Genomic DNA, 115,343 nt, shown 5'->3' with positions numbered 1-115,343 from the left:
GCTGGGTAACAGTTTCTCTGGCACTTTCCAGCTTGTCTAGGACCAGGGTCAGCTGGCTATATTCCTGCCAGTGCTGGTTGAGCTGAATCATCTGGGCGCGCTGGTCATTTACCCTGGTGAGTTCTTCAGCTACTTGACCTGTGCGTTCTAGGAGCTGGCTATGCAGCTGACCCAGCTCAGCAGCAAGTTCTTCAAGGTAACCCGGTGCGCTTGCCGGTTTATCTGCAGAAAGTGTGGTGCTCTCACTATCGGAGTCTGCCAGCAGGCCCTCAAGACCCAGTAGGGCATAACTTTCCTCTAAGCGAGCGCCGTGCTCAGCCCGTTGACCGCGGCCAATCAGTACCTCAAGTTCATGGCTAGCTTGATCCGCACGGTGACCAGCTTCCTTAGCCTGCTCCGTCAAAAGGTTCTGGATAGCCTCAAATTCATAGGTCCCGAAGAGCTTCTTGAGGAGCTGTTCACGCTCACCGGACGACGCCAGCAAAAACCGCTGAAACTGGCCCTGAGGTAGAAGCATGACCTGATTGAACTGCTGGGCGTTCAAACCCAGTACCGAAAGCATAAAGTCGCCGGCGTCCTTATGGCGGGTAATAGTGGGGTCGCTCTCCCATTCGCCGGTGGCCGCATCGTATTTTTCAATCAGGGTCTTTGCCTGCTCGGTAATGGTTCCCTCACCACGTTTTTTGGGTCGCTCATAGGCAGGGTTGCGTTCGATACGGTAGCGGGTGCCCCCGATAGTACATTCCAGGGTCACGCGCGGCTGTACCGCAGGCTCAGCGAAACGAGATTTAAGGTCGGTGCGCCCTGAGGACGTAGTGCCGTAGAGAGCAAAGCAGATGGCATCGAGAATGGATGACTTGCCCGAGCCTGTAGGGCCGTTGAGCAGGAAGATGCCTTCGCGGTTGAGGTCATCAAAATCAATGGCCACGGTGCCGGGGAAGGGGCCGTAGGCTTTGAGCTCTAAGCGGTGGATTCTCATTCTGCCCCTCCTTGAATTCGTGCTGTTTCCATGACTTCAGCCAGGTAGGCGCTCTCGTCATCTGTCAGTTGCCGCCCGCGCACGTGCTCGTAGAAAGAACCGCAAATCTCTTGGGGGCTGTGCTTGCTTTGAGCCGCCCGGTAGCTGTGTTTTTGGCGCGCCTGTACTCCTTGAGGGTCAAAGTAGAGTTCCTGCACATGCTCATAGTGCGCTTTGAGCTCTTCCAAGGCTTGAGCTGGACGTTCGGGGTCGGTCAGGGTGATGCTGACAAATGCCTGACCGTACTCAACGATATTCTGGGGAGAAAGCACCTCTTCGAGAGTTCCCCGTAAGGTTTTGAGTACCAGTTTGGTCTTCCACTGGTAGTCGGTGACGCTCAGGTGACCACCCGGCTCAATATCAAGAATCCAGGCGCCTTTGCGGTGGTTCTGTTCGCTAAAGGAATAAGCCAAGAGCGACCCAGAATAGCGCACGGTATCGGTTACTTTCTGCTTCCCGTGCAAATGCCCCAGAGCAGTATAGGTGGCTGATGAGAAGAGGCGGGCAGGTACCTGTTCCACACCACCTACCGAGATATCCCGTTCAGATTCAGAAGGTTCAGCCCCACCAGCAAAACAGTGGGCCAAGACAATGCTGGCATCTACGTGGCGGGGTGCCCTGTCCTGCTCGATACGGCGCATAGCCTCAGCGAGAACGCCGGCGTGGGTAGGCTCGGTGCCCCAGCGAGCGGCGATGGGGCGCGGTTCCAGATAGGGAACCCCGTAGAAAGCTACCGACACTCCCCCGGCTTCAATGAGGGTGGGGGTTCCCACCTGAGTTTGTGAGGTCACCAGGTGCACTCCTGCGGCACTCAGTAGCGAAGAGCCAAAACCCAACCGGATGGCTGAATCATGGTTGCCACTAATAGCAAGAACCCGGGTACCAGCTTGAGTAAGGCGCGTGAGGGTGCGGTCAAAAAGCTCTACAGTTTCGGTGCGAGGCTGAGCCTGATCATAGACATCTCCGCTAATGAGAACCACATCCAGTGCTTGTTCCTGAACCAGCTCTACCAGCTCATCCATGAGCTGTTCGGTTACGGTGTGCAGGGAGGTACCGTGGAAGCTACGGCCCAGATGCCAGTCGGAGGTGTGCAAAATTCGCATGCTCCCTAGTCTAATGGGCCTACAGTCAGCCCCGCTTTAGAATAGAGAGCATGACTTCAGTTTTTCCTGCCCCTGATGCGCTCTCACCTGCTTACCGCGCGGCCCTACGGGGTTCACTGTTTGGCACCGCACTGGGTGATGCACTGGGCTACCGCGTAGAAACCCTCAGTCGCACCGAGATGCTTGAGCGGTGGTCAGTAGCAGGCGAAACCGACTTATTAGAAGCTCTGGCAGGCGGTGACCTGGCGGTATCCGATGATACCCAGCTCACCCTGGCTACCCTGGACGGATTAACCGAAGTATTGGAATGGAACAATGAGGGTCAGGCCGCCGATGAGCTGGCCTGTATCTGGCTGTCCTACCTGCGCTGGTACACCGGCACCGGTCACACCGCCCCCGAAGCCGCACCCTATTCCCTCCCCCGCCCCCTGAATTCTCAGGCAATCATGCGCCAGAAGCGGGGGCCGGGTAAGGCCACTCTGAATGCTTTAGCAACCGGGCAGATGCAGTTCATTTCCAAGAATGTAAACCCTGACGCCCTGGGTACCGGTGCGCTCATGCGCTCTGCTCCCTTTGGCTATCTGCCAGTTGCTGATGATGCTACGGTCATCAAACTTGCCGTCCAGGCCGCCGCCCTCACGCACGGGCACCCAGAAGCCCTGGTTTCAGCAGCCGCCTACGCTCTGATGATCCGCTACCTTTTAGGTGCACACGAGCTTGCTGTGCCGGTGGATTCTCCGGTACGTCTTGCCCTCAAGGAGGTTAAAAACTGGCTAGGGACTGTTGAAAAAAGTAGCCTACTTCCCGGTGATGCCACGCTCACCCGTGCGGCATTTGGCCGGGCGCTTGAACTGGCGGACCGGCAGTCCCCGGCTCATGAAGCCCGCAAAAGTTTTGGTGCCCTGGTTCTGGCAACCGACTGCCTAGGCTACGGTCTCTACCTGCTCCTTGCTACAGAAAGCCTGGTTTCCCAGGGCATGAAGCCAAGCCAGGCCCTGCTCCAAACGCTAGCCGATGCTGTAGCTGTTGACGGGGATTCAGACTCTATCGCGGCCTTGGTTGGTTCCCTTGTCGGTGCCCGGTGGAGTGACGCCGTCCTACCGGCAAAACTGCTGGAAGGGCTCGATGCACGGGCCGCTCTCGAGCTCGTGGAGAAAGCCTGGTTCACCCAGTTGGGTATCTAAACCACTGGGTTTTATCCGTCGAAAATTTCGGCGCGGTGGTCCAGATACCATTCATCTGCCCGCTCTAGGGCGAGCCGCTGGATAGCGCCCCCCATACCGTTCTTCATGCTGTAGGCCAGCGACTGAAGGGGCAGGAGCTGGGCAACAGTGCGTGCCCGCTCTAACTGGGTAGCGTCCAGGGCCCTGGTCAGAGAATCCCAGCCGTAGTAGTTACCCAGGGCTGCGTAATCAATCGCGGGATCCCCCACCGACGCATGATCCCAGTCGATGACGCCCACCAGCTTATCGCCTTTCCACAGGATATTGTGGCCAGCTAGATCGCTGTGAACCAGTACTGGCCTTACCGGGTCCAGGGCGACGACCCGGTCAATGGCCCTGTGCGCGATTTTTTGGGCAGTCGTCAAGAGCCGAGGAACTACCTGCTGGCGCAGGAGTTCTTCCCAGTTTTCTCTCCCGCCCCAGTGCTCATGCACCATATCCAAGTAGGGGCCATAGCCCGAAAAATCTACCGAATGGATAGCCTTGAGCATGGTTGCCAGTTGTTTGGGAGGGGCCGCTCCCTGCTGGCGAGGCTCGCCCTTAATCCAGGTCAAACCCACCGCTGTAAAACCATTGCGGGTAATCACCCGGGTAATGGGGCGGGGCACCGCAAAAGGGAGGGTCTTAGGCAGGCGACGTAAAATCTCCGTACGCCGAGCTACCAGGTAGCCGGTCTGTTGAGTCTTAGCTACACGCACGCTCAGCTCAGAGCCCATGTTCACGATGATATGAGCTGACCCGGTTGTTCGTATATCCCAACGGTCAGAGGGGACGACAACACCGGCCTGCTCCATCACCGCGTAGACAACGGGGAGGGCCTTCATTTGTTCAAGCTGCGTAAGGTGCGCTGCCATAAGAGTCTTTACCTAGGTGCCTGTTAGTCTGCCAGCACTGCTTGCAGATGAGGGATGAGCTTAGTCAGAGCTTGAGCGCGGTGGCTTATGGCGTTCTTGACATGGGGCGGGACCTCAGCGCATGACTTGCCGCTGTATTCACCGGTAAATCCCTGGGCGGCCATAATGGGATCGTAGCCAAACCCGCCCTCTCCGCGCGGTTCACGGAGCAGGGTTCCGACCAGCTCGCCGTGTTCAACGGCCTGCCGCCCGTCCGGGGTAGCCAGTGATGCCGCGCAGACAAAGCGGGCGGTCCGATGTTCATCGGAAATATCCGAAAGCTGGGCAAGCAGTAGGTCCAGGTTAGCCCGGTCATCACCATGCTTGCCTGCCCAGCGGGCACTGAAGATACCGGGTGCCCCACCCAGGACGTCCACGGCAAGCCCGGAGTCATCTGCGATAGCGATAAGACCGGTAGCCTCAGCTACCGCGCGAGCCTTGAGCAGTGAATTCTCGGCAAAAGTTACCCCGTCCTCCACCACATCGGGGGCGCCGGCCCTACCGGCATCAATCACTTGGGTTTCAACGTCCAGTCCGTCAATAGCTCCGCGCAGCAGTTCACGGAACTCGCGCAGCTTACCCTGATTATGGGTGGCAAGAACAATTTTGGCGGGCATTAGTCCTCCAGGGCCTGACGCTGGATCAGGGCTAGCTGGGCTGTACCGTGCAAGGCAAGATCCAGCAGATCATTGAGTTCATCGCGGTCAAAGGGAGCGCCCTCGGCTGTACCCTGAACCTCCACGAACTTACCCTCACCGGTCACCACGACGTTCATATCTGTTTCGGCGCGGACGTCCTCTTCGTAGGGAAGGTCCAGCATGGGGACACCGTCAATGATGCCCACAGAAATTGCCGATACAGACCCGGTCAGAGGGCGAGCCTTAGCGGGGATAACACCCTCTTTCTGGGCCCAGGTAATGGCATCGGCCAGAGCAATATAGGCACCGGTGATGGCGGCAGTTCGGGTGCCACCGTCAGCCTGAAGAACATCACAGTCCAGAACAATAGTGTTCTCGCCCAGAGCCTCGGTATCTATCACGGCGCGCAGAGAGCGACCGATCAGACGGGAAATCTCGTGGGTACGGCCACCAATCTTGCCTTTAACGGACTCACGGGAGTTACGGGTATTGGTGGCACGCGGGAGCATGGCATATTCGGCGGTGACCCAACCAGTTCCCTGGCCTTTGAGCCAACGGGGAACGCCCTCGGTGAGCGAGGCGGTGCAGAGCACCCGGGTATTACCGAACTCGATGAGAGCTGAGCCTTCTGCGTTCTTAGCCCAGCCCCGGGTCACGGTGATGGGTCGGAGTTCATCGGGTGTGCGTCCGTCGCCACGGACGGGTGAGGATTCCATATTATCTGTCATGCTTTCAGCCTATCTTCTTCGCTTGAACCCGTAGAAATCGTGGGCAAACTTTTTAGCCGTGTCCCTGCCAGCTTTGCGCGCGCATACCTTGCCCGGCAACGTAGCGCTCAATCACTTGGAGGGTAGTGGTCTGGGGGTCGGACTCGTAGTCTTCCGGTGCCCGGCGGGGGTTAACCCGGTAGGTAGCTGAAGCCTCGGCCACCGAAATAGGACCAGAGAAGACCTCACTGGCTTCGGCAAAGGCGACAGCAGGGTCGTTCCAGATGGGTAGGTGGGTTAGGAGCAGATTACGCACACCGGCTTCTTGGGCAGCCAGCCCTGCCCTGCGGCCCGTCAGGTGAATACCGCGCAAGGCGTCGTCACGCCCCTCCTGGTAGGCCGCTTCGCAGAGGAAAAGGTCAGCATCGCGGGCTGCCTCAATTAAGCCGTCACAGGAATCGGTGTCACCGGAGTAGGTCAGAATCGTTTTCCCTTCACCTGTCTCACAGACGATACGGAGCGCATAGGGTTCTTTAACGGGGTGCACGACCGCATAGGGCGTGACGGTGAATGGCCCAATTTTTACCTCAGCGTGGTTGCTCCACTCGTTGAACTCAAACTCGGTGTGCATCCCCGGTTCTAGCGGTAGCCCGTGGGTATTGACCAGGTACTGGTGAATATCGCTGGGGCCATAGAGGGGAATAGGGCCTCTGCCCCAGCCGTTGGGGTTCCATTTGACGGCAACGTGCAGGCCCGACAGGTCAATGCAGTGATCGGGGTGCAGGTGCGAAATCAGAATCGCATCTATGTCTTCAAGGTTCATGTGGGCCTGAAGAGTCCCCAGGGCACCATTGCCCATATCGATGATAATCCGCCAGGTCTTACCTAGATCATCGATAGTCGAAACCATGTAGCAGCTAGCTGCCGCATTCGGCCCTGGAAAGGAACCGGCACAACCGATCACTGTGAGTCGCATGGTGTCTTCTTCCTTAGCGTTTGGGGGTGGAGCGGTCTGCCTCGATGGTGACTCGTGGCTTAATCAACTCCGATGGGATAAGGGCAAGCGAGCCTGTGGGAAACTGCTCTGCTACCGAGTTGGTGTGACGGACGCGAGCGACCTCGGGCCCCAAGAATCGGCGGGCGAGGTGCTCAAATGTTTCGCTGTGACCGGTTGCCAAGAATTCGTGGCTTGCCGGTAGATCAGCGGGGCGTTCAAGGCCGGCTCTCAGTAGCGCCTTGTAAACATCTTTAGCGGATTCCTCCGATGATGAGACCAGAGTTACATCATCACCCATGATGTAGGAAATAACGCCGGTCAGGAGCGGGTAGTGGGTGCAACCCAGCACCAGGGTATCAACCCCGGCTTCTTTGAGGGGGGCAAGGTAGGACTCGGCTGTTTGGAGAAGCTCAGATCCGGAGGTAATGCCCCGCTCAACAAACTCCACAAAGCGGGGGCAGGCCACCGAATAAATCTCCAGGTCGCTCATCACTGAGAAGGTGTCCTCGTAGGCGCGTGAGGTGACCGTGGCTTCTGTGGCGATGACACCGATTTTACGCTTGCGGGTTGCGGCCACCGCACGGCGGGCGGCAGGCTGGATAACCTCAACCACCTGAATACCGTACTTGCGGGTATAGCGTTCGCGGGCATCACGCAGAACTGCCGCTGAGGCTGTATTGCAGGCAATAACCAAAAGTTTCACACCGGAATCTACCAGCTCGTCCATAATCCGCAGAGCGTGCGCACGCACCTCAGCTATGCTAAGGGGGCCGTAGGGGCCGTGGGCGGTATCACCCACATAAATAATCGATTCGTGCGGTAGCTGGTCCATGATGGCACGGGCAACCGTCAGCCCACCTACACCCGAGTCAAACACGCCAATGGGGGCGCTGGCGGCTGGCTCTGCCAGCACCTTGCTGCCCCAGGGGGTGACTATTTTTGGGTTTGAATCATTCATGACAGACCTGACATTAGCTACTCGATGGTTATTCAGTAAGGTGTAGAACTCACCTGCCGGTTTTTGAGTGGACAATCACGCTCTAACACGACTTTTTGGTGTCATAAATAGACACTCTGGACCGGTAAAAATCAATCTTCTTCCAGCCCTATCAGGAGTGCCTGCATGAGGCTTTCCTGAAGCCAGGTTGCAAAGTTATAGAGCAGAGCCATATAGTCCTCGGTTGTTTCTACCCGGTCCCAGTCGGTCTGCTCCCCCACCCGTTCGGCATCTGCTGCGCTGATAATGCCCAGCCTGGAACCCAGGGTTAGACGAACGTCGTTCAGGGCTGCGGCCCAGGCCTTGGCGTGTTCTGTATCCAGGTGAACTGTGCCTGCCTGGATATCCATAGCGGCCAGTTTTAGGTGCGAGATTTTAGCCTGTCGGAGGGAGAGATCGGTGAAACGCCGGTACTCATCGGCTACCTCAGGATCATCACTGACGACAGGCAGCATGCGGGCGACAGCGGGATCGGCAGGCACATCAGCTTTTTCCGAAATTCCCACCAGAGCTGCCAGGGGGTCAGTGTTGGGGTCTTCCTCAGGTTCCAGGGCAAGCGCTACATCTTCAAAAAGGCGGGTAAGCACCTGGACCTCTTCGGGAGTAAAGCGTGCAGTCAGGCCACGCGGTGTCCTGCTAAAAGGCTCTGCCATCTTATAGACCTGCCTGTTCTAGCGTTGCCCACAGCCCCCAGGTATGCAGGGCTGCTGTGTGGCGTTCGGCTTCTTCTTGGGAACCACTAAAGACTGCGGCTTTACCTTCGGTGTGTACACGGAGCATCAGCTCCTGGGCCTTTTCGGTACTGTAGCCAAACTGAGTGCGGAAAACATAGGTGACAAAGCTCATGAGGTTAACTGGGTCATCCCAGACCAGCACCGTCCAAGGAAGCTGGGGTCGGTCATTCGTTTCGCTCTCTAAGCTACGTTCAAGGTCGGCTAAAGTATCCACCGCTGTATTCAGGGTGATAGCTGTTTCAGCCGATAACATAGCCTTCTTCTCCTTGTGAAAATCTTTGAGTCGGTAGCGCCTTGAACAAGCTTACGCCACTGGGCCCTTAGCAGACTTATAGGTCACATACACCTTATCTATCATACGGCTAAGGAGCCACAACTGCCACGCGCCAGCTAGAGCAAGCTAGAGGTCACAGTTTTATCTTCTGAGAGGGCTGTCTTTTTAGGCCGCACAGGGGCTAGAGTGGTAGCCGTGACTCAGAAAACTTCATTGTTAACAGACCACTACGAGCTAACCATGGTTCAGGCGGCTCTTGCCTCCGGTGCCGCCCATAGGCGGACCGTCTTTGAGGTCTTTACCCGCAGGCTCTCCGGTGGCCGCCGCTACGGTGTCCTTGCCGGCACTGGCAGGCTCCTTGAGGGTCTTGAAAATTTCCGTTTCGACCAGAACGAACTTGAGTTCCTTGCCTCCCGCAAGGTGATCAACCAGCAGACCTTGGACTACCTGGCTGACTTCCGCTTTAGCGGGCATATTCGTGGGTACGCCGAAGGGGAAATCTTCTTTCCCCACTCCCCCGTGCTCCAGGTTGAAGCTTCCTTTGCCGAGGCCTGCCTTTTAGAGACCTATATTCTCTCGGTTCTCAACTTCGATTCAGCCGTTGCAACTGCGGCCTCCCGTATGACGGTAGCCGCCGGTAAGCGCCCCTGCCTTGAGATGGGTTCACGCAGGGCTCATGAGCAAGCCGCTGTATCTGCCGCACGGGCTGCGGTAATTGCAGGCTTTATCGGCACCTCTAACCTAGAGGCTGGCCGCCGCTATGGCCTGCACACGGTGGGCACGAGCGCCCACGCTTTTACCCTGCTCCATGACAGCGAGCGCCAGGCTTTTGAAGCCCAGCTTGCTTCGCTCGGGGTAGATACAACACTGCTAGTAGATACCTACGATGTTGAAGCCGCTGTTCGCCTGGCTTGCGAGCTGGCCGGCCCAGAACTCGGTGCCGTTCGCCTGGATTCCGGTGACCTGGTTGCCCAGGCCGCTTTCGTCCGTCAGCTTCTCGATAGCCTCGGTAACACCTCCACTAAGATTACTGTGACCAGCGATCTTGATGAGTACGCTATCGCCTCTCTGGCAGCAGCCCCGGTTAATTCCTACGGTGTGGGCACCAAGCTGGTGACCGGCTCAGGTGTTCCAACCTCTTCCATGGTTTACAAGGTGGTTTTGCGCGAGAACGCCCAGGGCGTAATGGAGCCGGTCGCTAAGGCATCCTCTGGTAAGGCATCTGTGGGTGGCAAAAAGAGCGCGGTGCGCCGCCTAAATAAACGTGGTATTGCTACCGCTGAGGTCATAGGCCTCGATGTGAGCGCACCTGCCGATGCCAACGACCGCCAGCTTATGGTTGATTTTGTGGTCGACGGTGAGCTTCAGCCCGGCTTTACCGGTGCCGAAGGCGTGCGCCGTGCCGCTGAACGTCACGCCCGGTCCCTGGCCGAGCTGCCCGTCACTGCAACCCGTCTGTCCCCCGGTGACCCGGTAATCCCCACCGAGTTTGTGCCCGCTGTTTAGCCCACCTGAGGAAACTATGTCTAAAGCTTTGATTATTGTTGATGTCCAGAATGACTTTTGCCCAGGCGGTGCGCTAGCTACCGAACGCGGCGCTGAGGTTGCGGCTCTGATCAGCGAGTTCGTAGAAAACTACCACGACCGTTACCAGGCCATTGTGGCAGCTCAGGACTGGCATATCGACCCGGGCACGCACTTTTCGGATAGCCCAGATTATCAGGATTCTTGGCCCCCGCACTGTCGCGCAGAGTCTAAGGGCGCTGAGCTTCACCCCGAGCTTGATACCGACTACATCGAGGCTTACTTCCGCAAGGGTGCCTATGCCCCTGCTTACTCAGCCTTTGAGGGCCTTCTGGCTCCCGAGTACACGGTCATGCCCGGTGAGCGTGAAGCTGGCGCTCCGGTTGAAGATGCCAGTGAGCAGACTCCTCTGGATGCTTGGCTGAGCGAGCGGGAGATTACCGATATTGATGTCGTAGGCATCGCCACTGATTTCTGTGTTAAGGCAACTGCGATGGACGCTGTTGATGCGGGCTACGAGACACGCGTGCTGCTTGATCTCACGGCCCCTGTGTCTGAGGATTCGCTTGATGACACCGTGGACGAGCTAGAAGATGCCGGTGTGACAGTTATCCAGGTTCTCTAGTCTCAGCTGGTGCAGGTAAGGGGCCGGGGCGCTGATTCATTTCAGTGGCCCGGCCTCTTTTTCTGCTCTTTATTTTCTGCCCACGAACCAGTCCTGGAGCTTATCCAGGCGCGCTTGGAGCTGCTCGGCTGAGGCTTGGGCAACAGCAGGGCCTCCGCAGATACGACGGAGCTCGTTGTGGATAGACCCGTGCGGCTTACCGGTCCGAGCAGCCCAGGCGGCAACATTCTTAGCCAGCTTGCTGCGGAGCTCTTTGAGCTGGCGGTGATCCACCACCTGCGGCACGGCCGTCGCCGGGCGGCGCGAGGCGTGGTCTTTCTGCCGTGCCCTCAGCAGGGTACCTACTTGCTCAGCATCCAGCAGGCCGGGGATCCCCAAAAAATCCTGTTCCTCATCTGAACCCACTTCAAGACCGCCCGAGGCGAACTCGGCACCGTCAAAAAGGACCCCGTGGAAGGAGGCCTGGGAACCGATAGCTTCGAACTTGCCACGGGTCAACTGCTCGCTGGCCCCTTCTTCACGATTAGCTTCTTCAATCAGGTGATCGTCCAGCCCCTGATTGAGCGGGTCAAGGTTTTCCTGCTGAGCGTTCTTGCGGTCCAGGGCATGGTCGCGCTCGGTCTCCATCTCGTTAGCCAGCATCATGAGCTGAGGAACAGACGGCAGGAAGACAGAAGCAGTTTCCCCGCGCTTTCGCGAGCGCACAAAACGCCCAATAGCCTGAGCAAAGAAGAGAGGCGTTGAGGTGGAAGTTGCGTAAACACCCACCGCCAGGCGGGGAACGTCCACGCCTTCGGAGACCATGCGCACAGCAACCATCCAGCGAGCAAGCCCCTGGGAAAATTCCTCAATGTTGTTGGAGGCTTCTTTGTCATCGGAAAGAATAAGGGCGGGCTTTTCACCGGTAATACGCTGAAGCTGGGCGGCGTAGGCGCGGGCATCGGCGTGATCGGTAGCAATCACCAGGCCACCAGCATCGGGTACGGTACGGCGTACCTCGGTCAGGCGCTTATCGGCGGCAGCAAGTACGGTGGGAATCCACTCGCCCTCAGGGTTAAGGGCGGTACGCCAGGCCTGGGCGGTGACGTCTTTGGTGAAGCCCTCCCCCAGGTTGGCCGCCATTTCTTCACCGGCGCTAGTGCGCCAGCGCATCTGACCTGAGTAGGCCATAAAGATGACGGGGCGCACAACATGGTCTTTGAGGGCGGGGCCGTAGCCGTAGGAGTAGTCAGACTTGGAACGGCGGATGCCTTCTGCGTCCTCTTCGTACTGCACAAAGGGAATGGGTGAGGTATCGGAGCGGAAGGGGGTACCGGTCAGAGCCAGGCGGCGGGTAGCAGGCTCGAAGGCTTCGCGCAGGCCGTCGCCCCACGAGAGAGAATCACCGGCGTGGTGGATTTCGTCCATAATCACCAGGGTTCGGCCGTTTTCGGTACGCGCCCGGTGGAGCATAGGTTTATTGGCTACCTGGGCGTAGGTCAGGGCAACACCCTGGTAGCCCCTGCCCACGCTACCGTCTGCATTTTTGAAGTTAGGGTCAATGGAGATACCTACACGGGCAGCGGCATCGGCCCACTGGCGTTTAAGGTGATCGGTAGGCGCGACCACGGTCATGCGGTTGATGGTTCCCCGGTTGAAAAGTTCTTTGGCAACGGTCAGGGCAAAGGTGGTCTTACCTGCACCGGGAGTAGCCACAGCCATGAAGTCGCGGGGGTTCTGGGTGAAGTACTTGGTCATAGCTTCGGCCTGCCAGGCGCGGAGCTTGGGAGCAGTGCCCCAGGCGGCGCGGTCCGGGTAGGCTGGGGGTAGGGCGCTGCTGCCTTCTCCAAAGAGTGTTGGCTGGCTATCGTCCATGTATTTTCCCTTCCCTCACAACAGATATGAGCCACGGTGGGCACCACAAAAGTTTAGCCCCATTCGGTGAGGAATGGGGCTATCAACGAGCACCTGCACCTGTGAGAGCGACCTCTCCCCCTGTTCTGTATTCGGGGTAGGGTGCTGGCCTCACGCGACAGAACGGGCGAATGCGAATGGCTTGATTACTGGTCGTCCCCGCCAGGGGCCAGGCCCTCGTAGATCTCTTTGCATTCGGGGCAGACCGGGAACTTCTCGGGGTCTCGGCCAGGAGTCCACTTCTTGCCGCAGAGAGCACGGACGGGGTTTCCGGTGAGGGCAGACTCCATAATCTTTTCCTTGCGCACGTAGTGGGCAAAGCGCTCGTGGTCACCGGGTTCTACGTTCTGAACTTCCTCACGCTCAAGGAGCGCAGTACCGCCTGAGTGGGCGGTTTCGGGGAAGGGATCTTCAATTCCGGGAATAGATGACACGGGTGCGTCCTTTCGTAGTGGCCCAGGCGGGCTATCTCTAGTTAGTCTACCAAGCCAGGCAGGTTCTCCGGCGAGCACAATAGGCTAGCTGAACTGGGTAACCCGGTAGAGCATATCTGCGCTGTGGCGCTCAAAGCGCTGGGAGCCCAGGCGGATTCCCAGAGTGAAACCGCCCACTGCCGTCACCAGCATGACACCAGCGCCCAGCCAAGCCCAGAGCATATTGCCGTTGATTGCTGAGGCAGCCATACCGGCCAGGCCGGGAGCAGCAAGGAACATGGGAATCATCATGGTGAGACCGCGCACAAATGCTTTAGCCATGCCGTCGGGTTGCTTGGCCGTTTTCCAGGGGCTTGAGCCCGGTGGCGGCACAGGTAGGGAAAACACCGTATCAGCATAGGACGCGAGTCCCATACCCAAGAAGAAAACCGAGTAGGCGGTCACCAGCATGGGTACCGTATAAGCGCCCGCTCCTGCAATCAGGCCAAAGAGCAGGGTGCCCATCAGAATCATCGGTGCGTAAATCAGTATCATGGCGTAGGCCCGCCCCAGCCGGTCATCAATGCCGCGCACAGCCGTGGTGGTGTGTAAGGAGAAAGCGGTGCTTTCATAGGACACCAGATAGGCATATATGTAACCAGCGAAAGCAGGGATGAAGGCGCTACAGAAAAAGACTCCCATAATGGGTGTTGAAACGTCCTCCCCCGTATCCGTTGTAACACTCAAATTACCCATGAAAGTAAAGATCAGGTAAAAAAGCGGTAGGCTCATAACATTGACGGTGCACCGGGGGTCTTTGAACATCATCTGCACAATGCGGGCAGCAATTGCGCCCCGAACGGTCGCCGGGAAGCGGTCAAGAATGCCCAGGTGTCCGGTGCCCAGGTTGCGGGCTTCCTTACGCCCGGTGACTTCCCCAACGTTAGCCATGGTGCGGGCAGCCAGCAGGTACCAGAACCACCAGATGATGGCCAGGTAGAGAAGGCTAAGAGCCAACAGGGCTCCAGCCAGCCCGTAGCTACCGGAGGCAACATAAACCGGAATGAGCCAGGGAGTCAGCAAAGGCAACCACTGTAGCACCTCGATGTATTCGGGGAGGCGGTCTGCCACCTGCGCTATCCCACCGGCAGCACCCGCGATGATAGGCCCCATGAGCATCACCACCATAAAGGAGGCAATCGTCAGCAGGTTACTGATACCCCTACGAGCCCGCAAAGGGATAGAAGCAAGCGTCACGACCCGGGAACCGGCAATCGCCAGTGCAAGACCCAGGATAGCGGCTACCGGGTAGGTCAAGAGACCCGGAATCGAGAAGAACAGCGAGGTAGCGCTCGCCAGAGCGATGAGGAGAGTCAGGATTCCGGGGGCACCCACGAGAGCCCCGATAGCCTGGCCCAGCATCAGGTCCTTAACCCGAATGGGGTATGGTGCCAGCCGCTCAGGATCCAAGGTGGCATCGGCAGCGGAGGCAAAGAGGGGAACAAGGAACCAGGCTAGGGTCAGAATTCCGCCTACCAGCGCCAGAAAAACCTGAGCACCGCTGGCATTATCAATAAAGAACCCGCCCGCTCCTAGGCAGACCACTAGGCCCAGCCCATAGAGCATGGCAAAAGAGAACCCCACGATAGCCCAGGCGTTACCCCTGGTAAAATATGCGATAAAGTGCGCAAGCTTTAGTCGGACGAGGACTGCAACCATGACAGGCCCTCCCTCACCATTCGACCGCCGACCAGTGAAACAAATCGGTCTTCCAGGCTCATACCGGCCCGGACCTGCTCCACGGTACCCGAAGCCAGGATTCGCCCCTCATTCATAACCGCCACATGGTCGCACAGTCTCTGAACCAAGTCCATGACGTGAGAGGAAATAATGACGGTGCCCCCACCAGCAACATACCCCTTCAAGATATCTTGAATGTTGGAGGCGGAGACAGGGTCAACCGCTTCAAAGGGTTCATCAAGCACCAGCAAGGAGGGCGCATGAATCATTGCACAGGCCAGGGCAATTTTTTTGGTCATACCGGCGGAGTAATCAGCAACCTGCTTCCCGGCGGCATTAACCAGGTCAAGGGCTAGGAGCAAATCGCGGGTTCGTTCAGCAACCGTCACTTTGTCAAGCCCGTGCAGGCGACCCGCATAGGTCAGCAGTTGCTCTCCGGTGAGCTTATCAAAGAGGCGCACGCCATCGGGCAGAACCCCCACCTTACGCTTGGCCTCCAGCGGACTAGCCCACATATCTGTACCGCCCACCAGCACCTGACCGTCGGTGGGTTTAAGCATGCCTGTGGCCATTGACAGGCTTGTTGTTTTACCGGCACCGTTACGCCCTACCAGACCGTAGAAGGACCCGCGAGGAATGGTTAGGTTAATACCGTTAACGGCAGGGTGCTGGTCAAAAACCTTGACCAGGTTAAGCAGTTGTAGGGCGGGTGTATCTAGGCTCTCGGGAGCAATCTCAGCTTCCACAGGAGATGCCGGGGAAACCTGATCACTGGGTGCCGTCGGGTGAAGGGGCGTGACTTCTTGGGGGTTTGCCTGGTGCGGCCAGGTCTTCTCATCGTGTTCCATATAACTATGGTAGGTGACCTAGCTAGCTCTGAGCTCCCCCAGCAGGCTGATATCCATTGTATGACGAGGCCTCGTGGGAAAGATCTAAGCTCTAGCGCTGAGAATTCCCAGGAGGTCCCTCATAAAGATATGCTCCTGACTAGAACATAGCCATCATCAGTTCCGCCCGTGCTTTCTTGACCCTGGGATCAGCTGAACCGACTACCTCAAAGAGCTCTAGCAGGCGTTCCCGTACCCGTGTTTTGTCATCAGGGCCAACTGCTTTAAAAAGAGTGATTAGGCGCTTGAACGCATCCTCAATATGGCCACCAGCAATATCTAGGTCAGCCACATTGAGCTGAGCCTGAATATCAGTGGCATCTGCGGCGGCTCTGGCTCGTTCATCGGCCAGAGTCAGAGATGAAACTCGGTGGAGTAGGTGAACCTGGGCCAAGCCAATTTTCGCATCGGTATCGCCTGGGTTCTCATTCAATGCCTGGGTGTAGGCGGCTTCAGCACCAGCGTAATCCCCGCAGTCAAGAGCGTCCAGGGCTTTTTGGTGCAGGGGCGGCAGGGGCTTTTCCTGTTCGCTGAGAACCGGCTCAAAGCCACCGGCCAGACCCTGCTGGGTTGCTAGCTGGACTACCTGCCCCAGCACCTCGGTCAGAGCCTGGGGTTCAACAGGCCCGTTAAAGAGCGGGGCGGGACGGCCAGCTAGTACCGCAACAGCGGCTGGTACACCCTGAATCTGGAAGGCCTGACCAATCTCGGGAGTCTTGGTAATATCCACGGCCGCCAGGAGCAGGTTCCCTCCGGCGGAGTTGACCAGTGCCTCAACCTGCTCGAGCATTTGCACAGAAGCAGGGGAATGGGGTGCCCACAGGGCAAAAATAACGGCACCCCGGTTGGACTCCTGAACCAGCTGCTGGAACTGGGCTACATCGGTGACGTCAAAACGCCAACTGGGCTCACTTGCCTGGGCCGTTTGCTCCCCCGGCTGAGCGCTAGCCTGAGCAGTAACACTTAGATCCGGAGCATTGCGCACCGAAGCCGGTAGGTTCTCAGGCTGGAAACCCGATGATGCGGTCATGGTTTTCTCCTTAGGGAGTAGCAGGTTCTTTTCTCTCCAGTCTATGCTGTCAAAAACAGGCCACCGCCGCCAAGAGAGCCTCTACTTTCTAGCCCAGGGCAGAAATCACGATAAGGTAGTAGACAACTATCCCTTTTTGATGACCAGGCCAGGAATATGCCACTACCATTTTTGTCCTCCCGAGCTTCTCGTGCCAGAAGCTCAGAACCTGCTCAAGCCGCATCGGGTGACGATGCTCAAAACAGTAGTAGCTCCAAGTTCACGATGCCAGCGCTACCGGCCATACCCGGCGCTCGGCCCCGGCATAGGCTGCAGCTACCGGCTGAGCCTACCGAGACAGCCAACACAGTCAAGGAACCCGATCAGCAGGTCTCACATTTGCCTTCTAAGCAATCGCAGGTCCCCGAGCACGGCCGCCATATCACCAACCCCATCTACTTCGGTTTCATGCTGGCAGTTGGAATTACTCTAGCTCTTATCTGCATCTACTTTGTCTTGAATGTAGGTGCCCTAGCAGGCTGGATCACCGGTGCTGTTTTTATTGGGCTAGGCCTTGACCCTGCCGTCCGCAAACTTGAGCAGAGGGGTCTGCCCAGAGGGGCAGGTGTAGGTGTAGTGTTCCTGGCCTTTGCCTCTATAGTGGGTGCCCTGACCTTCTGGATCATCCCCATGGTAGCTCGCCAGGCCGTCTCCTTTATCACGGGTTTCCCCAACCAGCTTGAAGCCTTTCTCAATTCAGATTTGTTTACTTCTCTGGATGAAAAGTTTCAGATCCGCTCAGCAGTTGACGGAGAAGTTGAAAAGGTTTTTACCCAGCTAACCTCCGATACCTCGGTGGTCAGCAACTTTATGAACTCTCTGCTCAACGCGGGATCCACCCTAGCGGAGACCACCACAGGCATTATTATCGTTCTCTTCCTCTCTATCTACGTCTTAGCTTCGCTGCCAACCATCAAGGCCTGGTTTATTCGTCTGGCTCCTGCCTCACGTCGAGAACGCGTTGGATACTTGACCGAAAAGATTTCTGACTCCGTGGGCCACTATGTTATGGGCCAGGCTCTAGTAGCTATCTGTAACGCAACGGTGGCTGCCCTTATTATGCTGATTGTCGGTGTTCCCTTTGCCCAGCTCCTGATGCTCTTAGTTCTGGTTTTGGCCTTTATCCCCCTAATCGGTGGGGTCAGCGCAGCGGTCCTAGTCTCGCTGATTTCACTGACCGATAGCTGGCAGACTGCCCTCTTCTTCTTGGTCCCCTACCTGATTTATCTCCAGATCGAGGCCTACTTCATTTCGCCGCGCATCATGAAAAAAGCGGTGGCTGTGCCCGGCGCTGTTGCTATTATTGCGGTAGTTGCGGGCGGTTCGATTTGGGGCGTACTGGGAGCAATAATTGCTATCCCAGTTGCCGCCTCTATCTTGATCCTGGTCAATGAGGTCCTTGTGCCTCGACAAGATCGTCTATAAATACCTGATCGATGAGGTTTAAGGGGCCGGGGTAGGTAATCATTACCTACCCCGGCCCGCTCTATGTACAAAGCTCTTGGCTACCAGAAGCGGCGGGTCTGCCAGCAACGCTGGTGCCAGTGCCGGCGTTCCTCGATAGCGCGTTGAGAACCGAACATGTGATCTTCCTGCCACACCACCAGGTGCGCTACACCCGGCCTAATCGAGGTCATACATTCAGGGCAGGTGTAGGTTTTCTGAGCATTCATGGGGGGAATATACTGCACGAACCAGTCACCATCACCTGCCCGTTCCACTCGCGGTGATGGGTCTAGTAGACGAGAAATATCGCGCCCAGGCTTGCTCTGCTTTTGCCATTTGCTAGGGGCAGAGCCGGAATTAGAATGAGGGCGACGTTTCTTGGATGGGGATCTACGAGGCATGGGTTTATTCTGTCATGTCCTTGAGCTAAGCCCCAACTGCTTCTTGCTCAGCTGTTAGAGTGGTACGGTGCGTTTAGTTATAGCTGATTGTTCTGTTGATTATGTGGGCCGTCTGAAGGCCCACCTACCCCGTGCGACCCGTCTGCTCATGATTAAGAATGACGGCTCGGTACTTATCCACTCCGATGGCGGCTCCTACAAACCGCTCAACTGGATGAGCCCGCCCTGCCGTCTGCATATTGCACCCCGCGAGGAGTTTGAAGGAACCACCGCAGGCGAAGATCTTGACTCCGATGTCAGCGAGCTGTGGACCGTGCAAGCCGCCAAATCCGATGACCGACTGGTCATCCGTGTCTTTGAGAAGCAGGGCGAGCTGAGCCAGGACTTAGGCATAGATCCCGGTCTCATCAAGGACGGTGTTGAGGCAGATCTTCAGCGTTTACTGGCTGAACAGATTGAGCTTTTGGGCAGTGGCTACCGCCTGGTTCGCCGTGAATACCCCACCGCTATCGGCCCGGTCGATATTCTGGCCAAAGATGCCTCGGGTATCTCGGTGGCTGTTGAGCTCAAGCGTGTAGGTGATATTGACGGCGTTGAACAGCTCACCCGCTATCTTGAACTCCTGAACCGCGATCCCCTCCTGGCTCCCGTTCAGGGCGTTTTTGCTGCCCAGCGTATCAAACCCCAGGCACGCACACTAGCAGAGGATCGTGGCATCCGTTGTCTAGCCCTAGATTACGATGCTATGCGCGGTGTTGACGATAGCAGCTCCCGGCTCTTCTAAAGAACCTAGACATAAGGGGGGCGGCACCCATGGGGTGCCGCCCCCTCTTCTTATTCCCCCGGTAGCAAAGTCACAGTGTGAGGCAAAAACGGTCGCCTCCCCCAGATGGGGAAGGCGACCGTATCTGCTGAGCAGGAACAGACTAAATCTGTGCGTGCTTCGCGGCGATGGTGACTCGATCGTTTGACACGGTCAAGAAACCTTCGTTCAGGCGGGTTGTCTTCTTTTCGCCCGTGATGTCTTCAATCAGAAGCTCACCATCGTCGGCCAGAAGCGCCATGGTCGGGATATGACCGGGCATAATGCCCAAATCCCCGTTCACGGTGCGAGCCCGAACGTATTTTGCTTCGCCGACCCACACGATGTGTTCGCGGGAAACAACTTCAACTTTCAGTGCCATGATTACTTGGCTCCAGACTGTGCCTTGATTTCCTCGTAACGACGCATGACATCGTCCATGCCACCGATGTTGTAGAAGGCCTGCTCGGGGATATGGTCAACATCGCCACGGCAAATCATCTGGAATGACTCAATGGTGTCCTTCAGGGGCACGGTTGAGCCTTCAACGCCGGTGAATTGCTTAGCGGTGTAGGTGTTCTGCGACAGGAACTGCTCGATACGGCGAGCACGGGAGACAACAATCTTCTGTTCCTCAGAGAGTTCATCGACACCAAGGATGGCGATGATGTCCTGAAGTTCCTTGTTCTCCTGCAGAATCGCCTTGACCTGAATCGCGGTGTCGTAGTGCTCCTGACCGATGTACTGGGGATCCAGGATTCGGGAAGTGGAGGACAGCGGATCAATCGCGGGGTACAGACCACGAGAAGCAATTTCACGAGACAGCTCGGTGGTTGCGTCGAGGTGTGCGAAGGTGGTTGCAGGTGCCGGGTCGGTGTAGTCATCCGCAGGAACGTAAATTGCCTGCATGGAGGTGATGGAGTGACCACGGGTTGAGGTAATACGCTCCTGGAGCAGACCCATTTCGTCAGCCAGGTTGGGCTGGTAGCCCACAGCTGAAGGCATACGGCCAAGCAGGGTTGAAACCTCAGAACCAGCCTGGGTAAAGCGGAAGATGTTGTCAATGAAGAGCAGCACGTCCTGGTTCTGGACATCGCGGAAGTACTCCGCCATGGTCAGGCCGGTCAGCGCAACACGCAGACGGGTTCCCGGCGGTTCGTCCATCTGGCCGAATACAAGGGCGGTGTCCTTAAGAACGCCTGCCTCTTCCATTTCAACCCAGAGGTCGTTACCCTCACGGGTACGCTCGCCCACACCGGTGAATACGGAGGTACCACCGAAGTTACGAGCAACGCGGGTAATCATTTCCTGAATCAGAACGGTCTTACCAACGCCTGCACCGCCGAAGAGGCCAATCTTGCCACCGCGAATGTAGGGGGTTAGAAGGTCAATTGACTTGATGCCGGTTTCCAGCATCTCGGTTGAACCTTCAAGGTCGGCGAAGCCGGGAGCTGCACGGTGGATAGGCCAGTAGGTATCGGCCTTGATTTCATCGTTGGAGACATCCAGAGCATCACCCAGGACGTTGAAGATGTGGCCCTTGACGCCGTCGCCAACGGGGACGGAGATGGGGGCACCGGTATCAACAACAGCCTGACCACGGACCAGGCCGTCGGTCTGCTGCAGGGAGATGGCGCGTACCAATGAGTCGCCCAGGTGCTGAGCGGTCTCAAAGGTGATCTTGCGGGTGGTGCCGTTGAGGGTGAGCTCAGCGGTCAGCGCATTGTAAATTTCGGGTACCTGGCCGGCAGGGAACTCAACGTCGACGACAGGGCCGATAACGCGAGCAATACGACCGGTTGCGCCCTGAGCCGGCGCGGTAGCCGATTCGTTCAGAGTGGCAGTCATTGTTCTCACTTACCTATGTAGAGAGTGGAAAAGTTTGTGGTGGGTTTATGAGGCGAGTGCGTCGGCGCCGCCAACAATTTCGCTGAGCTCCTGAGTAATTTCAGCCTGGCGAGCATTGTTCATCAGGCGGGTGTACTTCTTGATGAGCTCATCAGCGTTATCGCCTGCGGACTTCATCGCGCGCTGGCGAGATGCGAGTTCGGAGGCGGCGGCTTCAAGCAGGCACGCATAGATGCGGGAGGCAACATAGCGCGGGAGCAGTTCATCAAGCACTTCCTGGGGGTTGGGCTCAAATTCGAAGACCGAGTTCTGCTGGAACTGGTCATCTTCAAGACGTTCACCGGGGATGATGTCCTCACCGAGTGCCCGTGCAGCTGCCACCTCAATGGGGAGCAGGCGCAAGACGCGAGTCTCCTGAGTCACCATGGAAACGAACTCTGTATAGACGATGTGGAGATCATCGACTTCGCCGTTTTCGTAGGCGGCCAGAACAGCGTCACGAGCGGCAATTGCCATCTCGATGTTGGGGTTATCGGTGTTACCCTCCCATGCCTGTTCGTAATCACGTTCGCGGAAGTCAAAGTAAGACTTTGCCTTGCGACCGATCAGGTAGAGCTTGACGTCGCGTCCCTCACCGCGGAGCTTCTCAATAAGACCCTCGGTTTTCTTGAGGACGGATGAGGAGTATGAACCCGCAAGGCCACGATCACTGGTTAGAACCAGAACTGCAGAGCGACCAACCCTATGCTTAGAGCTGGGATTGAGCAGGGGATGCTCAATGGGGTGCTGGGTCGCAATAGCAGTTACTGCCTTAGTCAGCGCATTTGCGTAGGGGCTTGCAGCCTCTGCGCTACGACGTGCCTTGTTAATGCGTGAGGTTGCGATCATCTCCATCGCCTTGAAGATCTTCTTCATAGACGATGTTGAAGTAATCTTTTGGCGGTAAACCCTAATCTGGGCTCCCATAGAGATTCCTTTCACTCCTAGTGGTGAGGGCCCCTCCCCCAAAAGGTGAGGGGCCAATCACGGAACTAGGAAAATCGCTAACCGATAGTTTCCTGTGATACTTCGCTGTCTGACAGAGGCTTGTGCTCTTCATGGCCGGCCTCAACCAGGTGGCTGGTGCCCTCTGAGCGGAAGCCCTTCTTGAAGTCAAGGATAGCGGCCTCAAGTGCTGCTACGGTGTCCTCTTCCAGCTTGCCCGATGATGCAATGTTCTGCAGTACCGAGGTTGAGCGGCGTAGGTGGTCCAGGAACTCTGCCTCAAAACGCAGGACGTCTGAAACTTCCAGATCATCCAGGTGACCGTTGGTGCCGGCCCAGATTGAAACAACCTGATCCTCAACAGCGTAGGGAGTGTACTGGGGCTGGCGCAGGAGCTCGGTCAGGCGAGCACCGCGGGTCAGCTGAGCCTTAGAAGCATCGTCAAGGTCCGAAGCGAACATGGCAAATGCTTCCATCGCGCGGTACTGAGCCAAATCAAGCTTGAGGGTACCGGAGACCTTCTTCATTGCCTTGGTCTGAGCTGCACCACCGACGCGAGAAACAGAGATACCTACATCAACTGCGGGGCGCTGGTTAGCGTTGAAGAGGTCTGACTGCAGGAAGATCTGGCCGTCGGTGATGGAGATGACGTTTGTGGGGATGAAGGCTGAAACGTCGTTTGCCTTGGTCTCAATAATCGGGAAACCGGTCATTGAGCCTGCACCCAGCTCGTCTGAGAGCTTTGCACAGCGCTCAAGCAGGCGGGAGTGGAGGTAGAAGACGTCACCGGGGTAGGCTTCGCGGCCCGGAGGACGGCGCAGAAGCAGTGACACTGCACGGTAGGCTTCTGCCTGCTTTGAGAGGTCATCAAAAATGATGAGGACGTGCTTGCCACCGTACATCCAGTGCTGGCCGATAGCCGAACCGGTGTAGGGCGCAAGATACTTGAAGCCCGCAGCATCGGATGCAGGTGAAGCAACGATGGTGGTGTACTCCAGTGCGCCCTTCTGCTTGAGGGTTTCACGGACAGCTGCAATGGTGGAGGCCTTCTGGCCGATTGCTACATAAACGCAACGAACCTGCTTGGTGGGGTCGCCGCTTGCCCAGTTGTCCTTCTGGTTCAGAATGGTGTCAACCGCAATTGCAGTCTTGCCGGTCTGGCGGTCACCAATGATGAGCTGACGCTGGCCACGGCCGATCGGGATCATGGCATCAATTGCCTTGAGACCGGTCTGGAGGGGTTCGTGAACTGACTTACGCTGGGTGACGCCGGGGGCCTGAAGCTCGAGGGCGCGGCGACCTTCGGGTACGATCTCGCCCAGGTCATCGATGGGGTTACCCAGGGGGTCAACTACACGGCCCAGGTAGGCATCGCCTACAGGTACCGAGAGAACCTCGCCGGTGCGGTGGACTTCCTGGCCTTCTTCAATGCCGGTAAAGTCACCGAGGACGATGACACCAATGTCACGGGTGTCGAGGTTCTGTGCCAGGCCAAGGGTGCCGTCTTCAAAGCGAAGCAGCTCGTTAGCCATTACTGAGGGAAGGCCCTCAACGCGTGCGATGCCGTCGGATGCTGATGCAACTCGACCCACCTCTACGCGTTCTGCGTTGCCGGGTTCGTAAGACGCTGCGAATTCGTTCAGCGCGTTACGGACATCATCGGCGTTGATGGTCAAATCGGCCATCTTATGTCCCTGCTCTCCTAGATTGTTGGTAGGCCCGCCACCAGTGCTGACAGGCTCACCGAAACTTGTATGACGTGCCGGGGCGATATGCTCTGAGCTGGCCCGAATCGTCTGTGTATCTTCTAAATCACCGTCGAGGTCTCGACTGATGTCAACGATTATGCGAATGCTCTGCTGAGATCTGCCAGGCGGGTAGATAGAGTGCCATCGATGACCTCGTCCCCCACCTGTACTCTGAGCCCACCCAAAAGTGTGGAATCTACGGTGATATCAAGCTTGAGCTCTTTACCGTAGGTCTTGTTCAGGGAGCTCTGGAGTTTAGCAGTTTGCTCTGCAGTCAAAGGTCGTGCTGTAACAACCCGCGCAATCCACTTGTTCTGACGCTTGACGATGATTTCAACGAACTCGTTAGCCAAGCGTGCGGCAGTGGTGCCACGGGCTACGGTGCCAACTCGTTCGAGCAGAAGCCTGCCTTCTTCGGAGGACACCTTGCCACCGAGAGAAACGGCCAGCTTCTTGAGTGCTTCTTTGCTAGCCCGGGTGTCGGCCAGAGCAGCCTGTGCCTTAGCTGAAGCATCAACAGTGTTGATGAAGGTCAGCAGTTCGTTGACAGTCTGCTCCAAAGCGTCGATACCGCCGCGTTTCTCAGCAGACAGTGCCACTGCAGAAACAGCGGTTTTCTCGAGTGCATCTGCCAGATCTCGTTCGGCGCTCCAGCGGGCTTCTGCTGCCGCAGTCACGATTGCCAGAGCGTTATCGGAAATCTTACCGCCCAGCACTGAGCGGGCGATGCCTGCTCGCTGGGCCGCCTGACGGGAGGGGTCAGTGAGGCCTCGGCGGAACCCACCGTTGGTATCAATGACATCGACGATAGCAAAGAGTTCTGCTGCGAGGTCAGTCGGGTTCTGGCCAGCATGAGCTGCTAGCACCTGTTCCACCTTGTTCAGTGATTCAGTCGATACTGCTGACATTAGCGGGCCACACCTGCCTGCTGCTGAACTTCAAGGTCAGCAAGAAAACGATCGACGACACGTGAAGACCTCTCATCATCGCTGAGGGATTCGCCCACAATCTTGCCTGCCAGTGAGGTTGCCAGCACGCCAACTTCGGTACGAAGTGAGGCGGCGGCAGCTGCACGTTCTGCTTCGATTGTCCTCTGAGCGTTCTCGGTGATGCGAGCAGCTTCTGCGGTAGCGCGCTCCTTGGCTTCAGCCACGATAGCCTCACCCTCGGCACGTGCTTCTTCACGAATTTTCTGTGCTTCCAGACGAGCGCTTTCGAGCTGCTGGCCGTACTCTTCGCGTGCTGCTGCTGCCTCTGCCTGAGCCTTTTCGGCCTTGGCAAGACCACCCTCGATTGCTTCCTTGCGGTCCTGGTAAATCTTTTCGAATGCCGGGACAACGTACTTGGTAACGATGAAGAGGAGGATCAGGAACCCGATGGCGGTAATGGCGATTTCCCAGACGTTAGGGATCAGAGGGTTCGTGCCCTCTTCTGCAGCCATTAGATAAGTCATAGGGGATTTTCCTGTTCTATAGTTTGGTCAAATTTTCGGCGGGGCCAAAAATTACTTGATAAACGCAAGAACCAGGCCGAGAACTGCCAGAGCTTCAACCAGAGCGAAGCCCAGGAAGAGCATGGGCTGCAGGGTCTTCTGTGATTCAGGCTGACGGGCTACGGAGGTCATGTAGGCCGCGAAGATCAGGCCTACGCCGATGCCACCGCCGATTGCTGAAAGACCGTAACCAACTGCGGTAAGTGAACCGGTAAGTTCCATTATGTTTGTTTCCTTTCACAGTGCCCCTACCCCTTAGGGCGTGTGTTGTCAGGGGCAGAGTATTTATTTGTGTACACTCCCCGCGCGAGCGGGTTGCTTTTCTCGTCCGGCAGGTTGCCCTGCCGGAGAAAATCTTTAGTGGCCTTCGGAAACCGAGCCCTGCAGGTAAACCGCAAGGAGCAGGGTGAAGACGTAAGCCTGGATGCACTGAATCATGAGTTCCAGGAAGTAGAGGAAGAGCCCCAGAGCGCCGGAGCCAACTGAAGCAATCGCAGCGATGCCACCTGCTTCAACGATAAGGTACTGAGTCAGTGAGGCCGCAACCATAATCGCCAGGTGGCCACCGAACATGGTAGCGAAAAGACGCAGGGCGTGAGTTGCGGGCCGGATGAGCATGTTGGACATGAACTCAATGGGAATGAGAATGACATAAACCAGCGGGGGAACACCGGCAGGCATGGTCATGTCTTTGAAGAACTTGCCCAGACCCTTGCGCTTGATGCCGACACCAACCCAGGTGATGTAAGCGATAGCAGCCAGCGCATAGGCGCTACCAACGTGTGACATGGTGGGAAGCTCAATGACAGGAATGGAGCCGTAGAGGTTGTTGACCAGAATGAAGAAGAAAGCTGTGAATAGTAGGGGCACGAAAGGCTTGTAGTGGTGAGCGCCAATCAGCTCCTTGCCCAGACTGTTGCGCACCAGACCGTAGCCCATTTCACCGACAAACTGGGTCCGGGAGGGAACCATAGCGCGCTTGCGAGCGGCAAACATGAAGAAGCCAGCGACGATGACAACTGATAGCAGAATCAGAATTGTGTGCTTGCCGAATTCAAAGTCACCAATCTGGAAAAGGGCAGGCAGGTGCATGTCTTCGATGGTGGGCGGCACGTAGCCCTGCTGCTCTCCTGCTGCGACAACTAGCCCGTTTGAAATCAAGGCAAGTCCTTTCTTGCTTCGTGTTGGCCGCTTGTTATAAAGCAACCTCAGAGGTTGTAAGAATTAAAAATGTGTATGGGCCCGCTCCGAGGAGCCGGTTTTATTTGCTCTGTTGCATATGGATGAATACCAGATAGATACCACCAAAGGCACCGATAGCCGCGCCTGCCCAGACAATCCAGGAGGTACCCAGCAAGTGGTCCAGACCATAGCCTACCAAACTCCAGATACCAATACCTATCATGACATAGAGAAGCGTCATGACAGCCCCAGCGGTACCACCGCCTGTTACAAGCTCACCAGCTGATCGCAATTGCTTATTCTGCTGGTACCATTTCTCATCGGCATTAGCCACCTATGCACGCTCCTTTGCTTAGCATTATCCTACCGAATCGAAGTAGAGGATTCTCTGTTTCGTGATAATTTTCGTTTCCAGGGCTAGCTGAACAAGCAGTCCAGTAACAGCTCCGGCCAGTAACCATCCGTTTCTAAAACCGTCCGGAATAGGTAGGAAAATTAGCAGGCCGGTGAAAACCAAAATTTTGAACGGATAGGAAGCCGCCAAGGCAACCGCAGCCGTCTTCATTGATTTCTTTTCCGTCAGGAGTGCAATAAGAACCCCGATAAAAAAGCTCAGGTAGACCAGCCCCAGACCGACAAGGAAAGCGCCTGCTGCCGGGTAACCTGCAATGACTACACCCACTATGCTACCGACAAGGGCCAAGATCGCCAAAGCCAGAGTCACGCAGGTCAGCATCCTGCGCCAAGGCATCTCATTGACCTTCAGGGGCTTACCTACCATTGGGCTGACCGACCTTTCTCAAGATAGCCGGCAGGGCAAGGTAGAGAGCCAAGACAAGAGCGACAAGCAGGGCCGCCCCCACAGCGTTCTGCGTTTCAAAGGGCAAGGCGATAACCGTGATAGCCGTCACCAAAACCGTTGCCAGGGTCACCACCCCGGCACTGGCCAGGTGACTCAGGCCCAGATCCGTCAGCTTCTGGTAGGTGTGGGTCCGGTGGGGTTTGTACCACTGCTCCCCCTTGATAACACGGCGCAACAAAGTAGTGCCGGTGTCAGCGAGGTAGACCAAAAGCGGTGCAAGGATGTATTCCACATAAACACCGGAGAGGAAAGCACCGACAGCCATTGAAGCAATGGCACCGCCCAAAAAGTAAGAGCCGGCATCCCCCAGAAAAACATTTTTGCCGGTACGCACATTCCAGGGCAGAAAAGCTAGATAGGCCGCCGCTACAGCAAGTCCCCCAGCAAGTAGCCAGGGCATATTATTGACCCAGCCCGCAAAAGCATAGGCACCGCCCACAGTAAGACCATGCAGGCCGGAAATGCCATTAATGCCGTCCATAAAATTCACCACATTGATGTAGGCGGCAATGGCAAAAACACCCAGCGGAATCCAAAACACGGATGTCCCCAGCATGATGGTCATACCTACGGTAACCACAAGACCAATGAGGAGCTGGATAGCTGCCCGAATGGCAATCGGCACACCGCTGTAATCTTCTAACCAGCCCAATGCACCCGAAGCCAGCATTCCAAAGAGGACCAAGAGGGCAATCGATCGGTCTGTGGGAATCTGCCCATCAACAAGAACAGCGATATAGCCCAAAACTGCGGCAAGTGCCGTTGCCAAGCCCATGCCCCTAAAGACCGGGGAAGTGTGCGAAGAGCGGGCGGTGGGTATATCCACCAGGTTCCAGCGGTGCAGAAAGGGGCGAACCACAAAGGGGAGGAGCAGGCCAGCGCAACCGGCAAGAAGAGCCACAACGGTAGCCAGGCCAATCATTGATGAGGTTTCCATTTAGGCCGCCTGCCCGGGGCGTTCAACCCGATCGTAGCCGCGATGCTCACGATAGTTAGCCAGCCAGCGGCCATAGTCCAAATCGTTCGGGTCCATATCCGGTGCCTGGGCCCGCATAATATTCTCGTTTTCTTGGCTCCGCTGTACCTGTTCACCCAGACCAAAGAGGACCTCGTCGCGCTTTTCGCCAGCCCGCAAGCCGATGACGTCGATAGCAACGTCAAAGCGTTCGTAGAGGCTTCGCATGTGTTCAGCCACCTTCATGATTTTGACCGGCTGACCCATATCGAGAACTAGCACTTCCCCGCTCTTACCAATGGCGCCGGCCAGCATGACCAGCAGGCAGGCATCGGGAATTAGCATGAAGAAGCGGGTCGCATTGCGGTCGGTGACCGTCAGCGGACCGCCATCTAGAATCTGCTTGGTGAAGAGCGGTTTGATAGAACCCCGTGAACCGAATACGTTACCGAAGCGTACTGAGACGTAGGTTTTTCCGGTCTGCTTACCGTACCAACTCGTCAGCATTTCTGCGCTGCGCTTGGATTGCCCCAGTGCAGTGGTGGGGTCAGCTGCCTTATCGGTTGAGATGTTCACAAAAGCTTCAACATCTACTAGAGATGCAGCTTTTAGGACGTTCGCGGTACCCAGCGTATTAGTCTTGTAGGCCTCCTTGGGGTAGGCCTCCAGCGCGGACACATGCTTGAGGGCAGCGGCATGAAATACAACCTGAGGTTTACGTTCAAGAAATACTGCCTCGATAGCTTCAGCATCACGCACATCAGCCAGAATAACGCTCGGGTCATCGAGGCTAGAAAGACCGGTCATAGAGTATCGAGTATCCATCAGCAGGGATTCGTCACGGTCCAGCATCATCAGTTCCGCTGGTTCATACCCGCTTAGCAGCCGGCACAGCTCAGAACCGATTGAACCACCGGCGCCAGTCACCAGCACCCGACGACCCTGGACATAGCTCCGGATCAGGGCATGGTCAATCTTGTAATCGATTTTCCCTCGGATTCCCTCCAAGAGTTCACGCTCATTGCCCTCGTGAGTTCGACGGCTAGCCCCCGAAAAATCAGGAACAACTGAGTTGATGCGAATTGTTTCTACGCCCAAATCTTTCATGGTCTGGGCAACGTGAACCAGACGCCGCTCAGGGATTTCTTCACCAATAGCTATGAGAACCTTACGCGCACCGTGCTTTTTGACCAGTGCAGGCAGTTCAGCGCTCGTACCCTCCACCTTAACCGAGTGGATTCTAGCGTTCTTGACCGATCGGTCATCATCCACGATGGAGACAGGCAGGTACTTTGCCTTGGGGTCCGTCATCAAGGAAGAGACGAGGTTACGCCCCAAAAATCCTGCACCGTAAATAATGACGCGTTCGGAACCCTCCCCCGTGGGACGGTTGGTGGTTTCCTCGTAAATCCGCTTAAGGTAGCGAAAACCCATCATCAGCAAAATAGCAATGGGGAAAGCGATCATAACCACAGACCGAGGCACCCCAAAAGTACGGGAGTACATCATCAACAAAAACTGCATGATAACCAGGTTGATCAGGAGCAAGGGGTAAAGCTTGCTCCCCTCCTGCAAGGTGCCATAACTGTGGCGGCCACGATAGAGACCCAGCATCAGCCCGCCACCCACCTGAAGGGTAACCATCACAAGGGCCACAAGGGTAAGTCCCTGCGGGTCGATCTGATCGATATCCATGCCGTAACGCAGCATGAAAGCAACGGGTAGCGCAAGCAGCCATGCCAGGGAGTCAAGCAGAACTTGAATGTACTTCCACCAATTCTTGCGCTCAGACGTTGAGGTGAGAGCGGGAATCGAGGTGGTCTGCAAGGAGGGTTCCTTAGACAATGTCGCCCTTTCTCTCAATCCCTTGCGGGGTCCGACCGGTCATCCAGCGGAATGCTTTGGTTCGTATCTTTTCGGGGGCTAGACGATAGAGACCGCGAATACCCATATTCTTTGCAAAACGCGCGGGACTCACCACGTTTCCACTGTAGAGCCGGCGCTGAACATCAATGTCTTTGCGCAGGGCGCTTATTCCACCTCTACGGGTGTAGGCCGTACTAACCCGATATTTAACTAAAGGATCGGGCAGGTTACCCAGAATAAAACCTGCCTTATCCATACGCGCCCACAGCCAGTAATCCTCGGCCCCCGGCAGCTCGATATAGCTACCCACAGCTTGGACAGCACTCCTACGGAATACGACGGTCGGGTGGAGCATGGGGTTACGTCGGGGAATAACTTCGCTAATACGCCGCGACCCTGTAGCTACATGGCGCAGGGCATCGGGGGTACTCGGGTCTAGAGAGAACTCGTACATGGCACTTCCCAGCACGTCAAACCGTCCGTCTGCTACCAGGGGTATCTGGTGTTCGAACCGTTCCGGTACTGAGATATCGTCGGCATCAGCACGGGCTACAATATCGTAAGCGCAGGCGCTTAGACCTTCGCGCAGGGCGGCAGCCAGCCCGTGGTTTTCTGCCAGCTCAATGTGCTCGACTGGCATGGGTGCCGATATCTTAAAGTCAGCGATGACCTCGGCTACCTCCTGAGTTACAGGACCGTCCTGAACCAAAACCACCTGGGTGGGAGGGAACGTCTGCTCAACAGTATTAGAGTTCAGTGCCGCCTTCAGGTTCTGGGGAGTATCACCCCGGTAGACACTCATCAACAAAGAAAAATCGCGGGCATCGCGGTATTGTGCGCGCACTATCTCGGCTAAATTTGGGGTCTCTAACTGGTAGATATCTTTGAGTACCTCAGAGTTAGAGCGGTAACCGGCAAGAGCATCTTTAAGGCCGTTCAAGAAATACCCGCTATAGATTTTCTTATCATCGGTCCCTAAGAGGGTGCTAGCCCACAGTCGGGCGGTAGAACCGCCATAGAGTAGCTTTTCGTGCGGGGCGAGAGTACGCCGAGCACAAAAAACCCAGAGCTTGTTGCGCACATCATGATAGAAACGTGGCCCCGGGGCAGTATCGGTTGTACCGAAAGTCTTAGTGTTGTGAACAGCAACAGAACGCTCAGTGGCAATCCCCTGGCTATGCTGAATCAGCCTGGTGGTGTACTCGAAATCATCGTTCCAGATAAAGAAGTCAGCCAGCGGTAACTCTGTAGCACGCATGGCCGCCCCGTCCATCAAAATCGAGACAAAAGAAGCAGAGCGGATAGGGCGCGCACCCACAGCCGCGGCCTGCGCGGTTCGTTCCGCACCAGCGGCGAACATGGTTCGCATAGTGTTCATGGGGTGATCTTCGCCATTAGTCCAGACCACCTTGGAGGCAACCACCGCAGGGCGTTCAGCCTTAACAGGTGAGTAATTAGCCCAAGCCCGGTAAGCCTCGCTCAAAGTTCCCTCGGTTGGCTCGGTGTCATCGTCCATAACCCAGACCAAATCGGCCCGATGACGGACCAGGGCACGGTCAATACCGACGGTAAACCCGCCAGCCCCACCCACGTTCTCGGGCAGGTGAACAATATCTGCTTCAAGCTCATAGTCCAGGCTCTCAAGATAGTCCGGAGTGGAATCCGTTGAAGCGTTGTTGACGATAATAACGACATCAGGGGTGAGCAGACCGCCAGCTATACCAGCCAGAGTGCGCTCCAAGAGGGCACGCCGGTTGTAGGTGACAACAACGGCGGCGATACACTCAGCCGGTCGCTGCTGGTTACTCTGGTCAGAAACCATAAAGAACAGGTCCTTTCGTGGGCTTAAGGCCACCTATACGCGGCCCCTGCCCGGAAGAAAGGGCAGAATCCACACAACTACATAAAGTTTACCTAACCCGGCTGAGTATTACCCCCATGAGCACGGGCACCAAGGCTACCCTTGTTTTTTATCAGCCCCTTACGTGCAATGAGTCCCCGGCTGTGACAACCTTAAAAGGACAGGGGTTCACTGGCTCCATTTAGCGCACAAGGGAGAAAAGGCATGGCTCACGCCACATGGAAAGTTATTGGTGCAAGCGGCTTTGTGGGGTCATCAATCCTTGCCCGGCTAGCCTCAGAAGGTGTCACACTCGAGGCAGTTGAGGCTCCACGCCTACTCACCCGAACTAGTGACCCCGACAAACTCATTGCCGAGGCTCGCTCCCTGGAGGGCATTATCGATACCCTGGCTGATTCCTTTGCCGGGTGCGACCTTGTTATTAATGCTTCGGGTCTGGCTGCCCCCGACCAAGAAGACTTGGCTCCGCTGATCGGGGCAAATGCTCTGCTCCCCATCATCATTGCCATTGCCGCCCAGCGAACAGGTGTGCGCCGAGTCATCCATATCTCATCAGCCGCTGTTCTAGGCGCGGCCAGTGTACTAACCCCCACCGAAGAAACTTACCCGTTCTCCGCATACTCATTTTCCAAGGCCCTGGGCGAAAAAGCCCTACTCAAGATTCGCTCCTTCGTAGAAGAAACTGCTGCTCAAGGCCGTGCCCCAGGATCTGAACAATCCGAGTTCCCTGCCGCTCCCTCGTACGCGCCGGTTCAGGTTGCAAAAGATCACGCGGTAGAAATCTGTATTATTCGGGCCACTAGCGTCCAGGGACGCGGTCGCCGCACCACCCAGGCTTTCGCCAAAATTGCATCCTCACCGCTGGCATCGGTTGCTGGTTCAGCAAGCCGCCGGACCCCCGTGTCATCTAACTACGCTCTGGCTGAGTTCGTACATATGATTGCTGCCTTTGAAGGTGAGCTGCCCGCCATCGTAGTTCAGCCCTGGGAAGGCGCAACCACCGAGTCTGTTCTCGTCGATGCAGGGCGCCGGCAACCAATCCACCTGCCTGAAGCGCTCTGCCGCGCCGCAGTTTCTGCCGGTTATAAGGTCTCCGAACTCCTGGGCGATAGGCTGACCGGGCCGGTGCGTCGCGTAGAAGTCATGTGGTTTGGCCAGGACATTGACGACTCCTGGGCTAGGGCTCACGGGCTAATCCCCCAGGCACGGGTGCAAGAGGTCTTACGCACTGCCCATAGCTCTTTGGGTTCAAAACGGGACCGTAAGTTCAGCGATTAGTTTTATGCAAAAACAAGGGGAGGGCCGGTTCATTACCAACTGACCCCCCTTGCTCACAGCTGCTATAGCCTGCTAGGAGCCTTAGGCCTCTGGTAGCTCCTCAAGCTCGTCCAGTTCCGCCTGCCCAGCCTTGCTTTCAAGCGTGATGCCCGCTGAGGTGCTCGAGCTAGCACCAAAAACTAAGGCTCGGGCCTCAGCCACGGTAAAGGGCTTAGTCTTATCTTCCACCGTGCGAATAGGTGCCGCATAGGCAGTAGCTGTTCGCTTCTGGTCTACCGCCTTCAGCCCGCTATGAGAGACCAGGTGAGCCGCCAGGGAACCTGCAACCGGTGCGGCAGCCTTTGGTCCAACACCATCGATTTCTTGCTGGTCTGAGTCGTTCTCCAAGGTAGTCATAGCCTGCTGGGTCTGGGCCAGAGCAACCTCGGCCTCCCGCCGGGCTTTCTCTTGCTCGTCAAACTCTGCTCGGGTCACTACTGAGGGCACAACCTCGCGCAGCCGCTCAACCGGGATAGCGCCTTCTCGCACCACAATCAGTCGATCCGAGGTGCAGTCCACAATGGTCGAGGGTTGGGCATGTACCGACTCAAAATCATCGGAACGCTCAGCGGGACGAGGGCCGCCATCAAGAATAAGCTCAACGTCTGCGCCCAGCTGCTCCATGGCTTCATCAGCGGTGGTTGCCGCTACACGCCCAGTTTTATTAGCTGAGGATACGGCAAGAGGTCCCAGCTTTTTGAGCAGCTCGATCGCTACAGGGTCATGGGGAACACGCAGTGCTACCGTTCCCTGAGTCTCCCCCAGGTCCCAGTTCAGAGAAGGCTGAGAGTAGAAAATCAGGGTCAGCGCTCCAGGCCAAAAAGCATCGGCAAGGGCCCGCGCATCAGCTGAAACCTCATCAGCCAGCCCCGCCAGTACGGCCTTATCGTAAATCAAAACAGGCGGGGGCATCTGACGGCTTCGCCCCTTAGCTGCCAGCAAAGCAGTAACGCCCTCAACAGAAAAAGCGTCTGCGGCAATACCGTAGACGGTATCGGTCGGAATGACGATGGGCTTGTGGTCTTTAATGACCGACTCAGCAGTAGCTATAGCCTGGTCAAAGGCTTCTTGGTCTGTGGCACTAACAATGGTTGCTTTCACACTCTTTATTCTTTCACATTCCTAGCTCTTGGACACCGGTTTGTAGCCGCTGGTGTGACGGGGTTTACCCGCCAGATCGTCAATAGATTCAGTACGCTCAAAGCCTGCCTTTTCAAAGGCTTGGCGCATGAGCTCCCGCTGGGTTTCCGCCTGCTCCATAATCAGGTACCCTCCAGGAGCCAGCAAATCGTAGGCACGGTAAGCTATCGCGGAGGGCAACTCCATGCCGTCTTCTCCCCCACCGTAAAGGGCAAGTGCCGGATCGTGGTCTCTGACTTCGGGATCCTTTGGAACAGCACCCTGCGGAATATAAGGTGGGTTCGAGGCAACCAGTGTCACCTGTCCCTTGAGCTCTTCCAGTGCGGTGAGGGCATCACCCCTGACCAGTCGAGCACCCGTACCATCAAGATTACGCTCAGCCCAAGCGGCCGCGTCCTTGGACAGCTCGACCGCTAGCACCTCAGCCCCAGCCAGCTCAGTAGCTAGCGAAGCAGCAATCGCCCCGGAACCCGTACAGAGGTCAAGGACCAGGGGGCGATGCGGCAGGGTACCCTGGGCCACGCGACGCTGATACTCTACGACAGCGTGTTCAACCAGTAGCTCAGTCTCAGGACGCGGAACAAAAACCCCCGGGCCAACAGAAAGGGTCAGCCCCCGGAAATGGGCCTGCCCGGTCAGGTGCTGGAGCGGAATCCGCTGACCGCGCAGAGTCACCAGCCGATCAAAATCAGCAGGCACCGGGGTACCCAGCAGAGCAAGAGTTTGAACCCTCCCCCGGCTGACCGGCTCACCGGTCTGCTTCTCCAACAGATAGGCCGCAAGCAGCTGGCTATCAGCCTGGGAGGATTCCACCCCTGCCTCAGCCAGGTAGACCGAGGCCCGGCCAAGAGCTGAATCCAGATCCTCACCGGGCAAGGCAGAAAAGTCAGCCACGATTATTTGTTGTCCTGGCCTAGTTTCTCAAGACGGGCGGCTTCATCCATCTCAATAGCAGACTGGATAACAGCGCCCAGGTCACCGTTGAGGACAGCATCCAGGTTGTAAGACTTGTAGCCGGTGCGGTGATCCGCAATACGGTTTTCGGGATAGTTGTAGGTACGGATACGCTCTGACCGGTCCATGGTGCGCACCTGGGAGTGACGCTTCTCGGCGTTCTCCGCATCGATCTGCTCCTGCTGCCAAGCCAAGAGACGGGCGCGGAGCACGCGCATAGCAGCTTCGCGGTTCTGAATCTGCGACTTTTCGTTCTGCATAGCTACCACGATGCCGGTTGGCAGGTGGGTAATACGTACAGCGGAGTCAGTGGTGTTCACTGACTGTCCACCGGGTCCAGATGAACGGTAAACATCGATCTTCAGATCGTTTTGGTTAATGTCGATTTCCTCGGGTTCATCGACCTCGGGGAAAACCAGTACGCCGGCGGCAGAGGTGTGGATACGCCCCTGGGACTCTGTTGCGGGTACACGCTGAACACGGTGAACACCGCCCTCGTACTTGAGGTGGGCCCAGACGCCCTCAGCCGGATCAGTGGAGTTGCCCTTGATAGCAATCTGGGCATCCTTGTAGCCGCCCACATCGGTGCTCTGGGAGGAAATCATCTCGGTCTTCCAGCCCTTGGTTTCCGCGTAGCGGGTGTACATGCGCAAGAGGTCAGCGGCAAAGAGGGAAGCCTCGTCACCACCTTCACCACCCTTGACCTCCAGAATGACGTTGCGGCCATCGTCCGGGTCGCGGGGAATCAGCAAGCGGCGCAGTTTTTCCTCTGCGGCAGGGAGCTTGGCTTCAATTTCTTTGACCTCAGCGGCGAACTCGGCGTCCTCGGCTGCCATTTCGCTAGCAGCCTGGAGGTCATCACGCAGGGCAGTGACCTTCTTATAGGCTTCAACGATGCCGTTGAGCTCTGCGTAACGGCGACCGAGTTTGCGTGCCTTACCCTGGGCGGCGTGCACAGCGGGGTCAGCCAGCTGTTTTTGGAGGTCTGCGTGTTCATCGAGCAGACCCTGGATTGAATCAATCACTGTATGTGCCTCTTCTTCGCGGTGCCCGCTACAGGCACCTCAATCTTTTGTTTAAGGGGTGAAGCACCGCCTGCCCCGTGTGGAGCAGGCGGTGTACCGAGCCTTTATTCGCCGTGGCCGAGCCCGCTCTTAGAAACGGTCAGCAGGAATTCGACGTTGGACTGAGTCTCGCGGAGCTTGCTGAGCAGGACCGAGAGTGACTGCTCCTGATCCATGCCAGCTAGGACACGGCGCAGACGCCACATAATCTTGATTTCCTCGGGTGAGAGGAGTGCCTCTTCGCGGCGGGTGCTGGAAGCGTTGAGGTCGATAGCAGGGAAGATACGCTTATCGGCCAGGTGGCGGGAAAGGCGCAGTTCCATGTTGCCGGTACCCTTGAATTCCTCAAAGATAACCTCGTCCATTTTGGAGCCGGTCTCAACCAGGGCGGTAGCCAAAATGGTCAGTGAGCCACCCTCCTCAATATTGCGAGCCGCACCGAAGAACTTCTTGGGCGGGTAGAGCGCAGCGGCATCGACACCACCGGAGAGGATACGGCCCGATGCGGGGGCTGCCAGGTTGTAGGCACGGCCCAGACGGGTCATGGAATCCAGCAGAACGACAACGTCGCGGCCCTGCTCTACCAGCCGCTTAGCGCGTTCAATGGCGAGTTCAGCGACAATGGTGTGGTCATCGGCGGGGCGGTCAAAGGTGGAGGCAATGACCTCACCGTTGACGGTGCGCTGCATGTCGGTTACTTCTTCGGGGCGCTCATCGACCAGAACCATCATGAGGTGAACCTCAGGATTGTTAGTGGTGATAGCGTTGGCGATGGACTGAAGCATCAGGGTCTTACCGGCCTTGGGGGGTGCAACAATAAGACCGCGCTGGCCCTTACCGATGGGGGCAACCAGGTCAATGACGCGGGGGCCAACCTTCTTGGCTTCGGTCTCCAGGCGCAGGCGCTCCTTGGGGTAAAGCGGGGTTAGCTTGTTGAAGTCGCGGCGGCCTTTGGACTCTTCGGGGGTCAGACCGTTGATGGTGGTGACCTGAACCAGAGCGTTGAACTTCTGGCGGTTGTTGTTATCGCCTTCTCGAGGGGCACGGATTGTGCCTACGATTGCGTCGCCCTTGCGCAGGCCGTGACGCTTGACCTGGGCCAGCGAAACATAGACATCGTTGCTACCGGGCAGGTAGCCGGAGGTACGAACAAAAGCGTAGTTATCTAGAACGTCAAGAACACCGGCGACGGGAATCAGAACATCGTCTTCACGGATCTCGGGTTCGAAGTCGTCCCTGCGGTTGCTACGGCGTTCACGGCGCTCCTGCTGGCGGTCGCGGCGGTTCTTACGACCGTTGCGGCGGTCCTCGTCGGGGCCGTTGTTCTGCTGGCGCTCAGAGCGGTTATCGCGGTCGTTGTTCTTAGAACGGTTATCGCGGTCCTGCTTCTCGGAGCGATCCTGCTTGTCACCGCGGTTGTCGCGGTCCCGGCGGTTCTTGCGCTCGAAGCGTTCGGTCTTTTCGTTACCGTTGCTTTCGGTGCTATCAGCCGATTCGGCTGTCTCGGTTTCGGCCTTGCGACGGCGGTCGCTGCGGGTACGAGTACGGGTAGCGCGGGGAGCTTCCTCGCCCTCAGCATTTTCACCGCGGCCGGCTTTCTTGGACTCGACTGCATCCAGGGCAGCTTCTACCGCTTCGAGGGGGTTAGCCTCAGCAGCGGTAGCCGATGCGCTGGTAGCACGGCGGTTGGTGCGACGCTTAGTTGCGGGCTTCTCTGCCTTTTCCTCAGCTGCATCCTGGTCGCTCTGCGCAGGGGCTTGGGCCTCTGCAGTTTTTTCGGCGGCTTTTTCTGCGGCAGTCTTACGGGTGCGGGTACGCTTAGGCTTTTCAGCGGGAGCGGCCTCAGGAGCGGGTGCCTCTTCACGGTCGGCGATAGCGCCACCACGCTGGTGGGAGCTAATAGCTTCAACCAGGTCTGACTTACGCATACGACGAGCGCCGGTGATGCCCAGCTGGGAGGCTAGGGACTGGAGCTGAGCGAGCTTGAGAGTGCTCAGGCTTGGGGACTTGGTTTCTACCGCTTGTGCGGTTTCCGTACCTGCGGTGAGGTCGGTGTTTTCTGCCACGAAGATTCCTTCTCTCGAAATGTCGTTGATTTCGCGGGTGGTAGTGACGCAACAGATGCGTCATGCCCAGAACGGGCGAGTGTTCATAAATTAGCTAACTAGCTATCAGCATCGGCTGATGCGCGGACTAGGTAACGGATGTGCGAAAGCACAACTGCTGATGAGCACGGCTATGCCTAGGACAGCAGAAAGGCTAGTGCCATAAGGCAGAACCTTGGTAAACGGCCAAATACCTGAGGCTTCTACAGGTTTCGGAACCGTGAAACGGAGAACATAAGTTCGGGTCTAGGGGTATGGCCCCTAAGGAACTAAGCGTTTTCCTCATAGGTAAGCATAACACCTTGCGTGTCAATATCGATATTCAGCACGCGCCAGGTGACCGGTTGACCTTCATAGGTGCCGGCTTCGGGGTGGGTTACGAACTCAGCAATAGCAGAGCCGATATGTTCCCGTTGCTCCTGCCCCTGTGCCAGAACCATGACGGTGGGGCCAGCCCCGGAGATCACTGCCGCATAGCCCAAGCCACGTAAGTGCTGAACCAGTGCGGCACTGGGTTTCATGGCAGCAGCCCGGTAGGACTGGTGGAGTAGATCGCTGGTGCCGGGGAGCAGGTACTCTGGGTAGGAGGTCAGTGCCTGGGTTAGCAGGGCGGCGCGCCCTGCATTGGTGGCGGCTTCGCGGTGAGGAACGGTTTCGGGAATCAGACCGCGGGCAACCCTGGTTGGCACCTGGTAGTCGGGTACCGCAATCACGGGGAGGACCTCAGGGTGAGCGGGGACGGGCAGGGAATGCCAACCCGAATCATCACCGTAGGAGATCACCACCTGGCCGAACAGTGAGGGGGCGACATTGTCAGGGTGCCCCTCCATACCCGAACAAATCTGGAGTACAGTATCAGCATCAAGCTGGAGCTCAGCAGGTAGCAGTCCGTTTGCGGCACTTACCCCGGCAACAATGGCAGAGGCAGATGATCCCATACCGCGCGAATGCGGAATGCGGTTATGAGCCTGAATGTGCAGGCTGGGTAGCTCAAGAAGCCCTGCGGCTTTCCAGGCGGTCTGCATAGCCTTGACTACCAGGTGGCTGGCATCGCGGGGCACCTGGTCGGCACCCTCGCCGGACAGGTCGAAAGTCAGCTCTCCCTCCCCCGCTAGCCTGGTCACAACCAAATCGTCGTAGTAGGCCAGGGATAGGCCCAGGGAATCAAAGCCGGGGCCAAGGTTGGCTGAGGAGGCCGGTACCCGCACCGTCACGCGGGCACCCACCGGGATAGCATGAGACTCAAGCAGGGATTCGTCTGAACCATCAGTCATCGACAAAACCATCAGTTTCTAGCCCTCCACCCGAATCACGGAGCAGATTTCGCGGACCGTATCCAGGGAATCAACAACGGCCATGGTCTTGCCAAGGTTGGCATCGGTCGCGCGGTGGGTCACAATACGGATGGTCGCGCTGCTACCGTCGCCGGTTCCCTTAACCTGACGCATGGTTTCGATTGAGACACCGTGCTCAGCAAAGATACGAGCAATGTTTGACAGAACGCCCAGCTTATCCTCTACCACAATGCCCACAGAGTAACGAGAAATGACCTGGCTCATGCTGGTTGCCTTGAGCTGAGCAAAGGAAGAATCCGGGATGCCGGGGCCGCCCAGAACCAGGCGGCGGGCCAGGGAGACAAAGTCGCCCAGCACAGCCGAAGCGGTAGGAGCACCACCAGCACCGGGGCCGTAGAACATGAGCTCGCCGGCGTTTTCAGCCTGGACAAAGACCGCGTTATAGGCACCGCGAACACTGGCCAGCGGGTGGGTTCGGGGAACCAGAGTGGGGTTAACACGAATGTTCACGCCTTCCCCGTCCTTCTCGCACACTGCCAGAAGTTTGATGACGTAGCCATCGGCGGCAGCGGCCTGAACCTCTTCGGCGCTGACGGAGGTAATACCCTCACAGTGCACATCGTCAATGGTGAAATCTGAGTGAAAAGCAAGAGAGGCAACGATAGCGGCCTTGGACGCGGCGTCGTGGCCCTCTATATCGGCGGTGGGGTCAGCCTCGGCGTAACCCAGGCGCTGGGCCTCAGCCAGTGCATCAGCAAACTGGGCACCGGTGGTATCCATCTGATCCAGGATGTAGTTGGTGGTGCCGTTCATGATACCCAGTACCCGGCTAATCTGATCACCAGCCAGGGAGTCACGCAGGGGGCGCAGAATGGGGATAGCGCCGGCAACAGCGGCCTCGTAGGAGAGCTGGGCGCCGCTCTGAGCGGCGGCAGCGGTAAGTTCGACACCGTGCTTAGCTAGCAGAGCCTTGTTACCCGAGACAACCGACTTGCCAGCGGCCAGTGCACGCAGAATACGAGTGCGGGCTGGCTCAATACCACCGGTCAGCTCAATAACCACATCGGCGTCATCAATCAGGCCTTCTGCATCGGTGGTGTAAAGGGATGGATCAGCCGTATAGTGCCGGGTAGCCTTCGTATCGCGCACAGCGATACCGATGAGCTGAACATCGGCACCGATTCTGTCCCGGAGGGCGGTGGCGTCCTCGGTGAGCATACGAGCTACCTGAGAGCCGACGTTACCGGCACCTAGTAGCGCTACTTTGATGGTGGTGGTCTTACCCAATGGCATCTCCTGACGGTTTTGGGGTAAAGGGGGGCAGCGCACCATGCTATCCAAGGCGCACTGTATTTATGCGGCGGGTCCAGCTTCCATTCTTTCAGTATGACTGAGCCTGCCATACCGTGTCGTCCATATTACGATCAGTGGCACAGCATGGCAGGCTCCTGCTGAGGGCTTAGACCAAGCCCAGGTCGCGGGCCAACATATCCTCTTCGGTCTCCCGGCGAACGATGGCTCGGGCAGGCTTACCCTGGCTAGTTGCCACCACCGGCGGGCGGGTGAGGTAGTTGTAGTTCGAGCTCATCACGTGGTTGTAGGCACCTGTTGCGGGGACCGCTAGAACATCACCAGCGGTGAGGTCAGCCGGCAGGTAACAATAACGAATTACGATGTCACCGGATTCGCAGTGCTTACCCACCACGCGGCTTAGTAGCTGCTCCCCTGCCGGAGCACGGTTAGCCAGGGTCACTGCGTAGTCCGACTCGTAAAGAACCGGGCGGGGGTTATCGCTCATACCACCGTCAACCGAGACGTAGCGGCGCACGCGGGTGTCACCGTTTTCGTCCTCGATAGAAACGTTTTTGATAGTGCCCACCGTGTAGAGGGTGATACCGGAGGGGCCGGAGATAGAGCGTCCGGGTTCAAAGGAGAGATGCGGGATAGCCATACCCACAGCCCGGCAGGTTGAGGCAACCATAGCGGCCAGCTCCCGCGCAATTTCTGCCGAACCGCGCGGGGTGTCCTGCTCGGTGTAGCCAATGCCGTAGCCACCGCCCAGGTCGATTTCGGGTAGCACCACATCAAAGCGCTCGTTGAGCTGGTGCATATAGGTCAGCACCTTCTCGGCAGCCTTTCCAAAGCCCTCGGCTTCAAAAATCTGGGAACCGATGTGGCAGTGCAGACCGCGCAGGTCAATGCTCTCACTGGCTAGAGCTAGAGCCGCCGCAAGAGTGGCGTAAGCGTCATCAGCGGTGACACCCAGCTGATCCAATTCTGCCTGGCTCAGCCCAGCCAGGGCGGCGGTGCCGGGTACCAGTGACTGGCCGAATTTCTGGTCCTCGTGTGCTGTTGCAATGAAATCATGGGTGGAGGCGTGAACACCGGGGGTTACCCGGAGCATGACCGGCGCGGTAACACCCAGTTCAGTGGCAACCCGTGCAATAAGCTGAACCTCCGGTACCGAGTCTGCTACTAGGCGGCCCACACCGTAGGTCAGAGCGCGAGCAATCTCGGCTTCTGACTTGTTGTTCCCGTGCAGGGCAATCTTGCCCCCGGCAACACCGGCGCGCATAGCCAAAGCCAGTTCGCCGCCGCTGGCGGTATCCAGGCACAGGCCCTCTTCCTCAGCCCACTTGGCCACGGCGGTTGTCAGGAAGGACTTGCCAGCGTAGTAGACCGACACTTCAGCGCCGTGAGCTTCAAAGGCCTGCTCAAAGGCGGCACGGAATTCGGCGGCACGGGCACGGAAGGTGCTCTCCGAAAAGACGTACTGGGGAGTTCCAAACTCCTCCACCAATGACGAGACAGCGGTGCCGTCCACGGTCAGCTCACCCTGTGCGTCACGGGCAAAAGAGGGCATCCAGATGACAGGGCTGAGCTCAGCCGGGTTCTGCGGGTAGGTTAGCCATTCAGGCTTATAAAGCGCTACTTGGTGAGCCATGGTTACATCTTCTCCGGAGCGCTCACGCCCAGCAGTCCCAGACCATTGGCCAGAACCTGGCCAGTTGCCTGGTTCAGGAGCAGGCGGGTGCGGTGCAGGTCGGTTATCTCTTCGTCGCCCTTGGGGGCCACGTGGGAGAGGCCATACCAGCGGTGGTAGGTGCCAGCTAGAGCTTCAAGGTAGCGGGCCAGGCGGTGGGGCTCGCGGAACTCCGCGGCCTCTTTGACAGTACCGGCATACTGGCCCAGGGCGGCCAGCAGGGCAGAGTCTGCTTCGGAGTCCAGCAGGGCCAAGTCCACTGAGTCGGTGCTCACCCCGGCGGCCTCGGCATTACGGGTAATAGCGCAGGTGCGGGCGTGGGCGTACTGAACGTAGAACACAGGGTTCTCGTTGGACTGCTTTGTCAGCAGGTCCAGGTCGATATCGATGTTGGAATCCACCGAGTAGCGGGTCAGCGAGTAGCGGGCCGCATCCACGCCCACAATCTCGACTAAGTCCTCCATGGTCACCACGTTGCCTGCGCGCTTGGACATACGCACAGGCTTGCCGTCCTTGACCAGGTTTACCATCTGGCCAATCATGACCTCGACCATGTCCGGGTTATCGCCCAGCGCGGCGGCGGCGGCCTTGAGGCGGGCAACGTAGCCATGGTGGTCAGCGCCCAGCATGTAAATAGCTAGGTCAGCCGGGTCAACAGGGCGCTTGGTTTTGTCCTGGAAGTAGGCGATATCCCCGGCAATGTAGGCGGCGTTGCCGTCGGATTTGATGACCACACGGTCCTTGTCGTCGCCAAAATCGGTGGACTTGAGCCACCAGGCGCCGTCCTTGAAGTAGAGGTTCTCGGACTCCTTAAGCTTTTCAAGGAGTTCATCGACCTTTCCCTCTTCAAAGAGTGAGTTCTCGTGGAAGAAAACGTCAAAATCTACGTGGAACTCGTGCAGGGACTTCTTGATGTCCTCGAACATAAACTCAACGCCGGTGGCGCGGAAGACTTCCTGAGGGTCCGCAGAGGTCAAAGCATCGGGGCGGGCTTCGAGCACGCGGTTGGCAATATCGGTGATGTACTCGCCACCGTAGCCGTCCTCGGGTGCAGCCTCTCCCCTGGCGCGGGCCAGCAGAGAGCGGGCAAAGCGGTCAATCTGGTTACCGTGGTCGTTGAAGTAGTATTCACGCACGACCTTGGCGCCCTGGGATTGGAAGATACGGGCCAGAGAATCGCCCACAGCGGCCCAGCGGGTACCGCCCAGGTGGATGGGGCCGGTGGGGTTAGCCGAAACGAACTCAAGGTTAATGGTCTTACCGGCCAGGGTCTGGTTGGTTCCGTAGGCTTGCCCCTGCTGGAGAATAGTCTGCGCCAGTTCACCGGCGGCGGCGGCATCGAGAATGATGTTTAGGAAGCCGGGGCCTGCGATATCAACAGAGGCAACACCGGGAAGCTCGATGATTCTGCCCGCAAGGACCTGGGCTACTTCGCGCGGGTTCTTGCCGACCTTCTTAGAGATTTGGAGGGCGATGTTGGTGGCCCAGTCACCGTGGTCACGGTTCTTGGGGCGTTCAATGCGCACAGCGGGTGCGGTTTCACCATCGGTCAGGGTCAGTTCACCGGCAGCAAAGGCTGCTGCGAGCGCGCCGTCAATAGCAAGGGAGAGTTCTTCGGGTGTCATAGGTTCAAGTCTACCCAAAGGCACCACCCAGCCAACCCAGCAGGCAGGTTCTTAGGGTGTGGCCTAGCTCTTATTGGTGTGCTGGGTCAGCCAGTCAATGATGTGTACCCAGAGACTGGCGCTAGCGTAGATAGCCGGGTCTGAGTGTTCAGCACCGCCAACCAGGGTGAGTTCGGTGGGGATACCCGCCCCTGCAAGGGCCCGGTGGGCGCGGATTGATTGGTTGGGGGGCACGCAGGTGTCTGAGGTTCCGTGCAGGTAGTAGACCGGTGCGTGGGTTCTTGGCCCGCTCGGGCTGGCGGCGAGGGCATAGTCGATGGGGTGAGCTTTTGCCCAGTTGATAGCGGCCTGGCTACCTGCGGGGGCCGGGTAGGTGGATCCCAAAAGCCGCCATTCTGCGCCGTCGTCTTCGGGGTGGTCCCGGTCAAAGCCCCAGGCCACGCGGTCGTCAAAGATACTGCGCAGGTCGCTGACCCCGTAGATGCTCAGGGCACAGCGAACCCTTGAGTCCGGTTGCCCCTGTGCTTGTGCGGCGGCTAGCGCCGTTGCTGGGATACCTTCAAGGTAGGGTTCTGCCAGGTGGCCGGTTGCGGCGGCTAGCTGAACCAGGTGTCCACCGGCTGAGCCACCGGCTAGGGCGATACGGTCGGGGTCGATGGAAAATTCTGCGGCCTGCTCTTTGAAGTAGCGGATCGAGGTTTTGAGGTCGTTGATTTGGGCGGGAAAGAGTGCTTGGTGGCTGAGCCGGTAGTTGATGGAGGCTGTAGCGAACCCGGCTTCTGCCAGCCCTTGGCGCACTGTGTGCAGGCCCTTATCGGCTTGGGCAAAGCTGGCTTTGTCGCCAAAGCGCCAGGCTCCCCCGTGAACATAGATGAGTAAGGGTGCTGGCTGCCTGTTGGCCCCGGTGCTTGCAGGCGGGTAGAAGTCGTAGGTTTGGGAGGGGTCGCTGGTGCCTGCGTAGTTGCCGCTGGTGACGTTCACGGGTGCCTTTCATCTGCCGGTACTTACCCTCAATACTGTAGCGTTTGCACCTGTCTGCGGGCGTTTAGCCCAGCCCAAGTGTTTCTGATATAGTGGGTGTGGCTTGATGGCCTAACCGCATAAAGGTTTTGGCTGAGAGTTTGTTACCCTGGTAGCTCATGGTGAATGAGGTTTTCCGCCTACAGGCGGATAAGAAATCCGAATGAATCAGCCGAGCTTGCTAGGCTGGTAAACATGGCTTGGTCAAAGAGTCATCATAAGCCCTCGTAGCTCAGTGGATAGAGCACCAGTTTCCGGAGCTGGGTGTCGAAGGTTCGAATCCTTTCGAGGGCACAAAAAGAGAAGGCATGCCAGAATGCGTGAAGCGCTGGCATGCCTTCTCTTTTTGTGCCTGGCGTCAAAATCGTCACCGATGTGGCGATTTTAGCTGCTGGGAGCGCCCTCAAGGGACTAGAACTTATCTTTTCCTATATGCGTGGGAGAGCTTTCAGACTAACGATTTGCCCGCTTGTTTCTGCAATATATGTGAGGGCAAAACGATGTTTTTCGATGTTTGTGTCGGCAACAGCATCGGCTAGGCAAAAGAACTTGATATCTCGCGCAAGGGCATCAATCGAGGTTGCCAGTATCCCACCGCTTGCGAATACCCCCGCAGTGAGTAGTTGGCTCTTCCCCAGCCTTTTGAGCTCGACTTCTAAATCTGTTGCGTAGAAGGCTGATAGGGAACGTTTGTACACAGTAGCTTTTGCTAAGCCGCTGAGTTCTTCAATACATGGTTGCGAAATGTCGTCGTAGCTTGGCCCGATTCCCCATAGGGTTCCACCAAGTCCACGCTCTCTTATATCGGTTGCGGGTCTTGGAGCAGAAGCAATTACCGGGATTGACAGCTCATATGCCCATCGGATGAGTACACGGTTTGCCTCGATGAGCTGTGCCTCGAGTCCTGGGTCCAGGACCTTAGTGTAGTAGGGAATTAGGTCATGAATAAGGACTGCTACCTGCCCGGTATCTATGTCCCAGCCGAGGCCTCTCGCGTCGTTCTCAAAGGTGTCCAGGTTATATGGGTCTGTTTCCGTCTTATATACATCCATAGATTGAACGTTAGCAAGGCGCTACGATTTCAAGTTCGAAGCCCTGGGTGTTTTCCAGGTAAAGGGCGTAATGTTGTGGCCCGCCTGCATGCGGGTAGTTCGGGGCGAAGAGCTCAGACCAGCCGTGCTCAGCCGCCTGATCTCGCAGGCTGTCTAGCTTGTGGGCGCTAGGGCAGGTGAGGGCAAGGTGATTGAGCCCGGCGCGGGTGCGCTGGTGGGCACCAGAAACCTGAGGGGACTGCTCCAGGACAATGTAAGAACCGTCCTGGGCCTGCCAGGACTGCCCTCCCTGCCACTGCTGGTAGGAGCTGAAACCCAGTTGGGTCAGTACCCAGTCCCAGGAACCGCGCACCTGTTCTAGGTTCTGCGTCCACAGTTCAATGTGATGAACTGCTACCCCTGTGCTGAAGTCCGGTGCCGGTAGCTGGCGGAGCCGGGCTGCAAGAACAGCATCATAGGTTTGCCCCAGGTACAGGAACTTCTGGCGTTCAATGCCTTCCACGGTAAAGCCTGCATAGCGGGCCACCGCACCAGAAGCTGGGTTGTTGGTCCGGTAACCCAGTTCCAGGCGGCGTAGGTTGGGCGATTCTAAAGTACCCAGCAGTTCAGTATCTAGCCTTGGGTGCTTTTCTTCTGGCGGATTGTACTGCCCCAGGGCCCAGTCGCAGACTGCCCGCACCGCGCTTTTAAGGATTCCTTTACCTCGAGCCCGGTCGGCAATCCAGTAGTAGACCCAGCCCCTATCCCAGGAACCGTCCTCTTGCTGTGCGCTGTAGGTGATACCGACCAGCCCGACGGCCTGCCCATCATCCAGGCAAAAGACAGCCCGCCCCTGCGCAGGGAGCCACTGCCCTTCAATCAGGTGCTGAGCCTCCTGGAGGGTGCCAGGTAGGGACATCTGCCTCTCTAAGTCCGTGCTAGTTTCAACCAGTTCAAGAAGGGCGGACGCATCGGTGCTTTGCCACAGTCGAAGTTTCATAGTGCAAGTCTAAACAGTGAAGTTCCGGCCCCGGTGGACTGGGTAGACTAGGTGAGGAAAGATTCTCCCCGCTTATTACGAAAAGAGACCCTGTGACCGAGAACGTCAATACCCCCCATATCGCCCCTCACGGCGCTGAAATTGCTGAAACCATTCTGCTCCCCGGCGACCCCCTGCGCGCCAAGTTCATTGCCGACACCTACCTGCAGAACGTCGTACAGTTCAACACCGTCCGCAACATGTTCGGTTTCACCGGCGACTACAAGGGCTCACGTATCAGCGTCATGGGCACCGGCATGGGTATCCCCTCAGCCAGCCTCTACGCCCACGAACTCATTCACAGCTTCGGGGTCAAGAACCTGATTCGCATCGGCACCTGTGGTGGCCTATCCACCAACCTGGATCTCTTTGACATCGTGGTCGCTTCGGCAGCTTCCACCGACTCCAACTTCCTGCACCACTACAAGCTACCCGGCACCTACGCCCCCACCGCGTCATGGCCCCTGCTCTCAGCCGTAGCTAAGGAAGCTGAAACCCAGAACCTGACCCTGAACGTGGGCAACGTGCTCTCCTCGGATGTCTTCTACCGCGCAGACCCCAGCGACGCCCAAAAGTGGGCCGACATGGGCGTACTGGCTGTTGAGATGGAAACCGCAGGTATCTACTCGGTCGCCGCCGCTGCCGGGGTGCAGGCCCTCTCGGTTTTCACTGTCTCTGACCACCTCTTCAAGGGTGTAGAGACAACCGCTGATGAACGCCAGACCGCCTTCACCGGAATGATGGAACTGGTCCTGCCGGTGGCCGCCAGCCTCTAAAGATCTCTGCTGATAGGTGCGCCCCGCTCCCCTGCCAAGAAGCAGGAGGGCGGGGCGCTGCGTCTTTCACAGGGCTTCAGCTCTCCTGGGTGCAAAGACAGGCAGCCCCTAACAGGTATCTCTGGCTATTTTGAGCCAGAGAACTAGCTGGCTTCACGCGTCTAGAGAAACCCGCCCACGGGCACAGCTTCTAGCCCTAAAATGGTAGGCAGTATGTCTACTTCATCGCCCTCACCCCGTCCCCCCGCCCAGCCGCTCTCAGCCATTGCCGCCGCTATGCACGCCGCAAAGACGCGCACCGCACAGCCAGAAGCCACCGGCAATCAGCACACCCGCGGGTCAGAACAGCCTGGCCAGCCCGCACAGGGTAGGAGCCGCAACCAATGCCGCACCCGCCGCCCGCAAGCTACCGGACAGCGTAAGAAGTCACCCAGAAACAAGACCACCGAACCACAGCAAGAGGGCAACCAGAAACAGAACCCCAGAAGCTCACGCTCTGGCAACCGGGATAGAGCTCAAGGCACCCGCCGCCCCTATACCCCACTCATTCCTGACACCATCAGCTACCCGGAAGCTCTACCCGTCTCTGCCCGCAGGGACGACATCATGGCCGCTATCCGCGAGAACCAGGTCACTATCGTGGCCGGTGAAACCGGCTCCGGTAAGACCACCCAGCTACCCAAAATGCTTCTAGAGCTTGGGCTAGCCCAAAAGGGCATGATTGGTCATACCCAGCCCCGCCGTCTTGCCGCCCGTTCGGTTGCTGAACGTATTGCCCAAGAGCTGGGTCAAAAAATCGGGCAGACCGTGGGCTACCAGGTGCGCTTCACCTCCGAGGTCGGTGAGAGCTCAGCCATTAAACTCATGACCGACGGTATTCTGCTGGCTGAGATTCAGAACGACCCGCTCCTGAAAAACTACTCGGCAATCATCATTGACGAGGCGCACGAACGCAGTCTCAATATCGACTTCATTCTGGGCTACCTCAAACGGATTATGTCCCAACGCCCAGACCTCAAAATTGTTATTACCTCAGCGACCATTGACCCCGAGCGTTTTGCCCGCCACTTCTCCCCCAGCTTTGTGCCCGGTGTGGGAATCATCGATGATTCGCCAACCGATAAGGAAGGGGAAATCGCCGAGGCCGCCCTACCCGATGATGCCCCGCCTATTATCGAAGTCTCTGGCCGTACTTTCCCGGTGGAGATTCGTTACCGCCCGCTGAGTGAACCCCGCACCGGTGACGGCGGCGAGGATGCCGACGATGCAGGCGACGGCCTCGAGGACGAGGACCGCGACCCTCTGGACGGCGTGCTCGATGCTATCCGTGAACTTTCGGAGGAAGCACCCGGTGATATCCTGATTTTCTTCTCGGGTGAGCGAGAGATTAGGGACGCGGCAGAGGCCATTACCGAGATGGTTCGTACCACCCGCCGTCTGGCTGACTATGAGGTTCTGCCTCTCTTTGCCCGTCTTTCGATGGCTGAACAGCACCGGGTCTTCAAACCCGGTGGTAGGCCCCGCATTGTGCTGGCAACCAACGTCGCTGAAACCTCTCTGACGGTGCCGGGTATCAAGTATGTGATTGATACGGGGACAGCCCGTATTTCCCGTTATTCATCCCGGACCAAGGTTCAGCGCCTACCCATTGAGCGCATTTCTCAGGCCAGCGCCAACCAGCGGTCAGGTCGCTGTGGCCGTGTGTCGGACGGTATCGCTATCCGCCTCTATTCGGAGGAGGATTTTGCCTCACGCGCTGAATTCACTGACCCCGAGATTCTCCGTACTAATCTAGCCGCTGTTATCCTGCAGATGACCGCCATCGGTGTGGTGCGTTCCCCGTCCGATATTGAGAAGTTCCCCTTTGTTCAGCCCCCGGAGACCCGGGCTATTAACGACGGTCTGAACCTGCTGCGGGAGCTAGGGGCGCTGAGCGCAGCCAAGCACCAGCCGCGTCAGCTCCGCAAGCCCACCAGCCCGCTCACAGCAGCAGGCCGTACAATGGCCGCGCTACCGGTAGACCCGCGTCTGGCCCGCATGATTGTGGAGGGCGCCAAGCGCGGTGTTGCCAAGGAAATTATGGTTCTGGCGGCGGCGCTGACCATTCAGGACCCCCGCGAACGCCCGGCTGAGCACCGGGGCGAGGCCGATGCCTTGCACGCCCGTTTCAAGGACGACAAGTCTGACTTCACCAGCTTCTTGCTCCTGTGGCAGTTCATCCATGAGAAGCAGTCCGAGCTGTCTTCAAGCCAGTTCAGGAAGATGTGCCACCGGGAGTACCTGAATTTCTTGCGGATTCGTGAGTGGCAGGATCTTTTTACTCAGCTCCGCGAGATTGGCCGGTCTGCCGGTATCACGGTTGAGGGTGGGCGCCATATTGACCCTGCGGCCCACGAAACTGAGGTGCACAAGTCGCTCTTGACCGGCCTGCTCTCCCACATCGGTATGCAGGACGAAACTAACCGGCACGAGTACCGTGGTGCACGCGGCAGCCGGTTCGCTATTTTTCCTGGCTCTGCTCTCTTTAAGAAGAACCCCGTCTGGCTGGTATCTGCTGAACTGGTAGAAACCTCACGCCTATGGGCGCGGGTGAACGCTCAGATTGAGCCGGAGTGGGTGGAAGAGCTGGGTGGTCCCCTGCTCAAACGCCAGTATTCTGACCCTCACTGGTCTTCGCGCCAGGGGTCCGTGCTGGCCCATGAGAAGGTCACTTTGCTGGGTCTGCCGGTTATTGCTGATCGCCGGGTGCAGTACTGGCGGGTCGATCCGGAGGCAGCTCGTGAAATTTTTATCCGTTCTGCCCTGGTGGAAGGGGACTGGTCTACCCGGCACCGCTTCTTTGCGCGCAACCAGAAGGCCCTGGCTGAGGTTGAAGAGCTGGAAGCCCGCCTGCGCAGGCGTGATTTGCGGGTTGATGACCAGGTTCTCTTTGACTTCTACGATGCCCGTATTCCTGACCATGTTGTCTCCGAACGGCACTTTGACCGTTGGTGGTCCCAGGAGCGCAAGGTCAATGAGCACCTGCTGGATTTCAGCCCAGAGAACCTGATTGATGAGCAGGCAGGTGACTATGATGAGTCGCTCTTCCCCCGCACCTGGGTTGCCCGCACCTCTGGTGGGGAGCTTGATCTGGACTTACGCTATGAGTATGCCCCCACCGTGTCTATTGGCGGGGTACGTTCTTCTGCCGCCCAGACGGACGGTATTGCGGTTCAGGTTCCGGTGCTTTTCTTGGGGCAGCTAGATCCGGCTCCTTTTGAGTGGCTGATTCCTGGCCTGCGCCAGGAGCTGGTAACCGCCCTGATTAAGTCCCTACCCAAGCAGATTCGTAAGAATTTTGTGCCTGCCCCCGATGTCGCCCGCCAGGCGGTAGAGAAGCTGACGGCTGATTTTTCGCCGGCTGAGGATTCGCTGACCGATTCGCTGGCCCTGGTTCTGCGCCGTCTGCGCGGACATGTGGTGGACCCGGCTGAGTTTAGCTGGGAGTCTGTTCCGGAGCACCTGCGTTTTTCCTTCCAGGTGCGCGATCACCACAACAAGATTCTGGGTGAGAGCAAGGATCTCGCCAGCCTGCAGGCCAGTCTGCACGCCGAGATCCGTTCGGCTCTGGCGGCTTCTTTGGGAGCTTCCCCGGAGGCCATGAATCGGATGCAGGCTATGGCTCAGGGTGCTGTAGCTTCGGGCTCTAAGGCTTCGGTCAGGAGCGGTGGCTCCTGCCCGGGCCAGCCATCCCAGCTTGGTAAGGGCCCAGTTCAGGGCGCTGCACCCGCTGGCGGGCAGGCCGCTACCGCTCCAGCTGCCGGTGCTGTACGTGAGGTATCGGGCCTGACGGACTGGCCTGCCCAGGATTTGCCCCGTAAGGTAGAGCGCGTCATCGCCACCCAAAAGGTTGCTGGCTACCCGGCTCTGGTCGATGAGGGTTCCTCTGTTGCTGTGCGTATTTTCCCCTCCGAGGCCGAGGCCGTCCGTGCCCAGCGTTCCGGTGTGATCCGCCTGCTCAAACTCAATACTCCCTCCCCTGAGCGGTATGTATCTGAGCACCTGAATAATAGGGAGAAGATGGTCTTTACCCAGAACCCGCACGGCTCTGTTGATTCACTCATTAGCGACTGCACCGTAGCGGCCATTGACCAACTCACCCCGGCGACCCCGCCCTTCACCCGGGCCGAGTACACCGAGCTTTTTAACAGTGTGCGCGCTGATTTGATTGATACGGTTTTTACCATCACCAAGCTGGTGGCCGATATTCTTACCCAGGCAACCGCTGTTCAGAAGCTCATGAAAAAGAGCACCTCGCTGGCTGTTATTCACGCTATAGGCGATATGAAAGCGCAGTTGGAGAACCTGATTTACCCGGGTTTTGTGGCCGCTACCGGCGCGGCTCAACTGCACCACCTACCGCGCTACCTCAAAGCCATGATTAAGCGTATGGAGAAGCTGGGGCCAAACATCAACCGGGATAATCAGCTCATGTTGGCTGTTCAGGAGCTAGAGGATTCCTACGATAAGGCTCTTGAGTCTCTGCCTGCCGGGGTTTCCCCTAGCCCCGAGTTGGAGGCTGTGAGCTGGATGATTGAGGAACTGCGGGTCAGCTTCTTTGCTCAGGAACTGGGGACCGCCTACACGGTCAGTGAGAAGCGCATTGGCAAGGCCCTGCGCCAGGCAATTGAAGCCATGAAAGCCTCTTAGCCTGCCTGGTCGGGGGTGAAGATATCCTCGATTTGACAGCTAAAGGCGGCGGCCAGCTGGAAGGCTAGGGGCAGGGAAGGGTCAAAACGGCCCTTTTCGATGCTGATAATGGTCTGCCGGGAAACGCCCAGCCGGTCCGCTAGCTCCTGCTGGGAGTAGCCGCGTTCTGCCCGTAGTTCTTTGAGACGGTTCTGCACGGGCTAGACACCCCTGCGCTTATAGACCAAGTAGTTTGCCAGGAAGATGAGCATTGCTAAGACTGTGGTGGCAGTGAGCACTAGGGAGGCGGGCGCGTCCCAGCCGAAGGTTGAAAAGGCTCCGACACCCAGGCCCATGATGGCAATCATCCAGTAAAAGGTGTTTTCTGCCGCCTTGGCATACCAGTGACTTTCAACGCTGGCTTCTGGGTTGCGGGAGGCATCTTTAATAGTGGAACGGTCTACTAGAAGAGCCCAAAGGCTCGCGCTAGCTCAGCGGCCTTTGGGTCAACTGGCTCGGGGCTGGCCTTTAAGGGTGTTGATCCAAAGGCCGCTGAGTAGAGCCTGGCCTCAACACCTTACGCAAACCCCGCCGTGACCTACCTGCCACAGCTCGTGCCCTTAGCTGGTGACAAACTCCCCGTAGCCCAGGTCGGTCAGGGCCGCGCGCAGTTTCTCAGCCGCCTCGTCCATAAGTGCGGGGTCAGGGTTACGGTTGGCCTGTTCAAAGGTAAACTCACTCTGATCAAGAGCTGGCCACACGTGCAGGTGGGTATGAGGTACGTCGAAACCGGCAATCATCATGCCGACCCTAGCCGGGTCAAAGGCCTTTACCAAGCCGCGAGAAACCTTATGAGCCACAGCGAAGAGGTGGGCGCTCAGTTGCTCGGGTAAGTCAACCCAGTGGTCAATCTCCAGGCGGGGAACCACCAGGGTATGCCCGTACTGGAAAGGCTCAATGGTAAAGAAAGCAAGGCAGTGCTCGTCTTCCCAGATGAGACGGCCGGGAATCTCGCGGTTAATAATCTTAGTAAAAATGGTGCTCATAGCCACTCCCCTAGTTATTTTCTACATCAACGGTGGTACCCGGTGCCAGGTACTCAAACTCTGTACCGTACTTCTTACCAAAGTTGGTTGCGTGCCCCACAATCATGTTCCTTCCCGTCTCTGCCAGCAGGGAGTCATGAATCTGATAAGCCTTCTGCGCCCGCACTGCAATAATAAAGTCGATGACTTCCTGGATTTTGTTCCAAGGGGCGTGAATGGGTACCAGCAGGGTTTTGACCTCGATACCGTGAGGGACCACAAAGGAATCGCCAGGGTGGAAGAGGTTATCATCAATCAGGTAGCCCACGTTGTCGATAGTAGGCAGGAGCGGGTGAATAACCGCGTGGTTACCGCCAAAAGTTTTGACACTAAAACCTGAGAGAGTGAGCTGTCCATCTGCTTCTACAGCCTGAGCCCGTGCCTGGGGTAGCTCTTTGAGGACCGCCTGAACCACAGCGGCAGGGGCGTGCAGGGTGGTCTGCGGGTTCTCTTTTAAGAAAGCCAGTACCCTACCCTCATCGAAGTGGTCGGGGTGTATATGGGTGATCAGAACATGGTCAGCGCCATCTAGGGCCTGCTCAACTTCCGAGAAGTTGCCGGGATCCAGCACCAGCACGGCGCCGTCTTTTTCTAAACGAAGGCAGGAGTGGGTGTATTTAGTAAGTTTCATACCTCCAACCCTAGTATCTCGGTCTACCCGATACCAGTACCAGGGAGCACAGCGAGCAAGCGGCTACCTAAGCCCTGCCGGTTCGCTCTATCGTGTACAGTAAGGCAAAGAAAAACAGACCTGGACCCCACGAGGATGCTTTCATGGCGACCCAACCGGCATCGGCTACTACCAAACCTGTAGAAATTAGAAACACCAAACAGCGTCGCGCTGTAACCGCAACCCTTGAAACGCTTGAGGATTTCATCTCGGCGCAGGATCTGCACCAGCTCATGCTCTCACGCGGCGAGAAGGTTTCCCTGGCGACGATTTACCGTCTCTTGCAGTCCATGGTGAACGCTGGGGAGGTCGAAACCCTCAAAACCGAAGAGGGCGAAGCCATTTACCGCCAGTGCGGCCTTGAGCACCACCATCACCATATTCTCTGCCGGTCCTGCGGGGCGGCCCAGGAGTTTGAGATTCCTGAGCTTGAAGAGCTCGTTCATGCTATTGCCGGTCAGCACGGCTACACCCAGGTCAGCCACGTCATTGAGATTACGGGCCTCTGCGCTACCTGCGCAGCTGAGGGCCGGTAAGCGACCCAGCGGCCAGGCTACCAACTGGCTCGGGTCTGGCGTTCAGGGAGATTGGCAAGCGTATCCACAGCCCGGCTTAGCACCCGGTGTGCCAACTGGCTCGGGTCTGGCGTTCAGGGATTTTGGCACACCGGGTGCTAAGCGAACGTAATGGCTTATACAGCTATTTCTCCAGCCCAGGCTCACTGCGCTTGCGGCCCGATGCTGAGTAGCGCTGGCGTACTGCCCGAATACCGCGGCACATGACAAAGATAAGAAAAGACAGCGTGGTGACGTAGGGGCTGATAGGGAGTGAGCCGGCTAGTGCCAGCAGGATTCCGCCTACCATGGCGACCTCAGCAAAGAGTACCGATAGGATGAGCGCCCGCAGGGGTGAAGCTGTAACCTGAAGGGCTGAGGCAGCCGGGGTGATAAGCAGGGCCAGCACCAGGAGCGACCCCACCACCTGAACCGATAGCGCAGTGGCGATACCGAGCACCACCATAAAAGCGACAGAGAGCAAGCGTAGCGGCAGGCCTTTAGCCTGCGCAACCACCGGGTCCAATGAGGCAAACATCAGAGGCCGCCACATGAGCGCTAGAGCCGTAATGATAACTGCCCCACCAACTACCATAGAGGTAAGCTGGGCCGAATCAACCGCCACAATCTGACCGGTCAGCAGAGAGAACTTGTTGGCCGAGCGTCCCGAGTAGAGGGATAAGAAGAGAATACCCAGACCCAGCCCAAAGGGCATGAGCGCCCCAATGATGGAGTCGTTCTCATGCACCTTGGCACCCATCAGGGCAATTATGAGGGCCGAGAAGATCGACCCTATCAGTGAGCCGGTGACCACGTTGTAGCCCAGGAGCAAGAAGAGCGCCGCACCAGCGAAAGACATCTCAGCAATAGCGTGAACGGCAAAGGCATGGCGGCGGAGCATGACGAAGAGTCCAACGAACCCCCCAATAAGGCCCAAAACTGCACCGGCGATAATGGACTGGCTCAGGAGTTCTAGGAGCTCACCGTAGCGGTCAAAGACAAAAACTTTGCTCCAAAAGTCAGCTAGGCTCATCCTTGTTCTCCCCGGGTGGCAGGTAGGTGTAGAAGCGGATCATCTGTTTCTAGGGCGCAGTGGTCCTCGCGGTACTCCCCGCCCACCACCACATAGCGGCCCTTGGTGTGAATAACGGAGACGGGGGTTTGGTAGAGGTCAGTGAGCACCTCTGAGCGCATGACCTGGGGTACTGTACCGACAGTAAAGCGTCCACCGGCTAGGTAGAGCACCCGATCCACGTGATCGATGATGGGGTTGATTTCGTGGGTTACGAAGACCACGGTAGCCCCATTTTCACGGTTGTAACGGTGGATCAGATCCGAAACCGCATACTGGTGGTTAAGGTCAAGGGAGAGCAGGGCCTCATCTGCCAGGATAATAGCTGGGTCGTTGGCTAGGGCCTGGGCGATGCGTAGGCGCTGCTGTTCCCCGCCGGAGAGTAAACCCACCGGAACATTGGCGTAGTCTTGTGCGCCGACGGCTTCTAGCAGACTATCAACCTTGGCCCGGTAGTCCCGGTTTTTGAAGCGAAAGCCCCAGCGGTGTCCGTCCACCCCTAAACCTACAAAGTCCCGAGCGCGCAGAGGCAATTCGGTCCCCAGGGCTTTTTGTTGGGGGATGTAGCCTAGGGCCGGGTTCCCCAGACCCGCTGCAGCGCCCAAGACGGCAATCTTACCTTGGCTAAGCTGGGTCAGGCCCAGAATAACCTTGATAAAGGTTGATTTACCTGAGCCGTTGGGGCCGAGTACCGCAAAGTATTCGCCGCGTTCTACAGAGAGGCTAAGGTCCTTCCAGAGGGTGCGGTGCCCAAAGGACAGCCCACCCCCGGTGATCTCTATAGCGGGGGCGAGCTGGGGGGAAGAATCTGACATAGCTCCTATGCAACTGCCTTTTCGAGGTTGTCGATATTCTGGTTCATCCACTCAATGTAGCCGGTGTTTTCGGGGAGGGTCTCGGTGAACGAGACGCTGGGTACATCTTTGTTTTGGGCGTAACTAAAGATTTCAGCAGTTTGTGCGGTCTGGGTTTGTTCGTTGAAGGCAAGCAGGTCAATCTTCCCGGCGCCGAGAAGATCTTTGGCTTCCTGCAGGGTCAGCGGGGCGATGTCGCTTTCACTGTCTACCGCCGCTGTTAGGTCTGCCGGGGTGGCATCCGTGAAACCTGCGTCTTGGAGTAAGTAGCCGGAGACGGGCTCAGTGGCAAGATAGGTGCGTTTCTTGCTGTCTACGGCTTTGAGGCGGGTGATGAGCTCATCCAGGCGGATCGAGAAGTCACGCGCGGCGCTGCGGTAGGTATCGGCCTGGTCGGGATCGAGTTCCGCCAGGTCAGCTGCCACCTGGTCGGCAACCTTTTTCATGGTGTCCAGGTCATACCAGACATGCTCGTTGTAGGCGTGGTGGTCGTGGCCCTCATGATCGTGCCCCTCATGGTCATGATCCGTATCTGCCTCCCCGTGGTGCTCTTCTTGCATATGAGCCAGGTCATCTGCGCTAAAGAGCCCAGAAACTTCAACGGCATTGACGATCTTCTGGCCGGGGTTATCGTTTCCAGCCAGATCGGTTAGAAAGGCATCGTAGCCTCCCCCGTTAACAACTACTATATCCGCGTCCTTGACAGCCAGACGATCCTGGCTGGTTGCCTCGTAAGAGTGGGGATCTACAGCCGTTGAGGCGATCAGCGGGGTGGCTTCCACTCGTTCACCACCGATTTCTTTAACCAGGTCAGCATAAACATCGGTGGTAGCCACTACTTTGATTGCGCCTTGATCAGGTGCGGCGCTGTTGGAGCTTTGCTGGCCGCAAGCCGAAAGGCCAAGCACCGAGAGCATCAACAGGGAGGTAGCGGGGAGGATTTTTTTCACGACATATCTTTCTAGCCAGGTTCAGGTTTTCGTTTTATTAGCCTACCCCCTTTTGCGAACCGTTCGCAAATAATATCAATGTGCTTCCTCCCACCGACCAAACAGAGAACCGCCGCCCCTCCCCTAGACGGGAGGGGCGGCGGTTGACTCAATAACCCTGTAGGATGTCGGGGCTTGCCTTAGGGCTCAGAGGTAAAGCGGGCTGCGGCCTCCTGGCGGCGTCGCACATGCTCCTGGGTGGTGTCCTTAATTTCACCCACCAGCTCCTCCAAAATATCTTCCAGGAAGAGCACGCCCACGCTCTGACCCTTACCATCGACCACGTGCGAAACGTGGGCGCGGTTGCGTTGCATGACTGCGAGCGCGTCATCAATCTCAGTTTCGGGTTTGACAACAGACATCTGGCGGAGCTTGCCCCAGGCAATGGGCTGATCCATTCGCTCAGCCTCGTAGACCAGAGCGTCTTTAATGTGCAGGTAGCCCATGTAGGTCCCGCCTTCACGGTCTTCCATGACGAAGCGGGAGTAGCCGGTATGGGCCACCGCCTTTTCTAATTCCGCCGGGGTGCAGGGAAAGACCATGGTGATGAGCTTGTCACCGGGCACCATAATGTCAGCTACCGTTTTTGTACTGAATTCCAGTGCCCCTGAGAGTACTCCTGAGCCGTCATCGACGGTGCCTTCAGCCGTGGACTGGGCCACGATGTTCTGTAGCTCATCCAGGGTAAAGGTGGAGGCGACTTCGGCTTTAGGCTCCACTTTCATCAGCCGCAGCGTGTGGTCGGCAATCCAGTTGAGCAGACTGACGATTGGTTTGAGCAGTCGGGAGATCGTAACCAGCGGCGGAGCGATCCACAGGGCTACGCCCCGAGCCGCCAGAGAGACTGCCATATTCTTGGGCACCATTTCACCTAGAATAACGTGTAGGTAGGTGACCAGGATCAGGGCGAAGGCAAAGCCCACGGCGCTGGCTACGGAGTAGGGAATGCCCCAGCTTTCCAGGGGTGCCGATACCAGGTGGTGCAGGGCAGGTTCCGATACGTTCAGAATCAGCAGAGAGCAGATAGTGATGCCCAGCTGGCAGGTAGCCAGCATGAGCGAAACGTTCTCCAGGGCGTACAAGACCGTGATAGCTCGCTTGTTACCGGTTTCGGCCAGAGGCTCCACCTGCGAACGGCGGGTAGACATAACCGCAAACTCACCGGCCACGAAGAAAGCATTACCGGCCAGCAAAACAAACAGAAGCGAGATAGCGACCCAGTCACTCATCGGCGGGCCTCCTTAGCGGTAGCGGGCTGAACCTCAGGGGTGGCGGGGGTATCGTGCACATAGCGGATTCGGTCCACGCGGCGCTGTTCCATCTTCTCTACCCGCAGGTATCCGCCCTCAAGGGGCACCACGTCCCCGGTCTCAGGAACCCTGCCCAGGCGGTCCATCATAAAGCCACCCATGGTTTCGTAGGCGGGGTCGTCCTCGATTTCAAGGACCTGGATGTAGTCGTTGACCTCATCGGGTCGCAGAAGGCCGGGGAAGATGTAATCGCCGTTGCCTACGCGCAGGGGGCGTTCGTCCGGGGAATGGACGTCATGCTCATCGGAGACTTCGCCCACAATTTCTTCGACCAGGTCTTCCAAGGTGGTGATACCGGCGGTTCCGCCGTATTCATCGAGCACCACGGCCAGTTGAAGAGCGCCTTCGCGAAGCTGAATCAGCAGGGAGTCGAGGTGCACGGTTTCGGGCACCTGAAGCACATCTTCCATGAGAATACCGGCCTCAAGGGTTTCTCGCTTATCTAGGGGTAGGCCGACGGCTTTCTTGACGTGGACAACACCCACGATGTTGTCCTGATCTTCACGGTAGAGGGGGAAACGGGAGTGCCCGGTGGTACGAGCTAGCTCGATAACGTCGCTGACCGGGGCGGTGTCTTCGAGCATGATGACCTTGCGGCGAGGGGTCATGACGTCGGCGGCGGTCAGCTCCGCAAAGGAAAGAGTGCGGTCAAGGAAGCGCGCGGTGTCTGAGTCCAGGGTACCCAGGTCAGCAGAGCGGCGGACCATAGAGGATAACTCCTCAGGCGAGCGCGCGGCAGACAGTTCTTCCTTGGCTTCCATGCCGAAGCGGTGCAGAATCCAGTTGGCGGATCCGTTGGCGGTTCGGACGATGGGGCCCATGACCTTGGTAAACAGCAGCTGGAGCGGTGCCAGGGAACGGGCGACCCGGTAGGGTTCAGCAATTGCCAGATTCTTAGGGACCAGCTCACCAATAATCATGGAGAGCAGGGTGGCTATACCCATAGAGAAAATGAGGGTCAGGGCTGAAGCGACGCCGGTGCTCAGCCCCCAGGAGGCAATGGTGTCACCAGCCAGAGCGTTAATACTGCTGTCGAGTGTGTAGCCGGTAAGCAGGGTGGTGATAGTGATACCTAGCTGGCAGCTTGAGAGCTGGGTGGAGAGGGATTTGAGACAAGACATGACTTGCCTGCCCCGCTTGTCCCCTCGGTCAATCTCTTGCTGGACCTTGGACTGGTCGAGAGCTACCAGAGAGAACTCCACGGCCACGAAGAAGCCGGTCCCCAGAATAAGGAGGAAGCCAACTATGAGCAGGAGCCATTCCATTTAGCTATTCACCGCCCCGTTAGCAAAGGTTGGCACTAGGGCAAGAGCGGGAGCGTCATGTCGATATGTTACGGGGCTCTTGCCCAGGTGTATGTTAGAAAGCTGCTGAGTGCAGCGACAACTAGAAGGGTCTTCCATAGTCGCCCATTCTAGCGAAAACTCAAGAGAGGTGCGCGGTTGCTTTCACCGGGTGCGAAATTGTAAGGGGCAGCTGTCTCATTCTTTAGAAAGAAGCATATGGCACTGGCCCATCACATGAACCAACATAGTCCCACACAAGACCATCTATTGACGCATGTTCCCCGTGGCTTAATGTCGCTTTATCAGCTAAGTACACAGCCCTAGCCAGTGGGTATGAGCTTTACCCCCACCAGAGGTTGACCCTTTACTGGCTCTTTGCCCGGTGGGGCGTGTTGGACGTATGCCCTGAACACTCCTAAACTAGACAAAGATATGCAATACATCACGCGCCCAAGGGTGTGCGCGATGAACCATTCAGCCCGGTGCCCAAGAACCTTGCGGTGCCCAATGACCATACGAGATGGAAGAGGCGTTAGACAGTGCCAAACCAGCCAGAACATACTGTGCCTGAAGAATTTGCGGGCAACGAGTGGCTCGTTGAAGAACTCTTTGAGAAGTTTGAGGCAGACCGCAGTGCGGTCGATCAGAAGTGGTGGCCCCTCTTCGAACAGTGGGTAGGCAAAGGTGCCCCCACAGCTAATGCAACTCCCGCCAAGGCACCGGTCACCCAGCAGGCAACTTCGCCCCAGCGCTCTACTCAACAACCTGCAGCTCCCCAGCCCGCCGCGACTAGTCCTGCGCCCGCTGTTTCATCACCCCAGGTAACCACCCCAGCTCCTCAGAAAGAAGAACCTGTGAGCACTGCACCCGAAGAAGACCAGATTGTCACCCTCCGTGGCCCTGCCAAAGCAGTTGCCACCAACATGGATCAGTCTCTGAGCGTTCCCACCGCCACCACCGTGCGCGCGGTACCCGCTAAGCTGCTCATCGATAACCGCACAGAGATTAACAGCTACCTGGCTCGCACTCGCGGCGGTAAGGTCTCCTTCACTCACATCATTGGCTACGCCATCATTCGCGCACTGGCAAACTTCCCCTCCATGAACGTGAGCTACGGTGAGGACGCCAAGGGTAAGCCCGCCGCTATTCAGCACGCCCACGTCAATTTTGGTCTGGCTATCGATCTACCTCGCCCTGACGGCTCCCGCAACCTGGTAGTGCCTAATATCAAGGGTGCAGAGTCGCTGTCGTTCTCCGAGTTCTGGCATGCCTACAACGACATCGTTCAGCGCGGCCGTGAAGGCAAGCTCGGTGTAGAGGATTTCCAGGGAACCACCGTCTCACTGACCAACCCCGGCGGCATCGGGACCGTTCACTCCGTGCCGCGCCTCTCCAAGGGGCAGGCTGCTATTATCGGTGCCGGTGCCCTTGACTACCCGGCCGAGTACCGTGGCACCTCCGATAAGGTCATTGCCCGCAACGGTGTCTCCAAGATCCTGACCCTGACCTCCACCTATGACCACCGCGTTATCCAGGGTGCCGGTTCTGGTGAGTTCCTCAAGCTGGTGGAGCACTACCTGTTAGGTGGCGACAACTTCTACGACCAGATTTTTGAGGACCTGCGCATCCCCTTTGAGCCCGTCCGCTGGGCCCGCGATAACCAGGTTAACCCCGAGGCTGAGGTCTCCAAGGTCGCGCGCATTCAGCAGCTCATTCACGCTTTCCGTGTACGCGGTCATCTGATTGCCCAGACCAACCCCATCGGCTACCAGATGCTCTCCCACCCGGACCTGCGGCTGGAAAACTACGGGCTCACCCTCTGGGATCTTGACCGCCACTGGCCCACCGGCGGGTTTGGCGACAAGGAATCCTTGCCCCTGCGCACCATTCTGGAACTCCTGCGCGAAGCCTACACCCGTACCCTGGGCGTGGAATACATGCACATTGAGAACCCCCAAGAGCGCCAGTGGTTCCAGGACCGCCTCGAACACGGCTACACAAAGCCTTCCCGTGACGAACAGTTCCGCGTCCTGGGTACTCTGAACGCCGCTGAGGCTTTTGAAACCTTCTTGCAGACCAAGTACCTGGGCCAGAAGCGCTTCTCCCTAGAAGGCGGCGAGTCGCTGATTCCGCTCCTGGACTCGGTCATTTCCGAAGCTGCCGACGCCGGACTTTCGGGCGTTGGCATCGGCATGGCCCACCGTGGCCGCCTGAACGTACTGACCAACATTGCCGGCAAGTCCTACGCACAGATTTTCCGTGAATTTGAGGGCCAGCTTGACCCGCGCCTCACCGGCGGTTCTGGTGACGTTAAATACCACCTGGGTACCGAGGGTGTCTTCACTTCCCACAACGGCAACCAGACCCAGGTCTACCTGGCCGCTAACCCCTCTCACCTTGAAGCGGTCAACACCGTACTTGAGGGAATCGTCCGCGCTAAGCAGGATACCCTCGCTGACCAGGGCATCATCAACTACCCGGTCCTGCCCATTCTGGTTCACGGCGATGCCGCCTTTGCTGGCCAGGGCATCGTTATGGAAACCCTGCAGATGTCCAAGCTGGAGGGTTACACCACCGGCGGTACCGTCCACATTGTGGTCAATAATCAGGTTGGCTTCACCACTACTCCGCGCGATGGTCGTACCGCTACCTACTCCACCGACGTTGCCCGCATGATTCAGGCACCTATCCTGCATGTCAACGCCGATGACCCCGAGGCCGTTGTACGCGCGGGCTCTATCGCTTTTGCCTACCGCCAGGCCTTTAACAAGGATGTCGTTATCGACCTGGTCTGCTACCGCCGTCGCGGCCACAACGAGGCTGATGATCCCTCAATGACTCAGCCCAAGATGTACCAGCAGATTGAGGAGCTCCCCTCAACCCGCAAGATTTACACCGAGGCGCTGGTAGGTCGTGGCGACATTACCCAGGATGAAGCCGAGCGCGCGCTCAAGGACTATCAGAGCCGCCTGGAGCAGATCTTCACTGAGACTCACGAGGCTCAGTCATCCTCTGCTCCCCTGGTCACTGCCGATGCAGCAGCAGTTTCGAACATTGAGCGCCCTGCCGCCCAGCAGAATGAGGACTCCGTTCGTGTTGCCGGTGAAACCGCTATCTCACCCGAGACCCTGGCCCGTATTGGCCAGGCCTTTGCAGAGGTTCCCCAAGGCTTCACCGTTCACAAGAAGCTCAAGAAGCTCCTGGATCAGCGTGTGAAAATGTCCACCGAGGGCGAGATTAACTGGGGCTTTGGCGAACTTGCTGCCTTTGCCTCCCTGCTCCTTGAAGGCCGCAATGTCCGCCTCACCGGCCAGGATGTCCAGCGTGGCACCTTCGTCCAGCGTCACTCGGTTCTGCACGACTCAAGGACCGACCAAGAGTGGAACCCGCTGGCCCACCTCTCCGAGACCCAGGGCAAGTACGCTATCTACAACTCCCTGCTCTCTGAGTACGGTGTCATGGGCTTTGAATACGGCTACTCCGTGGAAAGCCCCGATTCCCTGGTGCTCTGGGAGGCCCAGTTCGGTGACTTCGCCAACGGCGCCCAGACCATTGTGGACGAGTTCATCTCTTCCGCTGAGCAGAAGTGGGCTCAGCGTTCCTCGCTGGTTCTGCTCCTGCCCCACGGCTTTGAGGGCCAGGGTCCGGACCACTCATCAGCCCGTATGGAGCGCTACCTGCAGCTGTGCGCTGAGAACAATATGACTGTTGCGGTTCCCTCTACCCCGGCATCCTACTTCCACCTGCTACGCCGCCAGGCGCACTCACGCCCCCACAAGCCGATGATTGTGATTACCCCCAAGCAGCTCCTGCGTCTGAAGGCCGCAGCTTCGTCGGTAGAGGACTTCACCACCGGTAGCTTCAAGCCCGTGATTGAGGATCAGGCCAATCTGAGCCCGGCCGAGGTCACCCGCCTGGTCTTTGTCTCCGGCCGCCTCTACTACGACCTCGAGGCTGAGCGAGCTAAGCGCAATGACAGGACCACCGCACTGGTGCGCGTAGAGCAGCTCTACCCGCTCCCTGCCCAGGAGATCAAGGAACAGATTGCGGCCTACCCCAATGCCGAGGTCATCTGGGCTCAGGACGAACCTGCCAACCAGGGCCAGTGGCCCTTCATGGCGGTCAACCTGCTCCCCCAGATTGGCTACAAGATGGCTCTGGTCTCCCGCCCAGCCGCTGCCTCGCCCGCTGCGGGTACCGGCAAGCGCCACCAGCGTGAGCTCGATAACCTCATTTCCGAGGTGTTTGACCGCTAACTCTCTTAGCCCCTGGCTCACCAAGCAGGTGCTCCACCGTTTTTGACAGTGGAGCATCTGTTTTTAGTCCCGGCTGACTGAAAAACAGGCGCTACCGGCCTTGCGAGCGTGCGTTGGCTGGCTCCCAGGGTTTAGACTAAGAAAGAATAAGACAACCGTTGCTGTGGGGCACTTACCCCACGGCCTAGAGAAAGAAGCACGTGGATCAGCGAAAAATTCGGCTTGTAGCCGTTGGCGATGAACTGCTCGCAGGCGTTGGGGACCCCCGCACCCTGGGGTGGTTTGGTCGCGTTATGGCACGCACCCCCCAGAACTCAGCCTCTATCTCGGCCTATAACTTGGCCGCCCCCGGTGAAGGCAGTGAACAGCTCAACTCACGCTGGTTTGAAGAAGCCATCCGCCGTTTTGCCCAGGGTCACGATAACCGTCTGGTGATCGCACCCTCCACTTTTGACATTGACCTGGGTATCACCAGCGCACGTTCACGCCTGAACCTAGCGAACATGGTTGATATGGCTTCTCAGAACAATGTCAAGGTTCTTGTAGTTGGCCCTCCCCCCACCCTGGACTCCGAGCGCAACCGCAAGATTGCTGACCTCTCCGCAGCTTACGCCGATGTGGTTACCCGCCGTAACCACGTCTACGTTGATACCTTCAACCCGCTCCTTCACCACGAGCAGTGGCGCAACGACCTTGCCGCTAACGACGGCCGCCCGGGCCAGTCCGGATACGGCTTGATTGCCTGGCTGGTTCTTCACCGCGGCTGGTACAACTGGCTCCAGATTTCTGAGCCGGTCTAAGCCAACAAACTGGCGTGATATTCAAAGCAGTATTGTGCAATCAGGGCTAAGGTATGCCAAAATGGTGAGAAGTGCCTGTTAACGGGTGCTATCGACCATTTTGTGCTCCGTTATCCTGGCGGACACTCCACCTTGATCAAGGAGGCTCATATGAGCAAGCGCGGTCGCAAGCGTAAGGATCGCCGTAAGGGTGGCGCTAACCACGGTAAGCGCCCCAATTCATAAGGCAATCACCAAGGGCCCTCACTCTTCACAGAGTGAGGGCCCTTTCGTATGTCTGACGCACCTAGGCCTCGGTATGGGCCTGGCTGTGCAGGGTGTCGATGCAGTCCCGGATACGGCTCTTGAGATCCTGGGGCGCCCTTTCGGAGCAGGTTCTTCGCACCGCCTGCCGGATAATACATTCGAGGTCGTATTCCTGAGCACAATATTTGCACTCGGCCAGGTGGGCTTGGAGCTCTTCGAGATCCTGGCAGCTCAGTGGGTCATCCAGGTAGTCGTAAATTCTGGTGAGTCGTTCCTGGCAGGGGTTGGGGGCGCCGTCTGCGCCGTGTGCCGTGGGCATGATGGCTCCTTTCTTAAACCGAGGTCTTGATGCCGCGTTCAGCTGCATAGTCTGTAAGTTTGTCACGTAAAAGTTTGCGCCCACGGTGCAGGCGGGACATGACGGTGCCGATAGGGGTATCCATAATCTCGGAGATTTCTTTGTAGGAAAAACCCTCAACATCTGAGTAGTAGACCGCCATGCGGAAGTCCTCCGGGATTGCTTGGAGGGCTTCTTTGACGTCGCTGTCGGGAAGACGGGCCAGGGCCTCTGATTCTGCGGAGGGCAGGCCACGTGAGTCGTGGGCACCTGCCTGCGCCAGTTGCCAGTCCTCTACCGTATCGGTGTTGGCCTGGTAGGGTTCCCGCTGACGCTTGCGGTAGACATTGATGTAGGTGTTGGTCAGAATCCGGTAAAGCCAGGCTTTGAGGTTGGTGCCGGGCTTGTACTGGTGGAATGCAGCAAAAGCTTTCATGTAGGCTTCCTGCACCAGGTCCTCGGCGTCCTGAGGGTTGCGGGCCATGCGCAGAGCCGCCGCGTAGAGCTGGTCCACGTACTGGAGGGCTTCGCCTTCAAACCTGGCTTTTTGCTCAGCATTCAGCTCGGGGCCTTCCTTCTGGCTTTGCCCGGTGTCTCCTGCGGTTTCCATGGAGCCTGTGGTGGTCATGTCCCTCCCGTATCTGGGGTCTTATCGTCCTACTCTACCTGCCAGTAGCGGGTAACAGTACCCTGGGCGACACAGGGTATAACACTATCTCCTGCCCCTTTTATTCCCGTGAATTTTTTGATTCTTGTCGCCTGCCTCAGGGTGTACCGGCCCCCTGAACCTGTTCGGCTCTGTATGCTGGGAACTGAAAGAATCTATCGCGCTGCGGTGGGACCCCCCTCAAAGGAGAAAATCATGTCTTTGGTTCGTAAAGTTGCTCGCCCCCTCTTGGCTTCTAGCTTTATTGTCTCGGGTGTTGACCGCCTGCGTACCCCAGGTTCATCCAAGCACCTGACCAAGCTAGTCGATGTGGCAGCTAGCATCAGCCCCCAGCTCAAGGCCCTCAAGGGGCAGGAAGAACTGGTCGGTAAGGTTCTGGCGGGTTCTCAGGTTGCCGCTGGTACGCTTTTTGCTCTGGGAAAGTTCCCCCGTTTGGCCGCCACACAGCTTTTCATCACCGGGGCCATCAACTCCTACGTTGAGTACCGTGCCGCTGAGGCCAACACTAAGAACGAAAAAACAGCCCGCCGCAATGTTGCCCTTGCCAACGGCTCCTTGCTGGGTGCTATCGCAATTTCAGCAGTAGACACCAATGGCAACCCTTCACTGGTTTGGCGTGCATCTAAGCTCAGCGACAAGGTGGCCCACAAGTCTTCACGGCTTGCCTCTGAGGTGCAGGATGTAGCCCACGATGCCCAAAAGAAGGTCAGCGATTTGCTGTCTGCCTAAGACTTTAAGGGCGGCCAAAAAACTAGAAAACCCTGCACCAAACGGTGCGGGGTTTTCTTCTACCCCTTCTAGCAACCTAAAATAGGTAGCAGTATGCCCTTATAAGAAAAGGTAGGTAGGTTCTTCGTGGTTGATGTGCCCAGCACAGTGTCAGTAGCAGATGGTGACTGGCACGCCCCCACCGTATCGGTGCAACCAGGCGCTCGAGCCCGCCTTGAGATCCCGGGCTCCAAGTCGCTCACCAACCGCTACCTTGTGCTAGCGGCCCTTGCCGATAGCCCCTCGATTATCCATGCACCCCTGCATTCCCGCGATTCAGCTCTGATGATTGCCGCCCTCAGCGAGCTGGGTGCCCGGTTCGATGAGATTCCAACAGGCAGTCCCTTTGGGCCGGATCTGCGAGTTACTCCCCTGAATTTTTCTCACCCACAGCCTAAGACAGCCTCCATCGATGTGGGCCTAGCGGGTACGGTCATGCGTTTTGTTCCCCCGGTGGCAGCTCTGCTCCCCGGTAGGTTTTCTTTTGACGGTGACCCCCACGCTCGAATTCGACCTATGGGCCCGGTCATCGATGCCCTACGCAGTCTAGGTGCCACCCTTGAGGAGGGCGGAGATAGGGCTCTGCCTTTTACCCTGATTTCAGACGGCAGGCACCAGGTTGCTGAGCTTACCATTGACGCTTCTGAGTCTTCGCAGTTTGTTTCTGCCCTGCTTCTAGCCGCCTGTCGGCTCCCTCAGGGGCTGATTCTGCACCATGAGGGCGGGGCGCTACCCTCCATGCCTCATATTGAGATGACTGTTGAGACTATGCGGGAGCTCGGTATCGCAGTCGAGTTCGATGGAGCCAACACCTGGACGGTAGCACCCGGCGGCTTCCCCGGTTTCGAAGTCACAGTAGAACCCGACCTCTCTAACGCTGGGCCCTTTTTGGCCGCAGCAGTGGTCACCGGCGCGCAGGTCACTATTGCAGGCTGGCCCGAACACACTACCCAGGGCGGTAATCACTGGCTCACTATTCTGCCCCAGCTCGGTGCTCAGGTTGAGCTACATGACGGGAACCTGACTGTCACCGGCCCAGCTGGCGGTGCCGTAGCGGGCCTACCCGGTCTTGACCTTGACCTGTCAGAAGCCGGCGAGCTGGCACCTACAGTTGCCGCGCTGATCGCGCTCTCACCGGCCACCAGCGTTCTCAGAGGTATTGCTCACCTGCGGGGGCACGAAACTGACCGGCTGGCGGCCCTTACCGCTGAAATCAACCGTTTGGGAGGCCAAGCGGAAGAAACAGAGGACGGCATCAAAGTTACAGCTCCGGTTCAGCACGGCGGGTTCTTCCTGACCTACGCCGACCACCGCATGGCAACAGCCGCCGCCATTATCGGCCTGCACCTTCCCCAGGTCATCGTGCAGGAGGTTGAAACCACTGCTAAAACCCTGCCCGGTTTCACCGGTCTGTGGATGAACATGCTGGATCAGTTCAAGGCTGGTGACCGCTAATGCGCCGCACCTGGGATGAAAGCGACGTGCGGGTTCGCCCCAATAAGAAGGGTTCCCGCCCACGCACCAAGGACCGCCCCTCCTATGCTGATGCTCACATCGGTCGTATCGTTACTGTTGACCGTGGCCGCTACACAGCGGTACTCGATGAGGGCCTCTCAACAGAGCGCCGGGTAACAGCCGTCCGTGCCCGGGAACTGCGCCGCTGCCCCATTGTGGTGGGCGATCGGGTTGCGCTGGTGGGTGACACCAGCGGTAAGCCTGATACGCTAGCCCGCCTGGTCCGTATTGAAGAGCGCACGAACCTGTTGCGCCGTAGCGCCGATGACACCGACCCCATCGAGCGGGCCGTTGTTGCCAACGCCGACAAGCTGGTTATTGTGGTGGCCGCAGAAAACCCCGAGCCCCGCACCGGCTTCATTGACCGTTCCTTGGTCGCTGCCTTTGATGCCGGCCTTGACCCGGTTCTCTGTATTACCAAGACCGACCTGAAATACCCCCAGCGTCTGCTGGACTACTATAAAGACGTTGAGCTCACCCTTGTGCTTTCTAAGGCCCGGGACGGTCGAGCCCCCAGCGAAGAGGGCTCCGAGGGCCTTGATCTGTCCCTGATCGACCAGCTCAGTGACCTTCTCACCGGGTCAGTCTCGGTCCTCCTTGGCCATTCCGGTGTCGGCAAGTCCACTTTGGTCAATGCGCTCACCGGCGCCGAGAGAGCCACCGGCCACGTCAACTCTGTCACCGGGCGCGGCAGGCACACCTCATCGTCCGCCCTGGCACTGCAACCCAAAGACAAGCAGGCCGGAACCTGGATTATTGACACCCCCGGCATCCGTTCCTTTGGCCTAGCCCATGTTGAGCCAGAAACCCTGGTTGCTTCTTTTAGCGACCTAGCCCCCGGCTCAGCCAACTGCCCCAAAGGGTGCACCCACGCTTCTGCAAGCCCCAACTGTGGAATCCAGGCCTACGTTGAAGCAGGCCTAGCAGGTGCCGCAGGTGCAGAGCGTTTAGAATCCCTCCGCAAACTTCTTCGCGTCGATGAAGAAACCGGTGACTCCGAAAAAGAACTTGGCGTCGTAGCCTCCTAGCGACCACACACTCAAGGGTAAAGACACATGACCAACTACAACGATGACCTCCGTCTAGCTCACATCATGGCTGACTCCGTTGACCGGCTCACGCTGGCTCGTTTCAACGCGCAGGATTTCACCGTAGAGACCAAACCCGATCTCACCCCTGTCACCGAGGTAGACCGCGAAGCTGAACAGCATATCCGCTCCCAGCTCTCCCGCGTCCGCACCCGCGACTCCGTTCTGGGCGAGGAATTCGGGGAGACAGGTTCTTCCCCACGCCAGTGGGTGATTGACCCCATCGACGGCACCAAAAACTATGTGCGTGGTGTACCGGTATGGGCCACCCTCATTGCCCTGCTCGATCACGGTCAGCCCGTTGTTGGCGTGGTTTCTGCCCCCGCCCTACAAAGGCGCTGGTGGGCAGCTCTAGGCACCGGTGCCTATACCGGACGTTCCTTGGCTAAGGCCACCCGCATATCGGTTTCATCGGTGAGGTCTCTGAACGATGCTTCACTTTCCTACTCATCTCTTAGTGGCTGGAAGGAACTGGGCATCCGAGATCAGTTCATTGATATGACCGATAGGGTCTGGCGAACCCGTGCCTACGGCGACTTCTGGTCCTACATGATGGTGGCAGAGGGTGCTGTCGATGTAGCCGCCGAACCGGAGCTTGGCCTCTACGACATGGCGGCCCTGGTCCCAATCGTCACCGAAGCTGGCGGTAAGTTTACCTCCCTGGCCGGTGAGGACGGCCCCCACGGCGGCAACGCCCTGGCAACCAACGGGCATCTGCATCGATCCGCGCTGGAGTACCTGGGCACAGACAAGACGCTCTAGGTGCTGTCTGTCTGCGATATTTATAGACAAGGCCTAGGGGCTCACGCTTGCTGTGGGCATGCATGTGCCTTAACTGAATCTTATGCATTCCCTACTTAAAAAGCCGGCTCCCCGAATATTCGGGGAGCCGGCTTCTTCTAGGGGGCAGGGTTTCTACTTCTTTTTCTTGAGAAGAGAAATCTGCTCGTTGGTCCTGTCCTTGACAGCCTCGGTATGAACCTCGGTCTGGCCGCTCTCGGACGGTGCCGAGTACTGCAAGAACTTAGGCTGAGCAGGAATCTTCAGCTGAATGTTAGTCTGCTGAGTACGTTGCTTGGAAAGATCAATCTGATAGAGCATGGTAACGGTTTCCTCGCGGATAGCGTCCATCATGCCCTGGTACAGGGCGTAGCCTTCACGCTGGTACTCCACCAGGGGGTCCCGCTGAGCCATAGCTCGCAGGCCGATGCCCTCCTTGAGATAGTCCATCTCGTAGAGGTGCTCAGGCCAGCGCTTACCGATAACAGAGAGCACAACACGGCGTTCAATTTCGCGCATGGCATCTTGCCCCACTGACTCTTCGCGTTCCTTGTACTGGAGCTCAGCATCAGCCAAGATTTCCTTGACGATCTGATTACGGGTGACCTTGGTGCGGTCCCCCGCTTCTTCGTCTAGGTCCTCGGGTGTAATGGTCACGGGGAAGATAGAGCGCAGGGCCTCCCAGAGCTTATCAAAGTCCCAGTCTTCGGCGTGGCCCTCAGCTACCTGAGCGTCAATGGTTGAGGTAATAACCTCAGTACGGAACTTGCTCATCTGCTCTTGCAGATCATCGCCATCAAGAATTTGGGCGCGGTCGGTGTACATGGCCTCACGCTGGCGGTTGAGAACATCGTCGTACTTGAGCACGTTCTTGCGCTGCTCAGCGTTACGGGCCTCGACCTGGCCCTGAGCGTTGGCAATGACACGGGAAACAATTTTGGCTTCTAGCGCGGTGTCATCGGGGGCACCGGCCATCAGGCGGGCGGCAGCCTGACCGTTGAACAGGCGCATCAGGTCATCGGAAAGTGACAGGTAGAAGCGTGACTCACCGGGATCACCCTGACGGCCAGAACGGCCTCGGAGCTGGTTATCGATACGGCGGGACTCGTGGCGCTCGGTGCCCAGGACGTACAGGCCGCCCAGCTCGGTGACCTCATCGTGTTCAGCGGCTGACGCTTCCTCAGCGGCCTTGAGGACCTCGGGCCACTTGGCCTCGTAGTCTTCGGGGTTATCGTTGGGATCCAGGCCCAGACGCTTCATGGTTTCTACGGCCTCGAACTCAGGGTTACCACCGAGCATGATGTCAGTACCACGGCCTGCCATGTTGGTTGCCACGGTCACGGCGCCCTTACGACCAGCCTGAGCCACAATTACCGCTTCACGGGCATTGTTCTTAGCGTTCAGAACCTCATGACGGATACCAGCCTTGGACAGGAGCTTGGAAAGGTACTCAGACTTCTCAACGCTGGTTGTACCGACCAGAACGGGCTGGCCGGACTCGTGGCGGGCCTCAATGTCCTTAACAACGGCGTTGAACTTAGCGATTTCGTTCTTGTAGACCTTATCGGGCTGGTCGATACGCTGAACATCCTTGTTGGTGGGAATCGGCACAACACCCAGCTCGTAGGTGTTCATGAACTCAGCGGCCTCGGTTTCGGCGGTACCGGTCATGCCCGAGAGCTTATCGTACATGCGGAAGTAGTTCTGCAAGGTCACGGTTGCCATGGTCTGGTTCTCAGGCTTAACCTCAACCTCTTCCTTGGCTTCGATTGCCTGGTGAATACCGTCATTGTAGCGGCGGCCAGCAAGGATACGGCCGGTGTGCTCATCAACAATCAGCACCTCACCGTTCATCACAACGTAGTCTTTGTTGCCCTTAAAGAGTTCTTTGGCCTTAATAGCATTGTTGAGGAAGCCGATGAGCGGGGTGTTCTCGGGTTCGTAGAGGTTATCGATACCCAGGTGATCTTCCACCTTGTCGATACCGCTTTCCAGGACGCCCACAGTGCGCTTCTTCTCGTCAACCTCATAGTCCTTGCCGGTTACCAGGGTCCGAGCGATCCGGGCGAACTCACCGTACCAGCGGTTGGCCTCCCCCATTGCGGGGCCGGAGATAATCAGCGGGGTACGGGCCTCGTCAATCAGGATGGAGTCAACCTCATCGACAATGGCAAAGTTATGTCCACGCTGTACCTGCTCGTCCTTGGTCCAGGCCATATTATCGCGCAGGTAGTCAAAGCCGAACTCATTGTTTGTGCCGTAGGTGATGTCAGCTTCGTATTGCTTACGGCGGACCTCGGGGGTCTGGTTAGCCAAAATGACGCCGCATTCCATGCCCAAGAAACGGAAAACACGGCCCATGAGGTTAGCCTGGTACTCCGCCAGATAGTCATTCACCGTAACAATGTGCACACCCTTGCCAGAGAGGGCGTTCAGGTAGGCCGGTGCAGTAGCGACCAGGGTCTTACCTTCACCGGTCTTCATTTCGGCGATATTGCCCAGGTGCAGGGCGGCGCCGCCCATGAGCTGAACGTCGTAGTGCCGCTTGCCCAGCGTGCGCTTTGAGGCTTCACGGACTACTGCGAAGGCCTCGGGCAGCAAGAGATCCAGGGATTCGCCGTCTTCAACACGTTTGCGGAAGGAGTCGGTCTCAGCGCGAAGTTCAGCATCGGTCATAGAGACAAAGCTGTCTTCGAGTGTGTTCACTGCATCGGTGTAAGCACGCAGCTGTTTGAGGACTTTCTTGTCTCCGCTGCGGAGTAGCTTTTCCAAGAGAGATGCCACTGAAGTTTGCTCCTTGTAGATTTGAAATAGTCGTAAGGTGGGTAGGCCCACCATGCTCACTCTATTGTAGTTTAGTCCTTTAGCCCCTCAGACTCTTTCACCTGTGGGCGTGATACAAGCTTTTCTTAAGGTCATTGGGCGCTCCCAGGTAGCCCTGAGAGTAACCAGGGCCCCATACAATGGCTCCCTCCCCATCATTGGGGAGGGAGCCATCATGGGGCGATTCAGAAAAGCTTAGCTCTCGGTATCTTCAAGCAGGATGACACCGTAGGACCAACCCTTACGCCGGTAGACGGCTGCCGGTGCACCTGTTTCGCGGTCAACGAAGAGAAAGAAATCGTGGCCAACCAGCTCCATACGGTCAACAGCTTCTTCTGCTGTCAGATGATCTGCGGGGAAGCTCTTCTTTCTGATTTCGATGGGGGAAGAAACCTCATCGTGCAGGTCATACTCACCAGCGAATGCGGCTTCTTCAACCGGTAGTTCATCGGTGCGAATCTCAGTGAGCGCAACCTCTTCGGTAATGATAGGCATTGAGCCGGTTGCCTCGGCTACAGAAACGGGGTGCTTGCCACCGGCGCGACGGGTCTTGCGACGATCTCGTGCGCGACGTAGGCGCTCAAGGAGCTTGCCGTAGGTTTCGTCAAAGACAGCGAACTTGTCCTGGCCAGTTGATTCTGCACGCAGGATAGGACCACGACCAATAACGGTTATTTCCGCTCGGATTGAGGCCGGGCCGCTTTCGCTTTCCCTGGTGAATTTGACCTCAATATCGGTGACATTATCACCCAAAACTTCAAACTTGGTGATTCTGCTTTCAATGTATTCCTGCAAACGCTGGCCCACTTTGACGTTGCGACCGACGATCTTGAATTCCACAATTCCCTCCATTCTCAGGGGGTGAATACGGGGCCTTGTGACTGCCTCGTATTGGGGAATCTGCCTTGTGGATTCCTTACTGCAACTTTACGCCTATTTGTGTTTCAAGTCATTGCCTTGGGAGCTTGTCGGGCAAATTCAGTCGTATTTTACGGGGCTAAAGTGCTCTAAACCTATCATGTGTCAGCAAGGTCTACACGAGGGACCCGAGCCACGGCGATAGCCCCTTCCACCAGCACCCCGGCCTGGCGCAAGAGACGCTGGGCTTCTGCTAACGATGCGCCCGTAGTGACCACATCATCGACCAGTATGCAGCGGGCACCAGCTAGCTTATATGAACGCCCCAGGCTGTGGAAGAGCGGCTGCCCTAAGCGTAGCTTTCCGTTCATCGCCCGCTGGCGGTCGTACTTACTCAGGGTCTTTTGCGCACCGGTACGATGCCCCACCCCTGGCCTGCACCAGGTAGGGACCGGCTCAAGGACAGGCAGGACCCGTACATCCACTTGCCCTCGCACAGCACGCACCAGAGCCGAGGCAAGAAGAGGTGCAGGGGCATAACCCCGACGGCGGGTTGCGGCTCTACTGGACGGCAGTGGAACCAGGTGCAGAGGGCGGCCGCTAGACCGGCTTCCAGTTCCCGCAAGTAGCGCAAGCAGAGAACGGTTGAGCGCACTCACAAGGTAAGGGGCTAGATCGGTTCTGCCACCGTCTTTGAAAGCCAGAATACAGCGTGCCAGCTCGTACTCATACCGGCCAGCCGTATAAATCGGTAAGCGCGCATAGGCAACAGCGGTGGGCTCAACCGCCAGTGTTGCCAGGCGCAACAATCGGTCACAGAGCGGGCAAAGCGCCCCAGAGCCTTGCATAGTCCTGCCAAAAGCCCAGCAACTAGCGCAGACCCTGGGGAAAAAGAGCTCAGCAGTCTGGCTCAGGTGCCCCAGAAGGCCTTTATCAGCAGGTCTCGTCTCATGTCTTTGGAAGAGGTAATGCACACCCTGAAGTATTCCTGGGTCTATGAAAACCAGCCAGGGGTGTGTACACCGGGAACACCTTTAGCCAGAGTAATTCACTTCACTCAGGCTAGTCTCGATCCTGGTCCAGCTCCTACCGGCAACAATATACAGACCGTTTTCATCAGTCATCGCTACAGCCTGATCAAGCCCGTTACCCGTCACAATACGCACTATTCCCTGAAGCGGATCGTACTGGGTACTATGCCCAGAAAGCGAAACAATTTCGGTTTGAGTGGTTTCGGTATTCCACAGGAAAACCTCTTCATCGGTATGCCATTCAGCGCCCCTTGGATTAATATCCGAGCCAATACGTACCGGGGCCATGAGCTCCTGCGGTGTACCATCAGATGCCCGGCGGATAGCAGAAACCCAAGCGGCGTAGTCATTCCCCCCGACGGAGGTCACCACAAGGGCACGGCTACCGTCACGAGCTATCGCAAGGCTGTGCACGGTTTCCTCCGTTAGCCATGTCTTGACCGTCAGAAGCTCACCATTTTCCTGGCCAGCCGGGTAAGCCCTCACCCTTCCACCTTGCTCACCCAGCCAGAGCCAATTCAGGTGATCAAAACTTGGTTGCAAGATGCCATTCCCCCGGTGAATAGAACCAGACCGGTTTGAATTGGCCAGCCATATCTCGTTGCGACCAGCATTTGTGTAGGCATAAAAGTTGCGGGTGTAGTTCATTGCTGGCTGTGTAATAGCGCCGTAGGCTACGCCCTCGACAATAGTCTGCTGGCTAGCTGTATCGACCAAAGCGCTCCGGCTTACCAGCCGATTGTTCTCAATCCCCACCACGGCTCCTGACACCACAGCATTAATGGTGGGTTCTTTATAGTTCTCGAGTTTCTGGGCAGCTACCACCTGATTATTGATGCTCATCTGAACCGAGGCAACCGTAGCCAGGTTCGACAGAGCCTGAGTGAGCTGAGTCCTTAACCGCTCAGTCTCCAAAGCACTTGCCGTGACCAGAGCATTACCACCAGCGAGCTGAATATCAGCTACCCCGTTTTCCACAGGAACCGAGTTGATGGCCAGGCGAGTTTCCTGCGGCACAGCAGTCACCACCGCGCCCTCAAGGTAGGGGGCCGGTCCCTCTAACAAAACCCGAATGAGCGATGTAGCGATCGTCGAGCGTTCAGCAAACCATCGGATATCGGGCACCGCATAGGTGAAAGTCGGGTCGTAAAAATAGAGAGTAAAAGGATTGAACACCTCACCAAATTCAGTGCGGCTCAGAACCGTTCCGTCAGGCACCGCAGAAATTCGCCATTCCTGCTGCACTTTCTCCAAAGAGAACTCGATTTCGGTATCGGTAAAGGTCGTGTATGAGGTAGCCAGTCCCCTGTTATCAATCTCAGTGCTGGTGGGCACCGCAACCACATAGCTATTCTCCCCGGTCGCCCTGGTTGCAAAGGATGAGTTATAGACCAGGGTCCTGCCATCGGGTCGCCACGACTGTGCCAGGTCTTTAGTCAGATACTGGCGGGCAACACTGTAATCGTCGTTCACACCGGTTCCAGCGTGTAAGAACCCCTCAATAATCTCTGAAGGACTGGCCCCCGGCTGAGGGCCTTGCGGACCGGCAGAGGCACCAGCAGTTGAACCCGTCGCCTGCGGGTCAGCGTAATGGTTGACCTCACCGTCAGTTGGAATCGTAGCGCAGGCGCTTACAGATGCAACTAAGGAACTCAAAGTCATGCTAAGGGCGGTGCGGCGTGAGATCTTAGCCATCGGTGGCCTCCGGTCGGTCGTATTCGTCGATGCTTCCTTCTAGCGGTCGGGCCTCCAGAGCCAAAGGCTCAGGAGCAAGAGGCTCACCGCTCAGCAAGACAGGCGAAGGACCCATCGGTAGGTCCTGGTCAACAGGAATGGTCATGCGGAAGCAGGCGCCCTCTCCCTTGATACCCCAGGCTTCTAGCAGGCCCTGGTGAAGACGTACATCTTCTGCTGCAATGGACAGCCCCAGCCCGGTACCTCCCAGGGTGCGCTTGCGCGAAGTATCCGCACGCCAAAAACGGTTAAAGACTTGCTCGGTTTCCTCGGGGCTCAAACCGATACCGTGGTCACGGACAGCAAGGCCCAGAGTGGTTTCGGTGGCATCCACATACACATCAATAGGTCTGCCCTCTGAGTGCTCTACCGCGTTAAAGAGCAGATTCCGCAGAACACGCTCAATCCGTCGGTGGTCCATATCAACCATGATCTCGGTGTGGTCAGTATGAACTGTGAGTTCGGTATTGGTGCGCATCAGATGCGGTTCAACCGCTTTGAGCACCTCATCAAGCACAGCCATAAAATCCACCGACACGATTTCTAGGGTCTGGGATCCAGCGTCAAAACGCGAAATTTCAAGGAGATCTGCCAGCAGGGAATCGAAGCGGTCCACCTGGTTATAGAGCAACTCGGTAGAACGTTTGTAGAGTGGCTCCATATTCTCACGGTTATCGTGCAACATATCCGCTGCCATGCGAACCGTTGTCAATGGGGTCCGCAGCTCATGGGAAACATCCGACACAAAACGTTGCTGCATGGTCGAAAGCTTTTCCAACCGGGAAATCTGATCCTGCAGGGAGTCAGCCATTCGGTTGAAGGAAAGCCCCAAACGGGCAGTTTCGTTCTGCCCCCGGACCAGAACACGCTGGTCGAGATCCCCCGCAGCCAGTTTCTCCGCTGTAATAGCGGTAGAACTAATGGGTCGAATAACCAAACGGGCAATCATCCACACGATAGTCAAAACTACTACCAGCAAGATACTGAACCCGACCCAGACCACCAAATTGATGTACTGCACGGTAGCCTGAGAAGCCGACAGGTCATAGACCAAGTAGATAGCGTAATCAGGGTTCTGCGGTATAGAGACCTTTGTGCCTACCACCAGCACCGGCGCTGTATGTCCATCATCCCAGGTGGCCTGTGAGGACTGCCAGTAGATACCTGACCCCTCACTCACACTCGTAGCCAGGTCAGCCGGAATGTCTTCCCCCGTCACCTCCTTGCTCTGCGACTGCTCGGTAATAAAACCATCTGTAGGAGCCTTAGGGTCTTTGAGAAGAACCCAATGGCGGTTACTATCAGCGCTGCTGGTCTCCAAGACCGTGATAAAGCGCCTCACATCTCGCTGGATCTCGGTACGGCCAGTTGCATCAGAACCGTTCATGAGGGTCTGCACGCTGCTGAAACCCGCAGCTGACTCTTCAAGAGCCTGGGCCAGATTTCCCCGGAAAAGTGAGTTCGCTATTTGGTGAGAAATAAACGAACCCACAAAGATGAAGGCCACCAGCAGGAGCGAGGCTGAAGCCACCACTGCACGGAACTGTAGCGACTGCTGCCACAACCTGCGAACAGTATGGAGAAGCCTCAAACGGTGTGAACGAGTGGGAGGCTCTACTGACTGCGGTTCAGAGGTAACAGACAAGGAAAGTCACTGCCTAGCGGTGCCCGTCGGAGGCAGCCTTATAGCCCACCCCACGCACAGTAAGAACAATTTCGGGATTCTCCGGGTCACGCTCAATCTTGGCTCGAAGACGCTGAATATGAACGTTCACCAGACGGGAGTCCACAGTCTTTTCGTAGCCCCATACATTGCCCAATAGGGCCTCACGGGTCATAACCTGGCCTGGCTGGCGGGCCAGGTTAGCCAGAAGCTCAAATTCCAGCGGTGTCAGCGGAATACCCTGCCCATCACGGGTCACTGTATGCCCTGCTAGGTCGATGACCAGGTTGCCAATACGCAAGGGTTCATTATGACGCTCCTCGCGGGGGCGCAGGCGGGCACGCACACGCGCCAGCAGTTCAGCTGGCTTAAAAGGCTTAGTCATGTAGTCATCGGCACCAGCCTCAAGACCCTTGACGACGTCCTCGGTGTCGCCCTTGGCGGTCAGCATAATGATAGGAACCTCAGACTCACTACGAATCTGGGTGCACACCTCGATACCGTCCATACCGGGGAGCATAAAATCGAGCAAAATCAGGTCGGGGTGATTGTTGACGAAAGCCTCAAAAGCCCGGTCACCGGAATCGCAGAAGACCGTTTCGTAGCCTTCTTGAGCAAGCACAATACCGACCATCTCTGAGAGGGCGTCATCGTCATCGACTACAAGGATGGTTTCTTTCACGGGTGTTCTCCTGGATAGAGGGGGTGTGATGCAGGCCTTTCCCTAGTGTAACCGGTTTGTCCCCCGGTGAGTGTGAGCTCAGGTTCAGGGGGAGGCTTAGGCTTCCTGGGCAATTTCGGAGAGAGCGCGGGCGGTATCGGTCAGATGCCCCAAAACGGTAGTGGCACGAGCAGGGTCGGTGGTCGCTAAATCACCGCGTTCAGTCAAAATCATCTGATTCAGAAGCGCCTTGTGAAGACCCAAATCACGCCAGGTTTTCCACAGGCTACGGGCCAGATCCCCACTGGCAGTGCGAGTGATTGGATCAGCGGTTTCAAGGTAAAGACCGCCACCGGCTTCAAGCCGCGCGGCAAGCGGCTCCCAGTCAGCTGTCTTACTCCCTGTCATATCGACGACAGGGGTGGCAATAACCCTTTGGACTTCGGGGTCAAGTGCCAACAGATCAGTACGTACAAGGGGCTGAGCTTCCAAGGCCGCTGTAGCCCCGTGAAGCTCGTTCAGAGTAGCAACCAGCTCATGCCGGGGCACGGACCGCAAGGTACGGTAGCCACTCGAGGTAGGGATAGTTCCAGCTGCCACAGGGGTGAGAAGCGGCTCATCAAACTGAATCACTAGCGGCGCGCCAGGAACAGCCTGCCGCAGTTGGCGGGTGAGGTGATCCAGCCCCGCCATCAGCGACTGCGCTAGATCGGTGCGCGCACCTGGATCCGAGATCAGTCGCTCGCCATTGGTGAGGTAGGTGCTAGCGGCCAGGCTCAGTGGCCCCAACAAGCCTATCTTGAGCGGTGAGACCGACAGCCCAGATTCCCTTCCGACCACATCGGCAAGCACATTAATATCCGACTCCAGCAGGCTCCGGGCTGAGCTCCCCTCAGCGGCAAAACCGCTGGTTATCCGCCAGCCACTGGCTGTAGCATCGGCGCTCAACCCCTCAAGTACCGCGATGGTTCTGGCCAGCAGGCTGGCCCGGTAGCCCCTACCGGGCAGGTCAGGCAGATAGCTAATGTGAGGCTCCCCCAACTCCCCTCTGATCCTGGTGACTGCGTCAAAGATGTTCTCCCCTGCCCAGCTACCCAGGCCGCTCGCTCTGACCGTGAGATGTTTCTCGAAAGTGATGGGTGTTTCGCTGTCCTTACGGATTGCGAGCATTTCTGCATCGGTGGGCAGGTAGAGGGCTGGTGCGGCACGATGCACGGACGGTTGACCTTTCTAGGGGTGAGTGGGCTGCTGAATTTCAGTCTCAGCCGCTATCTTTTCATGGTGGCGGATAACTTCGGAGATGATGAAGTTTAGGAACTTTTCTGCAAATTCCGGGTCCAGATCAGCAGCCTCGGCCAGGCCGCGCAAGCGCCTAATCTGGGCTTCTTCCCTCCCAGGGTCCCCTGCCGGCAGGCTATGGGCGGCTTTAAGGTGCCCTACTCGCTGGGTAGCGCGGAAACGCTCTGCCAGGATATGGACCAGGGCAGCGTCCATATTGTCGATAGTCTGGCGCATAGTCAAAAGCTTGTCCAAGACGGCAGGATCAACCCCCTCCATGGATGTTGCTCGGGGATTAAAATCTGCGTGGGCTTGCACGTCATCAGAAGTTTCTCTTGGGCTCATGTCTTTAGTCTAGGGCGCGGGTGGGCCTTGGGTGCAGGAGTGAATCCCATCATTTCACGGTATGGAACGTGAATTTAGGGAGCAGTGATGTCCGCGCGGTCCAGGGAGTAGGCCCGAGCGATAGTGGACTGGCCCAATACCCGGGTGCCCTGGTAGAGCACCATGGTCTGCCCGGGGGCAACGCCGCGAAGCTTATCGTGCAGGCGCACCACGGTCTCTAGGCGCAGGGCACCAGGCTCAGCGGCTTCATCATCGGCAACCCATTCTAGGTGGGCGGTGGAGGGCACCGGATCTGCGTGTGCCCGCACCTGGGCGGTCACTTCAAAAGACCCACTCTGTGCGCCCTCCACAGGGTCAAGGGCCAAAAAGTGTGCGGCTTGTTGGATGGGTAGGCCTGCCCAGGTTTCGCGGATACCGCGAATCTCGTCAATTTCAAGCAGGTCCTTGCCCCCCACGATAACCTCATTAGTTTTGGGGCGGATTTCAAGCACAAAGCGGGGCTTACCGTCTGCAGCAGGGTGACCAATAGCCAGGCCCTTGCGCTGGCCCACGGTAAAGGCCTGAGCACCTCGGTGGGTACCCAGGACTCGCCCCTCGGTGTCCTTAATAGCGCCCTCGGTCATTTCAATGTGCTCTTCGAGCCACTCGCGAGTATCGCCCTCGGGGATAAAACAAATATCGTAGGAGTCCGGCTTCTTGGCCACGGAGAACCCGCGTTCGGCGGCCTCAGCACGCACCAGATCCTTGGAGGGAGTATCGGCCAGGGGGAACCAGGCATGCTTGAGCTGTTCGTGGGTCAGCACACCCAGAACATAGGACTGGTCCTTGGCCCAGGTCGCAGCACGGTGCAGTTCGCGGTTGCCGCCCTCGGTAGTAATGACCTTGGCGTAGTGGCCGGTCACAACGGCATCAAAGCCCAGGGCCACAGCCTTCTCGAGCAGGGCAGCAAACTTAATCTTCTCGTTGCACCGCATGCAGGGGTTGGGGGTCCGCCCCTGTTCATATTCGCTGATGAAGTCATCGACAACATCTTCTTTGAAGCGCTCGGAGAAGTCCCAGACATAGAAGGGGATGCCGAGCTGGTCGCAGACCCGGCGGGCATCCATAGAGTCTTCAATAGTGCAGCAGCCGCGTGAGCCGGTGCGGAGGGTTCCGGGCATACGAGAAAGCGCCAGGTGTACGCCTACCACATCGTGGCCCGCTTCAACAGCGCGCGCGGCGGCTACGGCTGAGTCTACGCCGCCACTCATAGCAGCAAGTATTTTCATGGGGTCATTCCTTATAGGTTGTCAAAAAGTCTTTAGTTCCAGCGCTGGGAGTCAGGGGCCTGGGCGGCCATGCCTGCTTTTTTAGCCTGTTCCCAAGCCGCAGGCAGAGCCCCAAGCAGGGCTTGCACGTCGGCTTCTGAGCTGGTGTGCCCTAAGGTAAACCGCTGGGCCCCCCGTGCAATTCCCTCATCCACTCCCATAGCCAAAAGAACGTGGGAGGGTCGAGGCACACCGGCGTTACAGGCGGAACCTGTCGATGATTCAATACCGGCCATATCGAGCAAGAAGAGCAGAGAGTCGCCCTCACACCCGGGGAAAGTAAAGTGTGCATTTCCCGGGAGCCGGCGGAAAGCACCGTCAGCGATTTGCTCAGAATTTTCGGGTTCGGGGCCGTTGAGGGTGGCTTCGGGAATAGCATGACGCACACCCTCAATAAGCAGGTTCCGCAGATTCGCCAGTCGGCGGCTTTCTTCTGCGCGGTGGTTAGTCACAGACTGAGCGGCCACACCAAAACCTGCGATAGCGGGGGCATCGATGGTACCGGAGCGCACAGAGCGCTCCTGCCCGCCACCGTGAAGCAGAGGAGCCAGGGGCGCAGTGCGGGTAGCAATCAGGGCACCCACACCCATGGGGCCACCAATCTTGTGCCCGGAAATAGCCAGGGTCGTGGCACCGCAAGCCCGGAAGTCAATATCTAGGGCACCAAAAGCCTGGACCGCATCGGTATGGAAAGGAATACCGTGGCTTTCGGCCAGCTGGGCGATCTCAGCAATAGGCTGGACTGCTCCCATCTCGTTGTTAGCCCACATGACCGTGATCAGCGCAACCGTATCGGGGCTCTCCCCCACAGCCTGGGCAACAGCCTCGGGGGTAATGATGCCCTCTGAGTTGGGAGAAATCCACACGGGTTCAGCACCTTCGTGGGTCTCTAGCCACTCCACAGCATCACCTACCGCGTGATGTTCAATCGCCGAGACAATAATCCTGCAGGCGGCTCGGTTAGCCTTGGTCCTCGACCAGTAGAGGCCCTTGACCGCTAGGTTATCGGCTTCGGTCCCGCCCGAGGTAAAAATAACCTCCGCAGAGTCACAGTTGAGGGCACGGGCAACACGATCACGAGCCTGTTCCACTGCCGCACGGGCACGGCGGCCAGCTGAGTGGAGAGATGACGGATTACCGCCTGTGAACATTTGTTCGGTCACCGCTTGTACGGTTTCGGGAAGAACATTGGTAGTGGCGGCGTGGTCCATGTAGACCCGGGGCATAGGCCTGCCTCTCAAAGCGTGGGCGAAAAGTATCAGCCCTCCATCATACTCCCCGCCGGGCTCTGACCTCTATGGGGTGGTTCACGGTGGAAGGTATTGGGGGCACGTACACTGGTGGGGTGTTTAAAATTCTTTTTTATGCCCCCGAAATTCCCGGCAATACCGGTAACGCTATCCGACTAGCTGCCATCACAGGCGCCGAACTGCACCTGGTCAAGCCCCTAGGCTTTAACTTTGAGGATGCTCATCTGCGCCGCGCGGGCCTGGACTACCACGATCTAGCGGTCATGACCGTCCACGAAACCCTTGAAGATGCCTGGGAAGTGCTGGCCCCCGCCCGAGTTTTTGCATTCACCACAACGGCATCAACAAACTACGCCGAGATAGACTACAAGCCCGGTGACGTGCTCATGTTCGGCCCTGAATCTGTGGGTCTCCCCCAGTATGTTCAGGACGATGAGCACATCACCGAGCGTGTCAAAATCCCTATGGTCCCGGGCCGCCGTTCACTGAACCTGGCTAACAGCGCATCTATCGCGGTGTTTGAGGCCTGGCGCCAGCACGGCTACGCCGGAGGAACCCTCTAGGAGGTAGCCTGCCCCAGGGTCACCTCAACCTGCTGGGAAGACCCTTTACGCTCAACGGTGAGGGTAACAGTCTGACCGGCAGCGGCCTCACGGACTGCGGCTGTCAGCTCGGTTGCTTCGCTAATGGTTCGCCCATCAACTGCAGTAACTACATCGCCCTTTTCCAGCCCGGCTTTCTCAGCGGCACCTCCGCTGGTAACCTCCTTGATCAGGGCACCATCGCCAAAGGACTCTGAAGCGTCCTTATTGGCCGGTGATGTAGTGACAGAAGCCCCCAGCATGCCGTGGCTAGCTGAGCCGCTCTCAATAATTTCGTTGGCTACACGCTTGGCATAGTTAATAGGGATTGCGAAACCCACACCAATATTGCCGCTGCTAGAAGTAGTGCTGGTATCGGTTGAAGCGATAGCCACATTCACGCCAATAACCTCACCGGCAGAGTTAACCAGCGCACCACCAGAGTTGCCGGGATTAACTGCGGCATCGGTCTGGATGACATTAAGCGAGATACTGGAGGTATTTGAGCTGGAATAGCGTTGCTGGCCTGGCATTTCAAATTGGAAAGGGGATCCGCCAAAGGGGTCGCTACTGCCCGAGTCACTGTTGGAGTCCTTGGCGGCTGAGGATGCCACCTCGATGGTTCGCACCATGTTGGACACTATACCGGTGGTCACCGTGTTTGAAAGCCCTAGGGGCGCACCGATAGCAACGGTCGTATCACCCACGTTCAGTGCCCCCGAGTCCCCGAGGCTTGCAGGTGTCAGGTTCAGCCCGCTAGTATCACTTATCTTGATGACCGCTAGGTCACTGGTCGGGTCAGTTCCTACCACCGTGGCCGCACGAACGTTACCATCTGAGAGCTGGACTTCTAGGTTTGCCTTAGAAGTTGCCCCGTCCAGTGTGACCACGTGGGTGTTGGTGAGAATATGCCCCTGGTCATCCAGGATGATCCCGGAGCCTGATCCCGCTTCGCTCCTAGTGTTTGCGGAAATAGTCACCACCGAGGGGATAGCCTTTGCGGCAGCAGCGGTTACGGCGTTCACCGAGTCGGTGTTATTGACGATAGTGGTTCCGGCGCTGGTCCTGGTGATGCTGGCCGAACCCAGTGCTCCCAGAGTAGCCGCTACCCCGCCGCCCACGCCACCGCCAATCAGAGCCGCAATAGCGGCCGCAGAAATGAGAGCCGTAGTGGAGTGTTTCTTAGCAGGGGCCACCTGCGCATAGTAGTTCTGCGGGTAGGCCTGTGCGGAAGGGGGCTGTCCCTGCACTGCATGTGCATAGTTATAACTTCCGGCTGTTGATGCACCCTGATGATTATGTGCAGGTTGTGCGCCCCTAGCCGGTGCCGGCTGCTGGTAGGAAGCTCCCGAGCTCGGATCTACCTGGCCTTGAATCGGGTTCTGCGCATTATGGGGCTGTGCTTGCTGCGCACCCACCGCTTGAATGTGCTCGCTGTTAAGTGGCACAGTACGGTCATCAGCAGACTGCAAGTTTTCCTGTTCCCAAGGGTTATTCGACATGGCAGTTAACAACTTTCTTTAGTGCGAATTACTTACTCGCATATTTTTCAGCTGCTTCTACTATGCTTCACAGTTCTGGGATAGAGATGTAACTAAGCTGTATGTTGACTGCAGGGTTCCATAGAGAAAACCCAAGAGCGGGGCCGTGTACCATCTGTGAGCCTCAGCCAGAACTCTGCCCAAGATGGCAGCCCCAAGGATAGAATATAGTCCATACCGTTTGCCTGTTCCCCGGAAAAGAGTTCCCATGCCCCGCAAGCACCTTGCCACAGCCCTGCTGGTTTCTTCCCTTGGGTTAGGTATTATGCCCGCCGCTTTCGCAGCCGCCCCCTACGATTTGGATGCGGGGGTAAGAGTCAGCGACACCACCTCATCCCTGGGGGACACCTCCGCCCTCAAAGAATCTATCCAGCAACTTGCCACCGATGACCAGGTCAACCTTTTCGTCGTAACAATTGATGCTTTTGAAAGCCCAACCTCATCGGGCCAGTGGGTTGAAAAATTTGCATCTCTCAACAACATGGGAACCAACGATGTTGTCCTGGTCATCGCTACTGAGGACCGCCAAGCCTACTTCCTAGCAGGCTCAACTTCGCTACTCTCCGCCAAAGAGCAAGAAAAAATTTATCAGGACTACATCTACCCTGAGCTAGCAAAATCTGATTACAAGGCCGCCGCCCAGGCCGCAGTTACCGGGATAAAGTCCCAGCTTGGATCCGGGGCCGCAGGCACCTCCACCGGGGCTGTAGCGGTGGGAGCAACCACACTGATTAGCGTTGGTGTTCTGGGCGGTGCAGGAGCACTGCTGTGGAGCAGAAAACGTTCGTCTAAAACCCCTCATGCAGGTCAGCCAAGTGGCACCGCGGCACCGCAGGCCCCCCTGCCCTCCCTAGCAGAGCTACGAACCCAGGCCGGTCAGCAACTTGTGAGCACCGATGACGCTATTGCCCACTCCTTACAAGAAGTTGAATTCGCGCGCCTCCAGTACGGGGAGGAGGAAGTAGCGCCCTTCCTGAACGCTATTAAGGCCGCCAAAGAGCATATGCAGCAGTCTTTCCAGCTCCAGAAACAGCTTGAAGACGATATCCCCGATACCGAGGCCGACCAGCGAGCCTGGTTGACAGAGATTATCAGCAGAACCCAGCAAGCCCAGGCCTCTCTCAACGAGCAGGTCGAGAACTTTACCAAGCTGCGAAAGCTCGAAGAAAATGCGCCCCAGGTGCTTACCACTCTCAAGGAGCAGATCAGGGCAGCTGACCCGCTCTTCGCCCCCGCTCAAGCAGCTCTGGGTAGGCTCAAAGGCCTCTACGCCCCCAGCGCTTACGGGGCTATAGCCGACAACATCGAAGAAGCACAGTCACGCCTTGAGTTTGCCCGTAGCTCAGCTCAGAAGGCCCAGGAGCTTTTGGCAACCGATAGGAGCCAAGCGATCTTGGAGCTCCGTGCTGGCGAAGAGGCCCTGGGCCAGGCCAAGGGGCTCCTTGAATCTGTGCACCACGCCGAAACTGACCTAGCTAAGATGGCAGCCTCCCTCGACGATGCCCTCATTCTGGCTGAGCGCGACGTTGCTCAGGCTCAAGAGTTAGCTCGTACAGGCGCGGGAAGCAGTAGCCAACTATCGGGTGCCGCCGCAGGTGTGCAGGCTGTGCTCGGTCAGATTCGTGCTGAGCGCGCGGGAGGCCTGATCGACCCCTACCTGCTCAATCAGCGCCTGCACGAGGTACGCTCAGAACTTGATGCGGCCCTAGCAGGTGTCCGTCAGGTTCACGAGCAGGAGCAAAACGCCCGTGAGAAGCTAGCTCATACGCTTCTCTCCGCCCAGGCTCGGGTATCTTCAGCCGGTGAATACGTGTGGGCTCGCCGGGGCGGGGTCAAGGCAGAAGCCCGGACCCGTCTACGGGAAGCTGAACGTCACCTGGCTGAAGCCCAAGAACTTCAGTCCTCAGACCCTGTCACAGCCCTCTCCCATGCCAATGATGCGATCCGCCTGGCAACAGATGCCCAGCGTATTGCTGAAAACGACGTTAATGTCTTTAGCCAAAACAATAGGGGCTACAGGGGCAACACGTCCAACTCAGCAATGCTGGGCGGTATTCTTCTGGGAACTCTGCTAGGCGGTGGAAGTAGCCAGGGTAGCTCCGGCAGTAGCTGGGGTGGCGGGTCATTCGGCGGCGGCTTCGGCGGAGGCGGCTTTAGCAGTGGCGGTGGCTTCGGTAGCGGTGGCGGTGCTGGCGGTAATTTCTAGCTCTCCTGCCACCGCCGGGCTCAGCCCGTTTTCGCTCAGGACGTAGCAAAACCCACACCCACCAGGGCCCAAATAGGCACCGTTATTGACACAATAGAAACTAGAGCGTAGCAAGCCTGCTCTCGCTTACCCCTCCACCGAAAGGTAGATACTCCATGGCCAAGCAAACCATTTTTAGCCGTATCGCCCAGCTCACCAAAGCAAACATCAACTCCCTCATTGATGCGGCTGAAGATCCCCAGAAGATGCTGGACCAGATGGTTCGTGACTACAGCAACAATATCGCTGAAGCCGAGCAGGCTGTCGCTCAGACCATCGGCAACCTGCGCCTGCTGGAAGAGGACCACGCCGAAGACCTCCGTGAAGCAGCCGAATGGGGCTCAAAGGCTCTGGCCGCTTCCAACAAGGCCGATGAGTTCCGCGCCGCAGGCGACACCGTTAACGCCGATAAGTTCGATAATCTGGCCAAGATGGCTCTGGGCCGCCAGCTCCAGGCAGAGAACACGGCCTCTTCTATCAAGCCGCAGATTGACTCTCAGACCCAGGTCGTGGAGCAGCTCAAGACCGGTCTGACCCAGATGAAGGAAAAGCTTAGCGAGATCACCCGTAAGCGTGATGAGCTCGCTGCCCGTCAGAAGTCCGCAGCGGCTCAAACTCAGGTCAATGACGCGCTCAAGTCTTTCAGCGTCATGGATCCTACCAGCGAGATTTCCCGCTTTGAAGAGAAAGTTCGCCGCGAAGAAGCTCGTGTACGCGGTGAGCAGGAACTGGCGGCTTCCTCACTTGATGCCCAGTTCAATGACCTTGAAGATTTGGGTAAGCAGACCGAACTAGAGGCTCGTCTGGCTGCCCTCAAGGCAGGCAAGTAGGCCTAATTGGCTTAGCGAATTATTAAGCAGAGGGGCCCGGTGGGTTCGCGTGTGTGCGAGCCGCCGGGCCCCTCGGTGTTCGGGGCGGGTCAGGTACTGGGTTGCTCCTCCCCCGCTGGTTCTAGGGTGCAGATTCGATCTGGCCGGTAATCCGGTGGTAGAGCATATCGAGCGCTACCATATTCACGCCCTCTGGAATGATCATGTCCACATGCTTCTTGGACGGCTCCACGTAGAGCTCATGCATAGGCTTGACCGTGGTGAGGTACTGGCTCTCGACCGATTCGATGGTGCGGCCACGCTCGATGACATCTCGGCGAAGCCTGCGCAGAATGCGAACATCGGCATCGGTGTCCACAAAAATCTTGATATCGCACAGTTCCCTGATTTCGGGCTCCACAAAAATCAGGATCCCTTCGAGAATAAGGATAGGCTGGGGAGCTACTTCCATGGTCTCATCGGAGCGGTTGTGGGTAGCAAAGTCATAGACCGGCGTCTCAATCCTCTGACCGGTCAGCAGTGTTTTGAGGTGCTGCACCAGCAGGTCGTTATCGAAAGCCTCCGGTGCATCGTAGTTCAGCAGGCATCGTTCATCGTAGGTGAGGTGGTCATTCCTCTTGTAGTAGTTATCGTGGTAGATTACCCCTACTTGGCCGTCAAAACGCTCTAGTAAGGAGTTGGTGAGGGTTGTTTTACCCGAACCGGTGCCACCAGCAATACCGATAATCAGTGGTTTCATGAATCTGCCCAGCCCTAGAAGTGAGAGGTTGCCATCGCCTTCTATTGTGGCATGGTTCCGCCTCTATCTACACACCGTACAGTCAAGCGCTTGATCATATTTTTACGCGACCTTTCATCAGGCCAAGAAGAGACATTTGCCGCTGGTTTAGCTGAATCTGACCAAGAATTCTGAATATATATCTCCTTGTCAGTAGCCACCCCCACCCTAAAACATATGGCACCCACCCCGGCTACCTACCCCACAAAATAACCCAGGACCTAGACCAAACTCTCGCTTTTGGGGACAAAAAATAAGAAAAACCCACCTTTTAGGGGACATAATGTGTGTATAGTGTCTAGAGGACTAACAACACGTACACCTCAGACAAGGAAGCCCGCTATGCATTTTGAAAGTTGGGTTACCGACAGGTACTCAAACGTCTCGCTCAGCTCCGCTGTCAAGCGTCATTCATCTCACGGTGGGCTCAAGAAATTCCACAAGGCCCTCCACATGGCGGACAGTATGGTTCGCGGTGAGACTGTTGTGGACTTTGTTGTCGGCAAATACAGTGGCTTGGGCGATACGCTGATGGTGATTACCAACGAACGTGTACTTCTGCTCCGCAACACTTTCCAGACCGGGCAGAGCCTTTCTTTTGATCTTCAAACGCTGGATCAGGCCAAGCTCAGCTATTTCCCGTTGCTAGGTCATACTCTCACCCTTAATGGTCACCGACTCAGCCGTATCCCAGCACCCTTTGTCGCTGTTCTGCGCAACCTGCTGACTGCAAAGCTCTCAGAACACTGGGCAGTAGCTGCCTAACCAGGCTTCCCCACAGCAATTTTCAAACCGGCCCCGCCCTTTACCTGCGGGGCCGGTTGTGTGCCTACCGCATGTTTAGGTGATTTTGGCAGGGACTAACTCACCCCAGTGAGTTGTCCCGCGCGGTGAGAGCATGTCGCGCTTCATTTCCCAGCCTGCGGGTGCGGAAAATCCAGCTAGGCCCAGACCCACGGCAGCCTGGCCGCACCGCTCTCGTATGCGATTCATTAAGCCGGCGATATCCTGGGCCTCATGCTGATAGGCCAGCCCTTCAAGCGGCAGGTTAAGGCCCGCTGGCACGAGGTCACTGAGTACAATTCCCGCCCGGACATAGGAGGCATACCCTGTATCTACCTGTTCCAACAGGCGGAGGGCGGCGCGGGTAAGAACCAGCGGGTCAGCGGTTTTTCCCGGGAGCTTGACCTGCACTGAGGGGTAGTGAGCCTGACCCACCCTAAAGGGGCTTGTACCGCAGTAGGCCGTGAGTAGGCCTGCTAACTGGCTGTGGCCAATCAGGCGTTCAGCACCCCGCTGAGCGTAAATACTGAGTACCTGGTGCATCTGGTCACGGGTTGTTATGGGGGTGGAAAAGGAACGCGAATAAATCAGTTGCTCTTTGAAGGCTCGTTCCGGCTCAAGCTCGATAGCCTTGACCCCATTCAGTTCCAGGACCGTACGCATGAGCACCACACTAAACCGTTTGCGGATGAGTTCTGGGGGCGACTGTGCAAGATCTGCGATGGAAGCAACCCCCATCTTCTCGAGCCGCACCGTTGTGCGCCTACCCACCCCCCATACTTCGGAGACCGGCAGAGCAGCCAGAAGGGCCTGCCTGCGCGCAGCAGGCAGCAGACCCCAGACGCACACACCGTTGAGGGCAGGCACCTTTTTAGCGGTCTTATTGGCCAGCTTAGCCAGCGTTTTGGAGGGGGCTACCCCAACACACACGGGGACGCCCACCCGGCGGGTTAAATCCGCTTTGATAGCGTGTGCCAGATGGTGCGCCTGGTCTTGGGTCACGGGCGCGGTCAGGAAGGCCTCGTCAATGGAGTACTGCTCAAAGTCGGCTGCGTGCTCTTGGAGGACGGACATAACCCGTTGGGAGATATCGCCATAAAGCTCATAGTTTGAGGAGCGTACAGCGACTCCTTGGCTTTCTGCGCGTTCTTGCACCTGATACCAGGGAGTTCCCATAAGATAGCCCAGCGCCTTGGCCTCAGCCGAAAGAGAGATGACACAGCCGTCGTTGTTGGAGAGCACCAGTACCGGCCGCCCCAACAAGGAAGGGTCGAGCAGGCGTTCGCAGGAGACGTAGCAGGTATTGATATCTATATGAAAGATCAGGTTAGACATGGTGCAGGCAGCGGGTCACAACCCCAAAAATCAGGAAGTCAGATTCTTCTGGGATAGGGATGGGTGGGTAGGCGGGGTTCTCGGGCAGCAACCAGCCGCGACCTGCCCGGTCGGTGTGGAAACGTTTGATGGTGAACTCACCATCGATAGCGGCTACGACGATGGAGCCTTCTACCGGTTCGAGGGAGCGATCCACGATAATTTCGTCACCGTCTGCGATCCCCGCATCGACCATAGAGGAGCCGGTGACGCGCAAAATATAGGTGGCCGCGCGGTCCCTAATTAGGATGTCGTTGAGGTCGATGCTGGTGGCCCGGTAGTCCTGGGCGGGTGAGGGAAAGCCGGCTGGCACGGCGACATCGGGGCTGGGAACCAGCAGGGGGCTACTCGCGTAAAGCCGAGCAAGGAGGGTAACTTTCATACCCCTAGAATAGTACATATATTCTATATTTGTAGAATATATGTACTAATTATTGAGGTTGGGCTGGGTTGTTCAGGGAGCATTAAATAAGCCCTACAGGAACAGATCATTCCTGGAAGGTGGGTCGAGAGAGCATAACCAAACAGAGAGACAGCTAGAGAGAATATTCCAAGATTTACCTACCCTGTGTCATGCTGGGTGTGCGCTTACCTTTAGTCCGCCCCAGCACCCCCGGAGACACATCATGGCATCACTTGATCAAGTTACTTTCGACTACTCAATGAGAGCAAAAGAGTATGCTAAAGCCCTTGGAGACATGAGGGCTACCCAGGAGCCAGACAGGGACCTCATCACGGAATGGTGTGGATCTTTCTCAGGGAAAATTCTTGATTTAGGGTGCGGCCCAGGACATTGGACGCACTATATTGCAGCTCAGGGCAAAACTGTACTAGGGGTAGACCCTACTCCCCTGTTTATAGAACTCGCTTCGGCAAAATATCCTCACGATAATTTTGAAGTAGGAACCATTGCCGACACTTGTTCAGGGGACTACCAGGGAATTCTCGCTTGGTACTCGTTGATTCATTGTTCCCCTGATGACCTCAAGAAGGAACTCAAGCTGATTCACTGGGCCCTCCCCAAGAAGGGTAGCTTACTCATTGGCTATTTCCGAGGAGAAGCGTTGGAGCCATTCGATCACGCAGTAACTCAAGCCTGGTACTGGCCGGATAGCTTCATCACCAACCTACTGACAGAAACCGAGTTCAGCACCCTCAAACAAGAGCACCGGGTATACCCAGGCACAAGGGCGCACGGGGCAGTTATTGCAACTAAAGAATAACTGCATAGGGAGGGTGTTCATAACCCAAAAGGCCCTCTCCCGCTGGATTCCCGCGATAAAGGACAAAAAGAAAAGCGCCTCACTTTTCGTGAGACGCTTTTCGTCTTGGTTGCGGGGACAGGATTTGAGCCTGTGACCTCCGGGTTACAAGTCCCGGTATATATTCGAGCCGCCATCGCAACGCTCTATACACAAAGGCTACTTCATGCCTCACGCTAGCCAACTCAAGAGCGATCTTTATCCTCTCATAGCAGCATCCCACACCTTGGTAGAAAACTCGTACTCGATATGATTCACGCGCAGAAAACGAGGTGCGTGATGATGCCAGTCTTTAAAGCTAGTCCCGGTATCGTTCCAAAAACCTCTTACGATATATACCTTCTGGGGAGGTGGCCACAGACCAGAAAACCAAATATCGCAGTAGCCCCTATCAAGATGAATACCTACAGCTTTCTGGCCTTTTCGAGCTTTTTGATACACCCTAATCTACCCGAAGAACCATCAGGTTGTGCTGACGGGCATACCCCACGTGTTGCTCAAACTCGGCCTTCCGCCGTTGGCGCCGAGCGACAATTCCTAACGGATCTCTCCAGTTAAACCCCATCTGCATTCTTCTTTCTATGAACAACGCCCCAAACATACAAAGAGTTATGACTCAAGCTACCAGTATTCACACTATCGTAAATGTCATACAATGAATACATGACTACACCAACCATCTCCGATAGCGTCCTCACCATCAGAGTTCCCTCATCACTCAAAGAACGCCTAACCAACCTAGCAGCGGCCTCTGACCGCTCCGTGGCTTACTGTGCACGCACCCTCATCGAAGAACACATCGCAGACGCGGAATACGCCGCAGAACTTCACGCCAAGGTAAAGGCAATCAAAACCGGAGAACGCCGCGCCTACACAGCAGAAGAAGCACGAAAAGAACTGGGACTCTAATTTATGCAAGCCTCCTCATGGAGCCTTATCTACGACCCAGACTGCATCAAAGCGCTCAAAAAACTCGATAAGCCAACCACTCGTAGAATTATGGACGCGCTCGACCGGCTTGCAGAATCACCCACACCACAAGCTCATTGCAAAGCACTTACCGGGGAATTCACAGGCCTATGGAGGTACCGCGTGGGTAACTACAGGGTCATCCTTGACCTTGACCAAGGTGAGCTTATTATCCTCGCCCTTAACGCTGGACATCGCTCCAAAATTTACCGCTAAGTCCGGGTATTCACAGCATTAGTCACCTCCTACAGAAAATCTAATCTGTAGAAAGGTCACAAGGTGACTACATGGACTGCTTGTATCACCACTTTTAATAACTGGCTCCTAGCGGCAGGACGCCAACAATCCACTGTAAACACCCGCACGCGGTGGCTCAAACTTCTCGCTTAGGGCTACCCCCAACACCACACCCAGCTCACCCAGCAACTAGCGAACAAGCTCGCTTAACTCTATGCAATCCAGCAGCAATTAGAGCAAGCGCAGGAAGACTCCGATGCTACAAAGCGAAGGGTCGAGCAGCGTTCGCAGAAGACGTAGCAAGCCTTGATCTCTATATTGAAAAAGAGGTCAGACACGGTGCAGGCAAACCACCTTGTGGATAATCCGCGATACAGGACAAAAAGAAAAGCGCCTCACTTTTCGTGAGACGCTTTTCGTCTTGGTTGCGGGGACAGGATTTGAACCTGTGACCTCCGGATTACAGGCCCCAATCTATGCCTGCGTCCTGCAAGCAACCTTGCTTCTGAAAAGATTTTACACTGCTGCCACTAACAGCACGCCATACCTGTAGGCAGGGAAATGCACCGATTGCCAGCACTAGCCAATGGGCGAGAGATGGCCGCATTTCTCGCCCAGAATGGCTTCGCCGTTACGAAAACCAAAGGTGGGCATTACAAAGCAACCCACCCAGCGCACCAAGACAAACCCGCCGTACGGTTCGCATCATCTCCCTCAGATTACAGGTGGGCACGTAATACGCTTTCCTGGATTCGCCGAACCTATAGAATCGACCTCACTAAAAGCTGATATAAGCCCATCAAATCGTGCAGAACCTCATGGACACATCCCTGGGTCTACGTCCGAATATACGACTTGTAGACCAAGGAAATACAAACATGGATTCTGAATGGGCACCCCATATCAGCTACTTCACTAACTGGCTTTTGGCGGCAGGCCGCCAACCGTCAACTATCACAACCCGCACCCGCTGGCTGCAACTACTAGCCCGAACGTACCCAGCCCATACTCCCCTATCCATAACCCATACCGAGCTCTCGGAATGGATAGCAAACCCCCGATGGAAGCCTGCATCAAAGAAAAGCGCCCTAGCCACAGCTAGACGCTTCTTTCACTACCTAGAAATCACAGGCACCCGCCCAGATAACCCCACCAAGCTCTTACTCTCGGTTAAGGTCCCTAGGGGCAAAGCCCGCCCAATCCCAGACCAGGTGCTCACAGGCGGACTGGCACGAGCTGCCGCCGCCGAAGAAATCTTCATGATCCTGCTGGCCGCCTATGCAGGGCTGCGCCGTTTCGAGATAGCCAAACTGCATACCAACGACTATGTAAACGGCTGGCTCACCATCAGAGGCAAGGGACAGGTCATGCGCCATATCCCCGCTCACCCCGTACTCAAACCCTACCTAGAGCTCAAAAGTGCCGGCTACTATTTCCCCGGCAGGTTCACCGGCCACCGGCACCCAGACAACATCGGAAAGAACATCTCTCGACTTCTAGAAGGCGACTTCTCAACTCATCAGCTACGCCACTGGTTCGCAACCACCACCTATGCCCGGTGCAAGGACATACGTGCCGTTCAAGAACTCCTAGGACACGCGGATGTAGCCACAACTCAGTCCTATATCGGAGTAGAAGATGAACAACTCACCGCTGCCATCTCAGCGCTCCACCGATTTACACAAGAAAACCTACCCTCGAATACCTAAAAACAACGCTGCCCCGCATGAAAGGACCTGCTGACATGGCAGTAGCAACCGAATACAAAATCAAACTATCCTGCGGTCACACAGAAACACGCGACCTCTCCGATCAGCCAGCTCATAACCGCAAATCCTATGCATCCTGGCTCTCGAAAAAAGGATCCTGTCACAAATGCTTCATCAAAAACAACCAGGCAGAAATCGAAGCCAAACGTCTAGAAGTCGCAACCAGCAACATGCAGAAGTTCGAACTCCAAGACCTCGAAGGCACCGAACGGCAACAGCACTACGGGCTGTTAGTACGCGACCGCCTGCTAGTCCAGGCCATCGAGCATTTCTTACGCGGTGAAGAGCCACCGTTCAACGACGACGAGTTCGAAAATCGTATTCTTGAACCCGCCCGCCGGTTCTCACACGCAGGCTGGTGGATGGACAACAAGGACACGGCACCTGACGAGCTCCTAGAGATGTTCGATTCCTTCCGCACAGACCCCAGCAACCAAGAAGGCGTCAACGAAAACCCCTTCTAAGGAAACACACACTGAAACATTTCAGCAGCGGTGAGTCCCTCCCAAACGGAACGGCTCACCGCTGCGTCGTTTTAGAACACCTAATCCCCCGCTGATTTACACCCCTATAAACCCCCCAGAATAACCCAGGACAAGAAGAATTCAACGACCAGAGAGCAAAACGAACCTCATGACCGAGACAGACAACGCTCAGCTTCAACTCTCGCCCACCTCGCTAACCGTCAAAATCGACGGAGTCACCATCTCCACCCCTACCTGGGACAAAGCCCTCAAATTACTCTCACAACAAGCAGCAATCCGCCGCCGCCTCATTAATTTCACTATCTGCGACAGTGATAGCACTGAGCATGCGGTGAACTCCATCAACCAGGCCGAGCAAATACAGGGAGCTGTCGGTAATCCTCAAGCAAATGTAATTCTCAATCAATGGGCCATCCAGAACGCTGCCGGCCAGTCCCTGATCACTTTCCCTACTCTCACTGCCGCGCAGAAACACATCCAACTAGTAGCCGATATTTGCCGCGCTTCAATCCTTGTTAATATCACTGGAACCAGACCCGACACCGAATTTCCACATACATTCAGCCCAGACGGTATAACTAGCGGTTCTGTGACCGAGCTATCTCAAACTGAGCTAGAGGATACCCTTCTGGCAGCCGATCTGAATAAACCTGACTCAGAAACTCATAAAAAGCACACGGAGAACGATGGTGAACCTTCTGCTGTCCCAAATGGGACAGCAGAACCTAACGAGGAACCAGCCCCAGCAGTCTTCCTCTTCGAAGATACCGATCAAACTAGCGAACCACAGAAAACTCCCCTACTGGAAAACCTTACTGGCTACATCAAAACCATTGAGACCCCAGCAATCCTTATGCCTACCCGTAATAAATTTATAGCCGGTGGCGCTGTAGCCTTAATCGGATTGGCGGCCTTTGGGCTAACAGCCCCACTGCTGTCCGCGCACGATACCACCGCCACCGTCAAACTCACCGATACCTCAGTATCAGTTCCAGTAGGCTACGCAGAAACTCCACTCTGGTCCATCAACATCCCCGAAGACGCACAGGTCAAAGCAACGCGCACCGCTACAGCTCTCATCGGTAAGGAAACCCTATCCCTCTACAACAGTGACACCGGCGAAAAGATTCGCGACATCTCATTAGACAGCCCAATCACAACCTTTGGAGAAGTCGCTCTCGGAGAAGAAACAGCCGTTGTCTGGCGAACAGGGAATACTCTTCAGGCATGGACACCATCAACAGGGGTAGACAAAGACCTGCTAACCGTAGACATAACCAGTGATACCGCGCTCTCCGGTTCAGGTGGGAACTTGTTAGTAACCACGCCCTCACAAACCCAAGTTCTCACCAAAGACGGCCTCAAAAAATACACCGTCCCAGCTGACCTATCAGCAATGGCAGCTACAGAAAACAGCATCGTTGCAGGCAACTTTAGCCCAACGGTCTACACCCTAGGCCAGGACGGCAAAGCTACATCTGAAACAACCCTCCAAGTCCCCACAGAGGGCCAATCCATTCATTCTTGGGAGCACGCCGATGAGAACATAACCGTCACTATCTGGGCACTAAACCCAGAGGCAACATGCGACTCAACAGATAAAAGCGGTTGCGATGAAGATGTGACCGTAGCTATCCACTCGCTACATGACGGCAGTATCACCACTAGCTACGAAACCAAACTCGAAGCTGTAGCGGGGATGACCTGGGTAGACGGTGAATCAGACCTCTACGGTGGCTTTGGCCCTTACGTTATCGACGAAAAAACCGGCCAACAGGTCACAGCCCTTCCCAAGGGGCTGAAGGCCGAAAAAATCAAGGGAAACTTCACTCTCTCAACTGATGAGCAAGGGCATACTGTCATTTTCCACTCTGATAACGACGGATACGAGCTCACCAGCGTACTCCTAGCTCAAACCACCTCCCAGGCAATCTTGCAACAAGGCAATCGAATTGTCTCCTACCCACTTGCCTCAGTCTAAAGACCTCTAGCCATTCAACGACCAGATAAAGGAAACCCCATAATGGAACATCCACAGAACGAATCAGCTTTTACCCGCTCCACGGTGCGGTGCGCTCTAGTTTTAGCACCGATAGTTGTCGGAGCTTCTACCTTTGGTGGCATGAGCGTGGCTAACGCACAGCAGGATCTCCCATCGCGACCATTTGTAGCCGCCAGTGCCACCGCTGAGCCTACTGCAAGCCCCACTGCTACACCGACAAAGTCGCCCTCCCCTGCCCCTAGTACCCCAGTGTTCAAGGCTGAAAAGATTCAGGTTACTTTAGGTGAGGAAGTAACGTTGAAAATCGCTGGTTATGCACCGGAGCAGATGGTCAAGCTGGAGATTCTTAATAGCGAGGGTAAACCTGTTGACCTAAATGCTGAGGATGAAGAAAGTACCAGCCTCGAAGCGGTAGCCGGTGAGAGTGGTGAGGTTGAGTTCATCTTTACGTTGTCAGATGTTGCCCCCGGTGAGTACAAGGCCAAGGCAGTAGCCGAGGGTTATGCTGATGCTGAAGCTGATTTAGAGATTAAGGCTGCCGCTGAGACGGCACCCACCGAACCAGTTGAACCGGCACCTGCGCCTACCGACCCCGCACCGGAACCGGAACCGGCACCCACCGAACCAGTTGAACCGGCACCTGCGCCTACCGACCCCGCACCGGAACCGGAACCGGCACCCACCGAACCAGTTGAACCGGAACCGGCACCCACCGAACCAGTTGAACCGGAACCGGCACCCACCGAACCAGTTGAACCGGCACCCACCGAACCAGTTGAACCGGAACCGGCACCCACCGAACCAGTTGAACCGGAACCGGCACCCACCGAACCAGTTGAACCGGCACCTGCACCTACCGACCCCGCACCGTCTCAGCCCACTCCAATCAACCCTGGCCCGGTTGAGCCACCCAATCAGAACGAACAGCCTTCGCCCAGTCCATCACCGATCCAGCGCACCCCTCACACCGTCGAGGTAGCACCAGTTGAAGATGGAACAACCAGTGAGAGCATCACCAGTAATGCGCAGCTAGAAGATCTACAGGCTGCCCTACCCAGCGAGCATGAAGCGCGCACTGATTCCAAAGAGTTAGCACTTGGACTCGACAGTTTTGTTTCACCTCAACGTCCTAGCACCGATACTGTCGGCCCTCGGGAGTTCAGTGAAAGTTTGCAAGCAGCTCAGCTTCCCTCAAGGGAACAAGCAGCGAGGGTCGAAGAAAAGTCCAAGAGTCGTGAGTTCAGTCAGGCACCAACAGCAGTGCCTACACCCAGCACAGTTGTAGCTCAGGAAAGCAAAAGTACCCAGAATAATCCTCAAGAGCCAGAGTCTTCCGGTATCTGGGGATGGGCTCTTGGCGGGTTAGCAGCACTCTTACTTCTGGCAGGTACGTACTTTGCCCTCTTCCGGAATAAAAACTAAATAGCCCCAAGTACTTAGCTGCGGCCTGCAGGTTCTACAGGACGCAGCTTCTTCATGGGGGCTACCGCCGCCCCCACACCCCCGCGCCAGCACCGTGCTGGACCGCGCTGCCGCACAAAACCCGGCCCCTCCTTACGCGCAGAGCGCGACAGGGGGCCGGGTTTTGCTTGCCTTGAAAGACCGTGGGCCAGTAAGAGCGGGTTAGGATGAGAGTTCAAGTCGGTCAGTCTATTCAGCTTCTTCTGTACTAGCCTTGGTGGTTAGGTACTTTTGACTTCAAGATTGGCTAGGATATTCTCTGTTTAAAGGGCGGTAACCTAAACCACAGGAGTTCCTTATAGTGCAAACATATCTGAGTATCCCTGAAATCTCCGTGATGCTTGGCTACAAAGGACCAAATGGACTAGCACAGATGCTACGTCGTTACCCTGTACCACCAGTTGCTCGATTTGGGAAGACCCCAGCCTACTCGCATGAGCAGTACCAGTGGATGAAGAGCAGGTTCGGCCCTAAATCCACACTGAGCTATCGCTACAACTGGAGAACTCCTTGGGACGGGACAGATCCAGTTATCTACTGGAACTACCGCATGGTAGGTGAGTACCTTGGAATATCCCGCGCCCATGCTTTCCTGATTCTGCACCGACAGGAGATAGAATACGATGCTATTTCAGGAACCTCAAAGGGCTGGCTCCCAGAAACCATTAAACGCCTAAAGTTATCACCTAGTAATCGATAGTCTGGCTGCTGCCCATAGCTTTGTTCTTTGCTTTAAGCCTAGAAATCGTTGCTCTTGAAACACCGAAGGCTTTAGCCACCTGATTTTCACTCATACCGGAGGCTAATGAGCTTAAAGCAGCTTGCTGTTGCTCCGGGTCGAGAGCAGGTTTACGACCGCCTACGCGTCCCTGAGCCCTGGCGTGAGCCAAGCCATCTTTAGTGCGTTCTACCAGCAGTTCACGTTCCCACTGAGCTAGGGAAGCTAGGACACTAAGAACCAACCTCCCCTGCGGAGTGCTGGTATCGAGGCTAGTATCCAGTGCTCGGATAGTAATTCCGCGCTGATCGAGCTCTTGGACGGTTTTGAGCGTATCGACAGTGGAACGCCCTAACCTATCCAACCGTGTAACCACTATGGAATCTTTTTTGCGGGCGTAACTTAGTATCTCCCGAAAGGCAGGGCGAGCAGTCTGCGCACCAGAAGCTATATCGGTGAAAATTTTTTCACACCCGTACTGCTGTAGTTGCTGTTGTTGACTGCGGACAGATTCTACTTGGCCAGGTGTGGAAACGCGGATATAGCCTAGCTTCACGACTAGCTTTCCACCTCATCTTGTTCGTTCGGAGCGACCTTATTCCCGTAGTAGAAGCTAATACAGTACTGTGGGGAAAGAATGAGCGCAAGAAATATGATGATAATAATAATTTCCCTAACATCGCCACTAAGTGGTCGCTTCGGGTTTCCTAACAATAAGGCGATAAGAAAACTGGAAAAGGCATAGCAGCTCACAATGGCCCCACGGTTAAATCTGAAGTGATATTCCGGTGTTTTACTACGCAAAATAAGCCACGATGAGATCAGCACCATACCCAACGGGATTCCAAGAAGTGCCCCGAGAGCCTGTAACAGAAGGCCATCCACCAGTCCATCTGACGCACGGCCCCAAAGAATCAGAACAAAAGTTAGTGTCAGCCCAATCGTTATCCAGGCTCCTATTTTAGAAAGTTTTCTTACATCTTTTAAATTCATCATAAGTTTCAGCCTTCCTGGGAGTTGTTTCTAAAACGAAGGTTTCTGATACAGCAACAGTAGCAGCACCCGAACCCTTTTCCTAGGGGCCTTGAATAGTATCAAAACCCTGTGTCAAAACTAGCGCGTCTCAAAACAGTTGCACAAGGGGTTTTTGATACAAAAGGCTGGTCGCGCCGCCACCCACCCGGATTAGTACATACTTTCTAATATAAGTAGAATGTTTGTACTATCATGTGTTCCATGAAAGAACGCACCTCAAGATACCAGCATGATCCCTCACTCAAACATGGCTAGCCTAATATTCCATGTGGACATCAACTCCTGCTATGTCTCTTGTGAACGCATCCTAGACCCCGGACTGGTTGGAAAGCCCGTGGTGGTGCTATCGAATAATGATGGCTGCATCATCGCGTTATCAGCGGAAGCCAAAGCCCTGGGCTATACGATGGGTGACCCTTGGTTCAAAGTAGAAGCAAGAGCCAGAGCGCAAGGTGTGATAGCCCGGTCTTCAAACTATGAGCTCTACGGCGATATATCTCAGCGGGTCATGGCCGTACTCCAAGAACACGCTGCAGTATTTGAGCAGTATTCCATTGACGAAGCGTTCCTAGAAGTCCCCCTCCCGGCCCAGCAAGCTAGAGCCTTCGCTCTGAAGCTAAAGGGGCTTTTAGCACGGCGGGTAGGTGTGCCGGTCTGTGTTGGAGTAGCTAGCACCAAGACCCTGGCCAAGCTGTCCAACAAGACAGCTAAGAAAGTTCCGGCGCTCAATGGAGTTTGTGTTTGGGAAGACCTGCCAGAAGAGCGGAAACATGCGCTCTTTAGCTCTCTGCCGGTCAGTGAAATATGGGGTGTCGGATCGCGGACCACAGCCAAGCTAGAAAAAATGGGCATTAGCTCAATTGCCCAGCTTGCGGCGGCCCCGCCCCACATTATTCGCAAGAAGTTCAGCGTGGTTCTGATGCGGACTGCCCTAGAACTCAACGGGACTAAGGCTATGGTCTTAGAGGAAGAGCGGGCGTTCAAAGAACAGCTGATTTACTCCCGTGCGTTCTCCGCTCCAGTAGAGAATCGGGAGGATTTGCGTCAGGTGCTTAGTGTGTATGCCCAGCGCGCAGCTTCAAGGCTCTACCGCAGTAATCAGTTGGCAGGGTTACTGACCGCCTTTTGCGGGACCTCTCCTTTCAGCAACGCGCAAAGCCACTACCCCTCCGTTCAAGTAAAGTTGCCGGGCAAGACTGCTGACCCCCTGCTACTTACCAAGGCCGCGGCCATGCTTCTGGATAAGGTTGATTTTGCACGAGTTTCCTATGTGCGTGCCGGTGTTATGCTTACGGACTTAGTGCCTGCTGATGTGCATATCCCCTTGGATGGGTTGCGGTATCGGCATGAGGCCAGGAACATTGCAGGGTTACTGGCTGAAGTTCAGGAGCGCTGTGGTGCCGGAGCTATTGGTCTGGGAGTTGCGGGGCTGGCGGTACCCAGTGAATGGGAGATGAAGAGGGCAATGTTATCTCCCAGGGGCACTACACACTGGGGCGAGTTGGCTCTGGCAAGGATATGACAAATTAAAGAAGCCTAAATCCGTATGAGTGCAGGGTCTGGTTGCAAGTGCAGCCAGACCCCTTTTGCATGCGCGAGCAGCTGTTGCAGATTGCAAGACTCCCCCATTGCACATTGCTTGCGCAACATCCCACTCTGGCACCGGAAGGGAGCGAGTGGTCAAGAAGAAATTGCAAAGAAGAGTTTTTGCACATGGAAAGAAGTACGAAACTCCTCGCAATGCATTTACCCAGTGGAATGGCAAGATCTGCAAGCAATAGCTGAAGCAAGCTGCAGCTGCACATTGCAAACTTGCAAATATAACCCCATTGCACAGTGCAGGTAAGTCCCCTTGCAAGCAACAACGGCCAGCAAGTAAAACTGCACAACGCTCACGCGACAACGCGCCAACCAGCACCTCATGAAACAACCACTAACAATCACAAAGAACACCCAGACCAAAGGCCCGCCAGCAACCACAAGATAAACCAACCACACAAGCCCAAAGACCCCAAGCACAGCAGAAAAACCCCACACCAAAAACCAGCCAAAAAATCCTACACACCTCTGGCATTGAAATGCACTACCGCTGAGTTGGCTCAGCGATTCTGTTTTACGCTAGCTCCCCTCAAGCCGAATACACGGCATGACTAGGACCCTCAAATTCTGCCTTGTATGCGGGGCAGAACTACCTTTAGGAAGCGCCAAGAAACGTAAGTTCTGCAACGCTACCTGCCGCAACCGAGCAACATGGCGTAGACAACATGGGAAGCCCATTGCAGACTTACCAGCAACTGCAGCCGAACTTCTAACGCTCACCCAGCAACTTGCAGATGCACGCAAGGAAACCAGTAGAGCGCAAAAGCAACTTGCAAAAGCTCATGCAAAGAACCATGCACTCAAATCGCAACTGCAATCTGCAAAAACCGCCCTGCAAGCACTTGAAAATGCATCTGCAACTCAGATTGCGAAAGCGTACCAACTGGCGCAAGAAGAAAATGAGCAACTGCGACAGGACAATGAGCAACTCGCGAACGAGCTCGCTAAGCTCCATGCAGTCGGGCAGCAATTAGAGCAAGCGCAGGAAGACTCCAAAGGTGCAGAGCGATATGCACGCAAATTACGAGCAAGCTACGGCACGCTCTTTGAGCGTTGGTTTACCCAAGCACAACGACTCTCAGTCGTTGCACGCGACCTTCTTTTCTACGCCCCTTACTACTACCGGGCAACCGAGCAATCGACCTGGAGCCAAGAGGATTACGAACGGCACAGCCGTTACCAGCAGCTCAAAGCTCATCCACCCCAGCGCCCCCGAAGGAAATAAAAGATGACAGTCTCAATCTCTCGTATGAACATCGAGTATTACTTGTCAACGGTAGCTGTTGGTGACTCTGCTGAGTCACGCAAACATCTCACCAACTACTACACGGCCTCCGGTGATCCAGCCGGCCGGTGGTTTGGGTCAGGACTAGCAGGAATCGGACGCTCCAACGAGCAAACCGTTACCAAAAAAGATGCACGAGCAGTCTACGAAGACCTGGCCCATCCTGATACCAAGATACCTCTGGGTAAACGCCCCATGAAAAAGACTGAGGCACCCCAAGACGCCAAAAACGCCTCAGGTAAAACGGCTAAGAAAACCCGTGAAGCAGTCGCTGGTTTTGACCTTACCTTCTCCGCACCTAAAAGCGTTTCAGCACTTTGGGCTATTTCAGATTCAGCAACTCAAACCGTTATCCATCAAGCCCACCAAAATGCCGTTCGTACATCTTTGCTATGGCTCGAAAACAGCATTATTCAATCCCGTGCAGGAGATGGAGGAATAGCAAAGGTAGAAGTTGAAGGAATAATTGCTAGCCTATTTGACCACTACGATTCACGTGCCGGGGACCCCCAAATACACACACATGCCGTATTAGCTAATCGAGTTCAAAGGAAGAGTGACGGCGCGTGGGTAACGCTTGATTCATACGCATTACATAAATGGGTTGTTGCAACGTCAGAAATGTACAACGCTATCCTCTTTGATGAACTCACTGAGCTAGCAAATACTGAAACTGAACAGCGGCAAGCTCTAAAAAATGCAATGAAATTAGACGAGAGCCAATCTAAAGGAAATCGTCGAATTGAACTTATCGGCGTACCTGACGAACTAATTGCCGAATTCTCACAACGCTCAAATGAAATTGAGAGAATCACCAATCAAAAGATAGAGGACTGGAAAGCTAAAAACGGCGACAAGATAAGCAAAAAGCTTATTTTAGAGTTCCGTCAACAAGCTACCCTTGAGTCTCGCAACGCCAAGGTCGCCCAGAAACTCCCCCTGCAATCACGGCTCTACCAGTGGCGTCAACGCGCACGCGCATTAGGACTTACACCCGACGAAATAGTACACAAGGCTACCGGACATCACGCTGCAACCTATACCCTTGAGACCTTCAGCACCAAAGCTATCGAAGAAATCGCTACCCACGTCTTAGAGCGCACCATAACCAAACACCCCGCCTTCAATCGCGCTAATCTCACTGCTTCAACACACAGGCTTCTGGGTAATATCCGATGCACCAACCTCGAAGAACGCGCAGCTATCACCAACAAAATCGTTGATACTGCAGTAGCGGCGGCCGTTGAGCTTACCCCAGACCGCTACCAGCTTGACCATCTAACTCAATCTGGGCTTACACTACGAGGGACAAGTGTCTTTGACCTTTCAGAAGAAAAGCTCTACACCACCCGGGCGTTCCTCAACATAGAAGCTGATCTCATGCGCGGAGCAACCACCGCCACCGGAGCTCACCTTTCAGAAACCGAAAAAGCACGTCAGGTACTCAGTGAGCACGTTAGCGATAAAGGGCATGCGTTAGCACCTGACCAGCTAGAAGCTGCCTACCAAGTCACCACCAGCTCCCGCGCAATAAACGCCATCATTGGCCCAGCAGGGACAGGGAAGACCTCAACCCTTGCAGGTGTGCGTGCAGCGTGGGAAGCAACCTACGGCCAGGACTCCATCATTGGATTGGCTCCATCTGCGGCCGCAGCAGAGGTGCTGGCTAAAGACTTGGGTATCTCAACAGAAAATACCGCTAAGTGGCTCTATGAATCAGTTGGTGACGGCGTTGCCCGCCGAGCTGAACGATACCAACGTATCAACAAACGGATCACAACTCTTGAAGCCAAACAAGCCAAAGACCCGAGCTCACGATTTATAGCCGCGGCTCTGGATGCAGAACGCACAAAATTAGCAACCGTCATCGCTGAGCAGTCTAAGTACCGCATCCGTGCCGGACAACTGGTGATAGTCGATGAAGCGTCCATGTCAGCGACAGCCGATTTGCATCAGCTTTACAGCCAGGTGCAGGCAGCAGGCGGAAAAATGCTATTGGTCGGGGACCCCAAACAGCTGGATTCTGTCGATGCCGGGGGCTTCTTAGGGTGGATGGAAAATAAAGGCCACTCAGCAAACCTTACTAGCGTCTGGCGTTTCAAAAATGACTGGGAGAAAGCGGCCTCGCTTGCCCTTCGACAGGGTAATACTGATGTCATAGCTACCTACCGAGAAAAGGGTCGCATCATCGGTACGGATAGTCCACTTGACTCTGCCTATGAAAGCTGGCTTGTAGATACCAACGCCGGTCTCAGCTCAGTACTCATTGCAGGAACAAACGCTGATGTTCTAGCGCTGAACCAGCGTGCCCAAGCTGAACGAATCAGTCAGGGAGCCGTGGACACATCTAAGGCTACGCCTATCCGCAATGACCTGATTGCTCACATAGGTGACACTATCCTGGCCCGTCAAAACAACCGCCAGCTCACCGATGAAAACGGGAACTTTATTAAGAACGGCACCAGGCTGACAATTACCGATATTGACTCCACCGCCATCATTGCCCAACGAGAGGACAACAGTGCAACAGTCCACCTTCCGAAAGAGTACGCACAAGAAAGCATCGAATTAGGGTATGCCTGCACCATTCACCGTTCCCAGGGGCTAACCGTAGATACTGGGCATTTAGCACTCGATGACGGCTACAACCGTGAACAGCTCTATGTCGGCATGACCCGTGGACGGCAGTCCAACACTATGCACGTTCCTACCCCTGAAGAAGAGCAAGATACGGCCGATAACTGGGGCATCATGAAAAAAGTGCACGCAGAAAGCGTGGAGGAGTTTGTAGCCGGAATTATCCGGAAATCTGATGTGGACAAAACAGCTCACGAAGTCCGAGACGCTGAGTATGGTTGGTCGCTGGATTTAGGGCGGTCTGTATCGGAACTTGACTACGTTGCTGACCTCGCCGCAACTAGACGAACCCACCAGTGGTTTGAAAAGCAGTTCGGTCAAGATCTACGCGCAGTCGCTGATACACCTGAGCTAAAGAAGCTCATCAGAGCGGTTAAGGCTTCAGACGCTGATTTTGCTGACCTACCGGCCGGAGCCAATATTGCCGATGCTACAGCCTATTTTCGGCGCAAAAAGGCCCCCAGTGACTTCTCGCTACTATCAGCCCCCCGGCACCTAACCAACGATGAGGCAGAGGCATCAATGGCCATCACTTCCAAAATCGAAAACCGGTTGGCTGAGCTCAAAGTTCTACATGCTGAAGACCCCTGGTTCATGGAGCTACAAGAGCGAGCACCGGAGGCCACAGAAGCCGTGCTGACGTGGCGGGCGCTATCACATCAAACGGATGCGGAAACATCGCTTGGACAGCCGCCCAAGACTACCGAAAGGCGGTTGTCGTTCTTGTACGAGACAGTTCTTGATGTGGTGGATAAGGCTGAAAAGTATGAAGCAGAAAAGTATAGGTATAACGACCATGAACAGGTAGATACCGGCGATAACTGGCAGCAGGATAATAACGGCCCAGACTGGGATAACTGGCAGCAGGATAATAACGGCCCAGACTGGGATAACTGGCAGCCTGACTATGGGCCAGATTCATTCTAGCTTCGCAAAAAGGAATCCCACCGGGTATTACCGGTGGGATTCCTTTATTAGCTTCAACTTAATCCCAATCTAACCCGTAGGTTTGACTCTCGGGCTCTTGGAAATGCTGATGATACTGGTCAACTACAAAAGCCGCTTCTGCTGTCCCAGATGGGACAGTTAAAGATTCCTCAGGTTCCTCGGGTGTATCAAACATGCCTTCAGGGTAGCCAAAGCCCCATCCATCAACCGATACGACCATGCCCCCACTATCAGGGTGATCCGGGACCGCGAAATCTGCCTCAGAAATCAGTAAAGACTGTTTGGGGATAACAGCGGTATCGGGATGGTCTACCCACTTCCAGCCTAATTTTTGCTCCGCAATCTCCCGTGCCTGATTCTTTGTCAGGAGCTGGGCAGTTGCAAGCCCCCTCTCCGATTCCCCGGAAGACACTTTAAGCCAGTAGCCCCGGTCCATGTCATTCAACAGCTTATCTTTCCCTACATCAAAAGGAATAGGCCCCGCTGAGCCTGGAATCTCTGGGCGCTTGCCGGGAACACCATCCCACGACCAATCGGTACGTCCAAGATAATGAATCAATTCTGAATGGTCCATAGACTCACCTGCTATCTCCGACAAGAAATTTGCTTGTTCCCCCACCGTCCACTCGGCGTGAGAGTCCATAATGAGCTTTTCCTGCTCGACCAACCGAGCAAACCTGGGGTTATCCATATACTTGCGGAACTCATCGTCCAGCTCGTATTCCACGGCCATCTTGTCTTCAAATTCTTGGTCGCTCATACTCTTACCCCTAAGTCGTTCAACCCTTGCCTCGAATGACTCCTGCCGGTGGGCCAAAAAATCAGCAGGAATAGGAGAAAAATCTAAAGGTGCTTCACGCTCAGCAGGGCTTTGAACTAGCACATCCTTGCTGACCGGTTCTTGGGTAAGTTCACGCACTTCACTTGTAATTTCTTCAGCGCCTGCAGTCCTAAAAAAGGCAACGGTCTGTCCTGCATCATCAACCAGTTTGACGTGGATAGACCATTCTTTCTTATCCAGTGGGGCCCAATCAGCAGGCTTGATATATTGGTCTCTCACCATCTCACGGAGACGAGAGCGCCAAGTCATCGCCTCAGCCTCGGACAAAACCATCACCTGCTGGACACGAGCAGCAAGCTGCTCAACCCCTACTTCTTCCTCATCCATACCCTTCCATCACCTTTCAAACCAAATATGCCAATAACCAACATTTTTTGTTGGTTACACATACTTCTGATTTAAAGGCTCATCTGTAATCCACTCGTACCCTTCCAAGCTCAAAAAAAGTCTTAGCCCACCGCAGCAAACGCTACAGTGGGCTAAGTTCTCCGACCACCTATGCTAAATCAGGCCCGGCATCCCTACTCTGGTCCATCAGCACATGCGCTGGTTTACCAAAATCTGTTGTACTCCGCTCGGACTTTGACACTGGTTCCTGATAAGACTGCCTGTAAACATGAACCATCTCATCGTTCCCTTTGATCAACGTATGCACAGGAGAAAACCCCTTAGACCCAATGAACTGGAAATGAACCCGCTGTGAATGGCCATCAGCTAATGGCTCCACACGATGCACTACCGCATCGCCCTTCTTGGTAGCAATCACATCTCCATAATGGAGGTCCTTAGCTGTCGTGGTATGGGGTTCAGCTCTAATTCCGAGCCTGTCCTCAGCACACAATGGAATACGCACCCCTACCTGGGTAATGGGAGAAAGCGTGAAGCTCACCATCTGGTCTTTATCGTCCAAGCCAGTGATTTGCACGCTCCCGGCGCTACGGGCAGTATGCGTTACTTCCAAACGCTGGCCATAAATATCAATTTCATCACCAGAACGCACACGCTGAATATCCTGAGTGAACCAGTGTTCACCGGTACGATCTGACTCAGGATAACGGGTCACGTTTACCGCCTGGTCCAAGGGGAATGAAGCCGATGCTAGCCCACCTTCACGCAGAACAGTAATATTCACCATCGATTCATTCAGAACGGCTGTACGGTAAACAGGAAGGGGGTCACTGCCAGCTACCTGCACCAAATCACCTACACGCACCTGCGCCGCTGATAGCACCTGATGTTCCGAGAGGCTACGCGGCTCCGAGACAACAATCGTCTCATTGGCGTCTACAAACGCGATACCGTCAAAAACAGAACGAGTATCGGCTGCCCCAGGCGAGACAGTATCACTGTAGTCCGGTGCCGGTGTTGTTTCCACAACATCCTGAGTTTTGGCTTGCACCTGAGAGCGCTCAGCAAGAATCTGGACATACTCACCGGTCTCAGTTTCAACGGACAGAACCTCTCGCCCGTTCTCATCTGCGCTATGGGTATCGGCAACATTTGCTACCATTTGCACAGATTCGCCTGTATCAGCGTCCTCCCCAGAGACAAGAACTTGCTGGCCAACCTGCGGATCAACTACAGGCTCAACATGCTCTTCGCCAACCTTCCACCGGAAGAAGGAAGCCGCAGCTCGGCTTTTGGCGTCGGCAATTTTCACCAGATTAACAAGCTGAGAGTCCTCGGCAATCACCTCAAAACTCTCATCCGCAGTATGCAAAAGAAGAATACGCTGCCCGGTATCTGCATGAGCCCTATTATCCAGTACAGCAGCGCGCGGAACATCGACCAGCTCCCCCGCACCGGTAAGCGCATCATAGCGGGCAACCTGAGAGAGACCTATCAAAGTACCTGTCTCCAATGAAGCGACCCGCATACTGCCAAACGCACTAACCTGCTCAACCAAATCAGCGTTCTGGCTCATCGCTTGGCTAACCTCAACAGCCCGCTGAGCATCAGCAATTTCAAAACGCATATCGGCGGCTGTCGGAACTACAGCCACCTCAATATTGTGTTCATCAAAACTCACATTCAGAATAGCCCGGCGCGAATCAGTAGATACCACGGTGCCAACCATCTCACCCGGTACGTTCTGGGCATCTCGACCAGCAGTCGTCTCTCGTAGCTTACCTTCAAGCTCTGGGATAAAAGCAAAAGCTCCATCACCGGAAGAAACTACCACGGCGTCACCAATCATCAGTTCACGAGCTGAGGCCCTGCGAACCTCACCTGAGACTCCATCAAGTTCCAGAGCAACACGAGCTAATGCCTGGGCCTGAGCTTGGTCAGCCCCCAGCCCAGTGGGACGTACCACGTTTTCTTCATCCAGCGTAGCTAGTCCGTCCGTCAGTCGTTCAACATCATCGGAGTCCACGCCAGAAACCTTCAACACGCCATCATCGAGTAGATACGTCCCTTCTTTCAGCTCAATATCATCGTCTGTACCGGCCCCAACATTTGCAGAGCGCTCAAAATCTAGCTCAACCGGTTCCGGCTCCACCTCAACCACAGGCTCACTCCGTGGAGCTCCAGCAATTACACTCAAATCCACACGGTCTGCCTGCAAGTCACTCACATCAGCAGAAACCGCATGTTCACGCTCACGCCCCAGCAACGAAGTACCAACGAAATCAATACCTTTTTGCGGTAGCCCTTCGCTAAATACAACCGCCTTAGTAGAGGAACCAACGGACCGTTCTACAGTTCCAATCTCACCGTCAATATCAAGCTTCATCTCGATAACCTGATAGCGGCTACGGCCGTAGATTGACCTACGCTCGACCTGGTGTGCCTCTAATAACTTCCCGATAGTCTCCAACGTTTGACCAGGTTTACTATCAACAGAAATACCCGGTACAAGAACATAGGAACCACGCGCCTGCTCAGAAACCAGCTCCTCAACGGATACCAAAGTAGCACCAGGCGCACCGAGAATAGCTCTCTCGGCTCTGCTCAACGCACCGAAACGACGCTCAATAAGGCCCCCAATCTCGGTGCTATCCCGTCGAGTAACCCTAAGCGGCTCCTCCCAGAGCGGTGAGCTAACTGGGCGGTAAAGAACATCCGAAGATGTCCCATTAGAACTGATAGACACCACACGCACCTTATCGGCGAAACCATAGGTGCTATCAAGTTTCTGTCCATCAACAACGTCCCCAGCACGTAACTGGCCAACCGTCATAGACTGCGCTAGCCCGCTAAAAAGCTCTTCCCGTTCCTCAGCTACCAGGTCACGCCCTGGTACAATCTCACCACTGAAATCACTCACCCCATAACCAGGTAGCTTTTCCCCGGTTGATGGGTCAGCAAAGTGCTTCATAGGGCCACGTGGGTAAGTTTCAAGCATCCACCCGGCACGGCCAACATCTTCAACCTCATTGACCAGCAGATCCCCTGGATACAACCGATCAGACTTGATGAGCTTACGGTCAGCTAATTCGGCAGCAATCTCAGCTTCTTTCTGCTGCGCTACTTCCTCAGCGGTATAGGCATCACGCACAATAAAGGCAGGTTTGGCCATATCGTGATAGCCATAATGCCGGCCAGCAACAGTGAAGGTAGACTCCTGCCCTTGCTCATCGACAAGAACCACATCATAAGAGATACCCTGTGCTGACTTCGACCAAGAAACAAGGGAACCTGTGGCCACCTGAACTAGAGGGATTCCAGAGGAACTGTGCTGAGCACGACCCTGCTCATCAAGTACCGGTGCAGGCAAAGAAACTTTGGCCCCTACACCCAGCTTTTCAAGTTCTCTCTCACCAGCCAAAGCAGCATGAGAAGCATCAGTTTCAGGCACCTGTAATAGAGCTAATTCCCACTGGGTGAGCGCATCAACTGGGCGCTGAGCCAGCTCAAACTTCACACCATAAATCAACCTGCCAGGTTCAGCATCATCGTCCCCATGAGGACGAATCATCGGCAAGTAGCCACGGCCGTCCTCATTCCTATCCAAATGAACTGAGTAAAAACCGCTAGCGAATGGCTGGTCAGGAGTCTTGGTGATCTGTACGATGTCACCAGGACGCAGCTCACCCAGTGTATCTACCTCACTTGGCTTCTGACCGAAGATACGAGCAAAATCGGCGTCACTGACATATTCCACGGTTGAGCTATCGCTTTCATGGCCATCGCCTATACCCAGCTCTTCAGCCAACATATCCCTACGCAGCAGAAGCTCATCAAGCTCATCCTGACGAGCGAACCCTGAGTATTGTTCTACAACCTGCTCATAGCCGGCAATTTCTTCGTTAAGCTCGCTTTGACGTTTCTCCAGCTCACCTAAACGATGTTCGAGCCCAAAAGCCCGATTCCATACACGCATGACAAGACCGCGACCGCTGTTGTTTCCGCCCATCAAGTCCTTCATGGGAACCGACTCAGAAATACCAAGAACTTTCTGCCCGCTACCGGCCAGAGCAAACTCAATTTTCACAGCGTCCCTAAATGTGGACGTATCCAGGGCAGTAGTGAAGATGAGGTTGCCAATACGCCCCACCGCGATACGGCTTTGCTTATCCTGCCCCAGCTCAATGGCTGCCGACCGCAGTCCTCGTATCAAGGTAGCTCCGGCCTCATCGTTCTTTGCGGCAAAGCTAGTACGCCCAACCACAAATGAATCTGTGGTGGAAGGAGCAAATTCCAGGGCCTGGCCAATCGACACCAGGGACCCCTCGACACCGCTTAACTGCATACGTGCCGAGGAAAGACGGTAACGAATACCGTCCAGATATTGCTCTTCCTTACGTTTGAGAGATAGCAACGAATCTGCGGCCATAGATAGGTCATACCACTGCGCTACCTGTGGGTTACCAGAAGCAACAGCCAACAACTCCTGATAGTTTGAGGTCATCGGGCCTAGGTCCTCCACCTCATGGCCCAACGAATGGTTACGCAGTTGCTCCAGCATCGCTGCTTTGTTCGCCAACTTCTGCCAGTTATAGGCGTCAAAAGTTCCGACCGTAACGTGAGAGAGAATTTCTACCTGACTGTTCTGGTTGCCCTGGCGAATAGCACGCCCTTCACGTTGTTCCAGGTCGGCAGGTCGCCACGGCAAGTCCACATGGTGTACAGCGGTCACACGTTGTTGCACGTTCATACCGGTGCCCATCTTCTCAGTAGACCCAATCAGCACTGATAGCTCACCGGCCCGTGCCCGAGCGAAAAGCTCTCCTCGTTCCCCATCGGTACGCGCCTGGTGGATAAAGGCAATCCGGGACTCTTCCATACCTAGTGCTACAAGCTCATCTTTAATGGCCTTATACATGTTGAAGCCAGCACCATCAGGTGTGCCCCAATCGCAGAAGAGTAGTTGTAAGCCGCCCTTATTCTCGGACTCATTGCCCATCACATCGAGGTAGACCTTATCGCGGTGTAACTCATCAATACGCATGACTTCACGAGCAACCTGGGCAGGACGGCCACCGTCCTCATCAGCCTCTAGACCTACCATGCGCGGGTCAAGAGCAACCTTTCGAGCGCGGCCTAGAAGCTCGATAACGTGGTCATCAGCGCTAGGGTTTTCAATCCTGGCGACC

Annotated in this window: 98 protein-coding genes and 1 tRNA gene (2 of these 99 cut by a window edge); 31 read left to right on the top strand and 68 right to left on the bottom strand. The window is 56.4% G+C overall.

The genetic code is table 11. The features are described from left to right. Positions 1-979 carry the start of an AAA family ATPase gene (locus tag ACN085_RS00730; RefSeq protein WP_419110278.1) on the bottom strand. Its footprint begins 2,159 nt before the window's first position, so only the first 979 of its 3,138 coding nucleotides appear in the window; its start codon is at positions 977-979; its stop codon lies off the left edge, out of view. After that, positions 976-2,121: an exonuclease SbcCD subunit D gene (locus tag ACN085_RS00725; protein WP_419105455.1), complete on the bottom strand. Its 1,146-nt coding sequence runs from the start codon at positions 2,119-2,121 to the stop codon at positions 976-978. Before ACN085_RS00725 ends, ACN085_RS00730 begins: the two co-directional genes overlap by 4 nt. A gap of 50 nt (positions 2,122-2,171) precedes the next feature. Between ACN085_RS00725 and ACN085_RS00720 the strand changes: the two genes are divergently transcribed. Further along, positions 2,172-3,305: an ADP-ribosylglycohydrolase family protein gene (locus tag ACN085_RS00720; protein ID WP_419100609.1), complete on the top strand. Its 1,134-nt coding sequence runs from the start codon at positions 2,172-2,174 to the stop codon at positions 3,303-3,305. An 11-nt stretch (positions 3,306-3,316) separates the two neighbouring features. On the opposite strand, the gene ACN085_RS00715 is transcribed toward ACN085_RS00720, so the two are convergent. From ACN085_RS00715 to clpS, 7 genes are all read right to left on the bottom strand, one after another. Beyond that, positions 3,317-4,198 (bottom strand): phosphotransferase, encoded by an 882-nt coding sequence (locus ACN085_RS00715; protein ID WP_419100610.1) that lies wholly within the window; start codon positions 4,196-4,198, stop codon positions 3,317-3,319. Between the two features lie 23 nt (positions 4,199-4,221). Further along, on the bottom strand, positions 4,222-4,854 hold the full coding sequence (gene rdgB / locus ACN085_RS00710; protein WP_419100611.1) for an RdgB/HAM1 family non-canonical purine NTP pyrophosphatase: 633 nt from the start codon (positions 4,852-4,854) through the stop codon (positions 4,222-4,224). Then, entirely contained in the window at positions 4,854-5,603 is a 750-nt protein-coding gene (gene rph, locus ACN085_RS00705) for a ribonuclease PH (RefSeq protein WP_419110277.1), read from the bottom strand. The genes rdgB and rph overlap by 1 nt, the downstream gene beginning before the upstream one ends. Before the next feature lie 52 nt (positions 5,604-5,655). Then, entirely contained in the window at positions 5,656-6,558 is a 903-nt protein-coding gene (locus ACN085_RS00700; RefSeq protein ID WP_419110276.1) for an MBL fold metallo-hydrolase, read from the bottom strand. A gap of 13 nt (positions 6,559-6,571) precedes the next feature. Continuing rightward, the gene (gene murI / locus ACN085_RS00695) at positions 6,572-7,537 is read right to left on the bottom strand and encodes a glutamate racemase (RefSeq protein ID WP_419110275.1); all 966 of its coding nucleotides are present in this window, start codon (positions 7,535-7,537) and stop codon (positions 6,572-6,574) included. Between the two features lie 131 nt (positions 7,538-7,668). Continuing rightward, entirely contained in the window at positions 7,669-8,229 is a 561-nt protein-coding gene (locus tag ACN085_RS00690) for a DUF2017 domain-containing protein (protein ID WP_419110273.1), read from the bottom strand. Between the two features lies 1 nt (position 8,230). Further along, on the bottom strand, positions 8,231-8,563 hold the full coding sequence (gene clpS / locus ACN085_RS00685; protein WP_419100616.1) for an ATP-dependent Clp protease adapter ClpS: 333 nt from the start codon (positions 8,561-8,563) through the stop codon (positions 8,231-8,233). Positions 8,564-8,779: 216 nt separating this feature from the next. Here clpS and ACN085_RS00680 point away from each other — a divergent pair, with 216 nt between their 5' ends. Both ACN085_RS00680 and ACN085_RS00675 read left to right on the top strand, forming a co-directional pair. Then, the gene (locus tag ACN085_RS00680; protein ID WP_419104560.1) at positions 8,780-10,090 is read left to right on the top strand and encodes a nicotinate phosphoribosyltransferase; all 1,311 of its coding nucleotides are present in this window, start codon (positions 8,780-8,782) and stop codon (positions 10,088-10,090) included. A gap of 16 nt (positions 10,091-10,106) precedes the next feature. Continuing rightward, positions 10,107-10,733, top strand: a complete 627-nt coding sequence (locus ACN085_RS00675; RefSeq protein WP_419110272.1) for an isochorismatase family protein — start codon at positions 10,107-10,109, stop codon at positions 10,731-10,733. Positions 10,734-10,802: 69 nt separating this feature from the next. On the opposite strand, the gene ACN085_RS00670 is transcribed toward ACN085_RS00675, so the two are convergent. From ACN085_RS00670 to ACN085_RS00650, 5 genes are all read right to left on the bottom strand, one after another. Beyond that, positions 10,803-12,587 (bottom strand): DEAD/DEAH box helicase, encoded by a 1,785-nt coding sequence (locus ACN085_RS00670; RefSeq protein WP_419110271.1) that lies wholly within the window; start codon positions 12,585-12,587, stop codon positions 10,803-10,805. Between the two features lie 185 nt (positions 12,588-12,772). Beyond that, positions 12,773-13,060 carry a DUF3039 domain-containing protein gene (locus ACN085_RS00665; protein ID WP_419100620.1) on the bottom strand — a complete coding sequence of 96 codons (288 nt, stop codon included), beginning with the start codon at positions 13,058-13,060 and terminating at the stop codon, positions 12,773-12,775. Between the two features lie 84 nt (positions 13,061-13,144). Continuing rightward, complete coding sequence (locus ACN085_RS00660) at positions 13,145-14,758, bottom strand: hypothetical protein (protein WP_419110270.1); 1,614 nt, start codon at positions 14,756-14,758, stop codon at positions 13,145-13,147. Then, complete coding sequence (locus ACN085_RS00655) at positions 14,734-15,627, bottom strand: ABC transporter ATP-binding protein (RefSeq protein ID WP_419110269.1); 894 nt, start codon at positions 15,625-15,627, stop codon at positions 14,734-14,736. Before ACN085_RS00655 ends, ACN085_RS00660 begins: the two co-directional genes overlap by 25 nt. A gap of 139 nt (positions 15,628-15,766) precedes the next feature. After that, positions 15,767-16,696, bottom strand: a complete 930-nt coding sequence (locus ACN085_RS00650) for a tetratricopeptide repeat protein (RefSeq protein ID WP_419100623.1) — start codon at positions 16,694-16,696, stop codon at positions 15,767-15,769. A gap of 156 nt (positions 16,697-16,852) precedes the next feature. Here ACN085_RS00650 and ACN085_RS00645 point away from each other — a divergent pair, with 156 nt between their 5' ends. After that, entirely contained in the window at positions 16,853-18,160 is a 1,308-nt protein-coding gene (locus ACN085_RS00645) for an AI-2E family transporter (protein WP_419110268.1), read from the top strand. Positions 18,161-18,240: 80 nt separating this feature from the next. On the opposite strand, the gene ACN085_RS00640 is transcribed toward ACN085_RS00645, so the two are convergent. Further along, positions 18,241-18,582 carry an ATP/GTP-binding protein gene (locus ACN085_RS00640; RefSeq protein WP_419100625.1) on the bottom strand — a complete coding sequence of 114 codons (342 nt, stop codon included), beginning with the start codon at positions 18,580-18,582 and terminating at the stop codon, positions 18,241-18,243. Between the two features lie 67 nt (positions 18,583-18,649). On the opposite strand from ACN085_RS00640, the gene nucS reads away from it, so the two are divergent. Continuing rightward, the gene (gene nucS, locus ACN085_RS00635) at positions 18,650-19,366 is read left to right on the top strand and encodes an endonuclease NucS (protein ID WP_419104565.1); all 717 of its coding nucleotides are present in this window, start codon (positions 18,650-18,652) and stop codon (positions 19,364-19,366) included. A 142-nt stretch (positions 19,367-19,508) separates the two neighbouring features. On the opposite strand, the gene ACN085_RS00630 is transcribed toward nucS, so the two are convergent. From ACN085_RS00630 to ACN085_RS00570, 13 genes are all read right to left on the bottom strand, one after another. Next, the gene (locus tag ACN085_RS00630; protein WP_419100627.1) at positions 19,509-19,766 is read right to left on the bottom strand and encodes a F0F1 ATP synthase subunit epsilon; all 258 of its coding nucleotides are present in this window, start codon (positions 19,764-19,766) and stop codon (positions 19,509-19,511) included. A 2-nt stretch (positions 19,767-19,768) separates the two neighbouring features. After that, positions 19,769-21,232 carry a F0F1 ATP synthase subunit beta gene (atpD, locus tag ACN085_RS00625; protein ID WP_419100628.1) on the bottom strand — a complete coding sequence of 488 codons (1,464 nt, stop codon included), beginning with the start codon at positions 21,230-21,232 and terminating at the stop codon, positions 19,769-19,771. 45 nt (positions 21,233-21,277) lie between these two features. Next, positions 21,278-22,198, bottom strand: a complete 921-nt coding sequence (locus ACN085_RS00620) for a F0F1 ATP synthase subunit gamma (protein WP_419100629.1) — start codon at positions 22,196-22,198, stop codon at positions 21,278-21,280. A gap of 77 nt (positions 22,199-22,275) precedes the next feature. Further along, positions 22,276-23,901 (bottom strand): F0F1 ATP synthase subunit alpha, encoded by a 1,626-nt coding sequence (gene atpA, locus ACN085_RS00615; protein ID WP_419104567.1) that lies wholly within the window; start codon positions 23,899-23,901, stop codon positions 22,276-22,278. Between the two features lie 158 nt (positions 23,902-24,059). Next, positions 24,060-24,872 carry a F0F1 ATP synthase subunit delta gene (locus ACN085_RS00610; protein WP_419104568.1) on the bottom strand — a complete coding sequence of 271 codons (813 nt, stop codon included), beginning with the start codon at positions 24,870-24,872 and terminating at the stop codon, positions 24,060-24,062. Beyond that, positions 24,872-25,417 (bottom strand): F0F1 ATP synthase subunit B, encoded by a 546-nt coding sequence (locus ACN085_RS00605; RefSeq protein ID WP_419100632.1) that lies wholly within the window; start codon positions 25,415-25,417, stop codon positions 24,872-24,874. The genes ACN085_RS00610 and ACN085_RS00605 overlap by 1 nt, the downstream gene beginning before the upstream one ends. A gap of 51 nt (positions 25,418-25,468) precedes the next feature. Then, positions 25,469-25,678: an ATP synthase F0 subunit C gene (gene atpE, locus ACN085_RS00600; RefSeq protein ID WP_237187984.1), complete on the bottom strand. Its 210-nt coding sequence runs from the start codon at positions 25,676-25,678 to the stop codon at positions 25,469-25,471. A 135-nt stretch (positions 25,679-25,813) separates the two neighbouring features. Next, complete coding sequence (gene atpB, locus ACN085_RS00595; protein WP_419110267.1) at positions 25,814-26,617, bottom strand: F0F1 ATP synthase subunit A; 804 nt, start codon at positions 26,615-26,617, stop codon at positions 25,814-25,816. A 100-nt stretch (positions 26,618-26,717) separates the two neighbouring features. Then, on the bottom strand, positions 26,718-26,972 hold the full coding sequence (locus ACN085_RS00590) for a hypothetical protein (RefSeq protein ID WP_419110266.1): 255 nt from the start codon (positions 26,970-26,972) through the stop codon (positions 26,718-26,720). A 24-nt stretch (positions 26,973-26,996) separates the two neighbouring features. Beyond that, a complete protein-coding gene (locus ACN085_RS00585; RefSeq protein WP_419110265.1) occupies positions 26,997-27,419 on the bottom strand; it encodes a hypothetical protein in 423 nt (140 codons plus the stop codon). Continuing rightward, entirely contained in the window at positions 27,409-28,437 is a 1,029-nt protein-coding gene (locus ACN085_RS00580; protein ID WP_419110264.1) for an MraY family glycosyltransferase, read from the bottom strand. The genes ACN085_RS00585 and ACN085_RS00580 overlap by 11 nt, the downstream gene beginning before the upstream one ends. Continuing rightward, positions 28,438-30,300, bottom strand: coding sequence for a polysaccharide biosynthesis protein (locus tag ACN085_RS00575; RefSeq protein ID WP_419100637.1), 1,863 nt, complete (start codon positions 30,298-30,300; stop codon positions 28,438-28,440). Then, positions 30,293-32,143, bottom strand: coding sequence for a glycosyltransferase (locus ACN085_RS00570; protein WP_419110263.1), 1,851 nt, complete (start codon positions 32,141-32,143; stop codon positions 30,293-30,295). The genes ACN085_RS00575 and ACN085_RS00570 overlap by 8 nt, the downstream gene beginning before the upstream one ends. Before the next feature lie 243 nt (positions 32,144-32,386). On the opposite strand from ACN085_RS00570, the gene ACN085_RS00565 reads away from it, so the two are divergent. Continuing rightward, entirely contained in the window at positions 32,387-33,460 is a 1,074-nt protein-coding gene (locus ACN085_RS00565) for an NAD-dependent epimerase/dehydratase family protein (protein ID WP_419110262.1), read from the top strand. An 81-nt stretch (positions 33,461-33,541) separates the two neighbouring features. Here ACN085_RS00565 and ACN085_RS00560 read toward each other — a convergent pair whose 3' ends face one another. The 9 genes from ACN085_RS00560 to ACN085_RS00520 form a co-directional block, all read right to left on the bottom strand. Further along, positions 33,542-34,600, bottom strand: a complete 1,059-nt coding sequence (locus ACN085_RS00560) for an L-threonylcarbamoyladenylate synthase (protein WP_419110261.1) — start codon at positions 34,598-34,600, stop codon at positions 33,542-33,544. Positions 34,601-34,621: 21 nt separating this feature from the next. Beyond that, complete coding sequence (gene prmC / locus ACN085_RS00555) at positions 34,622-35,533, bottom strand: peptide chain release factor N(5)-glutamine methyltransferase (protein WP_419110260.1); 912 nt, start codon at positions 35,531-35,533, stop codon at positions 34,622-34,624. A 2-nt stretch (positions 35,534-35,535) separates the two neighbouring features. Continuing rightward, entirely contained in the window at positions 35,536-36,618 is a 1,083-nt protein-coding gene (prfA, locus tag ACN085_RS00550) for a peptide chain release factor 1 (protein ID WP_419100642.1), read from the bottom strand. A 104-nt stretch (positions 36,619-36,722) separates the two neighbouring features. Beyond that, on the bottom strand, positions 36,723-38,723 hold the full coding sequence (rho, locus tag ACN085_RS00545) for a transcription termination factor Rho (RefSeq protein ID WP_419110259.1): 2,001 nt from the start codon (positions 38,721-38,723) through the stop codon (positions 36,723-36,725). Between the two features lie 308 nt (positions 38,724-39,031). Then, positions 39,032-40,036: a homoserine kinase gene (gene thrB, locus ACN085_RS00540; protein ID WP_419110258.1), complete on the bottom strand. Its 1,005-nt coding sequence runs from the start codon at positions 40,034-40,036 to the stop codon at positions 39,032-39,034. A gap of 18 nt (positions 40,037-40,054) precedes the next feature. Further along, a complete protein-coding gene (locus ACN085_RS00535) occupies positions 40,055-41,350 on the bottom strand; it encodes a homoserine dehydrogenase (RefSeq protein ID WP_419110257.1) in 1,296 nt (431 codons plus the stop codon). 166 nt (positions 41,351-41,516) lie between these two features. Then, positions 41,517-43,001 carry a diaminopimelate decarboxylase gene (lysA, locus tag ACN085_RS00530; protein ID WP_419110256.1) on the bottom strand — a complete coding sequence of 495 codons (1,485 nt, stop codon included), beginning with the start codon at positions 42,999-43,001 and terminating at the stop codon, positions 41,517-41,519. A gap of 2 nt (positions 43,002-43,003) precedes the next feature. Continuing rightward, complete coding sequence (gene argS, locus ACN085_RS00525; RefSeq protein ID WP_419110255.1) at positions 43,004-44,665, bottom strand: arginine--tRNA ligase; 1,662 nt, start codon at positions 44,663-44,665, stop codon at positions 43,004-43,006. A 63-nt stretch (positions 44,666-44,728) separates the two neighbouring features. Further along, on the bottom strand, positions 44,729-45,646 hold the full coding sequence (locus tag ACN085_RS00520) for an alpha/beta hydrolase fold domain-containing protein (protein ID WP_419110254.1): 918 nt from the start codon (positions 45,644-45,646) through the stop codon (positions 44,729-44,731). A gap of 260 nt (positions 45,647-45,906) precedes the next feature. Here ACN085_RS00520 and ACN085_RS00515 point away from each other — a divergent pair. Continuing rightward, a tRNA-Arg gene (locus tag ACN085_RS00515) sits at positions 45,907-45,979 on the top strand. Positions 45,980-46,113: 134 nt separating this feature from the next. Here ACN085_RS00515 and ACN085_RS00510 read toward each other — a convergent pair. Together ACN085_RS00510 and ACN085_RS00505 are read right to left on the bottom strand one after the other, a co-directional pair. Then, complete coding sequence (locus ACN085_RS00510) at positions 46,114-46,737, bottom strand: isochorismatase family protein (protein ID WP_419100648.1); 624 nt, start codon at positions 46,735-46,737, stop codon at positions 46,114-46,116. Between the two features lie 10 nt (positions 46,738-46,747). Continuing rightward, positions 46,748-47,716: a GNAT family N-acetyltransferase gene (locus tag ACN085_RS00505; protein WP_419110253.1), complete on the bottom strand. Its 969-nt coding sequence runs from the start codon at positions 47,714-47,716 to the stop codon at positions 46,748-46,750. A 92-nt stretch (positions 47,717-47,808) separates the two neighbouring features. On the opposite strand from ACN085_RS00505, the gene deoD reads away from it, so the two are divergent. Next, entirely contained in the window at positions 47,809-48,531 is a 723-nt protein-coding gene (deoD, locus tag ACN085_RS00500; protein WP_419100650.1) for a purine-nucleoside phosphorylase, read from the top strand. Positions 48,532-48,744: 213 nt separating this feature from the next. Then, positions 48,745-53,220, top strand: coding sequence for an ATP-dependent RNA helicase HrpA (gene hrpA, locus ACN085_RS00495; protein ID WP_419110252.1), 4,476 nt, complete (start codon positions 48,745-48,747; stop codon positions 53,218-53,220). Here hrpA and ACN085_RS00490 read toward each other — a convergent pair. The 4 genes from ACN085_RS00490 to ACN085_RS00475 form a co-directional block, all read right to left on the bottom strand. After that, entirely contained in the window at positions 53,217-53,417 is a 201-nt protein-coding gene (locus ACN085_RS00490; protein ID WP_419110251.1) for a helix-turn-helix transcriptional regulator, read from the bottom strand. The genes hrpA and ACN085_RS00490 overlap by 4 nt on opposite strands. Before the next feature lie 3 nt (positions 53,418-53,420). Continuing rightward, on the bottom strand, positions 53,421-53,567 hold the full coding sequence (locus ACN085_RS00485) for a hypothetical protein (RefSeq protein WP_419110250.1): 147 nt from the start codon (positions 53,565-53,567) through the stop codon (positions 53,421-53,423). 252 nt (positions 53,568-53,819) lie between these two features. Further along, complete coding sequence (locus tag ACN085_RS00480) at positions 53,820-54,245, bottom strand: HIT family protein (RefSeq protein ID WP_419110249.1); 426 nt, start codon at positions 54,243-54,245, stop codon at positions 53,820-53,822. A gap of 10 nt (positions 54,246-54,255) precedes the next feature. Beyond that, positions 54,256-54,915: an MBL fold metallo-hydrolase gene (locus tag ACN085_RS00475; RefSeq protein WP_419110248.1), complete on the bottom strand. Its 660-nt coding sequence runs from the start codon at positions 54,913-54,915 to the stop codon at positions 54,256-54,258. A 143-nt stretch (positions 54,916-55,058) separates the two neighbouring features. On the opposite strand from ACN085_RS00475, the gene ACN085_RS00470 reads away from it, so the two are divergent. Beyond that, the gene (locus ACN085_RS00470; RefSeq protein WP_419100531.1) at positions 55,059-55,490 is read left to right on the top strand and encodes a Fur family transcriptional regulator; all 432 of its coding nucleotides are present in this window, start codon (positions 55,059-55,061) and stop codon (positions 55,488-55,490) included. 163 nt (positions 55,491-55,653) lie between these two features. On the opposite strand, the gene ACN085_RS00465 is transcribed toward ACN085_RS00470, so the two are convergent. From ACN085_RS00465 to ACN085_RS00445, 5 genes are all read right to left on the bottom strand, one after another. Next, the gene (locus ACN085_RS00465) at positions 55,654-56,541 is read right to left on the bottom strand and encodes a metal ABC transporter permease (RefSeq protein ID WP_419100532.1); all 888 of its coding nucleotides are present in this window, start codon (positions 56,539-56,541) and stop codon (positions 55,654-55,656) included. Continuing rightward, complete coding sequence (locus ACN085_RS00460) at positions 56,538-57,395, bottom strand: metal ABC transporter ATP-binding protein (protein ID WP_419110247.1); 858 nt, start codon at positions 57,393-57,395, stop codon at positions 56,538-56,540. Before ACN085_RS00460 ends, ACN085_RS00465 begins: the two co-directional genes overlap by 4 nt. Before the next feature lie 5 nt (positions 57,396-57,400). Beyond that, the gene (locus ACN085_RS00455; protein ID WP_419110246.1) at positions 57,401-58,384 is read right to left on the bottom strand and encodes a metal ABC transporter solute-binding protein, Zn/Mn family; all 984 of its coding nucleotides are present in this window, start codon (positions 58,382-58,384) and stop codon (positions 57,401-57,403) included. A 179-nt stretch (positions 58,385-58,563) separates the two neighbouring features. Further along, positions 58,564-59,652, bottom strand: coding sequence for a hemolysin family protein (locus tag ACN085_RS00450; RefSeq protein ID WP_419100535.1), 1,089 nt, complete (start codon positions 59,650-59,652; stop codon positions 58,564-58,566). Beyond that, positions 59,649-60,998, bottom strand: a complete 1,350-nt coding sequence (locus ACN085_RS00445; RefSeq protein ID WP_419110245.1) for a hemolysin family protein — start codon at positions 60,996-60,998, stop codon at positions 59,649-59,651. Before ACN085_RS00445 ends, ACN085_RS00450 begins: the two co-directional genes overlap by 4 nt. A 560-nt stretch (positions 60,999-61,558) precedes the next feature. Here ACN085_RS00445 and ACN085_RS00440 point away from each other — a divergent pair. From ACN085_RS00440 to ACN085_RS00430, 3 genes are all read left to right on the top strand, one after another. Continuing rightward, on the top strand, positions 61,559-65,275 hold the full coding sequence (locus ACN085_RS00440) for a multifunctional oxoglutarate decarboxylase/oxoglutarate dehydrogenase thiamine pyrophosphate-binding subunit/dihydrolipoyllysine-residue succinyltransferase subunit (protein WP_419110244.1): 3,717 nt from the start codon (positions 61,559-61,561) through the stop codon (positions 65,273-65,275). Between the two features lie 200 nt (positions 65,276-65,475). Next, positions 65,476-66,075, top strand: coding sequence for a GDSL-type esterase/lipase family protein (locus tag ACN085_RS00435; protein ID WP_419110243.1), 600 nt, complete (start codon positions 65,476-65,478; stop codon positions 66,073-66,075). Between the two features lie 150 nt (positions 66,076-66,225). Further along, the gene (locus tag ACN085_RS00430; protein WP_377129465.1) at positions 66,226-66,300 is read left to right on the top strand and encodes a 50S ribosomal protein bL37; all 75 of its coding nucleotides are present in this window, start codon (positions 66,226-66,228) and stop codon (positions 66,298-66,300) included. 61 nt (positions 66,301-66,361) lie between these two features. Here ACN085_RS00430 and rsrA read toward each other — a convergent pair whose 3' ends face one another. After that, positions 66,362-66,640 carry a mycothiol system anti-sigma-R factor gene (gene rsrA / locus ACN085_RS00425; protein ID WP_419100539.1) on the bottom strand — a complete coding sequence of 93 codons (279 nt, stop codon included), beginning with the start codon at positions 66,638-66,640 and terminating at the stop codon, positions 66,362-66,364. Between the two features lie 13 nt (positions 66,641-66,653). Further along, positions 66,654-67,268 carry a sigma-70 family RNA polymerase sigma factor gene (locus tag ACN085_RS00420; protein ID WP_419100591.1) on the bottom strand — a complete coding sequence of 205 codons (615 nt, stop codon included), beginning with the start codon at positions 67,266-67,268 and terminating at the stop codon, positions 66,654-66,656. Positions 67,269-67,520: 252 nt separating this feature from the next. Between ACN085_RS00420 and ACN085_RS00415 the strand changes: the two genes are divergently transcribed. The 4 genes from ACN085_RS00415 (at position 67,521) to hisN (ending at position 71,458) form a co-directional block, all read left to right on the top strand. Next, positions 67,521-68,054 (top strand): DoxX family protein, encoded by a 534-nt coding sequence (locus tag ACN085_RS00415; protein WP_419104601.1) that lies wholly within the window; start codon positions 67,521-67,523, stop codon positions 68,052-68,054. A 126-nt stretch (positions 68,055-68,180) separates the two neighbouring features. Continuing rightward, the gene (aroA, locus tag ACN085_RS00410; protein ID WP_419104602.1) at positions 68,181-69,548 is read left to right on the top strand and encodes a 3-phosphoshikimate 1-carboxyvinyltransferase; all 1,368 of its coding nucleotides are present in this window, start codon (positions 68,181-68,183) and stop codon (positions 69,546-69,548) included. Further along, complete coding sequence (gene rsgA / locus ACN085_RS00405; protein WP_419110242.1) at positions 69,548-70,636, top strand: ribosome small subunit-dependent GTPase A; 1,089 nt, start codon at positions 69,548-69,550, stop codon at positions 70,634-70,636. The genes aroA and rsgA overlap by 1 nt, the downstream gene beginning before the upstream one ends. A 27-nt stretch (positions 70,637-70,663) precedes the next feature. Beyond that, positions 70,664-71,458, top strand: coding sequence for a histidinol-phosphatase (gene hisN / locus ACN085_RS00400; RefSeq protein WP_419100543.1), 795 nt, complete (start codon positions 70,664-70,666; stop codon positions 71,456-71,458). A gap of 153 nt (positions 71,459-71,611) precedes the next feature. On the opposite strand, the gene secA is transcribed toward hisN, so the two are convergent. The 10 genes from secA to ACN085_RS00350 form a co-directional block, all read right to left on the bottom strand. After that, positions 71,612-74,260: a preprotein translocase subunit SecA gene (gene secA, locus ACN085_RS00395; protein ID WP_419110241.1), complete on the bottom strand. Its 2,649-nt coding sequence runs from the start codon at positions 74,258-74,260 to the stop codon at positions 71,612-71,614. Positions 74,261-74,494: 234 nt separating this feature from the next. Further along, positions 74,495-75,139 carry a ribosome hibernation-promoting factor, HPF/YfiA family gene (gene hpf, locus ACN085_RS00390; RefSeq protein WP_419100545.1) on the bottom strand — a complete coding sequence of 215 codons (645 nt, stop codon included), beginning with the start codon at positions 75,137-75,139 and terminating at the stop codon, positions 74,495-74,497. A 176-nt stretch (positions 75,140-75,315) separates the two neighbouring features. After that, positions 75,316-76,005, bottom strand: a complete 690-nt coding sequence (locus ACN085_RS00385; RefSeq protein WP_419110240.1) for a ComF family protein — start codon at positions 76,003-76,005, stop codon at positions 75,316-75,318. A gap of 186 nt (positions 76,006-76,191) precedes the next feature. Continuing rightward, a complete protein-coding gene (locus ACN085_RS00380) occupies positions 76,192-77,883 on the bottom strand; it encodes an LpqB family beta-propeller domain-containing protein (protein WP_419100547.1) in 1,692 nt (563 codons plus the stop codon). Beyond that, the gene (gene mtrB / locus ACN085_RS00375; RefSeq protein WP_419110239.1) at positions 77,876-79,567 is read right to left on the bottom strand and encodes an MtrAB system histidine kinase MtrB; all 1,692 of its coding nucleotides are present in this window, start codon (positions 79,565-79,567) and stop codon (positions 77,876-77,878) included. The genes ACN085_RS00380 and mtrB overlap by 8 nt, the downstream gene beginning before the upstream one ends. Positions 79,568-79,580: 13 nt before the next feature. Then, complete coding sequence (gene mtrA / locus ACN085_RS00370; protein ID WP_419100549.1) at positions 79,581-80,267, bottom strand: MtrAB system response regulator MtrA; 687 nt, start codon at positions 80,265-80,267, stop codon at positions 79,581-79,583. Between the two features lie 96 nt (positions 80,268-80,363). Continuing rightward, positions 80,364-81,461: a hypothetical protein gene (locus ACN085_RS00365; protein ID WP_419110238.1), complete on the bottom strand. Its 1,098-nt coding sequence runs from the start codon at positions 81,459-81,461 to the stop codon at positions 80,364-80,366. Positions 81,462-81,476: 15 nt separating this feature from the next. After that, positions 81,477-81,869, bottom strand: a complete 393-nt coding sequence (locus ACN085_RS00360) for a chorismate mutase (protein WP_419110237.1) — start codon at positions 81,867-81,869, stop codon at positions 81,477-81,479. A 74-nt stretch (positions 81,870-81,943) separates the two neighbouring features. Beyond that, entirely contained in the window at positions 81,944-83,137 is a 1,194-nt protein-coding gene (gene mnmA, locus ACN085_RS00355) for a tRNA 2-thiouridine(34) synthase MnmA (protein WP_419110236.1), read from the bottom strand. A 32-nt stretch (positions 83,138-83,169) separates the two neighbouring features. Continuing rightward, positions 83,170-84,402, bottom strand: a complete 1,233-nt coding sequence (locus ACN085_RS00350; RefSeq protein ID WP_419104609.1) for a cysteine desulfurase family protein — start codon at positions 84,400-84,402, stop codon at positions 83,170-83,172. A gap of 119 nt (positions 84,403-84,521) precedes the next feature. Here ACN085_RS00350 and ACN085_RS00345 point away from each other — a divergent pair, with 119 nt between their 5' ends. Beyond that, positions 84,522-84,989: a tRNA (cytidine(34)-2'-O)-methyltransferase gene (locus tag ACN085_RS00345; protein ID WP_419100554.1), complete on the top strand. Its 468-nt coding sequence runs from the start codon at positions 84,522-84,524 to the stop codon at positions 84,987-84,989. Here ACN085_RS00345 and ACN085_RS00340 read toward each other — a convergent pair. Further along, positions 84,986-86,509, bottom strand: coding sequence for a S1C family serine protease (locus ACN085_RS00340; RefSeq protein WP_419100555.1), 1,524 nt, complete (start codon positions 86,507-86,509; stop codon positions 84,986-84,988). The two genes, ACN085_RS00345 and ACN085_RS00340, sit on opposite strands and share 4 nt — an antisense overlap. Before the next feature lie 247 nt (positions 86,510-86,756). Between ACN085_RS00340 and ACN085_RS00335 the strand changes: the two genes are divergently transcribed. Beyond that, positions 86,757-88,754 (top strand): TPM domain-containing protein, encoded by a 1,998-nt coding sequence (locus ACN085_RS00335; protein WP_419110235.1) that lies wholly within the window; start codon positions 86,757-86,759, stop codon positions 88,752-88,754. Between the two features lie 155 nt (positions 88,755-88,909). Continuing rightward, positions 88,910-89,623, top strand: a complete 714-nt coding sequence (locus tag ACN085_RS00330) for a PspA/IM30 family protein (RefSeq protein WP_419104612.1) — start codon at positions 88,910-88,912, stop codon at positions 89,621-89,623. A 121-nt stretch (positions 89,624-89,744) separates the two neighbouring features. Here the strand turns inward: ACN085_RS00330 and udk are convergent, their stop codons facing one another. Continuing rightward, positions 89,745-90,362 (bottom strand): uridine kinase, encoded by a 618-nt coding sequence (gene udk / locus ACN085_RS00325; RefSeq protein WP_419100558.1) that lies wholly within the window; start codon positions 90,360-90,362, stop codon positions 89,745-89,747. A 381-nt stretch (positions 90,363-90,743) separates the two neighbouring features. On the opposite strand from udk, the gene ACN085_RS00320 reads away from it, so the two are divergent. Further along, complete coding sequence (locus tag ACN085_RS00320; protein WP_419104613.1) at positions 90,744-91,166, top strand: hypothetical protein; 423 nt, start codon at positions 90,744-90,746, stop codon at positions 91,164-91,166. A gap of 75 nt (positions 91,167-91,241) precedes the next feature. Here ACN085_RS00320 and ACN085_RS00315 read toward each other — a convergent pair whose 3' ends face one another. Continuing rightward, a complete protein-coding gene (locus ACN085_RS00315) occupies positions 91,242-92,519 on the bottom strand; it encodes a Y-family DNA polymerase (protein WP_419110234.1) in 1,278 nt (425 codons plus the stop codon). Beyond that, positions 92,512-92,940 carry a LexA family protein gene (locus ACN085_RS00310; protein ID WP_419110233.1) on the bottom strand — a complete coding sequence of 143 codons (429 nt, stop codon included), beginning with the start codon at positions 92,938-92,940 and terminating at the stop codon, positions 92,512-92,514. The genes ACN085_RS00315 and ACN085_RS00310 overlap by 8 nt, the downstream gene beginning before the upstream one ends. Before the next feature lie 244 nt (positions 92,941-93,184). Here ACN085_RS00310 and ACN085_RS00305 point away from each other — a divergent pair, with 244 nt between their 5' ends. The 7 genes from ACN085_RS00305 to ACN085_RS00275 all read left to right on the top strand — a co-directional run bounded on the left by ACN085_RS00305 (position 93,185) and on the right by ACN085_RS00275 (position 100,704). Beyond that, positions 93,185-93,781 carry a class I SAM-dependent methyltransferase gene (locus ACN085_RS00305; protein WP_419110232.1) on the top strand — a complete coding sequence of 199 codons (597 nt, stop codon included), beginning with the start codon at positions 93,185-93,187 and terminating at the stop codon, positions 93,779-93,781. A 702-nt stretch (positions 93,782-94,483) separates the two neighbouring features. Further along, positions 94,484-94,729: a ribbon-helix-helix protein, CopG family gene (locus ACN085_RS00300; RefSeq protein WP_419110231.1), complete on the top strand. Its 246-nt coding sequence runs from the start codon at positions 94,484-94,486 to the stop codon at positions 94,727-94,729. A 3-nt stretch (positions 94,730-94,732) separates the two neighbouring features. Continuing rightward, the gene (locus ACN085_RS00295) at positions 94,733-95,005 is read left to right on the top strand and encodes a type II toxin-antitoxin system RelE family toxin (RefSeq protein WP_419110230.1); all 273 of its coding nucleotides are present in this window, start codon (positions 94,733-94,735) and stop codon (positions 95,003-95,005) included. An 899-nt stretch (positions 95,006-95,904) separates the two neighbouring features. Beyond that, complete coding sequence (locus ACN085_RS00290; protein WP_419110229.1) at positions 95,905-96,735, top strand: tyrosine-type recombinase/integrase; 831 nt, start codon at positions 95,905-95,907, stop codon at positions 96,733-96,735. A 35-nt stretch (positions 96,736-96,770) separates the two neighbouring features. Continuing rightward, positions 96,771-97,259, top strand: a complete 489-nt coding sequence (locus ACN085_RS00285) for a hypothetical protein (protein ID WP_419110228.1) — start codon at positions 96,771-96,773, stop codon at positions 97,257-97,259. A 169-nt stretch (positions 97,260-97,428) separates the two neighbouring features. Next, positions 97,429-99,261: a hypothetical protein gene (locus tag ACN085_RS00280; protein WP_419110227.1), complete on the top strand. Its 1,833-nt coding sequence runs from the start codon at positions 97,429-97,431 to the stop codon at positions 99,259-99,261. 42 nt (positions 99,262-99,303) lie between these two features. Then, entirely contained in the window at positions 99,304-100,704 is a 1,401-nt protein-coding gene (locus tag ACN085_RS00275; RefSeq protein ID WP_419110226.1) for a hypothetical protein, read from the top strand. Positions 100,705-101,429: 725 nt separating this feature from the next. Here ACN085_RS00275 and ACN085_RS00270 read toward each other — a convergent pair. Together ACN085_RS00270 and ACN085_RS00265 are read right to left on the bottom strand one after the other, a co-directional pair. Further along, positions 101,430-102,017 carry a recombinase family protein gene (locus tag ACN085_RS00270; RefSeq protein ID WP_419110225.1) on the bottom strand — a complete coding sequence of 196 codons (588 nt, stop codon included), beginning with the start codon at positions 102,015-102,017 and terminating at the stop codon, positions 101,430-101,432. A 2-nt stretch (positions 102,018-102,019) separates the two neighbouring features. Continuing rightward, complete coding sequence (locus ACN085_RS00265) at positions 102,020-102,457, bottom strand: hypothetical protein (protein WP_419110224.1); 438 nt, start codon at positions 102,455-102,457, stop codon at positions 102,020-102,022. 286 nt (positions 102,458-102,743) lie between these two features. Between ACN085_RS00265 and ACN085_RS00260 the strand changes: the two genes are divergently transcribed. The 3 genes from ACN085_RS00260 (at position 102,744) to mobF (ending at position 108,944) form a co-directional block, all read left to right on the top strand. Further along, positions 102,744-104,018 (top strand): Y-family DNA polymerase, encoded by a 1,275-nt coding sequence (locus ACN085_RS00260; RefSeq protein ID WP_419110223.1) that lies wholly within the window; start codon positions 102,744-102,746, stop codon positions 104,016-104,018. Positions 104,019-104,642: 624 nt separating this feature from the next. After that, on the top strand, positions 104,643-105,320 hold the full coding sequence (locus ACN085_RS00255) for a hypothetical protein (RefSeq protein WP_419110222.1): 678 nt from the start codon (positions 104,643-104,645) through the stop codon (positions 105,318-105,320). Positions 105,321-105,323: 3 nt separating this feature from the next. Next, the gene (gene mobF, locus ACN085_RS00250; protein WP_419110221.1) at positions 105,324-108,944 is read left to right on the top strand and encodes a MobF family relaxase; all 3,621 of its coding nucleotides are present in this window, start codon (positions 105,324-105,326) and stop codon (positions 108,942-108,944) included. 58 nt (positions 108,945-109,002) lie between these two features. Here mobF and ACN085_RS00245 read toward each other — a convergent pair whose 3' ends face one another. Both ACN085_RS00245 and ACN085_RS00240 read right to left on the bottom strand, forming a co-directional pair. After that, positions 109,003-110,133, bottom strand: coding sequence for a hypothetical protein (locus ACN085_RS00245; protein WP_419110220.1), 1,131 nt, complete (start codon positions 110,131-110,133; stop codon positions 109,003-109,005). 169 nt (positions 110,134-110,302) lie between these two features. Beyond that, positions 110,303-115,343 carry the 3' portion of a helicase-related protein gene (locus ACN085_RS00240; RefSeq protein WP_419110219.1) on the bottom strand. It continues 4,028 nt past the right edge of the window, so 5,041 of the gene's 9,069 nt are visible here — the last part of the coding sequence; its start codon lies off the right edge, out of view — the gene reads right to left on this strand; its stop codon occupies positions 110,303-110,305.

The organism is Rothia sp. P4278 (assembly GCF_048512945.1).
Lineage (GTDB): Bacteria > Actinomycetota > Actinomycetes > Actinomycetales > Micrococcaceae > Rothia.
Note: the sequence above shows the minus strand (reverse complement) of the source record. Positions and strands in the feature narration are given on the sequence as shown.

Excerpts from the sequence above, each read along its gene's own strand:
- ACN085_RS00725 (WP_419105455.1), bottom strand. The coding sequence starts at position 2,121 with ATGCGAATTTTGCACACCTCCGACTGGCATCTGGGCCGTAGCTTCCAC.
- ACN085_RS00720 (WP_419100609.1), top strand. The coding sequence starts at position 2,172 with ATGACTTCAGTTTTTCCTGCCCCTGATGCGCTCTCACCTGCTTACCGC.
- ACN085_RS00715 (WP_419100610.1), bottom strand. The coding sequence starts at position 4,198 with ATGGCAGCGCACCTTACGCAGCTTGAACAAATGAAGGCCCTCCCCGTT.
- rdgB (WP_419100611.1), bottom strand. The coding sequence starts at position 4,854 with ATGCCCGCCAAAATTGTTCTTGCCACCCATAATCAGGGTAAGCTGCGC.
- rph (WP_419110277.1), bottom strand. The coding sequence starts at position 5,603 with ATGACAGATAATATGGAATCCTCACCCGTCCGTGGCGACGGACGCACA.
- ACN085_RS00700 (WP_419110276.1), bottom strand. The coding sequence starts at position 6,558 with ATGCGACTCACAGTGATCGGTTGTGCCGGTTCCTTTCCAGGGCCGAAT.
- murI (WP_419110275.1), bottom strand. The coding sequence starts at position 7,537 with ATGAATGATTCAAACCCAAAAATAGTCACCCCCTGGGGCAGCAAGGTG.
- ACN085_RS00690 (WP_419110273.1), bottom strand. The coding sequence starts at position 8,229 with ATGGCAGAGCCTTTTAGCAGGACACCGCGTGGCCTGACTGCACGCTTT.
- clpS (WP_419100616.1), bottom strand. The coding sequence starts at position 8,563 with ATGTTATCGGCTGAAACAGCTATCACCCTGAATACAGCGGTGGATACT.
- ACN085_RS00675 (WP_419110272.1), top strand. The coding sequence starts at position 10,107 with ATGTCTAAAGCTTTGATTATTGTTGATGTCCAGAATGACTTTTGCCCA.
- ACN085_RS00670 (WP_419110271.1), bottom strand. The coding sequence starts at position 12,587 with ATGGACGATAGCCAGCCAACACTCTTTGGAGAAGGCAGCAGCGCCCTA.
- ACN085_RS00660 (WP_419110270.1), bottom strand. The coding sequence starts at position 14,758 with ATGGTTGCAGTCCTCGTCCGACTAAAGCTTGCGCACTTTATCGCATAT.
- ACN085_RS00655 (WP_419110269.1), bottom strand. The coding sequence starts at position 15,627 with ATGGAACACGATGAGAAGACCTGGCCGCACCAGGCAAACCCCCAAGAA.
- ACN085_RS00650 (WP_419100623.1), bottom strand. The coding sequence starts at position 16,696 with ATGACCGCATCATCGGGTTTCCAGCCTGAGAACCTACCGGCTTCGGTG.
- ACN085_RS00645 (WP_419110268.1), top strand. The coding sequence starts at position 16,853 with ATGCCACTACCATTTTTGTCCTCCCGAGCTTCTCGTGCCAGAAGCTCA.
- ACN085_RS00640 (WP_419100625.1), bottom strand. The coding sequence starts at position 18,582 with ATGCCTCGTAGATCCCCATCCAAGAAACGTCGCCCTCATTCTAATTCC.
- ACN085_RS00630 (WP_419100627.1), bottom strand. The coding sequence starts at position 19,766 with ATGGCACTGAAAGTTGAAGTTGTTTCCCGCGAACACATCGTGTGGGTC.
- atpD (WP_419100628.1), bottom strand. The coding sequence starts at position 21,232 with ATGACTGCCACTCTGAACGAATCGGCTACCGCGCCGGCTCAGGGCGCA.
- ACN085_RS00620 (WP_419100629.1), bottom strand. The coding sequence starts at position 22,198 with ATGGGAGCCCAGATTAGGGTTTACCGCCAAAAGATTACTTCAACATCG.
- atpA (WP_419104567.1), bottom strand. The coding sequence starts at position 23,901 with ATGGCCGATTTGACCATCAACGCCGATGATGTCCGTAACGCGCTGAAC.
- ACN085_RS00610 (WP_419104568.1), bottom strand. The coding sequence starts at position 24,872 with ATGTCAGCAGTATCGACTGAATCACTGAACAAGGTGGAACAGGTGCTA.
- ACN085_RS00605 (WP_419100632.1), bottom strand. The coding sequence starts at position 25,417 with ATGACTTATCTAATGGCTGCAGAAGAGGGCACGAACCCTCTGATCCCT.
- atpE (WP_237187984.1), bottom strand. The coding sequence starts at position 25,678 with ATGGAACTTACCGGTTCACTTACCGCAGTTGGTTACGGTCTTTCAGCA.
- ACN085_RS00585 (WP_419110265.1), bottom strand. The coding sequence starts at position 27,419 with ATGGTAGGTAAGCCCCTGAAGGTCAATGAGATGCCTTGGCGCAGGATG.
- ACN085_RS00580 (WP_419110264.1), bottom strand. The coding sequence starts at position 28,437 with ATGGAAACCTCATCAATGATTGGCCTGGCTACCGTTGTGGCTCTTCTT.
- ACN085_RS00570 (WP_419110263.1), bottom strand. The coding sequence starts at position 32,143 with ATGGTTTCTGACCAGAGTAACCAGCAGCGACCGGCTGAGTGTATCGCC.
- ACN085_RS00565 (WP_419110262.1), top strand. The coding sequence starts at position 32,387 with ATGGCTCACGCCACATGGAAAGTTATTGGTGCAAGCGGCTTTGTGGGG.
- thrB (WP_419110258.1), bottom strand. The coding sequence starts at position 40,036 with ATGACTGATGGTTCAGACGAATCCCTGCTTGAGTCTCATGCTATCCCG.
- ACN085_RS00535 (WP_419110257.1), bottom strand. The coding sequence starts at position 41,350 with ATGCCATTGGGTAAGACCACCACCATCAAAGTAGCGCTACTAGGTGCC.
- lysA (WP_419110256.1), bottom strand. The coding sequence starts at position 43,001 with ATGGCTCACCAAGTAGCGCTTTATAAGCCTGAATGGCTAACCTACCCG.
- argS (WP_419110255.1), bottom strand. The coding sequence starts at position 44,665 with ATGACACCCGAAGAACTCTCCCTTGCTATTGACGGCGCGCTCGCAGCA.
- ACN085_RS00510 (WP_419100648.1), bottom strand. The coding sequence starts at position 46,737 with ATGGATGTATATAAGACGGAAACAGACCCATATAACCTGGACACCTTT.
- ACN085_RS00505 (WP_419110253.1), bottom strand. The coding sequence starts at position 47,716 with ATGAAACTTCGACTGTGGCAAAGCACCGATGCGTCCGCCCTTCTTGAA.
- hrpA (WP_419110252.1), top strand. The coding sequence starts at position 48,745 with ATGTCTACTTCATCGCCCTCACCCCGTCCCCCCGCCCAGCCGCTCTCA.
- ACN085_RS00485 (WP_419110250.1), bottom strand. The coding sequence starts at position 53,567 with ATGATTGCCATCATGGGCCTGGGTGTCGGAGCCTTTTCAACCTTCGGC.
- ACN085_RS00480 (WP_419110249.1), bottom strand. The coding sequence starts at position 54,245 with ATGAGCACCATTTTTACTAAGATTATTAACCGCGAGATTCCCGGCCGT.
- ACN085_RS00475 (WP_419110248.1), bottom strand. The coding sequence starts at position 54,915 with ATGAAACTTACTAAATACACCCACTCCTGCCTTCGTTTAGAAAAAGAC.
- ACN085_RS00470 (WP_419100531.1), top strand. The coding sequence starts at position 55,059 with ATGGCGACCCAACCGGCATCGGCTACTACCAAACCTGTAGAAATTAGA.
- ACN085_RS00465 (WP_419100532.1), bottom strand. The coding sequence starts at position 56,541 with ATGAGCCTAGCTGACTTTTGGAGCAAAGTTTTTGTCTTTGACCGCTAC.
- ACN085_RS00460 (WP_419110247.1), bottom strand. The coding sequence starts at position 57,395 with ATGTCAGATTCTTCCCCCCAGCTCGCCCCCGCTATAGAGATCACCGGG.
- ACN085_RS00450 (WP_419100535.1), bottom strand. The coding sequence starts at position 59,652 with ATGAGTGACTGGGTCGCTATCTCGCTTCTGTTTGTTTTGCTGGCCGGT.
- ACN085_RS00445 (WP_419110245.1), bottom strand. The coding sequence starts at position 60,998 with ATGGAATGGCTCCTGCTCATAGTTGGCTTCCTCCTTATTCTGGGGACC.
- rsrA (WP_419100539.1), bottom strand. The coding sequence starts at position 66,640 with ATGCCCACGGCACACGGCGCAGACGGCGCCCCCAACCCCTGCCAGGAA.
- ACN085_RS00420 (WP_419100591.1), bottom strand. The coding sequence starts at position 67,268 with ATGGAAACCGCAGGAGACACCGGGCAAAGCCAGAAGGAAGGCCCCGAG.
- ACN085_RS00415 (WP_419104601.1), top strand. The coding sequence starts at position 67,521 with ATGTCTTTGGTTCGTAAAGTTGCTCGCCCCCTCTTGGCTTCTAGCTTT.
- rsgA (WP_419110242.1), top strand. The coding sequence starts at position 69,548 with ATGCGCCGCACCTGGGATGAAAGCGACGTGCGGGTTCGCCCCAATAAG.
- hisN (WP_419100543.1), top strand. The coding sequence starts at position 70,664 with ATGACCAACTACAACGATGACCTCCGTCTAGCTCACATCATGGCTGAC.
- ACN085_RS00385 (WP_419110240.1), bottom strand. The coding sequence starts at position 76,005 with ATGCAAGGCTCTGGGGCGCTTTGCCCGCTCTGTGACCGATTGTTGCGC.
- ACN085_RS00380 (WP_419100547.1), bottom strand. The coding sequence starts at position 77,883 with ATGGCTAAGATCTCACGCCGCACCGCCCTTAGCATGACTTTGAGTTCC.
- ACN085_RS00360 (WP_419110237.1), bottom strand. The coding sequence starts at position 81,869 with ATGAGCCCAAGAGAAACTTCTGATGACGTGCAAGCCCACGCAGATTTT.
- mnmA (WP_419110236.1), bottom strand. The coding sequence starts at position 83,137 with ATGAAAATACTTGCTGCTATGAGTGGCGGCGTAGACTCAGCCGTAGCC.
- ACN085_RS00350 (WP_419104609.1), bottom strand. The coding sequence starts at position 84,402 with ATGCCCCGGGTCTACATGGACCACGCCGCCACTACCAATGTTCTTCCC.
- ACN085_RS00340 (WP_419100555.1), bottom strand. The coding sequence starts at position 86,509 with ATGTCGAATAACCCTTGGGAACAGGAAAACTTGCAGTCTGCTGATGAC.
- ACN085_RS00335 (WP_419110235.1), top strand. The coding sequence starts at position 86,757 with ATGCCCCGCAAGCACCTTGCCACAGCCCTGCTGGTTTCTTCCCTTGGG.
- ACN085_RS00330 (WP_419104612.1), top strand. The coding sequence starts at position 88,910 with ATGGCCAAGCAAACCATTTTTAGCCGTATCGCCCAGCTCACCAAAGCA.
- udk (WP_419100558.1), bottom strand. The coding sequence starts at position 90,362 with ATGAAACCACTGATTATCGGTATTGCTGGTGGCACCGGTTCGGGTAAA.
- ACN085_RS00320 (WP_419104613.1), top strand. The coding sequence starts at position 90,744 with ATGCATTTTGAAAGTTGGGTTACCGACAGGTACTCAAACGTCTCGCTC.
- ACN085_RS00315 (WP_419110234.1), bottom strand. The coding sequence starts at position 92,519 with ATGTCTAACCTGATCTTTCATATAGATATCAATACCTGCTACGTCTCC.
- ACN085_RS00310 (WP_419110233.1), bottom strand. The coding sequence starts at position 92,940 with ATGAAAGTTACCCTCCTTGCTCGGCTTTACGCGAGTAGCCCCCTGCTG.
- ACN085_RS00305 (WP_419110232.1), top strand. The coding sequence starts at position 93,185 with ATGGCATCACTTGATCAAGTTACTTTCGACTACTCAATGAGAGCAAAA.
- ACN085_RS00300 (WP_419110231.1), top strand. The coding sequence starts at position 94,484 with ATGACTACACCAACCATCTCCGATAGCGTCCTCACCATCAGAGTTCCC.
- ACN085_RS00295 (WP_419110230.1), top strand. The coding sequence starts at position 94,733 with ATGCAAGCCTCCTCATGGAGCCTTATCTACGACCCAGACTGCATCAAA.
- ACN085_RS00290 (WP_419110229.1), top strand. The coding sequence starts at position 95,905 with ATGGATTCTGAATGGGCACCCCATATCAGCTACTTCACTAACTGGCTT.
- ACN085_RS00285 (WP_419110228.1), top strand. The coding sequence starts at position 96,771 with ATGGCAGTAGCAACCGAATACAAAATCAAACTATCCTGCGGTCACACA.
- ACN085_RS00280 (WP_419110227.1), top strand. The coding sequence starts at position 97,429 with ATGACCGAGACAGACAACGCTCAGCTTCAACTCTCGCCCACCTCGCTA.
- ACN085_RS00275 (WP_419110226.1), top strand. The coding sequence starts at position 99,304 with ATGGAACATCCACAGAACGAATCAGCTTTTACCCGCTCCACGGTGCGG.
- ACN085_RS00265 (WP_419110224.1), bottom strand. The coding sequence starts at position 102,457 with ATGATGAATTTAAAAGATGTAAGAAAACTTTCTAAAATAGGAGCCTGG.
- ACN085_RS00260 (WP_419110223.1), top strand. The coding sequence starts at position 102,744 with ATGGCTAGCCTAATATTCCATGTGGACATCAACTCCTGCTATGTCTCT.
- ACN085_RS00255 (WP_419110222.1), top strand. The coding sequence starts at position 104,643 with ATGACTAGGACCCTCAAATTCTGCCTTGTATGCGGGGCAGAACTACCT.
- mobF (WP_419110221.1), top strand. The coding sequence starts at position 105,324 with ATGACAGTCTCAATCTCTCGTATGAACATCGAGTATTACTTGTCAACG.
- ACN085_RS00245 (WP_419110220.1), bottom strand. The coding sequence starts at position 110,133 with ATGGATGAGGAAGAAGTAGGGGTTGAGCAGCTTGCTGCTCGTGTCCAG.